The sequence below is a fragment of the Sphingomonas sp. GW821-FHT10F11 genome, from assembly GCF_058809095.1.
Window position 1 is genome coordinate 57,672 of record NZ_JBXASH010000003.1, and the last position, 114,432, is coordinate 172,103.

Annotated in this window: 99 protein-coding genes (2 of these 99 running past the window's edge); 44 read left to right on the forward strand and 55 right to left on the reverse strand. The window is 66.4% G+C overall.

Annotated features, from left to right (window positions below; all coding sequences use genetic code 11):
• The 4 genes from hutG to AC1RT8_RS10805 all read left to right on the forward strand — a co-directional run.
• Window positions 1–456: the 3' portion of an N-formylglutamate deformylase gene (gene hutG / locus AC1RT8_RS10790; protein WP_493075641.1), read on the forward strand. The gene continues 354 nt to the left of window position 1, outside the view; the window shows 456 of its 810 coding nt (coding positions 355–810); its start codon lies beyond the left edge, outside the window; it ends in the stop codon at window positions 454–456.
• Window positions 453–2,120 carry a urocanate hydratase gene (gene hutU, locus AC1RT8_RS10795; protein ID WP_493075642.1) on the forward strand — a complete coding sequence of 556 codons (1,668 nt, stop codon included), beginning with the start codon at window positions 453–455 and terminating at the stop codon, window positions 2,118–2,120. The genes hutG and hutU overlap by 4 nt, the downstream gene beginning before the upstream one ends.
• Window positions 2,121–2,134: 14 nt before the next feature.
• Entirely contained in the window at window positions 2,135–2,719 is a 585-nt protein-coding gene (locus AC1RT8_RS10800) for a HutD/Ves family protein (protein WP_493076124.1), read from the forward strand.
• Between the two features lie 63 nt (window positions 2,720–2,782).
• The gene (locus AC1RT8_RS10805) at window positions 2,783–3,466 is read left to right on the forward strand and encodes a Fe2+-dependent dioxygenase (RefSeq protein WP_493075643.1); all 684 of its coding nucleotides are present in this window, start codon (window positions 2,783–2,785) and stop codon (window positions 3,464–3,466) included.
• Window positions 3,467–3,494: 28 nt separating this feature from the next.
• Here AC1RT8_RS10805 and AC1RT8_RS10810 read toward each other — a convergent pair whose 3' ends face one another.
• Together AC1RT8_RS10810 and AC1RT8_RS10815 are read right to left on the reverse strand one after the other, a co-directional pair.
• On the reverse strand, window positions 3,495–4,265 hold the full coding sequence (locus AC1RT8_RS10810) for a FadR/GntR family transcriptional regulator (protein WP_493075644.1): 771 nt from the start codon (window positions 4,263–4,265) through the stop codon (window positions 3,495–3,497).
• Between the two features lie 28 nt (window positions 4,266–4,293).
• On the reverse strand, window positions 4,294–5,184 hold the full coding sequence (locus AC1RT8_RS10815) for a helix-turn-helix domain-containing protein (RefSeq protein ID WP_493075645.1): 891 nt from the start codon (window positions 5,182–5,184) through the stop codon (window positions 4,294–4,296).
• Between the two features lie 137 nt (window positions 5,185–5,321).
• Between AC1RT8_RS10815 and AC1RT8_RS10820 the strand changes: the two genes are divergently transcribed.
• Window positions 5,322–6,590, forward strand: a complete 1,269-nt coding sequence (locus tag AC1RT8_RS10820) for an alpha-hydroxy acid oxidase (RefSeq protein ID WP_493075646.1) — start codon at window positions 5,322–5,324, stop codon at window positions 6,588–6,590.
• 92 nt (window positions 6,591–6,682) lie between these two features.
• On the opposite strand, the gene AC1RT8_RS10825 is transcribed toward AC1RT8_RS10820, so the two are convergent.
• Both AC1RT8_RS10825 and AC1RT8_RS10830 read right to left on the reverse strand, forming a co-directional pair.
• On the reverse strand, window positions 6,683–8,989 hold the full coding sequence (locus tag AC1RT8_RS10825) for a TonB-dependent receptor (protein ID WP_493075647.1): 2,307 nt from the start codon (window positions 8,987–8,989) through the stop codon (window positions 6,683–6,685).
• 176 nt (window positions 8,990–9,165) lie between these two features.
• On the reverse strand, window positions 9,166–10,107 hold the full coding sequence (locus tag AC1RT8_RS10830) for an alpha/beta fold hydrolase (RefSeq protein ID WP_493075648.1): 942 nt from the start codon (window positions 10,105–10,107) through the stop codon (window positions 9,166–9,168).
• A 163-nt stretch (window positions 10,108–10,270) separates the two neighbouring features.
• Between AC1RT8_RS10830 and AC1RT8_RS10835 the strand changes: the two genes are divergently transcribed.
• Window positions 10,271–10,657: a RidA family protein gene (locus AC1RT8_RS10835; RefSeq protein ID WP_493075649.1), complete on the forward strand. Its 387-nt coding sequence runs from the start codon at window positions 10,271–10,273 to the stop codon at window positions 10,655–10,657.
• Between the two features lie 7 nt (window positions 10,658–10,664).
• Here AC1RT8_RS10835 and AC1RT8_RS10840 read toward each other — a convergent pair whose 3' ends face one another.
• The 4 genes from AC1RT8_RS10840 to AC1RT8_RS10855 form a co-directional block, all read right to left on the reverse strand.
• Window positions 10,665–11,552 carry an FAD:protein FMN transferase gene (locus tag AC1RT8_RS10840; RefSeq protein WP_493076125.1) on the reverse strand — a complete coding sequence of 296 codons (888 nt, stop codon included), beginning with the start codon at window positions 11,550–11,552 and terminating at the stop codon, window positions 10,665–10,667.
• Between the two features lie 101 nt (window positions 11,553–11,653).
• Window positions 11,654–12,466, reverse strand: coding sequence for a DUF4198 domain-containing protein (locus AC1RT8_RS10845; RefSeq protein WP_493075650.1), 813 nt, complete (start codon window positions 12,464–12,466; stop codon window positions 11,654–11,656).
• A 26-nt stretch (window positions 12,467–12,492) separates the two neighbouring features.
• Window positions 12,493–13,011 (reverse strand): DUF2271 domain-containing protein, encoded by a 519-nt coding sequence (locus AC1RT8_RS10850; RefSeq protein WP_493075651.1) that lies wholly within the window; start codon window positions 13,009–13,011, stop codon window positions 12,493–12,495.
• Between the two features lie 18 nt (window positions 13,012–13,029).
• Window positions 13,030–13,665, reverse strand: a complete 636-nt coding sequence (locus AC1RT8_RS10855) for a PepSY-associated TM helix domain-containing protein (protein WP_493075652.1) — start codon at window positions 13,663–13,665, stop codon at window positions 13,030–13,032.
• Window positions 13,666–13,886: 221 nt separating this feature from the next.
• Between AC1RT8_RS10855 and AC1RT8_RS10860 the strand changes: the two genes are divergently transcribed.
• Together AC1RT8_RS10860 and AC1RT8_RS10865 are read left to right on the forward strand one after the other, a co-directional pair.
• Window positions 13,887–15,185: an Hsp70 family protein gene (locus AC1RT8_RS10860; RefSeq protein WP_493075653.1), complete on the forward strand. Its 1,299-nt coding sequence runs from the start codon at window positions 13,887–13,889 to the stop codon at window positions 15,183–15,185.
• Window positions 15,186–15,270: 85 nt separating this feature from the next.
• Complete coding sequence (locus tag AC1RT8_RS10865) at window positions 15,271–15,843, forward strand: hypothetical protein (RefSeq protein ID WP_493075654.1); 573 nt, start codon at window positions 15,271–15,273, stop codon at window positions 15,841–15,843.
• An 8-nt stretch (window positions 15,844–15,851) separates the two neighbouring features.
• Here AC1RT8_RS10865 and AC1RT8_RS10870 read toward each other — a convergent pair whose 3' ends face one another.
• From AC1RT8_RS10870 to AC1RT8_RS10890, 5 genes are all read right to left on the reverse strand, one after another.
• On the reverse strand, window positions 15,852–17,171 hold the full coding sequence (locus AC1RT8_RS10870; RefSeq protein ID WP_493075655.1) for a CitMHS family transporter: 1,320 nt from the start codon (window positions 17,169–17,171) through the stop codon (window positions 15,852–15,854).
• A gap of 164 nt (window positions 17,172–17,335) precedes the next feature.
• The gene (locus AC1RT8_RS10875; protein ID WP_493075656.1) at window positions 17,336–18,436 is read right to left on the reverse strand and encodes a pyridoxal phosphate-dependent aminotransferase; all 1,101 of its coding nucleotides are present in this window, start codon (window positions 18,434–18,436) and stop codon (window positions 17,336–17,338) included.
• Between the two features lie 75 nt (window positions 18,437–18,511).
• Window positions 18,512–19,261, reverse strand: coding sequence for a helix-turn-helix transcriptional regulator (locus tag AC1RT8_RS10880; protein ID WP_493075657.1), 750 nt, complete (start codon window positions 19,259–19,261; stop codon window positions 18,512–18,514).
• Entirely contained in the window at window positions 19,261–20,943 is a 1,683-nt protein-coding gene (locus tag AC1RT8_RS10885; RefSeq protein WP_493075658.1) for a hypothetical protein, read from the reverse strand. The genes AC1RT8_RS10880 and AC1RT8_RS10885 overlap by 1 nt, the downstream gene beginning before the upstream one ends.
• 67 nt (window positions 20,944–21,010) lie before the next feature.
• A complete protein-coding gene (locus AC1RT8_RS10890) occupies window positions 21,011–21,979 on the reverse strand; it encodes a threonine/serine dehydratase (RefSeq protein ID WP_493075659.1) in 969 nt (322 codons plus the stop codon).
• A gap of 72 nt (window positions 21,980–22,051) precedes the next feature.
• Here AC1RT8_RS10890 and AC1RT8_RS10895 point away from each other — a divergent pair, with 72 nt between their 5' ends.
• From AC1RT8_RS10895 to AC1RT8_RS10905, 3 genes are all read left to right on the forward strand, one after another.
• Window positions 22,052–22,705 carry a helix-turn-helix transcriptional regulator gene (locus tag AC1RT8_RS10895; RefSeq protein ID WP_493075660.1) on the forward strand — a complete coding sequence of 218 codons (654 nt, stop codon included), beginning with the start codon at window positions 22,052–22,054 and terminating at the stop codon, window positions 22,703–22,705.
• Complete coding sequence (locus tag AC1RT8_RS10900) at window positions 22,702–23,607, forward strand: Rossmann-fold NAD(P)-binding domain-containing protein (protein ID WP_493075661.1); 906 nt, start codon at window positions 22,702–22,704, stop codon at window positions 23,605–23,607. Before AC1RT8_RS10895 ends, AC1RT8_RS10900 begins: the two co-directional genes overlap by 4 nt.
• 403 nt (window positions 23,608–24,010) lie before the next feature.
• Window positions 24,011–25,018 (forward strand): alpha/beta hydrolase family protein, encoded by a 1,008-nt coding sequence (locus tag AC1RT8_RS10905; protein ID WP_493075662.1) that lies wholly within the window; start codon window positions 24,011–24,013, stop codon window positions 25,016–25,018.
• An 8-nt stretch (window positions 25,019–25,026) separates the two neighbouring features.
• Here AC1RT8_RS10905 and acnA read toward each other — a convergent pair whose 3' ends face one another.
• From acnA to AC1RT8_RS10920, 3 genes are all read right to left on the reverse strand, one after another.
• Window positions 25,027–27,594 carry an aconitate hydratase AcnA gene (acnA, locus tag AC1RT8_RS10910; protein WP_493075663.1) on the reverse strand — a complete coding sequence of 856 codons (2,568 nt, stop codon included), beginning with the start codon at window positions 27,592–27,594 and terminating at the stop codon, window positions 25,027–25,029.
• A complete protein-coding gene (locus AC1RT8_RS10915) occupies window positions 27,591–28,904 on the reverse strand; it encodes an MFS transporter (protein ID WP_493075664.1) in 1,314 nt (437 codons plus the stop codon). Before AC1RT8_RS10915 ends, acnA begins: the two co-directional genes overlap by 4 nt.
• Before the next feature lie 240 nt (window positions 28,905–29,144).
• Entirely contained in the window at window positions 29,145–30,026 is an 882-nt protein-coding gene (locus tag AC1RT8_RS10920; RefSeq protein WP_493075665.1) for a GntR family transcriptional regulator, read from the reverse strand.
• A 104-nt stretch (window positions 30,027–30,130) separates the two neighbouring features.
• Between AC1RT8_RS10920 and AC1RT8_RS10925 the strand changes: the two genes are divergently transcribed.
• The 5 genes from AC1RT8_RS10925 to AC1RT8_RS10945 are packed head-to-tail and all read left to right on the forward strand — an operon-like array spanning window position 30,131 to window position 34,506.
• Window positions 30,131–31,363, forward strand: coding sequence for a lactonase family protein (locus tag AC1RT8_RS10925; protein ID WP_493075666.1), 1,233 nt, complete (start codon window positions 30,131–30,133; stop codon window positions 31,361–31,363).
• The gene (locus AC1RT8_RS10930) at window positions 31,363–32,415 is read left to right on the forward strand and encodes an isocitrate/isopropylmalate dehydrogenase family protein (protein WP_493075667.1); all 1,053 of its coding nucleotides are present in this window, start codon (window positions 31,363–31,365) and stop codon (window positions 32,413–32,415) included. Before AC1RT8_RS10925 ends, AC1RT8_RS10930 begins: the two co-directional genes overlap by 1 nt.
• Entirely contained in the window at window positions 32,412–33,794 is a 1,383-nt protein-coding gene (locus AC1RT8_RS10935) for an NAD-dependent succinate-semialdehyde dehydrogenase (protein ID WP_493075668.1), read from the forward strand. Before AC1RT8_RS10930 ends, AC1RT8_RS10935 begins: the two co-directional genes overlap by 4 nt.
• Window positions 33,791–34,192: a cupin domain-containing protein gene (locus tag AC1RT8_RS10940; RefSeq protein WP_493075669.1), complete on the forward strand. Its 402-nt coding sequence runs from the start codon at window positions 33,791–33,793 to the stop codon at window positions 34,190–34,192. Before AC1RT8_RS10935 ends, AC1RT8_RS10940 begins: the two co-directional genes overlap by 4 nt.
• On the forward strand, window positions 34,189–34,506 hold the full coding sequence (locus tag AC1RT8_RS10945; RefSeq protein WP_493075670.1) for a putative quinol monooxygenase: 318 nt from the start codon (window positions 34,189–34,191) through the stop codon (window positions 34,504–34,506). The genes AC1RT8_RS10940 and AC1RT8_RS10945 overlap by 4 nt, the downstream gene beginning before the upstream one ends.
• Here AC1RT8_RS10945 and AC1RT8_RS10950 read toward each other — a convergent pair.
• From AC1RT8_RS10950 to AC1RT8_RS10975, 6 genes are all read right to left on the reverse strand, one after another.
• Entirely contained in the window at window positions 34,481–35,626 is a 1,146-nt protein-coding gene (locus tag AC1RT8_RS10950) for a carbohydrate porin (RefSeq protein WP_493075671.1), read from the reverse strand. The two genes, AC1RT8_RS10945 and AC1RT8_RS10950, sit on opposite strands and share 26 nt — an antisense overlap.
• On the reverse strand, window positions 35,626–37,044 hold the full coding sequence (gene astD, locus AC1RT8_RS10955) for a succinylglutamate-semialdehyde dehydrogenase (RefSeq protein ID WP_493075672.1): 1,419 nt from the start codon (window positions 37,042–37,044) through the stop codon (window positions 35,626–35,628). Before astD ends, AC1RT8_RS10950 begins: the two co-directional genes overlap by 1 nt.
• A 1-nt stretch (window position 37,045) precedes the next feature.
• Window positions 37,046–38,236, reverse strand: coding sequence for an aspartate aminotransferase family protein (locus AC1RT8_RS10960; RefSeq protein ID WP_493075673.1), 1,191 nt, complete (start codon window positions 38,234–38,236; stop codon window positions 37,046–37,048).
• A 127-nt stretch (window positions 38,237–38,363) separates the two neighbouring features.
• A complete protein-coding gene (locus AC1RT8_RS10965) occupies window positions 38,364–39,254 on the reverse strand; it encodes an alpha/beta fold hydrolase (protein WP_493075674.1) in 891 nt (296 codons plus the stop codon).
• Window positions 39,251–40,267, reverse strand: a complete 1,017-nt coding sequence (locus AC1RT8_RS10970; RefSeq protein ID WP_493075675.1) for an alpha/beta hydrolase fold domain-containing protein — start codon at window positions 40,265–40,267, stop codon at window positions 39,251–39,253. Before AC1RT8_RS10970 ends, AC1RT8_RS10965 begins: the two co-directional genes overlap by 4 nt.
• 173 nt (window positions 40,268–40,440) lie before the next feature.
• On the reverse strand, window positions 40,441–42,792 hold the full coding sequence (locus tag AC1RT8_RS10975) for a TonB-dependent siderophore receptor (protein ID WP_493075676.1): 2,352 nt from the start codon (window positions 42,790–42,792) through the stop codon (window positions 40,441–40,443).
• Between the two features lie 120 nt (window positions 42,793–42,912).
• Between AC1RT8_RS10975 and gcvA (AC1RT8_RS10980) the strand changes: the two genes are divergently transcribed.
• Window positions 42,913–43,809, forward strand: coding sequence for a transcriptional regulator GcvA (gene gcvA, locus AC1RT8_RS10980; RefSeq protein ID WP_493075677.1), 897 nt, complete (start codon window positions 42,913–42,915; stop codon window positions 43,807–43,809).
• A 2-nt stretch (window positions 43,810–43,811) separates the two neighbouring features.
• Here the strand turns inward: gcvA (AC1RT8_RS10980) and AC1RT8_RS10985 are convergent, their stop codons facing one another.
• The 6 genes from AC1RT8_RS10985 to AC1RT8_RS11010 form a co-directional block, all read right to left on the reverse strand.
• Window positions 43,812–44,843, reverse strand: coding sequence for an arginine N-succinyltransferase (locus AC1RT8_RS10985; RefSeq protein ID WP_493075678.1), 1,032 nt, complete (start codon window positions 44,841–44,843; stop codon window positions 43,812–43,814).
• The gene (locus AC1RT8_RS10990) at window positions 44,843–45,973 is read right to left on the reverse strand and encodes a PepSY-associated TM helix domain-containing protein (protein ID WP_493075679.1); all 1,131 of its coding nucleotides are present in this window, start codon (window positions 45,971–45,973) and stop codon (window positions 44,843–44,845) included. The genes AC1RT8_RS10985 and AC1RT8_RS10990 overlap by 1 nt, the downstream gene beginning before the upstream one ends.
• On the reverse strand, window positions 45,970–47,403 hold the full coding sequence (locus AC1RT8_RS10995) for a M20/M25/M40 family metallo-hydrolase (RefSeq protein ID WP_493075680.1): 1,434 nt from the start codon (window positions 47,401–47,403) through the stop codon (window positions 45,970–45,972). The genes AC1RT8_RS10990 and AC1RT8_RS10995 overlap by 4 nt, the downstream gene beginning before the upstream one ends.
• Window positions 47,381–48,118, reverse strand: a complete 738-nt coding sequence (locus AC1RT8_RS11000) for a hypothetical protein (protein ID WP_493075681.1) — start codon at window positions 48,116–48,118, stop codon at window positions 47,381–47,383. The genes AC1RT8_RS10995 and AC1RT8_RS11000 overlap by 23 nt, the downstream gene beginning before the upstream one ends.
• A 196-nt stretch (window positions 48,119–48,314) precedes the next feature.
• On the reverse strand, window positions 48,315–49,721 hold the full coding sequence (locus AC1RT8_RS11005; protein WP_493075682.1) for a sensor histidine kinase: 1,407 nt from the start codon (window positions 49,719–49,721) through the stop codon (window positions 48,315–48,317).
• A gap of 4 nt (window positions 49,722–49,725) precedes the next feature.
• Window positions 49,726–50,394, reverse strand: a complete 669-nt coding sequence (locus tag AC1RT8_RS11010) for a response regulator transcription factor (protein ID WP_372856749.1) — start codon at window positions 50,392–50,394, stop codon at window positions 49,726–49,728.
• A 113-nt stretch (window positions 50,395–50,507) separates the two neighbouring features.
• Here AC1RT8_RS11010 and AC1RT8_RS11015 point away from each other — a divergent pair, with 113 nt between their 5' ends.
• Window positions 50,508–51,581 carry an ABC transporter substrate-binding protein gene (locus AC1RT8_RS11015; protein WP_493075683.1) on the forward strand — a complete coding sequence of 358 codons (1,074 nt, stop codon included), beginning with the start codon at window positions 50,508–50,510 and terminating at the stop codon, window positions 51,579–51,581.
• A 10-nt stretch (window positions 51,582–51,591) separates the two neighbouring features.
• Window positions 51,592–53,172, forward strand: a complete 1,581-nt coding sequence (locus AC1RT8_RS11020; protein ID WP_493075684.1) for a serine hydrolase domain-containing protein — start codon at window positions 51,592–51,594, stop codon at window positions 53,170–53,172.
• A 286-nt stretch (window positions 53,173–53,458) separates the two neighbouring features.
• On the opposite strand, the gene AC1RT8_RS11025 is transcribed toward AC1RT8_RS11020, so the two are convergent.
• A complete protein-coding gene (locus AC1RT8_RS11025) occupies window positions 53,459–54,226 on the reverse strand; it encodes a crotonase/enoyl-CoA hydratase family protein (protein ID WP_493075685.1) in 768 nt (255 codons plus the stop codon).
• Window positions 54,227–54,385: 159 nt separating this feature from the next.
• Here AC1RT8_RS11025 and AC1RT8_RS11030 point away from each other — a divergent pair, with 159 nt between their 5' ends.
• Both AC1RT8_RS11030 and AC1RT8_RS11035 read left to right on the forward strand, forming a co-directional pair.
• Window positions 54,386–55,669 carry a cytochrome P450 gene (locus AC1RT8_RS11030; RefSeq protein WP_493075686.1) on the forward strand — a complete coding sequence of 428 codons (1,284 nt, stop codon included), beginning with the start codon at window positions 54,386–54,388 and terminating at the stop codon, window positions 55,667–55,669.
• A 124-nt stretch (window positions 55,670–55,793) separates the two neighbouring features.
• Window positions 55,794–58,070, forward strand: a complete 2,277-nt coding sequence (locus AC1RT8_RS11035) for a TonB-dependent receptor (RefSeq protein WP_493075687.1) — start codon at window positions 55,794–55,796, stop codon at window positions 58,068–58,070.
• A gap of 237 nt (window positions 58,071–58,307) precedes the next feature.
• Here the strand turns inward: AC1RT8_RS11035 and AC1RT8_RS11040 are convergent, their stop codons facing one another.
• The 6 genes from AC1RT8_RS11040 to AC1RT8_RS11065 all read right to left on the reverse strand — a co-directional run bounded on the left by AC1RT8_RS11040 (window position 58,308) and on the right by AC1RT8_RS11065 (window position 65,518).
• The gene (locus tag AC1RT8_RS11040) at window positions 58,308–60,719 is read right to left on the reverse strand and encodes a TonB-dependent receptor (protein WP_493075688.1); all 2,412 of its coding nucleotides are present in this window, start codon (window positions 60,717–60,719) and stop codon (window positions 58,308–58,310) included.
• 181 nt (window positions 60,720–60,900) lie between these two features.
• Complete coding sequence (locus AC1RT8_RS11045; RefSeq protein ID WP_493075689.1) at window positions 60,901–61,653, reverse strand: SDR family NAD(P)-dependent oxidoreductase; 753 nt, start codon at window positions 61,651–61,653, stop codon at window positions 60,901–60,903.
• Window positions 61,650–62,825: an LLM class flavin-dependent oxidoreductase gene (locus tag AC1RT8_RS11050; protein ID WP_493075690.1), complete on the reverse strand. Its 1,176-nt coding sequence runs from the start codon at window positions 62,823–62,825 to the stop codon at window positions 61,650–61,652. The genes AC1RT8_RS11045 and AC1RT8_RS11050 overlap by 4 nt, the downstream gene beginning before the upstream one ends.
• 29 nt (window positions 62,826–62,854) lie before the next feature.
• Window positions 62,855–63,655, reverse strand: a complete 801-nt coding sequence (locus AC1RT8_RS11055; RefSeq protein WP_493075691.1) for an alpha/beta fold hydrolase — start codon at window positions 63,653–63,655, stop codon at window positions 62,855–62,857.
• 33 nt (window positions 63,656–63,688) lie between these two features.
• Complete coding sequence (gene ribB / locus AC1RT8_RS11060; protein WP_493075692.1) at window positions 63,689–64,378, reverse strand: 3,4-dihydroxy-2-butanone-4-phosphate synthase; 690 nt, start codon at window positions 64,376–64,378, stop codon at window positions 63,689–63,691.
• A gap of 237 nt (window positions 64,379–64,615) precedes the next feature.
• Window positions 64,616–65,518 (reverse strand): LysR family transcriptional regulator, encoded by a 903-nt coding sequence (locus AC1RT8_RS11065; RefSeq protein WP_493075693.1) that lies wholly within the window; start codon window positions 65,516–65,518, stop codon window positions 64,616–64,618.
• Between the two features lie 96 nt (window positions 65,519–65,614).
• Between AC1RT8_RS11065 and AC1RT8_RS11070 the strand changes: the two genes are divergently transcribed.
• The gene (locus AC1RT8_RS11070) at window positions 65,615–66,484 is read left to right on the forward strand and encodes an aldo/keto reductase family oxidoreductase (RefSeq protein WP_493075694.1); all 870 of its coding nucleotides are present in this window, start codon (window positions 65,615–65,617) and stop codon (window positions 66,482–66,484) included.
• Window positions 66,485–66,609: 125 nt separating this feature from the next.
• Here the strand turns inward: AC1RT8_RS11070 and AC1RT8_RS11075 are convergent, their stop codons facing one another.
• Window positions 66,610–68,721: a TonB-dependent receptor gene (locus AC1RT8_RS11075; RefSeq protein ID WP_493075695.1), complete on the reverse strand. Its 2,112-nt coding sequence runs from the start codon at window positions 68,719–68,721 to the stop codon at window positions 66,610–66,612.
• 755 nt (window positions 68,722–69,476) lie between these two features.
• Here AC1RT8_RS11075 and AC1RT8_RS11080 point away from each other — a divergent pair.
• The 7 genes from AC1RT8_RS11080 (at window position 69,477) to AC1RT8_RS11110 (ending at window position 79,422) form a co-directional block, all read left to right on the forward strand.
• On the forward strand, window positions 69,477–70,508 hold the full coding sequence (locus AC1RT8_RS11080) for an amidohydrolase family protein (RefSeq protein WP_493075696.1): 1,032 nt from the start codon (window positions 69,477–69,479) through the stop codon (window positions 70,506–70,508).
• Window positions 70,509–70,585: 77 nt separating this feature from the next.
• Window positions 70,586–71,503, forward strand: a complete 918-nt coding sequence (locus tag AC1RT8_RS11085; protein WP_493075697.1) for an MBL fold metallo-hydrolase — start codon at window positions 70,586–70,588, stop codon at window positions 71,501–71,503.
• Between the two features lie 222 nt (window positions 71,504–71,725).
• Complete coding sequence (locus tag AC1RT8_RS11090) at window positions 71,726–72,229, forward strand: RNA polymerase sigma factor (protein ID WP_493075698.1); 504 nt, start codon at window positions 71,726–71,728, stop codon at window positions 72,227–72,229.
• The gene (locus AC1RT8_RS11095) at window positions 72,226–73,254 is read left to right on the forward strand and encodes a FecR family protein (RefSeq protein WP_493075699.1); all 1,029 of its coding nucleotides are present in this window, start codon (window positions 72,226–72,228) and stop codon (window positions 73,252–73,254) included. Before AC1RT8_RS11090 ends, AC1RT8_RS11095 begins: the two co-directional genes overlap by 4 nt.
• Window positions 73,255–73,332: 78 nt before the next feature.
• Window positions 73,333–75,921: a TonB-dependent receptor domain-containing protein gene (locus tag AC1RT8_RS11100; protein WP_493075700.1), complete on the forward strand. Its 2,589-nt coding sequence runs from the start codon at window positions 73,333–73,335 to the stop codon at window positions 75,919–75,921.
• A 26-nt stretch (window positions 75,922–75,947) separates the two neighbouring features.
• Window positions 75,948–77,573, forward strand: a complete 1,626-nt coding sequence (locus AC1RT8_RS11105; protein ID WP_493075701.1) for a M20/M25/M40 family metallo-hydrolase — start codon at window positions 75,948–75,950, stop codon at window positions 77,571–77,573.
• A 97-nt stretch (window positions 77,574–77,670) separates the two neighbouring features.
• Window positions 77,671–79,422: a DUF885 domain-containing protein gene (locus tag AC1RT8_RS11110; protein WP_493075702.1), complete on the forward strand. Its 1,752-nt coding sequence runs from the start codon at window positions 77,671–77,673 to the stop codon at window positions 79,420–79,422.
• A gap of 53 nt (window positions 79,423–79,475) precedes the next feature.
• Here AC1RT8_RS11110 and AC1RT8_RS11115 read toward each other — a convergent pair whose 3' ends face one another.
• Window positions 79,476–80,243 (reverse strand): alpha/beta hydrolase, encoded by a 768-nt coding sequence (locus AC1RT8_RS11115; RefSeq protein ID WP_493075703.1) that lies wholly within the window; start codon window positions 80,241–80,243, stop codon window positions 79,476–79,478.
• Window positions 80,244–80,385: 142 nt separating this feature from the next.
• Here AC1RT8_RS11115 and AC1RT8_RS11120 point away from each other — a divergent pair, with 142 nt between their 5' ends.
• Window positions 80,386–80,835, forward strand: a complete 450-nt coding sequence (locus tag AC1RT8_RS11120; RefSeq protein ID WP_493075704.1) for a MarR family winged helix-turn-helix transcriptional regulator — start codon at window positions 80,386–80,388, stop codon at window positions 80,833–80,835.
• Window positions 80,836–80,838: 3 nt separating this feature from the next.
• Here AC1RT8_RS11120 and AC1RT8_RS11125 read toward each other — a convergent pair whose 3' ends face one another.
• Window positions 80,839–82,038 (reverse strand): LLM class flavin-dependent oxidoreductase, encoded by a 1,200-nt coding sequence (locus AC1RT8_RS11125; protein WP_493075705.1) that lies wholly within the window; start codon window positions 82,036–82,038, stop codon window positions 80,839–80,841.
• A 138-nt stretch (window positions 82,039–82,176) separates the two neighbouring features.
• A complete protein-coding gene (locus tag AC1RT8_RS11130) occupies window positions 82,177–83,448 on the reverse strand; it encodes a CoA transferase (RefSeq protein ID WP_493075706.1) in 1,272 nt (423 codons plus the stop codon).
• A gap of 77 nt (window positions 83,449–83,525) precedes the next feature.
• Here AC1RT8_RS11130 and AC1RT8_RS11135 point away from each other — a divergent pair, with 77 nt between their 5' ends.
• Window positions 83,526–84,467, forward strand: a complete 942-nt coding sequence (locus AC1RT8_RS11135) for an alpha/beta hydrolase (protein WP_493075707.1) — start codon at window positions 83,526–83,528, stop codon at window positions 84,465–84,467.
• Window positions 84,468–84,510: 43 nt separating this feature from the next.
• On the opposite strand, the gene AC1RT8_RS11140 is transcribed toward AC1RT8_RS11135, so the two are convergent.
• Window positions 84,511–85,089, reverse strand: coding sequence for a DUF4142 domain-containing protein (locus AC1RT8_RS11140; protein ID WP_493075708.1), 579 nt, complete (start codon window positions 85,087–85,089; stop codon window positions 84,511–84,513).
• A 181-nt stretch (window positions 85,090–85,270) separates the two neighbouring features.
• Here AC1RT8_RS11140 and AC1RT8_RS11145 point away from each other — a divergent pair, with 181 nt between their 5' ends.
• The gene (locus AC1RT8_RS11145; protein ID WP_493075709.1) at window positions 85,271–85,663 is read left to right on the forward strand and encodes a DUF3597 family protein; all 393 of its coding nucleotides are present in this window, start codon (window positions 85,271–85,273) and stop codon (window positions 85,661–85,663) included.
• Between the two features lie 34 nt (window positions 85,664–85,697).
• Here the strand turns inward: AC1RT8_RS11145 and AC1RT8_RS11150 are convergent, their stop codons facing one another.
• The 4 genes from AC1RT8_RS11150 to AC1RT8_RS11165 are packed head-to-tail and all read right to left on the reverse strand — an operon-like array spanning window position 85,698 to window position 91,044.
• A complete protein-coding gene (locus tag AC1RT8_RS11150) occupies window positions 85,698–86,588 on the reverse strand; it encodes a crotonase/enoyl-CoA hydratase family protein (RefSeq protein WP_493075710.1) in 891 nt (296 codons plus the stop codon).
• Complete coding sequence (locus AC1RT8_RS11155; protein ID WP_493075711.1) at window positions 86,566–88,731, reverse strand: acetate--CoA ligase family protein; 2,166 nt, start codon at window positions 88,729–88,731, stop codon at window positions 86,566–86,568. The genes AC1RT8_RS11150 and AC1RT8_RS11155 overlap by 23 nt, the downstream gene beginning before the upstream one ends.
• Window positions 88,731–89,969: an acyl-CoA dehydrogenase family protein gene (locus tag AC1RT8_RS11160; RefSeq protein WP_493075712.1), complete on the reverse strand. Its 1,239-nt coding sequence runs from the start codon at window positions 89,967–89,969 to the stop codon at window positions 88,731–88,733. Before AC1RT8_RS11160 ends, AC1RT8_RS11155 begins: the two co-directional genes overlap by 1 nt.
• Window positions 89,956–91,044: an acyl-CoA dehydrogenase family protein gene (locus tag AC1RT8_RS11165; protein ID WP_493075713.1), complete on the reverse strand. Its 1,089-nt coding sequence runs from the start codon at window positions 91,042–91,044 to the stop codon at window positions 89,956–89,958. The genes AC1RT8_RS11160 and AC1RT8_RS11165 overlap by 14 nt, the downstream gene beginning before the upstream one ends.
• A gap of 167 nt (window positions 91,045–91,211) precedes the next feature.
• On the opposite strand from AC1RT8_RS11165, the gene AC1RT8_RS11170 reads away from it, so the two are divergent.
• Window positions 91,212–92,639: an NAD-dependent succinate-semialdehyde dehydrogenase gene (locus AC1RT8_RS11170; protein ID WP_493075714.1), complete on the forward strand. Its 1,428-nt coding sequence runs from the start codon at window positions 91,212–91,214 to the stop codon at window positions 92,637–92,639.
• Between the two features lie 137 nt (window positions 92,640–92,776).
• On the opposite strand, the gene AC1RT8_RS11175 is transcribed toward AC1RT8_RS11170, so the two are convergent.
• The 4 genes from AC1RT8_RS11175 to AC1RT8_RS11190 are packed head-to-tail and all read right to left on the reverse strand — an operon-like array spanning window position 92,777 to window position 97,531.
• Window positions 92,777–93,535 carry an enoyl-CoA hydratase/isomerase family protein gene (locus AC1RT8_RS11175; protein ID WP_493075715.1) on the reverse strand — a complete coding sequence of 253 codons (759 nt, stop codon included), beginning with the start codon at window positions 93,533–93,535 and terminating at the stop codon, window positions 92,777–92,779.
• Entirely contained in the window at window positions 93,532–95,025 is a 1,494-nt protein-coding gene (locus AC1RT8_RS11180; protein ID WP_493075716.1) for a 3-hydroxyacyl-CoA dehydrogenase, read from the reverse strand. The genes AC1RT8_RS11175 and AC1RT8_RS11180 overlap by 4 nt, the downstream gene beginning before the upstream one ends.
• Before the next feature lie 2 nt (window positions 95,026–95,027).
• The gene (locus AC1RT8_RS11185; protein ID WP_493075717.1) at window positions 95,028–96,704 is read right to left on the reverse strand and encodes an acyl-CoA dehydrogenase family protein; all 1,677 of its coding nucleotides are present in this window, start codon (window positions 96,702–96,704) and stop codon (window positions 95,028–95,030) included.
• Window positions 96,704–97,531: an enoyl-CoA hydratase-related protein gene (locus AC1RT8_RS11190; RefSeq protein ID WP_493075718.1), complete on the reverse strand. Its 828-nt coding sequence runs from the start codon at window positions 97,529–97,531 to the stop codon at window positions 96,704–96,706. The genes AC1RT8_RS11185 and AC1RT8_RS11190 overlap by 1 nt, the downstream gene beginning before the upstream one ends.
• A gap of 234 nt (window positions 97,532–97,765) precedes the next feature.
• Between AC1RT8_RS11190 and AC1RT8_RS11195 the strand changes: the two genes are divergently transcribed.
• Window positions 97,766–98,821: an amidohydrolase family protein gene (locus tag AC1RT8_RS11195; protein ID WP_493075719.1), complete on the forward strand. Its 1,056-nt coding sequence runs from the start codon at window positions 97,766–97,768 to the stop codon at window positions 98,819–98,821.
• A gap of 58 nt (window positions 98,822–98,879) precedes the next feature.
• Window positions 98,880–100,376: an aldehyde dehydrogenase family protein gene (locus AC1RT8_RS11200; RefSeq protein WP_493075721.1), complete on the forward strand. Its 1,497-nt coding sequence runs from the start codon at window positions 98,880–98,882 to the stop codon at window positions 100,374–100,376.
• A gap of 128 nt (window positions 100,377–100,504) precedes the next feature.
• Here the strand turns inward: AC1RT8_RS11200 and AC1RT8_RS11205 are convergent, their stop codons facing one another.
• Window positions 100,505–101,338, reverse strand: a complete 834-nt coding sequence (locus tag AC1RT8_RS11205) for an HpcH/HpaI aldolase/citrate lyase family protein (RefSeq protein WP_493075722.1) — start codon at window positions 101,336–101,338, stop codon at window positions 100,505–100,507.
• A gap of 23 nt (window positions 101,339–101,361) precedes the next feature.
• Window positions 101,362–101,682, reverse strand: coding sequence for a 2Fe-2S iron-sulfur cluster-binding protein (locus tag AC1RT8_RS11210; protein WP_493075723.1), 321 nt, complete (start codon window positions 101,680–101,682; stop codon window positions 101,362–101,364).
• A 131-nt stretch (window positions 101,683–101,813) separates the two neighbouring features.
• Between AC1RT8_RS11210 and AC1RT8_RS11215 the strand changes: the two genes are divergently transcribed.
• Genes AC1RT8_RS11215 through AC1RT8_RS11225 form a run of 3 tightly spaced genes read left to right on the forward strand, consistent with a single transcriptional unit; the run spans window position 101,814 to window position 105,213 of the window.
• The gene (locus AC1RT8_RS11215) at window positions 101,814–102,641 is read left to right on the forward strand and encodes an HTD2 family dehydratase (RefSeq protein WP_493075724.1); all 828 of its coding nucleotides are present in this window, start codon (window positions 101,814–101,816) and stop codon (window positions 102,639–102,641) included.
• Window positions 102,638–103,858 (forward strand): acetyl-CoA C-acetyltransferase, encoded by a 1,221-nt coding sequence (locus tag AC1RT8_RS11220; protein WP_493075725.1) that lies wholly within the window; start codon window positions 102,638–102,640, stop codon window positions 103,856–103,858. The genes AC1RT8_RS11215 and AC1RT8_RS11220 overlap by 4 nt, the downstream gene beginning before the upstream one ends.
• Window positions 103,855–105,213, forward strand: a complete 1,359-nt coding sequence (locus AC1RT8_RS11225; protein WP_493075726.1) for an MFS transporter — start codon at window positions 103,855–103,857, stop codon at window positions 105,211–105,213. Before AC1RT8_RS11220 ends, AC1RT8_RS11225 begins: the two co-directional genes overlap by 4 nt.
• Here AC1RT8_RS11225 and gcvA (AC1RT8_RS11230) read toward each other — a convergent pair.
• Window positions 105,183–106,136, reverse strand: coding sequence for a transcriptional regulator GcvA (gene gcvA, locus AC1RT8_RS11230; RefSeq protein WP_493075727.1), 954 nt, complete (start codon window positions 106,134–106,136; stop codon window positions 105,183–105,185). The two genes, AC1RT8_RS11225 and gcvA (AC1RT8_RS11230), sit on opposite strands and share 31 nt — an antisense overlap.
• Before the next feature lie 148 nt (window positions 106,137–106,284).
• On the opposite strand from gcvA (AC1RT8_RS11230), the gene AC1RT8_RS11235 reads away from it, so the two are divergent.
• The 6 genes from AC1RT8_RS11235 (at window position 106,285) to AC1RT8_RS11260 (ending at window position 113,134) form a co-directional block, all read left to right on the forward strand.
• Window positions 106,285–107,040 (forward strand): SDR family NAD(P)-dependent oxidoreductase, encoded by a 756-nt coding sequence (locus AC1RT8_RS11235; protein WP_493075728.1) that lies wholly within the window; start codon window positions 106,285–106,287, stop codon window positions 107,038–107,040.
• 199 nt (window positions 107,041–107,239) lie between these two features.
• Entirely contained in the window at window positions 107,240–108,379 is a 1,140-nt protein-coding gene (locus AC1RT8_RS11240; RefSeq protein ID WP_493075729.1) for an ATP-grasp domain-containing protein, read from the forward strand.
• Entirely contained in the window at window positions 108,372–109,235 is an 864-nt protein-coding gene (locus AC1RT8_RS11245; protein WP_493075730.1) for a succinate--CoA ligase subunit alpha, read from the forward strand. The genes AC1RT8_RS11240 and AC1RT8_RS11245 overlap by 8 nt, the downstream gene beginning before the upstream one ends.
• Window positions 109,236–109,307: 72 nt before the next feature.
• A complete protein-coding gene (locus tag AC1RT8_RS11250) occupies window positions 109,308–109,853 on the forward strand; it encodes an RNA polymerase sigma factor (protein WP_493075731.1) in 546 nt (181 codons plus the stop codon).
• A 114-nt stretch (window positions 109,854–109,967) separates the two neighbouring features.
• The gene (locus tag AC1RT8_RS11255; RefSeq protein ID WP_493075732.1) at window positions 109,968–111,773 is read left to right on the forward strand and encodes a vWA domain-containing protein; all 1,806 of its coding nucleotides are present in this window, start codon (window positions 109,968–109,970) and stop codon (window positions 111,771–111,773) included.
• Window positions 111,774–111,943: 170 nt separating this feature from the next.
• Entirely contained in the window at window positions 111,944–113,134 is a 1,191-nt protein-coding gene (locus AC1RT8_RS11260) for a tetratricopeptide repeat protein (protein ID WP_493075733.1), read from the forward strand.
• A 42-nt stretch (window positions 113,135–113,176) separates the two neighbouring features.
• Here AC1RT8_RS11260 and AC1RT8_RS11265 read toward each other — a convergent pair whose 3' ends face one another.
• The 4 genes from AC1RT8_RS11265 to AC1RT8_RS11280 all read right to left on the reverse strand — a co-directional run.
• Window positions 113,177–113,428: a hypothetical protein gene (locus AC1RT8_RS11265; protein WP_493075734.1), complete on the reverse strand. Its 252-nt coding sequence runs from the start codon at window positions 113,426–113,428 to the stop codon at window positions 113,177–113,179.
• A gap of 20 nt (window positions 113,429–113,448) precedes the next feature.
• The gene (locus tag AC1RT8_RS11270) at window positions 113,449–113,718 is read right to left on the reverse strand and encodes a hypothetical protein (protein WP_493075735.1); all 270 of its coding nucleotides are present in this window, start codon (window positions 113,716–113,718) and stop codon (window positions 113,449–113,451) included.
• Between the two features lie 41 nt (window positions 113,719–113,759).
• Window positions 113,760–113,981, reverse strand: a complete 222-nt coding sequence (locus AC1RT8_RS11275) for a hypothetical protein (RefSeq protein WP_493075736.1) — start codon at window positions 113,979–113,981, stop codon at window positions 113,760–113,762.
• A gap of 177 nt (window positions 113,982–114,158) precedes the next feature.
• Window positions 114,159–114,432, reverse strand: partial view of a zinc-dependent alcohol dehydrogenase gene (locus AC1RT8_RS11280; protein WP_493075737.1) — the 3' end only. The gene runs 767 nt beyond the window's last position; only the last 274 of its 1,041 coding nucleotides appear in the window; its start codon lies beyond the right edge, outside the window; it ends in the stop codon at window positions 114,159–114,161.

A 114,432-nucleotide genomic window follows, 5' to 3' on the forward strand; every position in this document is an offset into this window, starting at 1 on the left:
TGGTTCGATCCCTATCACCAGGCGGTCGCGGCGGAACTCGACCGCCTGCGCGCCGCGCATCCGAAGGTCATACTCTACGACGCCCATTCGATCCGCAGCCATATTCCCCGGCTGTTCGACGGCGAGCTTCCCCAGTTCAACATCGGCACCTTCTCGGGTGCGAGCTGCGATCCGGCACTGGCCGAAGCAGTCGAGGCCGAATGCGCCGCGTCCGGCCTGAGCCACGTCCTCAACGGCCGCTTCAAGGGCGGCTGGACTACGCGCCATTATGGCCGCCCGTCGGACGGCATACACGCCATCCAGATGGAGCTGGCGATGCGCGGCTATATGGCCGAGCCCGAAACGCCGACTCCCGACACCTGGCCCACCGAACTCGATCCCGCCGCGCCCCTTCGCGCGCCGCTCACCCGCATCCTGAAGGCGTGCCTCGCCTTCGCCGAAAAGGACGCCGCATGACTCGCCTCGACAACAGCCGCATCATCCGCCCCGCCACCGGCACGACGCTCACCGCCAAGAGCTGGCTGACCGAAGCGCCGCTGCGCATGCTGATGAACAACCTCCATCCGGATGTCGCCGAGCGGCCCGAGGAGCTGGTCGTCTATGGCGGCATCGGCCGCGCCGCGCGCGACTGGGAAAGTTATGACCGCATCGTCGCGGCGCTGACCCGGCTCGAGGATGACGAGACCTTGCTGATCCAGTCGGGCAAGCCGGTCGGGGTGTTCCGCACGCACCGCGATGCGCCGCGTGTGCTGCTCGCCAATTCCAACCTCGTGCCGCACTGGGCGACCTGGGAGCATTTCAACGAGCTCGATCGCAGGGGCCTGGCGATGTACGGCCAGATGACCGCCGGCTCCTGGATTTATATCGGCACCCAGGGCATCGTTCAGGGCACCTACGAGACCTTCGTCGAAATGGGCCGCCAGCATTATGCCGGCGATCTCAAGGGCCGCTGGCTGCTGACTGCCGGGCTTGGCGGCATGGGCGGGGCGCAGCCGCTCGCCGCGGTGATGGCCGGCGCTTCCTGCCTCGCGATCGAATGCCAGCCGAGCCGGATCGAGATGCGGCTGCGCACCGGCTATCTCGATCGTTCGGCCGATACCATCGAAGAGGCGCTGGCGATTCTCGATCAGGCAAAGGCCGACGGCAAACCCGTCTCGGTCGGCCTGCTCGGCAATGCGGCCGAGATCCTGCCCGAGCTGTTCGCTCGCGGCGTGCGCCCCGATCTGCTGACCGACCAGACCTCGGCCCATGACCCGCTCAACGGCTATCTGCCCAAAGGCTGGTCGCTGGAGGATTGGACACAGGGCCGCGAGCGCGATCCGCAGGCCGTGATCGATGCGGCCAAGGCCTCGATGGCGGTGCATGTCCGGTCGATGCTCGATTTCCAGGCGGCCGGCGTGCCAACGGTCGATTACGGCAACAATATCCGCCAGGTCGCCAAGGACGAAGGCGTCGCGAACGCGTTCGATTTTCCCGGCTTCGTCCCCGCCTATATCCGCCCGCTCTTCTGTCGGGGCATCGGCCCGTTCCGCTGGGTCGCACTGTCGGGCGATCCCGAGGATATCTACAGGACCGACGCCAAGGTGAAGGAGCTGCTGCCCGACAACAGGGCGCTTCACACCTGGCTCGACATGGCGCGCGAGCGGATCAAGTTCCAGGGCCTGCCGGCGCGGATCTGCTGGGTGGGGCTCGGCGACCGCCACCGGCTCGGCATGGCGTTCAACGAGATGGTGGCGAGTGGCGAGCTCAAGGCGCCGATCGTCATCGGACGTGACCATCTCGATTCCGGCTCGGTCGCCAGCCCCAATCGCGAGACCGAAGCGATGCGCGACGGCTCGGATGCGGTGTCCGACTGGCCGCTGCTCAACGCGCTGCTCAACACTGCGTCGGGCGCGACCTGGGTGTCGCTGCACCATGGCGGCGGGGTCGGTATGGGCTATTCGCAGCATGCCGGCATGGTCATCGTCGCCGACGGCACCGAAGAGGCAGCGCGCAGGCTGGAGCGCGTGCTGTGGAACGATCCGGCGACCGGCGTGATGCGCCACGCCGATGCGGGCTACGACATCGCGGTCGACTGCGCGCGGGAGAAGGGCCTCGATCTGCCGGGAATCCTCGGCTGACCGGCCATCGGCTCCTGCGGGCGGCGGCGCGTCGCCAGATGCCGTGGCGCAATGGCGGCGGGGTGACGACGGAGGTCGCCACCTTCCCGCCGGACGCGAGCCTGGACGATTTCGTCTGGCGGGTGAGTATCGCCGAGGTGCGGGATGCCGGGCCTTTCTCCGACTTTCCCGGGATCGACCGGATATTGTCGGTGCTGGAGGGCGCGCTCTCGCTGGCGGTGGCGGGCATGCCGGAGCAGCGCCTCGACGCGGTGGCGACTCCCTTCGCCTTTCCCGCCGACGTGCCCGCCTGGGGGGCGCCGATCGACGGCGAGGTCCGGGATCTCAACGTGATGGCGCGCCGAGGCCATTGCACGGCGGCGGTCGAGCGGCTGTCGGCGGGGACGGCGCAGGTCCGTGGCGGCGAGGAGGCGTGGATGATGATCGTCGCCACCGGCGATGCGACGGTAAGGTGCGGTACCAGGACCGACGCGCTGGCCCGCTTCGACGCGATCCTGTTCGAACGTCCCGTCCCGGACGACATCGCGGTCAGCAGCAATGTACCGAGCTTCGTGATCCGGTTTCATGCGCGCATTGACATTGATAACCGTTCGCAATAGCCGAACTCTCAACCGAAGGGGTCCCAGCTTGCGCGTCGTCACATCCACCCGCCGGGACGCGCGATGCTGATCGCCATTCCCGATCTGCTGACGCCGGAGCAGCTTGCCGAGGTGCTGGCGATCATCGACGCGGCGGCATGGATCGACGGCAATGTCACCTCGGGCCACCAGTCGGCGCTCGCCAAGCGTAACGAACAGCTCCCCGAGGAGTCGGATGCGGCGCGCCGCGCCGGCGGCATGGTGCTCGATGCGCTGTCGGCCTCGCCCCTGTTCGTCGCGGCGGCGCTGCCGCTCAAGGTCTTCCCGCCCCTGTTCAACCGCTATGGCGAGGGGCAGGCATTCGACACCCATGTCGACAATGCGATCCGCATCCGGCGCGGCAGCGACTTCCGCATCCGCAGCGACTTGTCGGCGACGCTCTTCCTCGCCGATCCCGCCAGCTATGACGGCGGCGAGCTGGTGATCGAGGGGCAGTTCGGCGAACAGAAGGTCAAGCTGCCCGCCGGGCACATGGTGCTCTATCCCGCTTCGAGCCGGCATCATGTCACGCCGGTCACCCGCGGCGTGCGGGTCGCGTCCTTCTTCTGGATCCAGTCGATGGTCCGCGACGAGAGCGCCCGCAACATCCTGTTCGACCTGGATTCGGCGGTGCAGGCCGTCGCGGGCGACCGCGGGCAGGACGATACGGCGGTAGTGCAACTGACCGGCGTCTATCACAATCTGCTGCGCCGCTGGGCCGATGCCTAGGGCGGGATGCGGCATTGCGCCGCGGTCGTCAGAGCGACGTTACCGACGGTTGATACCGTGCCTGCAGCAGGTACCCGACGGCGCGGCTGAAATGGCGTTCCATGGCGCGCGCCGCGGCCTTGGGATCGCGCATGGCGATGGCCGTCGCGATGCCCGTGTGCATTTCGATGACCTCATCCCGTTCGGAATAGGTCTTTCGCGTGCTCCAGGCCGCCGGCACCGCGCTGGCGAGAAGCGGGGCGAACGACGCCAGGAGATGCTCGAACAGCATGTTGCGGCTCGCCACCGCGATCAGCTGGTGAAACTGGAGTTCGAGTTCCGTCATGCCCTCGGCATGATCCTCGCATTCCCCCATCCGTCGCGCGAGGTCGAGCAGCCTGGTCGCCTCGGCCTCGGTCCGAAACGTCGCCGCCAGCGTTGCCGCCTTGATCTCGATGCAGCTGCGCGCCTCCCAGATCTGCTCGACCGTGATCTGTCCGGTCTGTGTGGCATGGGCAAGCGACATGACGAACGGGAAGGCCGTGGCGGCCGCGACCCGCGGTTTGCGGCCATTGCCGATATCGACGATGCCCAGGACGGACAGGCCGCGCACGGCTTCGCGAATGACGGTCCGGCTCACCCCCATCTGGTCGGCGAGTTCCGCCTCGCCGGGGAGCCGATCGCCGACGACCAGGCCGCGTTCGCTGATGAACGCCGCGAGGCCGTGCATGGCGCGATGCACGAGACTTCCGGATTGCTCGCTCTCCGCCTCAGCTTGCGGAAGTATCGCACTCACAGAATTCATGCCGAAATCGCCCATTCCCGCTCTGATATGTGCCCCGAATAGCTCAGCAAGCGGGCGGTTGCGAGCCATCGCCATTTTCGAGCCGCCGCCATTGCCTGGGGGATACGCCATAATGTTTGGCAAAGGCGCGCGAGAAACTCGCATGGCTCAGATATCCCGCTGAATAGGCGATCTGCGAAATCGACATTGCTCCGGCGACAAGCTCGGTCGACGCCCAGTTCAGCCGCCGCTCCGCCAGCGCTTCGGCAATCGAACAGTCGAACAGCTCCCTGAAGCCCCGGGCGAGGTTGGTCCGGTTCAACCCGCACGCCTTCGCGATGGAGCCGAGAGTGAGCTTTTTCGAGAAATTGGTCGCGATCAAGCGGCGTGCCTCGATCAGGCGGCGCGTATCCTCGATCGACAGCGCATCGCTTCCGACGGGCACGAGATTTCCGGAGAATAGCTGATACATCGCGCTGCAGATCAGCTCGCGGCATTTCGCATTCTGGTAAAGCGCGCCCACCCGTCCCTTCATCGGGGAGCGCATCACGTCATGCGCAAGACGTGTGGTGTCGACATCGAGAAAATAGGATCCGCTTTCGGGCAGCAGTTCGTCGCCCGTCGAGAGACCGTCCCCGCATTCCTCTTCGAGCCAGAACCGCGACGCCGCGCACAATACGATCCCGCGGCTCATGAACTCGGCCGCTCTCTCGTTCGCCTCGATCGAGTCGGCGACAGCCAGGATCAGCTGGCTGGCTTGAGGCTGGCTCAGTATCGCCAGGATGATGATGTCGTCGTCCGCCTGGCCGAGGAGGCGATGGATCGTGGCCGCATCGCAGCGATGTGCGATCACGAGTTCCGGACAGAATGTGTCGAGCGCGCCGGCTGCCGCGTCGTCGCGTTCGAATAGCGGCGTCTTGCGGTCGATGGGCAGACATGCGGTCATCACGTTCATGGCAACTCCCCAACCGGCCGTGCAACTGGGGATCCCGCCAGTGGCTGCCCCGATTCCCAGGCTTCAGACTATCAAACCTATACCATAGGTGCAACATACCTCTAGTATATGTAAGCCTGTCAACGCCGCCCGTTTCTATGCGCGTCGTCATTGATTTTGTGCGTGGCCGCACATTCGCGGGCGTCCCCTTGACCCCCGGCGTCGGAAGGTCTTGGTCAATCGCCAAGACACAATGCAATTTTCCTGGAGCGGTAGCCTTGTCAGTTCAGTCCTGGCGAAATGTTGAGGATGCCCGCAGGATAGCGAAGCGCAGCATTCCCGGGCCAATCTTCGATTATATGGACGGCGGCGCTGATGACGAGATTGCCCGGGACCGGAATTGTTCGTCTTTTCGCAACTACGCCATTATCCCGCGGGCGCTGAACATATCGCAAGATGTTCAGCTTGCTACGCGCGTTCTTGGAACTACCCTGTCGCTTCCGCTCATCCTGAGTCCCACCGGCCTCACGCGCATGTTTCATGACGATGCCGAGCTGGCCGTGGCCAGGGCGGCCGCGAAGCGCGGCCTCGGATATTGCCTTTCGGCCATGGGCACGACCTCGATCGAGCAACTCGCCGAGGCGAGCGCGGGCCCGAAATTCTTCCAGATCTACATTTTCAAGGACCGGGGCCTGACGCGAGAGTTCGTCGAGCGGGCGCGCGAGAACCGCTATGACGCGCTTGTCCTCACCGTCGATACGCCGGTGGCGGGCAATCGCGAACGGGACAGGGCGAACGGCCTCAGTCTGCCGCCGCGCCTCGGCCTGAAAAGCCTGATGAGTTTTGCGGCCCACCCGCGCTGGGCACTCGGCGCGCTGAGCGGAAAGCGCTTCAACTTCGCCAATGTCGCGCACCGGGTCGACGGCCTGGCCAATGGCCCGGTTTCGCTCTTCCGCTATATCGAGGATCAGTTCGATCCCTTCATCGGCTGGCGCGACCTGGAGCAGCTGGCCGATCTCTGGGGCGGTCCGCTCGCGGTCAAGGGTGTCATGGCGCCGGACGACTCACGCCGCGCGATCGATCGCGGTGCCACCGCCATCATGCTTTCCAACCATGGGGGGCGCCAGCTCGGCGTGGCGCCGGCGCCGGTCGATCTCATCTCCAGGCATGCGGAAGCCGTTCAGGGCAAGGCGGAGATCATCTGTGATGGCGGCATCAGGCGCGGTTCCGACATCGTCACCGCACTCGCGCTCGGCGCGACGGCCTGCTCGATCGGCCGGCCCTATCTCTACGGCCTGGCGGCGGCCGGCGAAGCAGGGGTGGGGCGAGTCCTCGATATCTTTCGCGACGAGATGGAGCGGACGATGATGCTCGCCGGCGCCACGACCGCATCAATGCTCGATCGAAGCGCGATCATGACCGCATAGGTCGTCGGCGGTCAGTTTCGTTCCTCGAATCACGCGCACGAGAAAAAAGGGTGGCGAGCTGGAGGCTCGCCACCCTTTCGTTGCCGGACCTATCAGAAACTGGCGTTGAGGGTGGCGCCGAAGGTCCGCGGATTGCCGACGCGATTATAGACGAATCCGAAACCGCTGGTGACGTCGATCCGGTCGGTCGAGTAGAAGGTATCGGTGATGTTGCGCATCCACAGGTCGACGCCGAAGCGCTTGCTGCTGCTCTTCCAGCCCAGCCGCGCATTCGCGATGGCATAGGGCTTCTGGGTGGTGCTTGGCCGGTTCTGCAGGTCGAATTGCCGCTTGCCCGAATAATTGCCGTCGAGGTGGAGCGATACCTGGCCCCACGATCCCTCGATGACGTCCCAGTCGAATGCCGCGTTCGCCGAAAAACTGGGTGCGTTGACGATCGAATTGCCGCTCACGTCGTTGCCGCCCAGCGTTCCCTCCAGGATTTTCGTGTCGAGGAAGCCGGCTCCGCCGTTGATCCTCACGCCTTTGGCCGGCCTTGCCAGAATCTCGAACTCGACGCCGAAAATCCTCGATTTGGGAAGATTGACGAGTGGCTGCGCGCCGGTGACCGGATCGACGTCGATGAACTGCTGGTTCTGATAGTCGTAATAGAAAGCCGACGCGTTGAGCTGCAGGCGCCGGTCGAACAGCGCGGTTTTCGCACCGATCTCATAGGCAGTGACGATTTCGGACTTGGTGGTCGAGAGTTCCTCATCGGCGAAATAGGCCTGTCCGTTGAACGAGCCGCCCCGATAGCCGCGCGACACCACCATATAGAGCAGGGTGTCCGGGCTCGGCTTGAAGTCGAGGCCGATCTTGCCGGAGACGTTGCTGTTGGTGAAATGCCGGCCGGTGGTCGCGAACAGATCGGTGGCGCTGCCCGGAATGAGGTTCAGCACCAGCACCCCGTCAGTCCCATAGGCCTGGCTGTAGAAATTCGAGAGGCGCGCGGTATCGTGCGTGTAGCGAAGACCGCCGCGTAGCGTGACACTGTCGGACAGCTTGTAGCTCGCGTCGCCATAGACGGCGGCGCTGGTCTTCTTCTGGTCAAGCTTGTTGCGGACGTCGCAGCCGATCGGGAAGGCATCCAGACAGTCATTATGGTCGAGCGCGCCATCGAGATTGGCATCGATGTCCTGGAACAGCCTGATCGTCGAAATATTGAAAACCGTCTCGTCGAAATAATAGGCGCCGGCCAGGAACTGGAAGGGCGCATTTCCCTTGCTGGTGATGCGCAGGTCCTGCGTGAACTGGCTGGCCTTGTCGTAGAAGGTGTCCTCGAACACGCTCAGCGGCGAACCATCGGCGTCTTCGGCGTAGGAGAAGGTTCCGCGATCATAGGAGGTGATCGAGGTGAGCTCCAGCGTATCGCTCAACTGGTATTTGGCGGTGAGCGCGACGGCATAGGTCCGGTTCCTGTCGCGGCTCTCGAAATTGGCTTCGTTGCTGCGGCGGCTCATCCCGGGCTGCGGGAAATAGTCGGTCCGGGGGTTGAGCGCCGGGTCAATCGCATGGAAAAGGCCATACACCCCCGCACCAATGCCGGCGGGCCCGGGCTCCGCGTAAATGCCGGTGTGGATCGGGTCCTCGTAACTGGTGGATGCCCGAAGGATCGCCGAGAATGTGTCGTTGGGCTGGAAGAGCAGCGACCCGCGCACCGCCCAGTTCCTGGTCTGCTGCTGCTCGGGCTGGCCGGGCAGGAGGTTCTCGAACCAGCCGTCCGCCCTTGCGACGGTGAAGGCAATGCGGGCCGCAACCGTATCCGAAAGCGGCGCCTGGACCGCGCCCTGCGCCTCGAACCGATTATAATTGCCGGCGGTGAGGGTGAGATAGCCCTCCGTTTCGAACTTCGGCGCGCGCGTGATCAGGTTGACGGCGCCGCCGGTCGCGTTTTTCCCGTACAAGGTGCCCTGCGGACCGCGCAGGACTTCCGCCCGTTCGAGATCATAATAAGCGATGCCGAAAATGCCGACATTGCCCTTGTACACTTCGTCATAATAGACCGCGATCGGGGCGTTCTGGTTGAGGCTGTAATCGTTCATCGACACGCCGCGGATCGAGTAGATCGGCTGGCTGTTGCCGATCGCGCCATTCGTCTGCAAATTGGGAACGAGCCCGACCAGATCGCTTGCGGTCGTGATCCGGCTCCGGGCGATCTCCTCTCCACCCACGACCGAGATCGACGCCGGAACGTCGCTGAGGCGCTCGGTCCGCTTTTGGGCGGTGACGACGATGTCGCCGATGGCATCTGCGGCAGCCTCGGAAGGCGCGGCAACGGCCGAGGTTTGCGCATGAGCAGGCGTCGCGGTCAGCGCGATCAGCGACACGGATAATGCAAGAAAATGGCGATTATAATGCATGTCTTCCCCTTTTCCGAGTAGCTGTTTCCATCGGAATACAGCATCCTGTCTTGTGTCTTTAGACGAGATCTAAAAGGGATGCTTTGCGTCGTGTCACATATATTATGCAGATCGGCATTATAGAGTGAGTATGACTTATAGATCGCGCTCGGTATCGCGATCAATCTCGCCAGTCGTCAATCTCGGGCCTCAAGGAAGTCAAGGACCAGCGCGTTGAACTTGTCCGGGTTCTCGGCGAACATGAAATGACTTCCACCTTCGTCGGCCTGGAACATTTCCAGGCGTGATCCCGGAATTTGCGACGCCACCCATGGCATGCATGTCGCCGGGGCCAGGCTGGCATGAGCGCCTATCGCGAGCGTGGGGAGGCGAATCCGCGAAATCACGTCGCGCCAGTCCAGATTTGCGTGATTGCGCATCAGTTCAGCGGCGTGGCGATGGTCCATCCTGCGATTGCACGCCATCATCCATATCCGGATATCGTCCGGGCATTCCGGCGTGAGCATGCTGCCCATGAGGCCGTCCCTGACCGTGCCGTCCTCATCCTGCGCCAGGGAATTGCACAGCGCCATTGCGCCATCGGGGGTGAACAGCGCCCCGGCCGCCGCCCGGGTCTCTTCATCCCATTGCTCGTTGACCGTGAGGCAAGGCGGCTCGTCGACCAGGATCAGGCGGGAAAGCCGGTCGGGACCGAACAAGTCGAGATAGGCCCAGATCACCGAGCAGCCCATAGAATGACCGAGGATCGCCACGTCCGAAAGCTCAAGGCCGATCAGGAACTCACGCAAATCCGCGGCGAGTCTGTGGACTCGATAACCATGGTCCGGGCGATCGGATGCGCCGTGCCCGCGATGATCATAGGCGATGACGCGGCAGGTTGCGGACAGCGCGTCGACCTGACGGGAAAACTGCTCGGCCGTCTGGGACCACCCATGCACCAGCACCAGCGGGCGGCCTGCGCCCTGGTCGATATAATCGAGGCCGACATCGTCCGATGTCTCGAATCTCCCGCGTATCATTCGTGATCGACTCCTGTCGGTCGGCTGAGTGGAAGAGTGCAATCGACCTTCCGCATCGGCCCGGTGACAAAGCCTGCCCAGTGACAAGGTCTGGTGCAACATTCGTCCTGGCTGACGGACGATCTGCACAGCCTTATGGTTGGTATGCAAAGACGAGCGCCCCTTGGCTCGCTATATCGGCAATGGTGCCGTCACTCGCTCGCGTTCGCGGCCCGGGCGGCTTTCAGCAGGGCGGAGGCGAGGCAGGATGAATGGCGACAGAGTGGACGTCTTCCATGGCTGGGAGGCACTTCAGCGCAAGTTCGGCTACACTCAGGCCATTCGTGCGGGGAACACCGTCTATGTGTCGGGCACGGGGAGCCTCGACGAGGATTTTGGTCTCCTGCATCCCGGCGACCTCCCGGCGCAAATGCGGGTGATCTATGCCCGGATCGGCGAAGCACTCGCGCGGTTTTCGATCGGCCACAATCACATCGTCCGGGAAACCATGTACGTCACCGATCTCGACGCCCTCATGCCCGCGATGGACTATCGCAAGAGCATCTATGGGGATGGTCCTTTTCCGACCTCCACAACGGTGGAGGTATCGCGTCTTTTCGTCCCCGGCATGCTGATCGAGATCGAGACGACGGCCTATATTCCGGAATGATCGACCTCTAGCCGAGCATCTCGCCGAGCATGGGCGACAGGATCTCGCGGTATCCGAACCGGTCCCGCACGATCAGGCGCATGGCGAGGCCCTCGTTGACCGCAAGCGCCAGACCCTCGTCCGGTCCAAGCACCGTCAGCGCGGTCGCCCAGGCGTCGGCCAGCATGCAGCTTGGGTGAAGCACGGTGGCGGAGGCGACACCGTTCGCCACGGGGCGGCGGGTTCGTGGGTCGATGGTGTGGGCGTAACGCCGCCCGCCGGTTTCGAAGAAGCGCCGATAGTCGCCCGAGGTCGCGACGGCGAGATCGTGCAGCGCCACGCGCAAGGGCGCGATTCTCGCGCCGGGCGGTGCCTCGAGTTCTACCCACCAGGGGTCGCCGCCCGGCTTGACCCCGGACCCGATCAGCTCGCCGCCGATCTCGGCGAGGAAGTCGTTGACGCCAAGGCTACGCAATGCGCGCGCCACCGCGTCGACCCCGAATCCCTTGGCGATACCCGACAGGTCGATCTGCACATCGGCGGTGCGCCGTGCGTGCTTGTCGGATCGCTCCACCCTCTGCCAGCCGACAGGGGCGGCGGTAAGATCGGTTTCGGCCGGCAGCTCGCCCCGGCCCGAAGGCCCGAACCCCCAGAGGCCGACCAGCGCGCCGGCGGTAGGATCGAACGCCCCGCCGCTGGTGCGGGCGACTGCCAGCGCTGCGTCGAGCACCTGGGCAAGATCGGCCGGCAGCGCCTGCCACGCGCCGAGCGGCGCGCGATTGAACCGGGAGAGATCGGACTCGGCTTCCCAGTTGCTCATCTCGGCGATCACGCCGTCCAGCGCGCGCCTGATCGCCATGCGCACGTCAGCGGCCGGTCGGGCGGAGACGACCCGCGCCGACCAGCTCGTGCCCATCGTCTCGCCGCCGAACAGGTCGACGGCCGCCCCGGCGTCACGCCGCCGGAACGACTCCGCCGAGACGTGCAGCGGCACCGCGACTCGAGGCGCGCCCGCCATCAGGGCTGAAGGACTTCCAGCACGGTGGTGTAGCTCATCCGCTTCTCCGCGTTCGGGATGGCGGTGCTCGGCGCGGTGGTCGAGGCCGACATCCAGTACATGCCGGCGCCCGGCCATTTGACAGATACCTGGCCCTGGGCATCGGTCTTCAAGGTCATCTCGTTGACCGAGGTGCGATAGCGGCTGCCGCCCGGGATCACGGTGACTTCGATATTGGCGGCGGGTTTGCCGTCGGCGATCAGCTTGAAGGTCGCTGCCTCGCCGGCGACCAGATCGTTCGGGTGGGTGACCGGCACCAGCTCGAGGCCCTCGCCGGTCGGCTTGAACACCGTGTCGGTCGGCGCGCCCGAGGTCACGAACACCTCGTTGCGGTTGAGCGTCTCGCCCAGCTTCACGTCGGTGGCGCCGGCAGGGATCGCGGTGGCCAGCTTTTCGGCGGTCGTGCCGCGCGGCAGGCGCTGCTCGACGCCGTTGACCTTGAAGCTGCCCGTCACGCCGCCATTGCGGATGAAGAGCTTGTAGGTGCCCTTCTGGGTCATGTGCAGGTCGAAATTCGACCGGTACTGGCCGATGTTCATATGCTCGACCTTGCCCGGCGTGCCGTCGGGCTGGACGACCGCCGGCTCGGCGCGCAGCGGCTGATGATCGGGAAAGAACAGATCGTTCGACGCGGCGGCGTCGAAGGTGATCCAGTCGTCGTCGCCCGAGACGATGGTGGTCGAGGGCAGCATCCACAGGCGGTGCGCCTGGAGCGGGGCGGCGATGGCGGCGGTGCAGACCGCGGCGGCGAGCAGCTTGTGAAGGGTCTTCATGGGGCGGATCCTCTCGCGGAACGTGATCAGGGCTTGAACGTGACGGCCACCGTGCCGAGTTCGGTCTTGCCGGCGGCGCGGGCGGTCTGGCCGGGCTTGGCCGGCCAGGTGAAGGGCACGCGGAGCACTTCGCGGCCGCCGGTCTCGCGCGCCGCCTCGACCACCAGCGTATATTGGCCGGGCTTGAGCCCGAGCTTCGCGCTGCTGAAGCTCAGCGACTGGACGCCCGGCGCGCGGGTCGCGCCCGAGGTGCCGTCAGAGACGAACGCATTGGTCCGGCCCGAGGCGCGCCACCAGGACCGCACTTCGTTCAACCATTTGCGGCCTTCGTTCTTGGCCTTCTTCACGTCGTACCAGACCGACAGGGTCCTGGCCGGCGCGCCATTGCCCTCGACGAAGATCGCGACATAGGGCCGGTGATATTCGGCGACCGACAGGCGCGGCACGGTGACCGCGACGTCCATCGTCTGGGCGAGCGCTGGTGTGCCGGCGGCCAGGCCGGCAATGGGCAGGCCAGTAAGGATCAGGCGGTGGTCGAGCTGCATGGACAGGGCTCCCGTGGATCAGTGGATGAACAAGACGGCGAGGCCCGCCGGGATGGCGAGGCCGAGGGCGACGATGGGCCAGGTGGTCGGGCGTTTGGCGGAATGGAGCCAGAGCAGGAACAGCCCGGTCAGCGCAAAGACAAGGCAGGCAAGAGCGAAAACATCGATGAACCATTTCCACACGGCGCCCGAATTGCGGCCTTTGTGGAGATCGTTGAGATAGGAGATCCAGCCGCGGTCGGTGAACTCCGAGGTGACGGCGCCCGACGCGCGATCGATCGAAACCCAGCCGTCGCCGCCGGGGCGGGGCAAGGGCAGGTAGATTTCGTCGGCCGACCATTCGGCATCGCCGCGCGCGCTGGCGGGGAAGTTGGCCTCGACCCAGGTCGCGATGTCCGGCGGCAGCGGTTTCTTGCTGTCGGGCGCTTCGTCGGGCGCGACCCTCTTCAGCAGCGGTGGGGGAAGAGTCGCCGCTTTCGCCGTCACGATGGGCTTGGCCTCGATATCGGCGGCGTGATTCAAGGTGAAGCCGGTGACGGCGAACAGCACCAGACCGATCAGGCTCACTGCCGAGCTTATCCAGTGCCAGGTATGGAGCTGTTTCAGCCAGAAGGTCTTGCGCCGTGGCTTCTGCCGCGCGGCCTGGTTAGTCATCGCTGGCGGAAGGCCCCGGGTCGAATTGAGAATGATTCGCGATAACGCAAACGATTCGCAATTGCAACACGATCGGGGGTGATAAGCTTGTTCGGGACGCAGAAGTTATGGCTGTGGCCGGCTCAGTCTGACAAAGGCGGCTGGCCGGATAACAGGGCTTGCCCTGATGCGGCGTCAGGCGGCATAGGCGCCGGCCCTGTATACTGCGTCGGAGGCGGGCAATGGAAGATGTTGCCGCACGCACCGCGATCGGCCTGGATTTCGGCACCACCAATAGCGTGCTCGCCCGCACGGACGCTGACGGCGGCGCGACCCTGGTCGAGTTCGACGGGCCGGAGGAGCGCGGCGCGGTGTTCCGCTCGGCGCTCTGCTTCTGGCATGACGAGGACGTCCGGGGCGGGATGGCGGCCGAGGCCGGGCCCTGGGCGATCGCCGAATATCTCGATTATCCGCAGGACACGCGCTTCATCCAGTCGTTCAAGTCGGTCGCGGCCAGCCCGGTGTTCGAGCATGCCTCGGTGTTCGAGAAGCGTTACCGCTTCGAGGATCTCGGCCGGCTGTTCCTCGACAAGCTCTCCGCGCATGCCAGCGGCCTGAAGGCGCGGCCGCAGCGCGTCGTGGTTGGGCGTCCGGTCGAATATGCCGGCGCGCGGCCCGACGCGGCCCTGGCTCGCCAGCGTTACGACGCGATGTTCGCGGGCTTCGGTGCCGAGATCCATTATGTCTACGAGCCGCTCGGCGCCGCGTTCAGCTATGCGACCCGGCTCGAGGAGCCTGCCACCATCCTGGTTGCCGATTTCGGCGGCGGCACCAGCGATTTCTCGGTGGTGCGCGTTGGCGAACCTGGCGCTGCGAAACGCTGCCTGCCGCTCGGCCATGCCGGCATCGGCATTGCGGGCGACCGCTTTGATCAGCGCATCGTCGACCGGCTGGTGCTGCCGATGCTCGGCAAGGGCGGCAGCTATCGCTCGTTCGACAAGGTCCTCGATATCCCGGGCGGCTATTTCGCCGATTTCGCCGACTGGTCGCGGCTCGCGCTGATGCGCAATCGCCGCACGCTGGAAGAACTGCACCGGCTGCAGCGCTCGGCAATCGAGCCTGCCGCGATCGGGCGGATGATCGCGCTGATCGAGAACGAACTCGGTTTCCCGCTCTATGACGCGGTCGGCCGGCTGAAGCGGGCGCTTTCGGCCGGGGATCGGGCGCATTTCCATTTCTCGGGCGCCGGGCTCGAGATCGAGGCCGATGTCGCGCGGGCCGAGTTCGAGGCATGGATCGCCGACGATCTGCGCCGGATCGATGCGACCGTCGATCGCGCGCTGTCGGTCGCGGGCGTTGGGGCCGACGGGATCGACCGGGTGTTCCTGACCGGCGGCTCCTCTTTGATCCCCGCCGTTCGTGCGCTGTTCTCGCGCCGCTTCGGCGATGCGGCGATCAGTTCGGGCGGCGAACTCACCTCGATCGCGCACGGTCTCGCGCTGATCGGGCAGCAGGACGACATCGCCGCCTGGTCGGCCTGACATCGAACCGCAATCTTGCCGTCATCAAAGCTGCATCGATCACCGGTACGCTGCCCCACGTGATCGACTTTCGGGAGCGAACGGCATGATTCACCTCGGCGACATGGTGGCGGACCGGATCGACATGCTGGCGCGGTTCAGCGCCACCTTCGGCCGGGACGTCTGGGTCCATCGCACCAATGGCTGGACCCTGATCGGCCTGGACGCGGCGTCTTTCGGCAAGGAAGCCGATAACGGCCTGCAGACGGCGTGGCTGCGCCAGACCCTGGACGCGTGTGAGGGGCCGATCGGCCTGTTCCTGCACGAGCCCTGGTTCGGCGATTCGGCCGGTCGCGAGGTACCGCCGGCAATGCGGCACTATCTCGAGGCGCTGTTCGACGGGCACGACCTGTGCTTCGTCGTGAAGGGCTATACCCATCAAATCCAGGCGCATCCCGCCGATGAGATCGGTGCAGCTTGGGTGCCGTCGATCGGCTTCGTCGCGCCGGACGCTGCCGGGGGCGATACCCGGCTGGTCGGGCTCGCCCGGCTGACCCTGGATCGCGACGGACACCGGTTCGACTATGTCGAGGTGCCCGGCATGCCCCGCCTCGATCCGGCCGGGTACGTCACTGCCTTTGCCGGGGCGCCGGCCCAGCCGGAACTCGCCGCCGCCTGAGCGGGGCGTCAGCCCTTGTAGAGGGGGAAGACGCCGAGCAGCAGGCAGGTGACCATGAATACCGCGCAGGAACCGAGCGCCCAGCGGAAGGTGAAGCGCTGGTGGTCGCCCAGCTCGACCCCGGCCAGCCCGACCAGCAGATAGGTCGAGGCGACCAGCGGGCTGAGCAGGTGGATCTGCTGCCCGATCAGCGAGGCGCGGGCCAGCTCCATCGGCGTCAGGCCATATTGCACGCCGGTCTGGCCCAGCACCGGGAGCATGCCGAAGTAGAAGGCATCGTTGGAGATCAGCACGGTGAAGGGGATGCTGACCAGAGCGGTGATCGGCGCCATATACGGCCCGAGCGCGGGCGGGATGATGTTGATGACCGAGGCAGCCATCGCATCCACCATCTTCGTGCCCGACAGGATGCCGGTGAAAATGCCGGCGGCGAAGATCAGGCTGACCGTGCCCAGCGCATTCCCCGCATGGGCGGAGATGCGCGCCTTCTGCTCCTGCAGCCGCGGATAATTGACCATCGCGGCGATGGCGAAGGCGAGCATGAACAGCACGACCAGCGGCAGCGATCCGATCACCAGCAGCACCAGCAGCCCGGCGGTGAGCGCGAGGTTGAACCAGAACAGCTTCGGCCGGCGCATGCTGGTGTCGCCGCCGATCTCCTCGTCGATCACTTCCTGTGGCGTCGTCTGCTCATTGTCCTCCGTCAGCGCAAGGGCCGCGAGCCGGCGTCGTTCGCGCTTGCCGAAGATCCAGGCGACGAAGAAGGTCCAGACCGCGGTCGTCGCCATCGCCGGGATCAGCCCGACGAACAGATCGCGCGGATCGACGTGCAGCGCGGTCGCGGCGCGTACGGTCGGGCCGCCCCAAGGGGCGATGTTCATCACCGCGCTCGACATGATGAGCAGGCAGGTCATCATGCGCAGGTCCATCTTCATGTGCCGGTAGAGCGGCAGCAGCGCGGACACGGTGATCATATAGGTGGTGGTGCCGTCGCCATCGAGCGAGACGATCAGCGCGAGCGCGACGGTGCCGATCAGGATGCGCATCGGGTCGCCATGCACCAGCCGCACGATCAGCCGGATCAGCGGATCGAACAGGCCGGCATCGATCATCAGGCCGAAATAGAGGATCGCGAACAGCAGCATCACGCCGGTCGGCGCGAGTTCGATCACGCCCTTGACCATCATCGGGCCGAGGCCGTTGGTGAAGCCGGCACCGATCGCGAACAGGGTCGGAATCAGGATCAGCGCGACGAGCGCGGAGAGCCGCTTCGTCATGATCAGCGTCATGAACGTCGCGACCATGACGAAAGCCAGAATAGCCAGCATCTTTCCTGCCAGTCCCCCCTGCCGGCGAAGGGCACATTTCCCCCCGCTCGGTTCTTAGCAGTCTGATATGCAGGCCGCTGCTGTCATCGACCTGTCATGGGCGATAACGGGATCGGTCGCCAAATCCTATTCGCAAACAGCGCTTTGCGCGGGCGCCTGGCGACCTAACCACGTAGCGCCGCCGAGATCGCCTCGAGCCCGCCCTCCAGTTCCTCCGCAGTGGGCCAGCCATAGCCGAGGCGGAAATAGGTGTCGGGCAGCTCGAACCAGTGGCCCGGGCCGACATAGCAGCCATGCTCCTCGAGCAGGCGCTTGTAGAAGGCCTGGGTGCCGCCCGGCGGCTCGATGCGCATGCGGGGGAAGCAGACCACGCCACCCTTGGGCGCGACCCATTCGAGCAGGTCCTCGCCCGCCATCCACTCCGTGATCCTGGCGAGGCGGCGGCGCATTTCGGTGAGGACGGGCTGGAGGATCTCGTCGCGGCGCGACAGGATCTGCTCGCCGACCCATTCGTCGATCACGCTGCCGCAGATGCTGATCTGCTCCTTGGCGGCGAGGAAGCGTTCCTGCAGCGCCGGGTCCTTGCTGATGATCCAGCCGATACGGATGCCGGGCACGCCGTACGCCTTGGACAGGGAGGCGACGCTGATGACATGGTCGCCGAGCGACGCGGCCAGCGGGAGCGTGCCGTCGAGCGACAGGTCGCGATAGGTTTCGTCGACCAGCAGCACGCAGCCGCGGTCCCTCGCCAGATCGACCAGCGCGCGCAGCTCGGCCTCGGCGAGCATCGTACCGGTCGGGTTGTGCGGGGTGGTGATGCTGATGATCCGCGTCTGCGGCGTGACCGCGGCGGCAATGGCGGCGGGATCGACGCGGAAGCCGGACTCGAAATCCAGTTCGACATGGGTGACCTTGCAGCCGATCGCGCGGGGCGTCTCCAGGTTGGTCGCGTAATTGGGGCGGACCACGACGAGATGGTCGTCGGCGCCGAGCAGCGCGGTGGCGATGATGAACAACGCGCCGGCCGCGCCGACGGTGACGAGCACATCGTCCGCCTCGACCTCGCCGCTTGCCTCGGCGATCAGGCGCCGCAGTCCGGCGCCGCCGCGATGTTCGCCATAAAGCAGGGTGAGGTCGGGCACGGTCAGGCCGAGCCCGTGCACGGTGCGATCCGCGACCGAGCTTTCGGAGAGATTATAGCGGATGCGGCCATAGCCATATTCCTCGGGCGACTCGACCTCGATCGGCATCCGGACATAGCGCATGGGGTTCTCCTTTGAATCGATGTGCCGCCGAACCTGCACGCGGGAGGCGCCCGGCGCCATCCCCCGGAGGAGGGATCAGTGCAGGCTACGCCGGCCGGCGAACAGCTCGGCGAGGGAGCCGACGCCGAGCTTGCGGAAGATCGCCTTGCGGTGGTCCTTCACCGTGTGGCGGCTGATCCCGAGGCGCAGTGCGATGGCTTCGGACGAGCAGCCGAGGAGCAGCAGGTCAGCCACTTCGCGTTCGCGCGGGGAGAGCGCGGTGTGGCGGTGCGCCGGGGTGAGGCGGGCGTGGCAATCGAACGCGGCGGTGATCGGCGCTTCGAGCGCGCCGAGCAATCGCAGGGTGCGCGGCGAGACCGGGCGCACGGCGCGTTCGCGGTAGAAGCCGCATTCCACGATGCCGCCACAGGCGGGGAAATAGAGGCCGACCTCTTCGAGCCGCTCGGGCCAGCCGATCGTGCGGAAGCCGAGCTCCTCCTCCGGCGCCGGGACGAGATGCGCGGCACATGTCCCGACCAGCCGGTCGGACGGGATGCGATAGTCCCGCGCGCGAAGGGCGCCGCGCGCGGGATGGCCGGTCAGGATCGGATTGATGCGGTGGGTGATGCCGACATAATTCTCGATGCCCTGCCTCCCGCCGACCCGGTCGAAATTGTCGAACAGGGCGACCGGGGTTTCGGCGCGCCGGTGCAGGACCACCGCGGCGAGATCGAAGCCGATCAGTCCACCGACCAGGCCGGCAGCGACGCCTTCGAAACCGGGCTGTCCGATGGCGCCGATGACTCCCGCGATCGTCGATTCCCTGGTCGGCAGTGCGTGGGCCATCAGTCGTGCTTCTTTTCGCGGAGCGCCGTGATGCGGCGGGGATCCGACGACGGCTCCCAGACATCCGATGCCGTCGCGACCAACTCCTTGCGGGTCGTCCAGGGGCGTCCGCCCGGCACGGTCTTCTGGCCGAGCACCGCGGCGCGGGCATAGGCGACCATGCGTTCCTGCACGCGCTTCTTCTCGGAATCGGGCCAGGACTCATAGGGGTGGGGCCCGCGGACCACGACCAGCTCCTTGGGGCCGTTGACCCGGCTGTTCGAATCCATCGAGCCTTCGAGGCCGGCGGCATAATCCCACAGGCCGCGCGCCTGGAAGATGCTCGGCCATTTGTGGATGCCGGCGAGCACTGCCGAGCTGGGGAAGAACACGATGTTCTGCTGAAGCTCGGTGCCGACGGTGAACAGGCCGCGATCGTCGCCAAGGCCCCGCGAGTTATCCTCGTCGGTCATCTGGGCGGGGACATAGCCCATGCCGCTGGAGAATTCGGAAAAGAGGATCGCGCCCCGGATCGTCCGGTCGCCGACCGGCGGGCCGCAATCGAGATCGGCCAGGTCGTAGTGGCAGGTCCTGTCGAAGTTCATCGTCATTGCCCAGCCGCTGGCCATGGTGCCGCGCGAGCTGCCGAGGAACAGCACCGGCACGCCGGTGGCGGGCGCGGTGCCGCGGATCGAGGCGGCGGCGGCCTGGCCGCTGAGCGCTTGGCCCTTCGGCGTCAGCACACGCATGCCGTCGCCGGTACGCAGACTGGCGACGATCGCGAGCAGGTCGCGGCCCTGTTGCAAGGTGTTGGTGTCGGCAATGCCGGTCGAGAGGCCGACGCCGCGGCGGTCGAAGATCAGCACGTCGAAGCCGGCGCGGTGGAGGATGTCGGCGGTCTTGCGCCAGGTGCGCTGGCCTACCGAGCCCGAGGTCTTGTTGGGATACTCGTTGAGCTCGGTCTCGCCGTCCTTCTCGATATGGTAGAGCTTGTCGCGCGGATCGTCGATCGCCGCGACGCGCTGGCCGCCGCCGCCGCTCATGATGACGAGCGCGCGGGTCCTGCCCTTGCCATTGGCGATGCCGGCGCCGCGCAGATACCAGCCGCGCAGCTTGACGGGCGTGTCCTGCTTCAGATGCAAGCGCTCATAGGGATCGGCGGGCGCGGTGAACTCGACGGTCCAGCTGCTGGCATCCGCCTGGGCGAAGGATTCGTGATAGGGCGCGCGGGCGAAGAAGGCGGGGCGGCGGATTTCCTTCAGGTCGATGTCGTCGCCGGCGGGGGGCCTGCCCAGCAGGTAGAGCTTGCGCGGATCAGTGATGCGCGCCTCGCGGTTCGGCGGGTGGCGGGCATCGACCTGCTTCTGGACGCGTTTGGCGCATTTCGCCTCCGCCATGCAGTCCTTGTAGCGCTGGCGGAGCTTCTCGTCGGTGAACTCGTCGACATAGAAGTCGCCCTTGTAGTCGAGGGGCGGCTGGGCGGCGGCAGTGGTGAAGCCGACACAGGTATCGGGCCCGAGCGCGGTCGGCAGCTCATAGCCGGGAACCTGCAGGTCGCGGTCGAAGCCGACACGGGTGACGCAGTCCGGCGGCTCGATACGCGGCTTGGCGGGACCGACATCGGCGGGTGCCTGCGCTGAGGCGATGCCGGGGCTTGCCAGTAGCAGCATCGTTATACCTGCCTTCAGCAACTCGCTCTTCATGCCTGCTCCCCTTGTTGTTCGACTCGCGAGGCTATCGACCGATGCCGTCACCAAGCTGTCATGAACATCAGCCCTCCCACCCAAGCTCCATCGCGCCGATGAAGGTCTCGACCGAGACGTTGCGGCCGCAGAGCACGACCGCGACCTTCTTGCCGCGCCACTTCTCCGCGGTCTGGATCAGCCCGGCGACGGCGACGCCGGCCGAGCCCTCGATCATCCAGCGCTCCGCCTCGGCGATGCGGCGCATGCCGCGGGCGATCTCGACTTCGCTGACGGTCAGGGTCTCGTCGATCACCTGCCGGCAGATCGGGAAAGTGACCGAGCCCGGTTCGATCGCGCCGGTCGAGCCGTCGGACAACGTGTCGTATTCGGGCGTCTCGACGATATGGCCCGCCTCGAGCGAGTCGAGCATGCAGCGCGACGCTTGCGGCCAGACGCCGATGATCTTCGTGGTCGGGCTCAATCGCTTCATCGCGGTACCGACGCCGCTGATCAGCCCGCCGCCGCCGACGCAGATGAACACCGCATCGAGATCGGGCGCCTGGCCGAACAGCTCCACGCCGAGCGTGCCCTGGCCGGCGATCGTGTCGTAATCATTGTACGGCGCGACATAGGGCTTGCCCTGAAGATCGGACTGGCGCCGCGCCTCGAGTTCGGCATCGAGCGCGGGGCCGTCGCGCACGACCAGCGTGGCGCCGAGCGCCTCGATCGCGCGCATCTTGGCTGGCGGCGCCGAGCTGGGAAGGTACACGGTGACCGGAACCCCGGCGAGCTTGCCAGCCCGCGCCACGCCCTGGCCGTGATTGCCAGTCGACGCCGTGATCACCCCGCCGCGCGCTGCCTCGCCCAAGGTGCGGATCTTGTTGGCCGAGCCGCGCACCTTGAACGATCCGGTCGGCATCAGGTGATCGGTCTTGAGCATCACCTCGCAGCCCAGCGCCGCGGACAGCTTCGCGCTGAATTCAAGGGTCGACATGGGGACCTGTGGGCGGATGCCCTTGTCGGCTTCCATGATTCGCTCGAACAGCGTGGCCATCGGGTTCTCCTTGCGCGACACGGTGATTTGGATAATAAGTCCAATCTGGACTTGATAGTCAGGAACTGTTGAATGCGCAAGCTGGCGGAACAAGAGACGGCCGACCTGGTCGCGGCATCGCCGCTGCGGCCGCATTTCGCGGTCGCGCGGGGCATCGCCGCGCTGTTCACGCCTTTCGTCGAAGTGGCGGTGCACGATCTGGCGAGCGACAGCGTGGCCTGTGTCGCCAACCCGTTTTCGCCGCGGAAGGTCGGCGACCCGTCGGACCTGCGCGAGAGCCGGTTCGCGGACGATGTCGATGTGCTCGGGCCGTACGAGAAAGTGAATTATGACGGGCGGCTGATCAAATCGATCTCGATCGTGCTGCGCGACGACCATCTGACGCCGATCGGCCTGATGTGCATCAATGCCGATGTGACCGAGTTCGACGCGGTACGGCGCATGCTGCAGGGCTTTCTCGGCGCGGCCGAGTCGACCGACGCGACGATCGCCCTGTTCAAGGACGACTGGCACGAACGGATCAACCGCTTCATCGCCGCCTGGACCAAGGAGCAGGCGATCACGGTCGACCGGCTCGATCGCGCCGGGCGCCGCGCGCTGATCGAGGCGCTGTTCGTCAGCGGCGGGTTCGAGGGCAAGCGCGCGCCGGAATATGTTGCCGCGATCCTCGGGGTCAGCCGTGCGACCATGTACGGCGAACTCGCGCGGCTGAGGACCGGCGCATGAGGGTGGTCGATCTTCCCGAGATCCTCGCCGCGATCGACGAGGCCGAGATCATGGCCGCGATCGAAGTGGGGTTCCGCCAGTATAGCGCGGGCGAGGCGGAGGCCATGGCGGTCGGGCATCTGACGTTCGACGATCCGCCCGGCGATTGCCATGTGAAGGGGGCGCATCTGCACGGCGACGAGGTGTTCGTCGTCAAGCTGACGACCGGCTTCTACCGCAATCATATGATCGGCCTGCCGACGAGCAACGGGTTCAGCGCCGTGGCGAGCGCGCGAACCGGCGAGATCCTGGCGATCCTGCACGACCGCGGACAGTTGAGCGACCTGCGTACCGCGCTGGCGGGGGTGATCGCTGCCCGGCTGATCGCACGCACGGATACGCGCGTGCTCGGGGTGATCGGGTCGGGGACTCAGGCGCGGCTTCAGGCCGAACGGATCGCGACGGCGCTGGGGATCGGGACGATCCTGATCTGGGCGCGCGACCCGGCCAAGGCAGCGGCGATCGGCGAGGTCGTGCCGCTGGCCGAGCTGGTCGCGCGGGCCGATCTGATCGTGACCACCACGCCGTCGACAATGCCGTCGATCACTGCCGAGATGGTCCGGCCGGGCCTGCGCATCGTCGCGGTCGGCTGCGATACGCCGGGCAAGAGCGAGATCGCGCCCGAAGTGATGGCGCGGGCGCGGATCGTGGCGGATTCGCGGTCGCAATGCATCGACCATGGCGACACCGCCAATGCGATCGCGGCGGGGCTGATCGACGGGAGCGGGCTGATCGAGCTGGGCGAGTTGATCGCCGCGCCGATCGCCTTTGCCGAGGACGAGATCGTCGTCGCCGACCTGACCGGAGTCGCGGTGCAGGACGTACAAATCGCCAAGGCGGTTTGGGCGAAACTGGGGGGCTGAATCTCCAACAGTTTCGCTGTTTTGCGTCCCGAAAATTTTCTTCCGCTGTTATGTTGGAAATTCCACTCGGATTTCCGCAGCTGATTCAACATGTTGAAGCGTTTTTCCGCTGTTATCTGGAACAGCGGAAAAACAGCGGAAAAACAGCGGTAACAGCGGAAAGTTTTCCGCTGCAATGCTTCCGGAATCGGCAGAAACCGTCCAACATTTTTCGCTGACAATGGGAAAGAGCGCGCCGGCGCTTCGGGGAAGGTCGGCGCGGGAGAGCTGGCACAATACGCCCCCGGTTTGAATCGACCGCGGCGATCGTGACAGCCTGATGACAGGCGGCGGGCCATAGCCTGATGGTGCCCGCATCCAAGGCCCCGATACACGGCAGGCTGTCGACGGGCCTGGGGGACATATGGCCTGGCAGAAATTCGTTGCGGCGGCTCTTGGACTGACCCTGGCACTGGCACCTGCCTCAGCCCAGAAGGAAGGCAAGCTCGACGCCTCGGTCGACACCGAATCGAAGGATATCCAGACCCGGCTCGAAGCGCTGCAGCATGATCAATATGCGACGCAGCAGCTGCTTTATGCGGTGCTGTTCAACCAGACCTATGGCGACCAAGTGACGATGCGGCAGGTGCTGTATCCCAACCATGACGGCGACATCACCCCGGCCTATGTCTTTACCGCGCGCGGCCAGTCGGGCGGCGGGAAGAAGCCCGGGCTGGTCGTGGTCCATGGCGGCTATCACGGCAATCTCGACCCCAACATGTTCAGCCTGATCGTCGATGCGGTGGGCCGGGGCTATGTCGTGATCTTCCCCGAATATCGCGGCAGCCGCGGCTATGGGAAAGCGCAATATGACGCGATCGATTTCGGCGGGAAGGAAGTCGACGATGTCGCCGCGGCGGGCGAATATCTGCTCCACACGCATTCGGAGGTCGATCCGAAGCGGCTCGCCATCTATGGTCGCAGCAAGGGTGGGATGATCACCTTGCTCGCGATCCAGCGCTTCCCCAAACTGTTCGCGGCGGCGGTGGACAATGTCGGTCTGACCGACATGGTGGCCTATATGGCGTACAAGCCGGCCTTCCGCGGCGACGACCTGGCGAAGCAGCCGCGCTTCGGCGGCAAGACCCCGGCACAGGATCTCGCGCCCTATATGGACGTGTCGCCGCTCAACCATGTCGACCTGATCCAGACGCCATTGCTGATCCAGTCGACCAGCGGCGACCGCACCGCGCCCGTCGCGCTGCACGCCGGGCGGCTGATCGACGTGATGAAGGCGCGCGGCAAGGTCTTCGAATCGAAGATTTACGACATGGCGCCGGGCGGGCATCTGTTCGCCCAGGCGGATACCGATCAGGCGCGCGATGCGCAGGAAGCGGTGTTCACCTTCCTCGACAAATATGTCGGGCGATAGGAGAGAGTTCAGCCTTTCCCGCTCAGCCTTGTGACGATCTCCGGCAGCAGGCCGCCGCCGGCGAGCATGGCGACTTCGCTCATCGTCTCGATCGCGGCGCGGGCGGCGATCGGTTCGATCGTGCCGTCGGGGCGGTGCACCGAAACCGGGACGGGGCCGCGCGGCTGGAGGTCGGCCATATCCACGTCGATCGCGATCCGATCGCCCGGGCGCAAGGCGCGGAGCGCCAGCGCGGTTTCGCGGGGGACTTCGATGGGCAGGATGGCGAGGTTGATCAGGTTGCTGCGGTGGATGCGCTCGAAGCTCGAGGCGATCACCGCGCGGACGCCGAGCAGCCAGGCGCCCTTGGCTGCCCAGTCGCGCGACGAGCCCATGCCGTAGCGGTCGCCCGCGACGATCGCGAGCGGGGTGTCGCCATAAAGGCGCGCCGCTTGCCACAAGGGCAGGCGGGTGCCGCTCGGGGCGTGGATCGTCCAGCCGGCGGGCAGTTCCTCGCCGAGCAGGTTCCGTACCGCCGGGTTGGTGAACAGGCCGCGGACCATCACTTCCCAATTGCCGCGCCGCGAGGAGAAGACGTTGAGGTCGGCGGGATCGGCGCCGTGCTCGACCAGCCAGCGCGCGGCATCGCTGCCGCGCGGAATTGCGCCGGCGGGGGAGATATGGTCAGTGGTGATGTCGTCGCCGAGCACGAGCAGCGGATAAGCGAGCATGGCCTGCGGCACGCGCCGCGCGCCCACACTCGCGAAGGGCGGCGGGCGCAGATAGGTCGACGCCGGATCCCAGGCGAACAGCGGATCGGACGGCGCGTCGAGATCGCGCCAGGCCGGGCTTTCCTCCGCGATATCGAAGGCGCGCTGGACGTCGGCCGGATCTGCCGCGCGAGCCAATACCGCATCAATCTCGCCGCCGGTCGGCCAGAGATCGGCGAGATGGACCGGCGTGCCGTCGCTGCCCGTGCCGATGGGATCGCGCGCGATATCGCCGGTCGCGTCGCCGCGCAGTGCGAAGGCTACTGCCAAAGGCGGGGAGGCGAGGAAGCTCGCCTCGACCTGAGGATGGACCCGGCCGGGGAAGTTGCGGTTACCCGACAGGATCGCGACGGGCGAGAGGCCTCTGCCGATCGCCTCGGCCATCTCCGGCACCAAAGGCCCGGAATTGCCGATACAGGTGGTGCAGCCGATGCCGACGATGGAGAAGCCGAGCGCCTCCAGTGACTCGAGCAGCCCCGCGCGGCACAGCAGCGCGGCGGCGGACGGCGATCCCGGGGCGAGCGAGGTCTTGACCCAGGGCTTGGCCGACAGGCCGGCGCGGTGCGCCTTTTGCGCGAGCAGCCCGGCGGCGATCAGCAGGCGCGGATCGCTGGTGTTGGTGCAGCTGGTGATCGCGGCGATGGCGACCGCGCCGTGGGGAATGACCGGATCGGGCGCGCCGATCGAGGGCGGGACCTTGGCGGCGATGTCCTCCAGCGCGAGCAGGTCCTGCGGGCGCGACGGGCCGGCGACCGAGGGCCGGATCGCGTCCAGATCGATCTCGACGACCAGGTCGTAATCGGGCGTGGCGTGGGGATCGAACCACAGGCCCTGCGACCGGGCATAAAGGCGGACTCGCTCGGTCGCTTCGGGACTGCGGCCGGTGGCGACGAGATACTCGATGGTGCGGATGTCGATCGGGAAATAGCCGGTCGTCGCGCCATATTCGGGCGCCATGTTGGCGACCACGGCACGCTCGCCGGCGGAGAGCGTGCCGACGCCGGGGCCGAAGAATTCGACGAAGCGGCTGGCGAGATCGACCTGGCGGAGACGGTGCGTGACCGCGAGCGCGAGATCGGTCGCGAACACGCCTTCGCGCAAGGTGCCGGTCAGCCGCACCCCGACCACGCCGGGCACACGCAGCATCACCGGCGCGCCCAGCATCGCTGCCTCCGCCTCGAGCCCGCCGACACCCCAGGCAAGCACGCCGATGCCGTTGGCCATCGGGGTATGGCTGTCGGTGCCGATCAGCGTGTCGGGGATCAGCCAGCGCTCGCTGTCGCGCTGCTCGACCGACACGACCGTCGCCAGCCGTTCCAGATTGAGCGTGTGCATGATGCCGGTGCCGGGCGGGTGGACGGTCAGGTTCGTCATGGCCTGGCTCGCCCATTTCATCAGGCGGAAACGCTCGGCATTGCGGCCGGCCTCGCGCGCGAGGTTCAGGCGCATCGCATCGGGCGTGCCGAAATGGTCGACCGCGATCGAATGGTCGGTCGAGACGTCGACCCGGATCACCGGATCGAGCGCGCGCGGATCGCCGCCGGCCGCGGCGACGCCGTCGCGCGCGGCGGCGAGATCGACCAAAGCCGGCACGCAGGTGGTGTCGTGCATCATGATGCGCGAGGGGTAGAAGGGAATCTCCGCCTCGCTGCGGCCGTCGCGCAGCCACTGGGCGAGCGTCGCCATCGCGACCCGGTCGCCGGCGCTGCAGCGGAGCAGATTCTCGATCAGGATCCGGTGGACCCAGGGCAGGCGCGCCAGGGCAGGGCCGATCGCCGCGGGCAGGTCCAGGGTGCGGAGCGGCGACTCCGCGATATCGGTCGTCACGCTTCTTCGGTCCTTGCGTCGGAGCTCAGCCATGCGAGCCACACCATCATGAAAGCGACGAAGATCAGGCCGGCGAGGAAGATGAGGCCGGCAATGGCGCTGCCGGTCGCATCCTTGACCAGCCCGATCATGTACGGCCCGGCGAAACCGCCGAGATTGCCGACCGAGTTGATCGCGGCGATCGCGATGGCGGCGGTGTTGCGCGACAGGAACAGGCCGGGCAGTGCCCAGAAGGGCGCCTTGAATGCGTAGAGTCCGGTCAGCGCGACGCTGATCAGCGCGACGGCGACAAAGGTGTTCGCGGCGAGGCCGATCGCGCCGAGCGCGAGCGTTGCGGCGAGCAGGGGCAAGGCCGTGTGCAGATAGCGCTCGCCCTGTTTGTCCGAATGGCGCGACCAGACGACCATGCCGATGGTCGCGACGATATAGGGCAGGGTCGAGATCAGCCCGACCTCGAAGGTCGATGCTTCGGTCGACAGGCCCTTGACGATCTGGGGCAGCCAATAGCCGATACCGAGGCTGCCGCACTGATAGGCGAAATAGATGATTCCGAGGTACAGCACCTTGGGATGCGTGATCGCCGCCAAGGTGCCGAGCGTGCGGCGGTTGGCGGCGGGGGCGTGCTCGGTCGCCATCTCGCTCGCAAGCCAGGTCCGCTCGGGCTCGGACAGCCATGTTGCCTGGTCGGGACGGTCGGTCAGCAGCCAATAGGTCGCGATGCCGCCGAGCAGGGCGGGCACGCCCTCGATCAGCATCATCCAGCGCCACCCGCTGAGGCCGAAGCCGCTGACATTCTCCATGATCAGCGTGCTCATCGGCCCGCCCAGGATGTAGGAGACCGGGATCGCCGCGGTGAACAGCGCGATCACCGTCGCCTGCTCCTTGGTGCGGAACCATAGCGTCAGATAGAGGATGATGCCGGGGAAGAAGCCGGCCTCCGCCACGCCGAGCAGGAAGCGCAGGACATAGAGCTGCGCCGCGGTCTGCACGAACGCGGTGAGCATCGAGACGACGCCCCAGCTGAGCAGGATGCGCGCGATCCATTTGCGCGGACCGAACTTGAGCAGGGCGACGTTGCTCGGCACCTCGAACAGGAAATAGCCGATGAAGAAGATGCCGGCGGCGAAGCCGAAGGCCTGGCTGGACAGCGCCAGCTCGGCATTCATCTGGAGCGCGGCATAGCCGATGTTCGCGCGGTCGATATAGGAGATGATGTAGAGCGCGAAGCAGAAGGGGATGATGCGCCAGAACACCTTGCGCGGGACGGTGCGCTCCATCCTCTCGTGATCGCTTGCTGCGGCAGATTGCATCGGGCTCCCCTCGGCTTGTGGGGAGGTGGTACATTATGTGAATGCAAAGTGCAATTGTGCGCGAGGGTCATTGTGGCATCGCGTCCAACCCAACGCGCTTCCCCGGCGAAGGCCGGGGTCCAGTTGGGGGACGATTCTGGTGAGCGCTGCGTGTCGTTACATTGACCTTTCCAACTGGACCCCGGCCTTCGCCGGGGAAGGGCCGTTTGGGGTGACGGTAGTGGTGGGCCGGCCGCCCCTCTACTCCGTCAGCCGCTGGACCGCGCGTTCCTTTACCGTGAGGGCATGGCCGATATGCGCGCGGAGGAAGTCGGCGGCGAGCAGGATGTCGCCGCGTTCGAGCAGGTCGAGCAGTGCCAGATGCTCGCGGCATTGCTGGTCGAGCCGGCTGCGGTCCGCGGTGACGCGAAACTCGATCAGGCGGCGCAGGCGATTCACCCGGCGCAGCGAATCGAAGAAGAACGGGTTGCCCGACCAGCCGACGACGGTCTCGTGGAAGCCCGAATTGAGCTCGAACAGGCGCGCGCGGGACAGTTCCTCGATCGTGCCGTCGAGCAGGCCCTGTTGCTCCTGGCGCAGGCGGGCAAGCTCTTCGGGGACGACCGTATAGCCGGGCTGGAGCAGCGCCTGGCTCTCGATCATGCTGCGGAATCGATAGGCCTGCTCGTAGGATTCGGCGGTGTGCAAGGTGGTGCTGAATTGCCAGCCATGACCCGGGAGCCGCTCGACCCAGCCTTCCTCGGCGATCTGGCCGAGGGTTCGCTGCAGCCGGGCGCGGGTCACGCCGAAATGGCGCATCAGCTCATTCTCGCTGACCTTGTCGGCCAGGGTCTCGTCGAGCCGCTGGTCGACGATCGCATTGTACAGGCTGTCCTCGTCGCCCTCGGTTTCGGGCAAGGGCGCCTCGTCGACCGAGTCGCCGACGAAGAAGCCGCGGTTCGGGACCGATCGCACCGCGCCGGCCTGCTCCAGCGTGCGGAGCGCGGCGGTGACCGGCGCGCGCGAGACCTTGAGCAGATCGGCCAGCTCCTGTGCGACGAGATGCGTGCCCTCGGGCAACGCGCGCGCGCGGATGTGGTCGACGATCTGCCGCGCGACGCGGTCCGCAAGCCTTTCGCTCATTCAGCCCTCATGACGATTTCTCTATAGACTTTTGCATTTCCAAAATGCAAATGGCCGTCTCAGGGACGGCAAGTCTGACGGGAGCGGCTGTGACGAGCGACGGCATGGAACGGCCTATAGCATCGGCATCGCATGCTGCCACGCCGATCGCGCGCCGCACCCTGATCGGCGCCGCGATGCTGGGCGTGGCGGCGTTCGGCGGGAACCGCCTGTTGGCCGCGAAGGGGAGTGCCATGAACGATCCGGCGGAACATCTGGCCTATATCGGTTGCCGCACCACGCGGGAGCGCAATGCGCGCGGCAATGGTATCACCGTCGCGCGGATCGGCCATGACGGGAAGTGGCGCCAGGTCCAGGCGCTGGACGGGATCGCCAACCCGGCCTTTCTCGCTTTCGGTCATCACCGGCGGTTCCTGTTCACGGTGCATGGCGATGGCACCGAGGTCAGCTCCTTCGCGATCGATCCGGCGGATGGCACGCTGAGCTTCCTCGGCAGGCAATCGTGCCAGGGGCGCAACCCGGTGCATCTGGCGGTCGACCCGTCGAACCGGTTCCTGATCGTCGCCAATCACCTGACCGCCGGCGATTACGTGTCGAACGTCGCGGTGCTGCCGATCGGTGAGGATGGCCGGATCGGCGCGGTGAGCGATCTGGTGCCGTTGAAGGGCGCGGTCGGCCCGCACCGGGTGGAGCAGCCCTTCGCCAAGCCGCATCAGATCTGCTTCGATCCTGCGGGCGGGCTGATTGCGGTGCCGGACAAGGGACTCGACCGGGTGCACAGCTTCCGGCTCGATGCGTCGGGCAAGCTCCGCCAGGCAGCGCCGCCGCTCGTGGCGCGCGAAGGGGCGGGGCCGCGGCACCTGGTCTTCCATCCGCGCCTGCCCTTTGCCTATGTGATCGACGAGCTGGATTCGACGGTGATCGCGGCGCGGGTCGATGCGGCGGCGGGATCTCTGGTGCCGTTCCAGATTCTCTCGGCCTTGCCCGACACTTTCACCGGCAACAGCCGCGGGTCGGAGATCGCGATCTCGCCCGACGGCGCTTTTGTCTTCGCGTCCAATCGTGGCAGCGACTCGATCGTGTCCTTCGCGGTCGACGCGAAGAGCGGGCGGCTCGGCGGCGGCACATGGCAGGCCTGCGGCGGGAAGACGCCGCGCTTCTTTGCGGTCGCGCCTGATGGCCGCGCGCTGTTCGTCGCCAATGAGGAGAGCGACTCGATCGTGCGCCTCGCGTTCGACCGCGCGGGCAAGCTCGCCACGCCGGTGCCGGTCATGACCACGGGCAGCCCGACCTGCATGCTCTTTGCGCCCGCCCCATCCTCTTCCAGGAAAATATGATGCGTCTGCTCGTTCTGCCCGGCGACGGGATCGGCCCCGAAATCTCCGCGGCGACGCTTGCCGTGCTGCATGCCGCGGCGACGGCGACCGGGGTGAGCTTCGATATCAGCGAGATGGATATCGGGCTGAAGAGCCTGGCCGAGCAGGGCACGACCCTGCCCGATGCGGTGATGGCCGCGATTCCCGAGGCGGACGGGGTGATCCTCGGCCCGGTGTCGCATTATGATTATCCCAAGGGCATGCCCAATCCCTCGGCGGCGCTGCGTACCGGGTTCGCGCTTTACGCTAATATCCGGCCGTGCCGGTCGCGCGCGGGGCTCAGCATCCTGCGCAAGCCGATGGACCTGGTGATCGTGCGCGAGAATACCGAGGGTTTCTATGCCGATCGCAGCATGTTCATGGGGCCGGGCGAGTTCATGCCCGACGAGAACAGCGCCTTTTCGATCCGCAAGATCACGGCGCTGGCGTGCGCGCGGGTCGCGCGGTCGGCCTTCACCCTGGCGATGGGGCGGAGCCGGCGGGTGACGGCGGTGCACAAGGCCAATGTGCTGAAGCTGACTGACGGGCTGTTCCTGCGCGAAGTGCGCAAGGTCGCGGCCGACTTCCCCGAGGTGACGCTCGACGAAGTGATCGTCGATGCCGCCGCTGCGCTGCTGGTGCGCAGCCCGGAGCGGTTCGACGTGATCGTCACGACCAACATGTTCGGCGACATCTTGTCCGACGAAGCGTCCGAGCTGAGCGGCAGCCTGGGGCTGGGCGGGTCGATCAACCAGGGCGACGAGATCTGCGTGGCGCAGGCGCAGCATGGGTCGGCGCCCGATATTCAGGGGCAGGGCGTGGCCAATCCGACCTCGCTGATCCTGTCGGCGGCGATGCTGCTCGACTGGCAGGCGCGGCGGACCGGGGACCAGGCGCTGGCCGAATGCGGGCGGCGGATCGAGGCAGCGGTCGAGGCAGTGCTGGCCGATCCGGCGCGGCGGACGCGCGATGTCGGCGGGCCGCTCGGGACTCAGGCCTTCGCCGATGCGGTGATCGCGGAGCTGAGCGCATGATCGTCTCGATCAATCCGGCCACGGGCGCCGAGGTCGCGCGGTTCGAGGTGCAGAGTCCGGCCGAGGTCGATGCGATGCTGGAAGCGGCGGCACGGGCGCAGCGCGCCTGGCGGATCTCGCCGGTCGGCGAGCGGGTGGCGCTGCTGCGCTCGATCGCCGCGACGCTCCGCGCGCGCAAGCCGGCGCTTGCCGCGCTGATCACGCAGGAGATGGGCAAGCCGATCGGCGAGGCCGAGGGCGAAGTCGAGAAATGCGCGTCCAACTGCGATTTCTACGCTGAGGCCGGCCCGGCGATGATCGCCGATGTGCCGGTGCCTGGCGTCGCCAATACCGAGCTGATGTTCGATCCACTGGGTGTCGTGCTGGCGATCATGCCGTGGAATTATCCGTTGTGGCAGGTGTTCCGCTTCGTCGCACCCGCGCTGATGGCGGGGAACGGCGTGGTGCTCAAGCATGCCGCCAATGTCACCGGCTGCGCCGGGGCGATCGGAGACGTGCTTGCCGGGGCGGGGGCGCCGGCCGGGCTGTTCGGGCTGCTGGTGGTCGAGCCCGACAAGGTCGAAGCCGTGATCGCCGATCCGCGTATTGCGGGCGTGACGCTGACCGGATCGACTCAGGTCGGCATGATCGTGGCGGGGCAGGCGGGGCGGGCGCTCAAGCGCCAGGTGCTCGAGCTGGGCGGATCCGATCCGTTCATCGTGCTGGCCGATGCCGATCTCGACCATGCGGCACGCATGGCGGTCACCGCGCGCTTCACCAATGCCGGGCAGAGCTGCGTCAACGCCAAGCGCTTCATCGTCGAAGCAGTCGCGATGGACGGGTTCGTCGAGCGGTTCATCGATCATGCGACGCGGCTGAAGAGTGGCGATCCGACGGATCGGGCGACGACGCTCGGGCCGCTCGCGCGCGCCAATCTGCGCGCGGCGATCGACGATCAGGTGCAGCGAAGCGTCGCCGGTGGCGCGCGGCTGCTGACTGGTGGGGCGATGCCGAACGGACCGGGTTTCTTCTATCCGCCGACCTTGCTCGGCGAGGTGACGCCCGGGATGGCGGCGTTCGATGAGGAGACGTTCGGGCCGGCCGCCGCCATCGTCCGCGCGGCCAATGCCGACGAGGCAGTCGAGCTGGCCAATCGCACCGCCTTCGGGCTGGGCGCGTCGGTATGGACCGCCGATCTCGACCGGGCATGCGGGCTGGTGCGGCGGATCGATGCGGGGGCGGTTTTCGTCAACGCCGTCGTCGCGTCCGACCCGCGCGTGCCGTTCGGCGGGATCAAACAATCGGGCTATGGCCGCGAGCTCGGCGAGCATGGGTTGAGGGAGTTCACCAACATGAAGACCGTGCGTATCGACCCGGCACCCGCAAAGGCCGCGGCATGAAGGGCGTGATCCTGCACCCCGCCGACCTGCCGGTGAAGGACCGGGGTGGCGGCATCCGGACGATCCCTTTGGTCACTTACGGTGTCGGATCGCGGTCGATGCTCAACGGCATCACCACGCTCGATCCCGGTGCCGCGGTGCCGCTCCACACGCATAATTGCGAGGAGAGCGTGGTGGTGCTGTCGGGCCGCGCCCGCGCTCATATCGACGGGGTCGAGACCGATCTCGAACCGCGCGACACGACCTGGATTCCGGCGGAAGTGCCGCATTTCTTCCGCAACATCTCCGACAGCGAGCCGATGTCGATCCTGTGGACTTATGCCTCGATCGATGCGACGCGGACGATCGTCGCGACGGGCGTGACCACGCGGATCGACGAGGAGCATCCCGGCCGATGATTCAGGAAATCGCGCGTCTCGACGTGGCGTCGGGCGAGGAGGCAGCGTTCGAAGCCGGTGCGGCCGCCGCGGTGCCGTTGTTCCAGCGGGCGGCGGGGTGCCACGCGATGCGTTTGCAGCGCTCGCACGAGGTGGCGGGGCGTTACTGGCTGATCGTCGACTGGGAGGCAGTCGACGCGCATCTGGCATTTCGCGAGACCGAGGATTTCGCCGAATGGCGGCGGCTGGTCGGCGGATATTTCGCCGGACCGCCCCAGGTGGAGCATGGCATCCCGATCGGCGCGGGATTCAGTCTATCGACAAAGCGAAGCTGAAGCGCACGCCGGCAACGAGTGCATCGTCGCGCGACGGAACCCAGCCGGGGTTGATCACATATTGCAGGTCGGGCTGGACGGTGAGCCAGGCGGCCACCGGCCGGGCATAGGTAAGCTCGATCACCGTCTCGGCGCGGTCGGCGGCGCCTTCGGCCGCCAGGGTCGCGCGGCGGCCGGGTTCGCCGAGACGGGCGTGCGCCACCGCCAGGCCGATCTCGTGCTTGTCGGTGCGCCACGCAGCACCGCCGCCGAGATACAGGCCGATCGGGTTGGTCCGGTCGCTCGCCACGCCGATACGCGCCCAGCCGAGCAGGGCGTCCTTGCCGCGTCTGGCGAGGGTGCCTTCGACCAGCGCGTAGCCGCCCTGGCTCGTCGCCCTGCCGGTGGCGGCGGGGTCGATCGGGTCGAAGCGGGTGGTATAGTGCCACAGGCCGAGCTGGATCTCGCCCTCGCCGGGGAGCTGGCGCTCGACCTCGCCGACCAGCAGCGCGCCGCGTTCGCCGGGGATGCGGAACACGGTGCGGCGCGGGTTGGCGAGGCTGCCGGCGACCGCATCGAATATGCCGACACGCGCGACCCAGTCGTCATCCTCGTAACGGAGCAGCGCCGCGGTGGCCGGGGCGGGGAAGATCGAGGGGCCGTTGACGCCCGTCTGCGAGAAATCGGGGCCGATGCCGAAGGAGCTGTTGAGGAAATTGCGGCCGACATCCTGCACGTCGAATTCGGTGTTGAGGTCGATCAGGCCCGCCTTGACCGTGAACCTCTTGCCGAGCGGGACGGCGAGCCACGCCTCGTAGGGCCGGATCGCGCTGTTCGCCTGGACGTTGCTGACGGTCTGGGCGTCACCGACATAGCGGCCGGAAAAATCGGGCGGGTTGACCCCCATCACGTCGATAAACAGCTCGGCACCGTCGATGCCGAAGACCTTGCCGTCGATCGAAGCGGTCACATCGCCCCGGCCGAGCCAGACGGTGCCACGCCTGATGCCGCCGTCGACCGCCGACAATATGTCCGTCACATAGGTCGCGCCGAGTTCCACGGGCGCGCGCTCTTCCTCGGCACGGGCCGGGGATGCGAGGCAAAAGGCCGCCGCCACAAGAAGCGTGGCGGCAATCCTCATCAGGCGCGGATACCCCGCAGGTCGTGAACCTGGTCGGCGACCCGGTCGGCCTCGAAGCTGGCGACAGGATAGGCGCAATAATCCGCGGCATAATAAGCGCTGGGGCGGTGATTGCCCGAGGCGCCGAGGCCGCCGAACGGCATCGACCCGGCAGCGCCCGTGGTCGGGCGGTTGCGGTTGACCACGCCGGCGCGGATGCGGCGCTGGAACTGGCCCCACAGCGCGTCATCGTCGCTGATCAGCCCGGCCGACAGGCCGAAGCGCGTGTTGTTGGCGGCGGCGATCGCGGCGTCGAAATCGGCGACGCGAGTCACCTGGAGCACGGGCCCGAAAATCTCCTGGTCGGGCACGTCGAGGCCGGTCACGTCGAGGATGGTCGGGCCGACGAAGGCGGTCGAGGGGCCGGGGCGCCCCTCGAACGGGCGGATCGCCTGGGCGCCGAGCTTCATCAGCTCCTCGGCCTGGAGCGACACGCGTGCCGCGGCGGCGGGGGAGATCAGCGGGCCCATAAAGGGTTCCGGCGTGTCGTTCCACGCGCCGATGGTGATCCGATCGGACAGGGCGGCGACCGCGGCGACGATCGCTTCGCCCTTCGCGCCTTCGGGCACGATCAGGCGGCGCGCGCAGGAGCAGCGCTGGCCGGTGGTGATGAAGGCCGAGCCGACCACGATCGAGGCGATCGCGTGCGGATCGCCGTCCCAGGCGATCAACGGGTTGTTGCCGCCCAGTTCGAGCGCGAGGATCACCTTGGGGCGTTCGGCGAAGATGCGCGTGAAATGCGCGCCGGCGCCGGCCGAGCCTGTGAACAACAGGCCGTCGATATCCTCGGCGAGCAACGCCGCGCCGGTGTCGCGGCCGCCCTGGACGACGGTGAACACGCCTTCGGGCAGGCCTGCCTTGCGCATCGCGGCGCCGATCAACTCGCCGACCAGGGGCGTTTCCTCGGACGGCTTGAACAGGATCGTGTTGCCCGCGAGCAAAGCGGGGACGATGTGGCCGTTGGGCAGATGGCCCGGGAAATTATACGGGCCGAGCACGACCATCACGCCGTGCGGGCGATGGCGCAGCACGGCGCGGCCGAACGGCGCCTCCTGCTCGCGGCTGCCGGTGCGTTCGGCGTGCGCGGCGATCGACAGGTCCACCTTGCCGACCATCGAGGCGAGCTCGGTCTTCGTCTCCCAGAAGGGCTTGCCGGTCTCGCGCGAGATGGCCGTGGCGATGGCCTCGGCATCTTCCTTCAGCGCGTCGCGGTAGCGATGGACGAAGGCGATGCGTTCTTCCTCCGTGGTTGCCGACCAGGTGTCGAAGGCGCCGCGTGCCGTGGCGACCGCGGCGGCGCAATCTTCCGCCGTTGCTTCGGGTCCGGACCATACCACCTCGCCGGTGGCGGGATCGTGGGAGTGGAACAGGTTGCTCATGTCAGGCCGCCATTTCGCTCAGCATCGCGTTGCAGGTCTCGTCCATGCGCTCGAGCGCAATGTCCGCTTCCGCGTGCGACAGGTTGAGCGCCGGTAGTAGCCTGATGCAGTTTTCACCGCCACCGGCGACCAGCAGCAGCCGGTCGCGCGCAGCGGCCATGAAGGCGCGATTTTCGACCACCATCTTCACGCCGACGAGCAGGCCCTTGCCGCGGACCTCGGCGATCGTCTCGGGATAACGCGCGGTGAGGCGGGCGAGTCCGTCGCGCAGATGCACGCTGATCTCGCGGACATGGTCGAGCATGTCGGGCGTGGCGATCTCGTCGAAGGCAGCGATCGCCACCGCCATCGCCAGCGGGTTGCCGCCGAAGGTGGTGCCGTGCACGCCGGGGACCATGCCGCTCGCCGCTTCTCGGGTGGCGAGGCAGGCGCCGACTGGGAAGCCCCCGCCCAGCGCCTTGGCGATGGCCATGATGTCGGGCTCGACGCCCTTGAACCATTGATGCGCGAACAGCCGGCCGGTGCGGCCCATGCCGCTCTGCACCTCGTCATAGATGAGCAGCACGCCATTGGCGCTGCAGGCCTGGCGCAGGTTGCGCAGAAGTTCCTCGGGGATCGCGCGCGCGCCACCTTCGCCCTGGACCGGCTCGATGATCACCGCGGCCGTGGTCGGCGCGGCGATGGCGGCGGCGATCGCCTGCCAGTCGTCGAGACCGAGCTGGAGATAGCCGGGAAGGGCCGGGCCGAAGCCGTCGAGATAGCCGGCATTCCCCGATGCGTTGATCGCGGCATAGGTGCGGCCGTGGAACGAGCCCTTGAAGCCGATGACGACGTTGCGGTCGGCGTCGCCGCGCGCGCTGTGATAGCGGCGCGCCATCTTCAGTGACGCCTCGATCGCCTCGGTGCCCGAATTGGCGAAGAAGGCGAGATCGGCGAAGCTCGCCCTGGTCAGCCGCTCGGCCAGCGCCTCCTGGCCGGGGATTCTGAACATGTTCGAGATGTGCCAGAGCTTGCCGGCCTGCTCGGTCAGCGCGGCGACGAGTTTGGGGTGGCAATGGCCGAGCGCGTCGGTCGCGATACCGCCGACACAATCGAGATAGCGATCGCCATTCTCGGCGATCAGCCAGCTCCCCTCGCCATGCGTGAAGGTGACGGGCGCGCGGTTATAGACGTTGAGGAGTTGGCTGGTCATCATTCGCTCCAGATGCTGGGGATGCATCGATCCATAGCGAATATGGGTGCGCGAAACCTCAGCTTCCTGCGCTGAACCGGCGATAGTTCGTCAGCAATTGATGACGGTTTGGAATGAATTCGCGCCATCATGTGGCGAGCGCCTTGCGTAGCGCACGCCGGGTTGCCGCCGGGGCATCGGCCCAGGGGAAATGACCGGCGTGCGGGATCACCAGGGTTGTCGCCTTTGGCCAGGTCTCGCGCAGGCTGGCCTCATAGCCGCGGATCCAGTCCACCTCGCCGGCCAGGATGACGACCGGGAAGATGGCGTGGCCCGCCGGCCCGCGCACGTCATAATGGCGGGCATAATCGTCGGAGAGCGGCGCGACGTCCTGATGGATTGCGGAATCCGGTAGCGTCGCGAGGAAGGCGATGCCTTTGTCGCGGTGATAGAAGCTGCCGAGGAATTTGATTTTCATCGCGGCCAGACGATCGCCCCTGGAGCGCGCCGCGTCATAGCGCGCCAACTCCCCGGGGCTGAGACGGGTGCGCCAGCTATCCAGCGGCGTTGCCGGTGGTCGCATATCGGGGCCGATCGAAGTCATCAGGATCAGCCGGGCGACGTGATCGGGATAGGCGGCGGCATAGGCCTGGGCGATGCCGCCGCCGAAGGAATGGCCGATCAGGGTGACCCGTTCCGATCCGAGCGTGCGGCGGAGCGCCTCGACATCGGCGATGCTGCCGGCGACGGTGAGGCGGCCGCCATCGCCGCGCGCCGCGCGGGAGGCGCCGGTGCCGCGCTGTTCGAACAGGATCGCACGGCGGCCGGTTGCCGCCACGTCGTGCGCGACGTCGAGCATATACGCGGCATCCAGCCCGGGTCCGCCGGGAAGGATGACGGTGACCGGGCCCTTGCCGCAGCTTCGATAGGCCAGGTCGCCTTGCTCGGCGGCGAAGCGCTGCAGAGTGCAGGGCGCCGGCCGCGCCGCCGCCGGCAGCACGACCATCGCCGCAAGGATCAGGGCCAGCGCGCCTCTCACCGGGCCGCGGGTTTCGCGACCGGGAAATAGCGGTCGAGCCAGGCGGTGACCTTGTCGAGCGCCTGACGATTGACCGCATCATCGGGGCCGCCGCCTGGAACCTTGGCGAAGCCGTGCGAGACATTGGGATAGAGCACGAGTTCGCTCGGCACGCCGGCGGCGCGGAGCGCGTCATGGAGGCGCTGCGCCTGTTTCGGCGACACGGTGTCGTCGGCCAGGCCGTGCTGGATCAGGAAAGGCGGATCGCGCGGGTCGATATAGGCGAGCGGGCTGGCCGATCGGGCGAGACCGGCCGGGCAGCCATGCACCGGGCAGCCGAGATAGGCGTCGACCTGCCTGTTGACCCCGGACGCGTCGTCCTTGCCGAGATCGGCGGCGTGCGAATCCAGATCGATGATGCCGTACCAGTCGATCACGCCCTGCACGCAAGGCGAGGGCTGGGGTGCCTTGCCCGCCGGTGGCGCGATCCTGGGGTCGCTGCAGCCGGTGCCGATCAGCGTGGCGATCTGGCTGCCCGCCGAGGAACCCCAGGCGATGAAGCGGCTAGTGTCGATATCGTAGGTCGCGGCGCGGCTGCGGAGCCACTGGATCGCCATTTCGACATCCTGCACCGGGCCGGGGAAGCGCGCCTCGCCGCTGAAGCGGTAATTGACGCTGGCGACGACATAGCCGCGCGCCGCATAGGCGGCGAGGACGGCGGGGAAATCGCGGAAAGTGCCGCCGTCGCGCGCGGTGCGGTGAAGCCAGCCGCCGCCATGGACGAAGACGATCACGGGCTTCGGCGCGCCGCCTTCGGGTGGAAGGTAGAGGTCGAGCATCAGCGGGCGGAAGCCGGACAGCTCGGCAAAGGTGACGTCGCGCAGGCCGCGCACCCCGCCGGGATATTCGACCGCGGGGGTGGGCAGGTAACGCGACGGTGCGTCGTCCCGGTCCTGTGCGGCGGCAGGCACCGACAGGGCGACGGTCAGACAGGCGGCTAGCGGCTTGATGCGCAGGAAGGTCATCGCAAGCATTCCACCCCCTCGATTATGGGAATGCAGAAAGCACTGGCTTGCTGTCGTCTTGCTGTCATGCCGGTCGGTGGCGCCCAGGCCCGGTCGAGCGGCGGACAGGGGCGACCGAGGTCGATCGATGGGAAAAAGGGGCGGCGCATCCATCGATGCGCCGCCCCGAACCGGCGTGAGGTCTAGAACTTGACCTCGGCCGAGAGCTTGATGGTCCGTGGCGGCGCTTGGGCGATCACGTTGGAACCGGTCGAGATGAAGTACCATTTGTTGGTCAGGTTCTCCGCGTTGACGCGGAAGACGATCGGCCGCTCGGCGATCTCGACCCGGAGCGCGGCACCGAGATCGAAGGTGGTGACGGCCGGGATGAAGTTCTGGTTCTGGTTATTGATCGCCTGGTTGCCGGTGTAGAACACGCCGCCGTTCAGGCTGAAGCCCGGAATGAAGCGGTCGAAATCATAGCTGGTCGACGCGTTGAAGGTGTGACGGGCGGTGTTCTCGATCCGGTTCCCGTCGAGCGTTGGGGTAATGTAGTTGGAACCGTCCGGGGACACGATCGAGGATCGGATCGTAGGCGTGCCGCCATGCGCCTTCGCGTCTAGGAACAGCGCGCTCGAATAGAGCGACCATTCGGGCGTGATGTTGCCGTTCAGGCTGATCTCGACGCCCTGATAGCGCGAACGGCCCTGCAGGCCGTAATGGCTGGCGGCGTCGAGCGCATAGAGATCGCGTTCGATCCGGAACCATGCTGACTGGAACAACAGGCCCCGCTTGATCTCCCATTTGAAGCCGGCTTCGTACTGGGTCGACTTGCTCGGCGGAAACGCTTCGTCGGGGTTGGTCGCCAGCGTGCCACCGCTCGATGTCGCCTCAAGGCCTTCGAGATAGGTACCATAGAGGCTGATGCTTTGGATCGGCTTGAAGATGATGCCGCCTGACAGCGAGATCGGCTTGGCCTTGTAGAAGCCGGTCTTGGTCAGGACGTCGGTGTACTGGTGATAGTCTGTGTACCGAATGCCGGCGATCACGCTGAGCCAGTCGGTGAATTTGATCCGATCAAATGCGTAGAAACCCACGTCGTGAAATTGGGCTATCGCGGTGGTGGTCGGCGCGGGGTCACTCGCAGGCTTCGGGATGGCGTGCGGATTGAACGGGTTTTGCGTGCAAGGTGCCGACACGGTCCCGGTTGGCACCTGTGCTCCGGTTACCGCGAGGAAAGCGCCACGCGGTTCGCCGATGCTCCCGGCGACGGTGCTGTACAGGCAGGTGATCGCGACGTTCGGTGCGGCGAAGTTCTTGCGGTATAGCGCTGTCGCGCCAATGAGCAGTTCGTGGCGGATCGGGCCGGTGTCAAAAGTGCCGGCCAGCTCGGCGCGGTAGTTCTCGTTCGCGACCTTGGCGCCGATCTGGGCCTGTATTTGCGTCATTATATATTCGCCGACCGTGCCGCGCGCCGGGTTAGTGTTCTGCTGAGTCCAGTCGAGATTGTTGAAGTGACGGTCACGCTGAAGGTGGGAGAAACCGCCGCTGACATTGAGTTCCCATGCCGGTGCGAACTTCCAGATCACCTTCGCGAGGAAGTTGGTTTCCTCGGCGCGGTTCGAAGCCCAGTCCGGACCGAAATTGGTGCTTGGATCGAGCAGCGGCGGCAGGGGGATAGTCGGACGCGGATTCTTCTCGGTCGGAAGCAGCCCGGCCCGATTGCCGGGCGCGGCCTGGGTTGGCGGATTGAGGCGCCAGATGCCGGGCTCGTTGACTTTCTTGAACATGTGCTCGCCGTCGATCTGGATCGTCAGATTGCCGGTCGGCTTGATGTCGAAGGCGCCACCGAGCAGGGTGCGGCGGCCGGCGGTGTTGTCGATGCCGGAATTGGGCTCGTCATAGACCGCATTGATACGATAGCCGAAGATACCCTGGGTGCCGCCGAAATCGACATGCGCGCCGACACGGCCGAAGGTGTTGCCGAACACCTTCACCGCGAGCAACGGATCGGACGTCGCGCGCTTCATCACCATGTTGATGATGCCTGACGGTGGCGAGAAGCCGTAATAGATTGCCGAGGCGCCCTTCAGCGCTTCGATACGCTCCTTGTCCTCAAGGCCCATGTCGATGAGGTTGATGACCGGCAGAACGCCGTCGAGGCGGTAGTTGGTGCGGTTCTCGGTCAGGATGCCGCGGATCGCGACGTTGCTGTAAACCGTCGGCGAGGTCTGGGAGAGGGTGACACCCGGCGTGTTCTTCAGTACGTCAGCGGTCGTTGCCGCCTGCTGCGTGTCGAGCAACGCCCGCGGGATAACGCTGATCGCGAGCGGAGTATCGAGTTGCTTCGCCCCGCGGAAGCTGCCGACCTGCACCGACTCGGTACCGGTCTTGTCCGCGGTGACGACAATGTCCTCAAGCTGTGCCGCGTCGTCGGACTGTGCCGGCTGGCTGGCAGGTGCGGTCTGGGCTACTGCCACTCCGGGCAGAGCCGCCATGGCGCCGATCGCGGCCGCAGTGCCCAAAAGCATGTTTCTCAGTCTGATCGTCGACATTTTCTATCTCCCTTTATGCTTTGCGCGATTCCGAACCGTCTTGTTTTATGTGTTCGGAATCCTCATCGTTTATTGATGCCTGCCCCCCGCAGGCTGGGGTTCCCGTGATGCGAAAATGGTATGGATGAGCGGTCCCGCCGGTTGCTGCCGCCGATCGGTGCGCTGCAGAGTTTCCTGGCGGCGGCGCGTCATGAGAGCTTCTCCCGCGCGGCGGACGAGGTCGGGCTGACGCAGAGCGCGATCAGCCGGCAGATCGCCGTGCTGGAGGACTGGCTGCAGACCGAGTTGTTCGACCGGGTCGGGCGCAGCGTGACGCTCAATCCGGCCGGTCGCGCCTATGCCGAGCAGATCGCCCCGGCATTGGCGGCGATCCGTGTGGCGACGGCCCGCGTGATCGCGCGGCCCGACGAGAATGCGCTGAGCATCGCGACCTTGCCGAGCTTCGGCATGCGCTGGCTGGCGCCCCGCCTCGGCCGGCTGACGCGCGACATGCCCGAGCTGGTGATCAACGTCGCCGCCCGCGTGCACGAGTTCGATATCGATGCCGAGGACTTCGACGCCGCGATCCATTTCGGCGCGCCGACCTGGCACGGCGTGGCGCACGACCCGCTGTTCCGCGAGCAATCCGTGGTGGTGAGCGCGCCGGGCCTGCTCGCCGAGCGGCGCATCGAGACGCCGGCCGATCTGCTGCAGGTGCCGCTGCTCGCCCAGGCCGAGCGGCGCGGGGCGTGGCGCCAATGGTTCGCGGCCGTCGGCATCGACGAGGGCGCGAAGACCGAAGGCCCGGTGTTCGAGCATTTCCTGATGATGGCGCAGGCCGCGGCCGGTGGGGCAGGGGCGGCGCTGCTGCCCGAATTCATGATCGAGCCCGAACTGGAGAGCGGGGCGCTGGTCCGCCTGTTCGATCAGGCGCTGGAGGGCGAGGGCTCCTACTACCTCGTCTATCCGGCCGACCGCCTGGAGCGCCCGGCATTCGCGCGTTTCCGCGCCTGGATTCTGGCCGAGGCGGAGGCTTGACGTCATGCCGCCGGATCCAGCGAGCCAGGCGACCAGCGCAGCGTCGCGCCGGCTTCGGCCCCCACCGAGCGCGTTGCTTCGGCGGTCAGGGCGATCTCGTTGCCGGAGACCTGGGCCGAGGCCATGATCACGCGGAAATCGAGCAGATCCTCGTTGCAGACGAGGTGCGGCGTCGCGGCGGGCGCGGCGTTGGGCGAGAGCGCGGTGGGCAGCGCCTGGCGCGAGCGGGCGACGGTGGCGACCTGGTCGCGGTCGCAATGCATTTGCGGACCGGCATCGAACACGTCGACATAGCCTTCGTAGCGGAAGCCTTCGCTTTTCAGCAGGGCCATGGCCGGCATCGAATTGGGGTGGGGCTTGCCGATCACGGCGCGGGCCTCTTCCGGCAGTAGCTCGATATAGATCGGGTGCTTGGGCAGCAGCTCGGCGATGAAGTCGGCGCCGCGTGTCGCGCTCAGCCGGTCGGCGGTGGCGAAATCCATGCTGAAGAAGCGCGCGCCGACGGCGTTCCAGAAGGGGTTCTCGCCCTTCTCGTCCTGCCAGCCGCGCATCTCGCCCATCAGCAACGGCGCGAACAGATCGGGGCGGATCGCGACGAGCATGTAGCGGGCGCGGGCGAGCAACCGGCCGGCGCCGCTGCCCTTCAGCGACGGGTGGATGGCGAGCGTGCCGACTTCGGTGGTGCCGGTATAGTCGTTGGCGAGCGTCAGCATCTCGACATTGCAGCTGACATCGACGGCCTGGCTGCGCTGGACGAGGCGCAGGCGCTTGTAGGAGAAGAAGCCGTAAGGCAGGCCGACATGCGGATAGAGCGCCGAGGTGCCGAGCACCGTGCCGTCGCCGTCGTCGAGCACCAGCAGGTAATGCGCCTCGTTCCGGTCGATCTGGCCGCGGAAGCTGGCGACCGAGCGCTCGATCTTCTCGGCCAGCACAATGCGGTCGGCGGGCAGGGTGGTCATGCCTGAGCCAAGGCTTTCCGCCAGCGCGACGACCCCGTCCAGGTCGCGCATCTCGGCAGGGCGGACGGCGCGCATCAATGGGTCTCCGCGACCGGCACGGCGGCGGTGCGGGCCGCGCGGTTGCGGCTCTTCTGCCGGCGGCGCGAATACCAGAGCCATAGGCCGGTGGCGGACAGGCCGGTCAGGGACGCGCCCGAAAGCAGGAACAGCAGCTGGGTGAGCGTCCCGCCGAACATGCCGGTATGGACGGTGTAGAGCCAGTCGATGAACTCGCTGCCGGCCGGTAGGGCGCCTGCGACATAGTGACCGAGATCGGCGCCGGTATAGGCGTTGTAGTAGATCTGCTTGGAGCCGTCGGCGCGGATGGTGAGGTCGCTATCGAGGAAGACCGCGATGACTCGGCCGCCGCTGGAGAAGCGCACCTGGCGGAGTGGCGTCTCGCCATATTCGGCCCTGGCGCGGGCGACGAGCTTGTCGATCGGCACCATGGCCTGGCCGGGAATCTTCGCGACCTTGGGTGTCGGTTTGTCGGTGACCGGGCCGAGGCTGCGCAGCGCGACCCGGGCTTCTTCCTTCCACACCATCAGCACGCCGGTCGTAGCCGAGACGAGCAGCAGCAGGGCGGCCGCCGCACCCCAGGCGCGGTGGATCGTGCGCCAGCGCCGGTCGACATTGCCGCGCCACATCACGCGGAAACCGTTGCCGATCCGCTTGAGGCCGGGCCACCAGATAATCGGTCCGGTGATGGCCATGAACAGCAGCGCCAGCCCTTCGATGCCGACGATCGTCTCGCCGGTATCGCCGGCGAGCAGGGTGTAGTGGATCTGGAAGATCAGCTCCATCGGCCAGGTCAGCAGGCCGCCGTCGCGCAGGATGACCCCGCGGAACGGATCGACCGACATCAGGCGCAGGGCCTTGGTGTCGGGATCGGTCAGCTTGACCAGCGCCGCGCCGTCGGCCCAGCGCGACAGCTCGATGCGTGTGATCGTCTCATCCGGATGCGCGGCGCGGGCGGTGTCGACAATCCGTTGCACCGGGATACGCGTCGACGCGATGGGTACGACGATCGCTGGATGGATGACGCGGTCGATATTGTCGCGGAACACGATGATCGTGCCGGTCAGCCCCTGGATCAGCAGGAGTATGCCGACGCTGAGGCCGACCCAGCGATGCAGCTTGAGAAGAAGGGGACGCAGCGTCTTCACCGCGCGGCCCCGTAATTCCTGATCAGGCGGTAGAGGAATTCACGCGCGCTATAGAGCGAGGTGACCCGCACGCGCTCGTCAAGGCCGTGCACGCCATTGCCATCGGGGTCGACGAACACGGCGGAGACGCCATAGGTCGGGATGCCGGCGGCCATCAGGAAGCGGCCGTCGGTCGCGCCGGTGCTGAGAATCGGCACGACGGGCACGCCGGGCCAGATCTCGGCGGCGATCTTCTCGATCGGCTTCATGATCGCCGGCGTGAGCGGTGGGGGTGGGCTTTGCGGGCCGGGCTCCTCGGCCAGCTTCAGTTCGACCTTGGGGTCGGCGACCTGCTCGATGAGCTGGCGCTGGATGTCGGGGATCTTCTCGCCCGGCATGATGCGGCAATTGACGTTGGCCTTGGCGCTTTGCGGCTGGGCGTTGGGGGCGTGGCCGCCCTCGATCAGGGTCGCGATGCAGGTCGTGCGGAGGAAGGCGTTCCAGTAAGGCGACTGGGCCGCGATGCGCGCATAGGCGGCGGCATCGGCGGTGCCGGCGGCGACGGCGACCATGTCCGTGCTGGTCTGGCCGGTGAAGGACGATGCCGAGTTGCGGAAGAAGCTCTTGCTGCCTTCGGTCACGTCGACCGGGAATTTGTACTTGCCGATCCGCGACAGGGCGTCGCCGAGGCGGACAATGGCATTGTCGTCGGTCGGGCGGGCGCTATGGCCGCCCGGTGCCGATGTGGTCAGGGTGAAGTCCTGGTAGATTTTCTCGCCGGTCTGGACGCCGAACGAGATCGGCTTGCCGGCGTCGTCGAGCGTGCCCTTGCCGCCTTCGTTGATCGCGAAGCCGGCCCTGAGCGTCTCCGGCGCGGTCTTCAGCAGGTACGAGACGCCGTTGAAATGGGAATCGGTCTCCTCGCCGCAGGTCAGCGCGAGCTTGATCGCGCGGCGCGGCCTGAAGCCTTCTTCCCTGTAGCGGATCAGCGCATCGACATAGGAGGCGGCCATCGCCTTGTCGTCGATCGCGCCGCGCGCGTAGAAATAGCCATTCTCCTCGACGAGCTTGAACGGATCGCGCTTCCAGTCGGAGCGCTTCGCTTCGACCACGTCGATATGCGCGAGCAGCAGCACGGCGGGCAGCTTAGCGTCGCTGCCGGTCACGTCGCCGACGAGGCTGCCCTGCTTCGGGAATTCGGGCGGCACCACGACGCGAAACTGGTTCGCGCCGTACCCCGCCGCGACGAGCCGTGCGTTCATCCGCTCGGCGGCGAGGGTGCAGCTGCCGTTCGAGAGCGACGTGTCGGTCTCGATCAGCTCCTGATAGAGCGCGCGGAAACGCGCCTGATGGGTGTCGGCCTCAGCCGCATGCGCGGGGATCGCCGCGACGAGGCCGACAAGCGCAAGGGCCGCGGGAAGTCGGCGATCAATGCGCGATAAGTTCAGCAATGCTGTTCTCCGTTTCAGTGCGGATGCCGCCCTTGCGCTTGTGCCAGTCCTGCCATTCGGCATTGTCGCGAAGCGTCACGCGGACCTTGTCGAGCACTTGCTGGCGCTTTCCGAAGGCAGCGAAATCGCGGTAGCGCTGGATGAACAGCGAATCCCAGGGCGCCCCTACGGAATAGCGGTTCATGTAGAGCTGATAGCCGGAAAGCGCGCCTTCGCGCATCCAGCCATCGAACTGCGGCAGGACATAGGCCTTCACATAATCGCGATACTCGCCGGCATCGCGATATTCATAGGGAATGACATAGAAGACCTCGCCATTGTTGAGCGGCGCGGCGCTCTTCGTCCAGCTCAGGTCGACCGAAGACGTCATCACCGGCTCGGCGAGCGCGAGGCCGGCGGCGTCGAGGCCGCCGGGCGCGGTCTTCTCCAGCGTGTTCCAGCCGGTGACCGAGGCATAGGTCGGGAAATGGAGGACGACCATCGCATCCCACACGGCGGGCTGGCGGTACCAGCTGTAATAGATTTCGAAGCCTTCGATCCTGCCCTGCGCTTTCATCGCGCGGAGCCTGGTCGCCATGGCGCCGGTCAGGTAATTGCGGAAGGCGGGACGCTTCGCGGCGGTGGTGCGGTAGGTGATGACGAGGCCCTTGGGCCCATCCTGCAGCTCGGCTTGCGCCTGTGCCGGTGAAGCGATGGCGATCGGAACGATCGACACCAGAGCGCCAAGCATTGCCTGTTTCAGAAATCGTTCGAGTCGCGACGGCATGTCCGAACTTGTCCCCTTAAGCGCCGTCTACCGGACGGCAGGCGCGCCCGTGGTTCGGGCGTCGTTAGGGAAAGCCTATGCCGTGATCCTGTCACGTTGCTGTCACGCTTCTGTCAGGCGGGAAGGGGCGGATTTCCGCGGGGAATCAGCTTCTGGCTGGATCGAAGGGCAGGCGAATCTCGACCCTGAGACCGGTGCCCGACGCGGCGTCGGCGAGGGCCACGGACGCGCCGATCGCCTCGGCCAGCGCCTGCACGATCGCGAGGCCGAGGCCGCTGCCGGGATGACTCTGGTCCCGGTCGAGCCGGCGGAATCGGGTGAAGACCAGCGGCCGGTCCTCGACCGGGATGCCGGGGCCATTATCCTCGACCACGACCAGCGCGCCGTCGGCTTCGGCCTGGACCGACACGGCCACCACGCCGCCGGCGGGGGTGTAGTGGATCGCATTGTCGACCAGGTTGCCGATCAGCTCGCCGGCGAGATCGCCGATGGTCAGGACCTTGAGCGCGGGGACGGCGGGGTCGAATTGCAGGTCGACCGAGGATTTGAGCGCGCGGGGTGCGTGCTCCTCGGCGACGGTGCGGGCGATGGCGACGATGTCGGTCGGCCGCGCCCGCGCCATCGCCGCTTCGCGCGAGCCTTCGGCGCGGGCCAGGGCGAGGAGCTGGGTGAGCAGGCGCTGCAGGCGGGTGGTGGCCGCGTCGATATCGGCGGCCGACTGGCGGGCAGGGCCGTCGGGCAGCACCACCGATGCCTTGAGCAGGTCGATATGGGTGCGCAGGATGGTCAGCGGCGTGCGCATCTGGTGCGAGGCGTCGGCGGTGAAGCGGCGGATGCCCTGCACGGCATTGTCGAGCCGGGCGAGCAGGCTATTGACCGCGGCGATCAGGCTGCGCAGCTCGTTCGGGACGTGATCGAGCGGCAGCGGATCGAAATCGGCCTTGCGCCGGCCCTCCATGTGGCGGCGGATCGCCTCGAGCGGGCGCAGGCCCCAATGCACCGCGATCGGCAGCAGCATCAGCAGTAGCGTGAGCAGCAACAATTCGAGGATCGCCAGCGCGCCGAGCATGCGATCGCGCAGCGCGCGGCGTGCGTCGAGCGTCTCCGCCACCTCGACGATCACCAGCGACTGCACGCGCGGCACCTGGCGCGCCATTGCCGCGATGCGGATCGGGAATTCGCGGAACCGGGCATATTCATAGACGATCTGGCCATCGTCCGCCGGCGGCTGGCGGACGCGGGGCAGATCGGGATAGCCGGTGATCAGATCGTTGCCGGCACGGACACTGTAGTAGACGTTATCGCGCGCGTCGTTCTCCAGCATGCCGAGGGCGGAGGGCGGGATGTCGAGCGTGACCTGGTCGTCCTCCAGCGCCAGCGTCTCTGCGATGGCGCGGGCGGAGGCACCGAGGATGCGGTCGTTCACGCCCTCGACGATGTTGTTGATGGTCAGCGCGCCGCCAAGGCCGAGCAGCAGCGCGAGCGCGGCCATCGGCAGGCCGAGGCCGAGCAGCATGCGGCGCGTGAGCGAGGTCGACCGGACGAAAACCATCCGGTCAGTCTTCCTCCATCAGATAGCCGAGACCGCGGAGCGTACGGATCGACGGGCCGTCCGGCTCGAGCTTCTTGCGCAGGCGGGCGATATAGACTTCGATCGCGTTGGGGGCGACTGCCTCGTCGTAACCGAACACTTCGGACGCCAGCCGGTCCTTGGACACGACCTGGCCGACGCGCGAGATCAGCCGTTCGAGCAGCACCCATTCGCGCCGGCGAAGTTCAAGATCGCGGCCGTCGATCGAGGCGGTGTGGTGCGACCGGTCGAAGGCCAGCCGCCCGACATGGATCACCGGCGAGGGATCGACCTTGGGCCGCCGCAGCAGCGCGCGCAGGCGGGCGGCGAGTTCCTTGGGCTCGAAGGGCTTCAGCAGGTAATCGTCGGCACCGAGATCGAGTCCGCGCACCCGGTCCTCCACCGCATCCCGCGCGGTGAGCATCAGGACCGGCGCGCGGCACTGGCGGGCGCGCAAGGTCTTGAGCACGTCGAAGCCCGACATGTCGGGCAGACCGACGTCGAGCGTGATGACGGCATAGGGTTCGTCGGCCGCCATCATCAGGCCCGAGGCGCCGTCATAGGCGGGATCGACCGAATAGCCTTCGGCGATCAACGTCGCGGTCAGACCACGCGACAGGGCCGCGTCGTCCTCAATGAGCAATATGCGGGCCAAGGGCGAATTCCGTGTGACAGCCGGGTGAAAGGTTGGCCGTGTTCCTGTAACAAACAAACAGAAAAGAGAGGGAACACGCAAGGGTGTTAAATTCGGGATGGCAGCGGCGATTCATGGCGAAGGCGGGGCTTGCCCTGCTTGGCTGGACGCTGTTGTCGGCAGCCGCGCCGTTGCCGCGCGGCTATCCCCGGTCCTATCGCGAGATCGCCGCCAATGCCGCATCCGAGCGGGCGCTGCTGGTCTATTCGACGATCAACGGCGGCGACGTCGCCGACCTGCTCAAGGAATTCCGCGCCGCCTATCCGGCGGTCCGGCTGCAATATCGCGAGCTCTCGTCCACCGCGGTCTATTCCACCTTCGTCAGCGAGACGCGTGCCGGCAAGCCGAGCGCCGACCTGTTGTGGAGCGCGGCGATGGACCTCCAGACCAAGCTGGTCAACGACGGCTATGCCCAGGCCTATGCCTCGCCCGAAAAGCCCTATCTCCCGCCCTGGGCAGTATGGAAGAACCAGGCGTACGGCGTGACGGCCGAGCCGATCGTGATGGTCTATAACCGCAAGCTGGTGCCGGCGGCCGACGTGCCGCGCACCCATGCCGATCTGATCCGCCTGCTCAGGGCCAAGCGCGCTTTCTATCGCGGGCGGGTCGCGACCTATGATCCGGTCCGGTCGAGCGTCGGCTATCTCTATATGAGCCAGGACCTGCAGCTCAATCGCGATACCAGCACGCTGATGAAGACCTTCGGCGCGACCGGAGTGACGCTGTTCGATTCCTCCTCGTCGATGCTCGACGCATTGTCGTCGGGCAAGGCGCTGCTCGGCTATAATGTGATCGGCTCCTACGCGCTCGAACGCCAGGCGCACGACGCGTCGATCGGCGTGGTGATGCCGACCGATTACACGCTGGTGACGTCGCGTGTCGCGCTGATCGCACGCGAGGCGCGGCACCCCAATGCCGCCAAGCTGTTCCTCGATTTCCTGCTGTCGCGGCGCGGGCAGTTCCTGCTGTCGCGCCGCTACATCACGCCCGCGCGGGCCGATGTGCCGTCGCACGCTGGCGCCCGCGCGCCCGCGCCGATCGCCCGGGCGATCCGCGTCGGCCCCGCGCTCATCGCCAATCTCGACCAGATCAAGCGCCGCCATTTCGCCGCCGAATGGGCGGCCGCGCTCGCACCTCCTGCTCCATAAGGATTTCCGCATGACCTTCACGGACCCGCTTTCCCGCCGCCGTTTTGGCGTCCTCGCGATGGGCGGCGTCGCCGCGCCGCTGGTGCCGGGCGTGCTGAGCGGTTGCGCCAATGCAGCGCAGGCCGGCCCGGCGGTCGGCCCGGTCGCGCCGCCTCTCTCCGCGCATGACGGCCTGCCGCGCGCGCTGCCGGAAGCGAAGGGCGTGTCGTCGGAGCGGATCCTCGCTTTCCTCGACGATGTCGCGGCAGCGGGCCTCGAACTGCACAGCTTCATGGTCGCGCGCCACGGGTCAGTCGTGGCGGAGGGCTGGTGGTGGCCCTATCAGCCGCAGCGCATCCACATGACTCATTCGCTGACCAAGAGCGTGATGGTGTGCGGCGTCGCGCTGGCGCTCGACGAGAAGCGCTTCGGACTTGACGACAAGGTCGTCTCCTTCTTCCCCGAGCATGTGCCCGCCGACGCCAGCGACAATTTGAAGGCGATGACGGTGCGCAACCTGCTGACCATGCAATGCGGCCATGAGAAAGAGACGTCGGGATCGGTGTGGCGCCCGATCAAGACGAGCTGGGTCGCCGAGTTCATGAAGATCCCGGTGCCGATCACGCCCGGCACCAAGATGGTCTATACCAGCGCCGCGAGCTATATGCTGTCGGCGATCGTCACCAGGACGACGGGCATGAAGCTGGCCGACTATATCAAGCCGCGCCTGCTCGATCCGATGGGCATCAAGGATTTCCATTGGGACGTCAGCCCCGAAGGCGTGACCCCGGGCGGCAACGGCCTGAGCTGGACGACCGCGGATTCGATGAAGCTCGGCCTGCTCCATGCGCAAAAGGGCCAGTGGAAGGGGAAGCAGCTTCTCTCGGCCGAGTGGGTGGCGGACGCGACGCGTTTCCAGACCCCGGACGACGATGGCGGCGGCGGGTACGGCTATCAATGGTGGATGGGGCCGAACAAAGCCTATTTCGGGCTCGGCCTGTTCACCCAGATGGCGATTGTCTTCCCCGACCAGGGGGCTGTGCTCTCGCTGTTCTCGGCGATCGACGGCAGCAAGAAATTGAAGCCGCTCATCTGGAAGCATTTCCCGGCGGCATTCGTGGATGCGACGCCTGCCACGCCTGCGACAGCGGCATTGCGCAGGCGCACCGAGTCGCTGCGGCTGTTGCCGACGCTCTCCAAAACCCGTTCGCCTGTTGCTGCGCGGATCGCGGGCAAGACCTTCACGCTCGCGGCGAACGACCAGGCGGCGAAATCGGTCACGTTCGATATCGCCGGCGACCGGCTGCGCTACACGCTGGTCGACGATCGCGGCACGCACAGCATCACGGCGGGGCTTGGCGAGTGGCTCGAGCAGGACACGACGATGACGGGCGCGCGGCTGCATCATGAATATGAGCCGGACAGGATGCGCGTCGTCGCGGGCGCGCGCTGGATCGACGACACGACGCTCGAGATGACCTGGCAATATGTCGAGGCGGCGTTCCGCGACACCGTCCGGTGCAGGTTCGACGGCGACAAGGTGTCGATCGATCGCAGCGTGAACCTGAACTCGGGCGAGCGGAAGCTGCCGACGCTGAACGGGTCGATCTGACGGAGTCATCGGCGTCGCGGTATCCGTTGCGGGCGGTGGGTTGAATCGAGGTTGGGGAGATATGGGACACCGGTGTGTCCTATATCTTTTTTGCGGGATTTGATATTAAACTTTGTATTTCAATGCATTGCATGGAATGCGCTGGGCAGTCACCCTGTCGTCACCCCGGACTTGTTCCGGGGTCCATGGTTCCGCGCACGCACTGGTTGCGGCGCTTGCGGGACGATGGATGCCGGAACAAGTCCGGCATGACGGGGGTGGGCGTGGTGGGTTACACGGCCGTCGCTTATCTTCCGGTCCAGCGGGGCAAGCGTTTCTCGACGAACGCGCGGACGCCTTCCTTCCGATCTTCGGACTCGAGTGCAGGCGCTGCAAAGGCGCGTTGCGCTTCCCAGCCTTCCTCGTCCCAGGCGGGTGCGCGGCGCAGGATGTTGACGGTTGCAGCGAGTGCGGTCGGTCCATTGGCCAGCAGCTCGGCGGCGAACGCCAGCGCTTCGTCCAGCGCCCGGCCGGGCGGGACCAGCCGGTTGACCAGTCCGTGCCGGTGGAAGAAGTCGGCCGGATAGGGCTTGCCGGTCAGGGCGACCTCGGTCGCGAGGTTGGGCGGGATGCGGCGGGGCAGGCGGAGCAGACCGCCGCCGGTCGCGATCAGGTTGAAGCGCACTTCGGGCAGGCCCATCCTGGCATCCTCCGCCGCGACCACCAGGTCGCAGGCAAGTACCATCTCGAATCCGCCGCCGAACGCGCCGCCTTCCACCGCGGCGATGATCGGCTTGGCGGGGGGATGCCGGCACATGCCCATCGCGCCGCGCGCGGTGCTGGCGCCGCTGCGCCCTTCCGAAGCGGCGACCTTCAGGTCGGCCCCGGCACTGAAGAAACCGCCGGCCCCGGTCAGCACGCCGAGGAAGATCGACGGGTCGGCCTCCATCGCGTCGAGCGCGTCGCTGAGCTGGCGCGCGGCGGCGGCGTTCATGGCGTTGCGTACCTCGGGGCGATCGATCGTGACGATCAGGATGGCGCCGCGCCGCTCGGTGCGGACTAGCTGTTCCCTCAACGGTCCGGCTCCTCTCTCGGGCATTCAGCGCGCAAAAGGCCCTAGCTACAAATGACGTTTGATGGGCGCGAAATGAGAAAATCTCGGCTGGTTGGCCGAAGGTCACGCGCTTAGCCTCCCCGCCAAGCAGGCTCGGTCGGAGAGGATCGGAAGGCGCGCATGTCGGACGAGGATATCAGGCTCACCAACCCGACCTTCTTTGCGGAGGGCGATCCGCACGCGATCTGGCGGCGGTGGCGGAGCGAGGACCCGGTGCACTGGACCGAGGGCAGGCTGCGCAAGAAATTCTGGTCGATCACCCGGCATGCGGACGTGAAGTTCGTGCTGATGAACGACCACCGCATTTTCAGCGTGCAGCGCGCTGGCGCCAATTTACCTGCTGGGCCTGAGTTCGAGAATCCCGAGGATTCGCTGTTCACCGAGCTGACCCATAGCGGGCAGCAGTTGGCGACGATGGACGGCCAGCCGCACAGCGTGTTGCGGCGCTATTTCTCGACCAAATTCACCTCGTCGAGCATCAACAGTCTGGAAAACCTGGTGCGGTCGATCACCGACGGCGTGCTGGCCGATATCCTCGTGCGCGGCGAATGCGATTTCACCACCGAATTCGCCGGACGTATCCCGACCGCGGTCATCGCCGCGATCCTGGGCGTGCCGCGCGACCTGTGGGACGATCTCTATCGCTGGAACAACATGCTTGCCGCGCCCGAGGATCCGGAATTCTCGATCGGCACCCCGGTCGAGACCAGTACGGCGGGCGTGACCGAGATCATGCGCACCTGCATCGAGCTGGCCGAACAGAAGCGCGGCAAGGGCGGGGACGATCTGCTCACTGCGCTGACCGAGGCGGAGGTCAACGGCGTGCCCCTCACCCCGACCGAGATCGGTTTCAACGGGCTGATGTTCTTCGCCGCGGGACACGAGACGACCCGCGCGTCGATGAGCATCGGGCTCGCCGAATTGTTGCGCGATCCGGCGCAGCTCGCCTGGCTGTGCGCCAACCGGCACGACCCCCAGGTCCTGCGCACGGCGGCGGAGGAGTTCGTGCGCTACAGCGCGCCGCTGACTCATACCTTGCGCACCGTGACCGAGGACGTCGTGGTCGGTGGGCAGGAGATCAAGGCGGGCGACTGGGTGGTGTTGTGGTTCCACGCTGCCAATCGCGATCCGGCGGTGTTCGCCGATCCAGAGAAGTTCGACGTGACGCGGTCGCCCAACGACCATCTCGGGTTCGCGGTGGGCAAGCATTTCTGTCTGGGGGCGCATCTCGCGCGGCTCGATATGGCGGTGATGCTCGGCGCGGTGCTCGATCATATGGACGATATCGAGCTGGCGGGGGAAGTCGAATGGGCGAGCTCGAACCTGTTCTGGGGAATCAAGCATATGCCGATCCGCTTCAAGGCGCGGGCTGCTTCGGAGCCGGCGGGCGCTCTGTCTGCCTGATCGCCTTTCCCTTCCCGAAACACTCATGAGGGAAGGGCATGGAGACTCAAGCTTTACTGGTTTGTGAGCCGCCGGGCGCCCCGATAGCTCTCCAATATAAACGATAAGATATGGGGAGAGCGTGATGGGCAGTCCGACCAAGCGGCGCGTTGCGGGGCGCGCCTTTCTGTTCCTGATGGCGACGGCGTCGCCGCTTGCCACGGCTTATGCGCAGGATGCGCCGGCGCCGCAGGCGGCGGCAGCGGAGGAGGAACGCGGCGTTCCCGATATCGTCGTGACCGCGCAGCGCCGGGCCGAGAATCTGCAGGACGTGCCGATCTCGGTCGCGACGGTTTCGCCGGCCGAGCTGCAGACCTCCGGGGTGATCAGCAGCCTCGATCTGCCGCGCATCGCGCCGGGTGTGACGACCTCGCCGACCGCGGCCAATTCCTTCTTCATCCCCTATATCCGGGGTGTCGGCTCCAACTCGCCGGCGACGGGCAACGACAGCTCGATCGCCGTCTATATCGACGGCGTCTATCAGTCGGACAAGGCGGCGAACGTCCTTGAATTCAACAGTATCGACCGGATCGAAGTGCTGAAAGGGCCACAGGGCACCTTGTTCGGGCGCAACGCGACGGGCGGCGCGATCAACATCGTCACGCGCCAGCCCGAATTCACCTTCCACGGATCGGGCGAGATTTCCTATGGCCGCTTCGACCAGATCGTCGGCAGGGCCTATCTGACCGGCCCGATCAGCGACACGCTCGCCTTCAATGTCAGCTATCAGCACAGCGACGGCGGCGATTTCGCGACCAATACCGGCACGCGTTATCCCGGCAAGTTCGGCGGGGCGACGAGCAATGCGGTCGATGCCAAGCTGTTGTGGCGGCCCTCCGATGCATTCGAGATGACGCTCGGGGCGATGTACACCAAGCGGGATTCGACCAACCTCAATTCGAACCTCAATCCGATTCCGGGGACGACGCCGGTCGGGTCCTTCTTCGGCGGGACCTATGACCCCGACACCTATCAATATCAGGGCAGCCCCAATCTGTTCAGCGTCGAGGCGTTCCGTGCGACGGGCAAGATGCGCTACTCGTTGCCGGGCGTCGATATCGTCTCGATCACCGGTTATGTGCACACCCGCGACATCTCGAAGCTGGACTATGACGGCACATCGGCCGACTTCTTCTTCTTCGACGAAGTGCAGGGCGTGAAGGATTTCTCGCAGGAATTGCAGCTCCTCTCGACCGGCAAGGGGCCGCTGCAATGGGTGGTCGGCGGTTATTTCTTCGATGGTCGGGCGCGGATCTATCCGCTGAACATCGTGCAGAACGTGCCCTACGATTCGACGCTCGCCCAGGCAGCGGCGATCCCGGGTGGGTTCATCACCAGCGTTCAGGCCAACGGCCCGACCCGCGCTTATGCGGCCTATGGCCAGGCGACCTATTCGGTGACCGACAGCACGCGAGTCACGGCTGGCCTGCGCTATACCAGCGAGCGGCGCGGTTATGATTTCAGCGTATCGGGGATCGGGCAGATCGCGGCGGGTTTCTATTCGCCGACGCTCATTACGCTGGTGTCCGACAGCGGCCTGCACAAGACCTTCGACAAGCTGACCTGGCGGCTGTCGGTCGACCAGGATCTGGCGCCCGACGTGATGGGCTATGCGAGCTGGAATCGCGGCTTCAAGAGCGGCACGTTCAACATGAACGACTTCACGCCGGGTCAGAAGCCGGTCAATCCGGAGAAGCTCGACGCGTTCGAGATCGGCGTGAAGAGCCGGCTGTTCGACCGGGTGCTGCAGCTCAACGCCTCGGCCTTCTATTATGATTACACCAACATCCAGCTCGACATCATCGTGGCGAGCGGGGGCGGCGGATCCTCGACCACGTCGCTGCAGAATGCGGCGAGCGAGCATATCTACGGGATCGATCTCGACGCGATCCTGCAACCCATGCCGAACCTGCAGCTTCGGGCGAGCACGACACTGCTGCACGCGCGCTACAAGTCCTTCCCCAACGCGGTCGCTTTCGTGCCCAATGCCTTCGGCAATGGCGACCAGGTGGTGGTCGATGCGAGCGGCGATCGCGGGCTGTTCTCGCCCGATTGGTCCTTCACCCTGGGGGCGGACTATACCGCCGAGCTGGGCGGCGGGACCAAGCTGATCTTCAACACCAGCTATTACCGGACCGCGTCGTTCAAGGTGGGGATCGGGCCGGCCGACCGGGTCAATGAATATGACTCGCTGGGCGCCTCAGTGACGTTGAAACCGGCGGGGCTTCCGGTCGATGTGCGGGTGTTCGGGGCCAACCTGACCAACCGGAAGATCATCGGGACCAGCCTGTCGGCGCTCAAGGGATCGCGGCAGGAGATCGTGCCGCTGACCTATGGGGTCGCGGTGGGTTTCCACTTCTAGACGGGACAAGAGCGGGAAGAGGGGCGGTGCCGCGGGGCGCCGCCCCTTTTTGTGCTCGCCGTTCCCCTCCGTCATGCCGGATTTGTTCCGGCATCCATGTTTCCGCGTGCGCCGCAGCCGTTGGGTTTGTGGAGCGATGGACCCTGGAACAAGTCCGGGGTGACGGTGTGGGTGGGGCGTCTACAAGACACAAAAAAGGGGCGTGCCGCGGCACGCCCCTGGCCTTGAGGAAGGGTGTTATTTCCCGCGGAATTTGACCCCGAGGGTCACACCATAGGTGATCGGCCGGGCATCGACCTGCTGAAAGGCGAGTGCCTGGGGCGAGATGTAGATGGCGTGCTTGTTGTTGGTGACATTGTCTGCCCAGAGGCGGACCGAATAACGGTCATCGGCGGCGTAGTAGGTCGCCGCGAGGCTGGCCGATTCATAGCTGCCGATGTGGGCGAAATAGCCGCCCGGCGTGACGTCGTAGCCGTCATTATAATAAAGCGACCCGGTCAGCACGACGCGGGCCTCGCCCACCGGGATGGTATAGTCGGCGGCGATGTTCGCGGTGAGCTTGGGCGAGAAGATCAGGTCGAGCCCATTGGCATTGAGCGAATAGGAGCAGCTTCCCGCGAACTTCGGCAAAGCAGCCAGCGCCTCGGCCTGGGCCTGGGTGATCGATGGCGGCGGCGCGGTGCAGGCGGCCGCTGACGTCTTGGGCAGGAAGATCTGCGCGTTGGTGTAGTTCTTGTACTGGCTATCGAGCAGGTTGAGCGCCGCGCGGATGGTGAGATTGTCGGTCGGCGCCGCGGTGACGTCGAGGTCGAGGCCGTAAACCCGCGCCGCGGCGGCATTCTGCACCGCCGTCACGCCGGCCGAGGTGATCAGGCCGACCTGGATATTGGTATAGTCGTAATAAAAGGCCGACGCGTTCACGCGCAGGCGGCGGTCGAGGAATTCCGACTTGAAGCCGATCTCATAGGCGTCGAGTATTTCGGGATCGACCGGCACCGCCGTGGTCGAGAGCGAGGTCGGGTTGTAGGTGCCGCTCTTGAAGCCGCGATTATAGCTCGCATAGAGCATGACATCGTCGCTGACCTTATAGTCGAGCGCGGCGCGCCAGGTCAGCTTCGAGAAAGTCTTGTCGCGCTTGGTGATCGAGCTGGCGGCGATGGTCTGGCCGAACACAAGCGGCTCGGGGCCGAGTACGGTGTTGAACAGGTCGACATTGGTGTTCCCGGCCGCCGGCAGCGCGCTGTAGGAATAGCGGAAGCCGTTAATCGCGTGGTTTTCCGTGTTGTAGCGCAGGCCGCCGGTGAAGCGCAGGCCGTCGGTCAGCTCGATATCGCCCTGCGCGAACGCGGCATAGGCGTTGGTGCGCATGTCGACATGGAAGCCGGTGGCGCTGGCGCCCGGCAGCGACAGGTCGATCGGCCGGATCGGCGACGGCAGGTTGGAGGCTGAGAGGAGGTCGGCGAACCCTTCGCGGATCCAGCCATAATAGCCGCCGACGATCCAGTTGACCGCGCCGCCGCTATCGGACTGGATCTGCAGCTCCTGGGTGAACTGTTCGCCCGGCTGGTCGCGCGAGCCCGAATAGCCGAGGCTCAGCTCCGACGCCGGCGAGTTGGAGAGGGTGCCCGCCTTGGCCTTGATATAGCCGCTGAGCGAGACGAGCCGCACCGGCCCGAGATCGTAATTCAGCTCGAGCGAACCGCGATAGCCCGAGGTCGTGACATAGGTCTTATGGTTCGAGCGCATCTGGAAGATGCGGTACTCCGGCACCGGCAGACCGCCCGCGCCGGTCGGCGACGTCCCGGCCGGGATGGTGCCGGGCACGACGCGCGGCGCGAGGAAGGTCGGGTCGTTATGCTCGTAATAGGAACCTGAGAGGCGCGCGGTGAAGGCGTCGTTTGGCTTCCACACGATCTTGCCCATCGCGATCAGGTTCTCGGACGGGTTCGCGTCCTTCTTCAGGAAATTATTGTAGATATAGCCGTCGCTCCAGCGGCCAGCGAAGCTGATGCTGGCGGCGAGCGTGTCGGTGACGGGCGCCTGGGCATAGAGCTTGGCGCGGCGCTCGTCGTACCGGCCATAGCCGATCTCGGCGGCGATCTCGGGCGTCTGGTCGGGGTCGCGGGTGACGATGCTGATCGCGCCGCCCGTCGCGTTGCGGCCGAAGAGCGTGCCCTGCGGGCCCTTCAGCACTTCGATCCGCTCGATGTTCGGCAGGTCGAAGGTGTTGGCGCTCTTGGTCGCCTGATAGATGCCGTCGAGATAGATCGCGACCGGGCTTTCGAAGCCGGGACTCGACTGGTTCGAACCGATGCCGCGGAGGAAGGGCAGGACCGAGGCACCGGTCTGATAGACCTGAAGGCCGGGCGAGACGCGTTCGAGATCGAGGACGTTATAGGTGCCGGCCGTGGCCAGCGCGTCGGCGGTGACCGCGGTGATGGCGATCGGCACGTCCTGCAGGTTCTGCGCGCGCTTCTGGGCCGTGACGACGATATCCTCGAGGCCGCCCTGGTCCTGCGGCTCTTCGGCGGCGGGGGCCGGCGCTGTCTGGGCAAAAGCGGGCGTCGCCTGCAGCAGGGCGATGGCGGCGACACTGGCCGCGGTCAGCGCGGTGCGCCTGAACAATAAGAAGCTCGTGCCGTGGTTCATGCTAACCCTCCCCAGGATCATGGTGTTCCGGCGCCGGTCGATCCCCCAAGGCATCGCCGTATCTTTTCCGGATCTATTGTGGCCCGAGGATAGTGGGTGAGGGCGGATAGCGCCTCAAACGAGTTTAATCTGGTCGATCATGAGTTGGCTTCATGATGGGACGATCTTGTGTCGGGGAGCATCAGCGCCCGACCTCCTGCCCGCCATCGACGGTGAGCGTCTGGCCGATCATCCAGCGCGATAGCGGCGAGGCCAGGAAGAGGACGACATTGGCGACCTCCTCCGGCGTGCCGAGGCGGCCGAAGGGTATCTGGGTGACGATGCGGCGATAATCCTCGGTGTCGTCGCGCCTGCGCTGCTCCCAGAAATGGCCGGGGAAAGTGATCGCGCCGGGCGCGACGGCGTTGACGCGGATATTCTGTCCGGCGAGCGCAAGCGCCTGGCTGGCGGTGTAATGCACGATCGCTGCCTTGATCGCCCCATAGGGCGCCGCGCGGGGTGTCGGATGGAAGGCGGAGATCGAGGCGATGTTGACGATCGCGCCGCCGCCGCCCGCCGCCATGACCGGCACGGCCGCGGCATTGGTGCGGACCACGCCCATCATATCGACCGAGAAGGCGGTGTTCCAGCCGGCCTCGTCGTCGGTCCGGGCGAAGGCCGAGCCATTGTTGACCACCACGTCGATCCCGCCGAGCAAATTGGCGGCTTCCGCGACCGAACGGACGACCGCTTCGGGATCGGCGAGGTCGCACAGTCCGACATGCGCCGACGGGCCGCAGGCGGCGCGGGTCTCTTCCAGTGCCGCCGCGTCACGGCCTGAGACGAAGACAACTGCCCCGGCATGCGCAAAGGTGACCGCGATGCCCCGCCCGATCCCGCGGCTGCCGCCGCCGATCAGGACGCGCTTGCCGGCAAAGTCGAACGGCGCGGTCACGCCGCCGCCGTCAGCTCCCGGTTGCGCTCGGCCTCATGCTCGCGGAGGCGCGGCATCACCTGCTCGGCGAACAGGGTCATGCTGTCGACCGTTTCCTCATGGCTGAGATAACCGGCCTGGGCGAGCATCAGCAGATGGCCGAAGCCGCCGGTGCGGTCGTTGAACGAGCTGATCTGCTCGTAAAGCTGCTCGGGCGTGCCGGCGAACATGATGCCGCCATCCGCCATGTCCTTGAGCGTCGGGTTCTGCGGCAGGCCGAAATTGATTCGGCCGGTGATGCCTTTCTTCAGCGCCATCGCGTTCAGTTCGGCGGTCTCATAGCCCGGCGGGTTCGACCAGGCTTTCGGCGTGCGCGGCTGGACATCGAGATAGGGTTTCACCTTGGCGACGCGGTCGGCGACCTCCTTCTCGTTGCGGCCGCACACGACGATGGCGAGATAGGCGAAGCGGTCCGGCCCTGCCTCATGGCCATGGGTCTTGAGATATTCCTCCTTGTACGCCTCGAACAAGGGCCGGGTGCCCGCGCCGTTGAAGAAGGTCGCGCAGACATAGCCAAGCTGGGCGATGCGCCGACCGGTGCTCGCGCCCGAGGCGGTGATCCACATCGGCGGCATGGGCTGCTGATAGGGGCGCGGCCAGACATTGACGTTGCGATAATTATAGAACTCGCCTTCCCAGCTGAATGGGCCGCCCTGATGAGTCAGCGCCTTGACGATGAAGTCATGCGCTTCCCAGTACCGGTCCATGATCCGCGCCGGGCTCTGGTTCGACATGGCGAGCTCGAAGGGCGAGGCCTTGACCAGGCCGATCTCGAGCCGGCCGCCGGAGATGACGTCGATCATCGCCAGCTCCTCCGCCACGCGATAAGGATCGGTGCGGTTGGTGACGGGCACACCGAGGCAGAGTAGCCGCGCCTTCTTCGTCTGGCGCGCGAGGATCGAGAGCGTCAGCAGGCAGGAAGCCGACATGCAGTTGGCCGAGGCGTGATGCTCGTTGACGAAGATATTGTAGCCGAGCTGGTCGGCGACGATCCATTCGTCGAGATAGCGGTTGTACAGTTCGTGCGCGACGACCGGATCGCAATGCCTGTTGTCGACCGTCACCTTGGTCGGCCCGTCGATCTCGTTCCAGGCCGGATGCATCGACTGTTCGCTGAAGTGCCAGAATTCCATGTGTCTCTCCTGCTGGCAGGCCGGGGCGCTCAGGCGCCGAGAAAGGCCGTGATCTTGTCGGCAAAGGCCTGGGGCCGTTCGAGGTAGCCGTAATGGCCGGCGTCCTGGACGATCTCGAGCCGCGCATCGGGGATCGCGGCGGCATAGTTGCGGCCATAATCGACCGGGACGATCCGGTCCTCGGCGCCCCACAGAACCAGGGTCGGCACCTTGATGCGGTGGAGGCGGCCCCTGAGCTTGGGGTTGTAGAGCGTCGGTGCCCAGCCGAAGAGAGTCAGCGCCTCGCGGTTGCGGGCGAAACGTAGCGCGATCTCCTCGGGCAGGTCCTTGAAATCGAGATTGGCGAGCGCGGCGAGGCCCTTTGCCTCGTCGGCGAAGAAGAGTTCGGGGATCTGCTGTGCGGTGGTCGCATAGATATCGGTGATGTCACGCGTCTCGCGGTCGCCGAACTTCACCCCGACCGGGTCGATCAGCACCAGCTTCGCGATCCGGCCCGAGCCCTTGGTGGCCAGCTCGGCCGCGATCCAGCCGCCAAAGGAAACGCCGACCAGGATGATGTCGGTGAGACCCAGATCCTCGATCAGGTCGAGATAGCGATAGGCGATGTCGTCGACCGTATCGACGCCGTCGGGGCGGGGCGAGGCGCCGAAGCCGGGGTGCGAGGGCGCGATCACCTTGTAGCTGGCGGCGAGGCGCTCGATCAACGGGTCCTCCGCGTCGAAGCCATGGCCGGCATGGAGGAAGAGCAGGGGCTGGCCCTCGCCCCTGATCAGGATCTCGGTTTCCGTCCCTGCGAAGGTGCGGCGGTCGGGTAGGGGCGACATGAACATGGGCGGTTCCCCGGCTTTTCTATCGGTGGAGGATCATCGCAGCGCCGCGGCGTCGGCCTGGGCATGCGGGAGAAGGTGGACGCTCGGGCGGCGATCGCGGCCTTCGCGGCGGTAACAGATCAGGTCGGCGATGGTGACGATGCAGAGCCCGTGCGTACGGGCGAAGCGCAGCAGTTCGGGCGTGCGCGCCATCGACCCGTCATCGCTGACGATCTCGCACAGCACGCCCGCGGGCACGCAGCCGGCGAGCCGGGCAAGGTCGACCGCCGCCTCGGTATGCCCGGGCCGCTCGAGCACGCCGCCGGCGCGGGCGCGCAGCGGGAACATGTGGCCTGGGCGCATCAGGTCGCGCGGCGCGGTCGCGGGATCGATCAGCGCGGCCACGGTGCGCGACCGGTCGGCGGCGGATACGCCGGTGGTCGTGCCGATGCGGGCATCGATGGTGACGGTGAAGGCGGTACCGTGGCGATCGTCGTTGCTGGGGACCATCGGATCGAGGCCCAATTGGTCGGCGCGGTCGCCCTCGATCGCGACGCAGACGATGCCGGTGGTGTAGCGGACGATGAAGGCGAGCGCGGCGGGCGTGGCGTGCTCGGCGGCGACGATCAGATCGCCCTCATTCTCGCGGCCCTTGTCGTCGAGGACCACCACCATCTGCCCGCAAGCGAGCGCGGAAAGCGCATCCTCGATACTGTCCATGGCCATTTCGACGACGTTGTCCATTGCCTCTACCTCTCGTCGAATCAAATCGCATAATGGGATGTATCCCGCAATATAAAACACGAAATGGCTTTGGGGTTCCTCCACGAGTTTTTCTCAGGGGCGGATTTTGGAGGTGGAATGCGCGCTATTCCCCTTGTGGGAGGGAATGTCGGGTCATGCTCCCGGCATGACCAGAACAGCGGGGGGGGGCCGAATACTCGCGCGTGCCCCCTTACCCCCAGAAGGGAAGAGGAAGTTTCAGCCCGGCCGGCTCTTTATGAAGTCGACGAACGCACGGAGCGGGGCGGGCAGGTGGCGCCGGCCGGCATAATAGAGGAACGGCCCGGAGAAGCTCTGCCACCAGGGTTCGAGCACCGGCTCCAGCGCGCCACTGTCGAAATGCGGCTGCAGCCAATCCTCGAACAGGGATACGACGCCAAGACCCTCGATCGCCGCGCCGACCATGAGATCGGCGGCGGCGCCCGGCTGGATGATCAGGGTAGTGGGAGGATCGATCCGCACGATCTCGTCGTCACGCTCGAACTCCCATATCGGAATCCTGCCGCCGGCGAAACGGCCGCGCAAACAGGCATGGGCGAGCAGATCGCTGGGATGCCCGGGCCGCCCATGCGTGTCGAGATAGGCGGGAGATGCGCCGGTCGCGAACCGCTGGAAACGCGGGCCGATCGGCACCGCGATCATGTCCTGCTCGAGCCGCTCGTCATAGCGGATGCCGGCATCGAACCCTGCCGCGAGCACATCGACGAACCCGTCCTCGACTGTCACCTCGAGCCTTATGTCGGGATAGGCCTGGAGGAACGGGGCCACGATCGACGGCAGCACGGTGCGCGAGATATTGGCGGGCACGTTGAGGCGCAGCGTGCCGGCGGGCCGGTCGCGAAAGGCGTTGACCACGTCGAGTGCCGCCTCGACCTCGCCCAACGCTGGCCCGAGCCGTTCGAACAGGCGGGCACCTGCTTCGGTCGGTGTGACGCTGCGGGTGGTGCGGTTGAGCAGGCGTACGCCGAGGCGCGCCTCCAGCCGGCGGATGGCTTCGCTCAGGCCCGAGGCGGAGGCGTTGCCGGCGCGGGCGGCATCGCGGAAACCGCCCGCGCGGACCACGGCGGCAAAGGTCGCCAGATCGTCGAGCTCGGTCGCCATTGTACGGATTATCGCACGACTTGTGCAGATTGTCGCATCTTATCGTTCGGTCTGATGGGGCGCATATCCTGCGCGGTAAAACCCTGGAGATCCGACATGACCGACACCAGCAAATTCCGCCTCGGCGACCGTAGCGTGAAGCGCATGGGCTATGGCGCGATGCAACTCGCCGGCCCCGGCGTGTTCGGTCCGCCGAAAGACCGCGACGCAGCGATCGCCGTGCTGCGCGAGGCCGTGGCGCGCGGGGTCGATCATATCGACACCAGCGATTTCTACGGCCCGCACGTCACCAACCAGATCATCCGCGAGGCGCTCCACCCCTATCCCGAAGGGCTGACGATCGTGACCAAGGTCGGCGCGGTGCGCGGTGCGGATGCTTCCTGGCTCCCCGCGATGAAGCCCGCCGAGCTGATCCAGGGCGTGCACGACAATCTGCGCAACCTCGGTGTCGATGCGCTCGACGTGGTCAATTTGCGCGTCCTCGGCGAGGTCCATGGGCCGAGCGAGGGTTCAATCGCCGAGCAGTATAGGACGCTCGCCGACCTGCAGCGCCAGGGGCTGATCCGGCATCTCGGCCTGAGCAACGTAACCTCGGCCCAGGTGGCCGAGGCGCAGGGCATCACCCCTGTGGTGTGCGTGCAGAACCAGTATAATCTGGTCCACCGCGAGGACGACGCGCTGGTCGACGAACTGGCGGCCAAGGGAATCGCCTATGTGCCCTTCTTCCCGCTCGGCGGCTTCTCGCCGCTGCAATCCTCGTCGCTGTCGGACGTCGCGGCGCGGCTGGGCGTGACGCCGATGCAGGTGGCTTTGGCCTGGCTGTTGCACCGTTCGCCCAACGTCCTGCTGATCCCGGGCACCTCCTCGACCGGGCATCTGCGGGAGAATCTCGCGGCGGCCGACCTTGTTCTGTCGGATGAGGTGATCGGCGAGCTGGATCGGATCGGCGCAGCGCAGGACGGCTGAACAAGACTCAGCTGGTCGGGAACTCTCTCCGTTCGGCCCGAACGGGAATAGGGGCCCAAAGCAAAGGGCGCCTCGATGAGGCGCCCTTTCTTCCGGAAGAGCAGGGCGGCATCCCGTCCTTCTTCCTAATAGGTGAACGTCGCGCCGATGGTCCACAGCCGCGGGGCCGCGATCTGGTTGGCGCTGGTGCCACGGGCGCCGCCGATTTCCGGACCCGACGCCACCGAGGAATAATAGCGGCGATCGAACAGGTTGGAGACATTGGCATATAGCCGGATATTGTCCTTGGTCAGGCTGACTCCGGCATTGACCAGCTTGTAGGGGCGCCCCTGATAGACATCGGCGGGATAATAGAACTGCTCGCCCTGAAGCGAGATATCGGTCCGGGCGCCGAGCCTGAAGCCGCCCCCCAAATCATGGTTCCAGTCCAGACCCGCACGCCCCTGATACCGCGGCGCGAACGGCACATCCAGGCCACCGATATCGATGGTCTGCAGGGCTTGGGTCTGAAGCGCGGTGGAACCCGCCGGGACGGCGATATTGGCGTTCTGCCACGTCACGCCGCGAACCCATTGGGCTCGCATCAGGCCAAGGCTGCTGCTGAACACCAATTCGCGGGTCAGCGGCGCCGTCAATTCCAGCTCGACACCATAGTTGGTGGAATCACCGACATTATATACGGCCCGGACCGGCTGATTGGCATTGATCTGGGTAGTGCGGAACAGGCGCGCATCATATTTGACATAATAGGCCGAGGCGTTGAAGCGGATGCCGCCCGGGAAGGTCGTCTTCAAGCCCAGTTCATAGTTCCAGCTCCATTCGGGCTGGAAGGCGACAAGCCGGGGCCCGGAGGTGGCGAACACGCCGCCGGGCGTCGAACCACGCGAGATCGTCCCGAACACCATGACATCATCGGTGATGTCATGAGAGATCGAGGCCTTGGGCAGGAATGCCCAATAATCCTGGGTCATCCGCAGGTTCGGAACGGCGTTGACTTCCCGCATGACCGTTTTGGTGTAGCCGTAGCGGCCGCCCAGCTCGAAGCTCCAGCTGCCTGTGTCATAGATGCCGTTCACGAAGCCGGCATAGTCCGTGGTGCGCTGCTGCGTGCTGAGGATCGCCGTCGTCGTGGTCGCATTATAGGTGCGCTGGTTCACGCTCGGGTTATTGGCCTGGTAATAAAGGCCGAGGGTCCAATGGAACGGATCGCTGCCTGTGCTGCCCAAGCGCAATTCCTGCGTATAGACGGTGCGGCCGCCATGGGTTTCCGTATTCGACGTGTTCGCCGGGGTTTTATCCACGTCAGTGAACGTGGTGTATTTCGACCGGAAAGCGGAGGAAATGGACGTCAGCGTGATATCGCCGAAGCGATGTTCGATATTGAGCGAGCCTGAATAGATGCGGCGGTTGAAATGATTCGGCTGACCGTGCTGGATGACGTTGGTATAGTCGAAGATGCTGGAGGGAGCCACGGTGGATGGCGTCGCGAACAGGTTGGAATTGCCCGTATCCAGCCAATTGCCCAGCCCATAGAGCGTGACGGTCGTATCCGCGCCGTCATATTCCAGCACGCCGCGGACACCATCTTCATGGCCCTTGGCGGCGTCTTCCTGGCGGGCGCTATTATAGATGTAGCCGTCGGTATCGGTGTGGAAATAGCTGACCCGGCCCTTGAGATTGCCGATCAGTGGCCCGGATACCGCCGCCGCCAGATATTTGCTGTCATAATTGCCATATTCGCCGGTCAGCGACGCCTCCAGGTGATCGGACGGCCGTTTCGTGACATATTTGATCGCGCCGCCGATGCTGCTGCCGCCGTACAGCGTGCCCTGAGGGCCCTTCAGCACTTCGACACGCTCCAGGTCGGAAAAACGGGCCGTCTGGCCTTCGAACACCTGCACGTCGTTCACATAGAAGCCGACGCCAGGCACCAGGCCGAAAGAGCCCACGCCGCGGATCGACACGTCCGGCGTATTGTCCGCCCGCGTGCGAATATTGAGATTGGGTGAGAAACGGGCGAGATCGTCGATGCGGGTAATATTGGCTTTTACGAGTTCGGCCGCGCCGATCGCCTGAATGGTTGCGGGCACATCCTGGATGCTCTCTTCCCGCTTGCGGGCGGTGACGATGATGTCCTGGACCAGGCTCGTATCGGCGTCGTCCGCCGCTGCGCGTTCCGTCTGCGCATAAGACGGTTGAGCAGAGCAGGCGAAAATCGCCAGCGCGGTGCCAGACATGGCGACTTTTTTTAGCTTTGACGCTCCCATAGTAACCCCCTCCATGAAATGTTTTGTTTTAAATAGAACTCGCGCCTCACAATGCTTTTGTGAAGATAACTTCACGGTGTAAAACCATTGCAGACAAGTTAAATATCAACATATCTCCGTTCGTTAGACGCGATTCTGCAAAGGCAAAGTCGCCTCGGGATTTTTCCAGAAGTTTAAAGGCCCAGTCGACGCTCAATCAGCTCGGATAAACGCGCCACGTCAGGCGAATAAGCCGATCACTGTCCTGAGTAACGGCCACCGGATCGTTCGGATGTGCCGGCTGTACACGGAATAATCGCAACGGCGCTTGCCGGACTCGAGCCCTGACATAGGCTGATCTCCTCCCCTTTTCATCTCGGGCACGCACTCCATTGTGGAGTTTTCGTGATGTCCCGAGAGGTCCTCGAATCGACATAGCCCCCTACGCCGAGTCCGATATTGATGACATAAAAACACAGTGTTTTATGTCAAGGCTTAAATTGATGCAGCCGCCAGCATGAGCAGAACCGCCGGCGATAGCGGCATTCCGGCATCTCTTGCTCGATTCAGGCCTTTGGAACTGATCGACACGCCTTGCGCGCGCACCCTAGATCGTTGTTGTCGCACCATTGTCGGACAACCCCAAGGCATCGGGTCAATTCGATTTGAAAACTCATTTCCCTATGTTATGAGGCCTTTTGAGGGATGCCGATGACAAAAGAACAGATGGCAGGGAGCCGCTGCCGATGATCAGTCGAAGGACTTTCGTCGCGGGCGCCGCGGCCCTGGCCGGTGCGCAGCTTGCCGCGGGCCCCGGTGAGGCGCTTGCGGCCAAGCATTTGGGCCGCATCAATTCTCCCTTTCCATTCAAACTGTTCGACGCGCACCTCCATTTCTACACCGACGACATGGAGCATTTTCCGCTCACGAAGGATCTCAATCCGAATCTGGGTGGAACCGCCAATCTGGCGGAGCGGGTGAAGAGCGATCCCAACCGGATCGACCGCGTCCTGCAATGGTGGAACGAAGCCGGCATCGAAGGCGGCGCCGGCGTTCAGTATCGTACGGCCTACGGGCTCGACAACAGCTATCTCCTCGCCGCCGCGGCGCGATCGGGCGGTCGCGTCGCGCCGATCATGACGATGGACGGCGCCGATCCGGCGGTGCCCGGCATGCTCTGCGCGCTTGCCCGCGATCATGGCCTCGCCGGCATCCGGATGAGCGGCCGGCAGATCGATGGCGGTTTCCCCTGGCTGGATTCGCCCGAGGTGCTGCGGACCTGGGATGCCGTCAATGCTCGCGGGCTGCTGATGGTGCTGATGGTCCAGCCGCCCCACATCGCGCCGGCCGCTGCGGCCGCCGCGTTCGAGAGGATCGGGGCGATGGCGGCGCGCTATCCGAACGTCCCCGTCATCCTCGATCATCTGGGCTGGCCGCCCGCTGCCGGCGCGCCGAGTCACGGGCTCACCCCGGAGAGGGTCGCGCTACGCAAACAGCCGAACATCTATTTCAAGTTCACGAGCGCAGGGTTGGAAGTGCTGGCCGACGCAAGATTGCCGACCGCGGATTTCCTGCGGCACGCCGTCGACACCTTCGGGGCGGAGCGGATGTTGTGGGGATCGGATCTCGGCAACACGCCGGGCGGTTATCAGCATCTGCTCGACTGGATGCACGAGGCGACGGCGAAGCTGTCGCCCGCCGAGCAGCGCCAGTTCATGCGCGAAACCGGGAAGCGCCTTCACGTCCGGGGCGGCCGGGCCAATTCCAGATGCGCATGAGGCGCACTGTGCGGAGAGATGCAATGCAGGCCGAATACAAAAAGGGAATTTTCAGACACGCCCGCAATGCTGCGGGAATGGCGGCGCTCGCGGCGTTTTCGCTCCCGGGGGCCGCCAGCGCCGCCGAGCTGGTACAGGTGAGCCCCAGCGTCTGGTGGAGCAAGGGTTCGGAGCCCGGCCGGGTGGTGAACGGCGTGATCGTCACCCGCGATGGCCTGATCGTCGTCGACGGAAGCTGCGAAGGCGACGCGACATCGGTGTGGCTCAAGGCCGAGCTCAAGAAAAGGTTCAACCTGCCGGTCAAATATACGGTGATGAGCCACAATCACGGCGACCATAGCTGCGGCCTCGAGGTGTTTGCGGATACGGCGCTGACGATCTCCCAGACCAATGCGCGCGCGCATGTCATCCGCGAGAAGCGGCAGACCGCCGTCCCCCAGATCACCTTCGACAAGGAACTGGTGCTTTGGCTCGGCGGCAAGGAGGTGCGGCTGCTTCATTATGCGCCCACCCACAGCGACGATCTCGTCCAGATCTATGTTCCGGACGAGAAGATCCTGATCGCACCCGATTTCATGCAGCGCGGCAAGGGCATCCCCTCCAACTATCGCGACGTGGATGTCGATAAGCTGCTGGAGATGTGGAACTATTATTACCGCATGTACGACATCGACTGGATCGTGAACGGCCACAGCGCCCCGTCACCGAAGGAGGATATCCTCAACAACATCCAGTTCACAGCGGCGCTGCGCGCCCGCGTTCTCGACGAGATGATGAAGGGCACGCCGCTCGACCAGATGGTCAAGACACTCAGGATGCCCGAATTCTCGACCTGGCGGAATTACGACACATGGCTCGAGGGCGCGACCGTTTCGATGTGGGATTATCTCTACCGCAAGCGTGAGCCCAATGCCGGCCCCGCGCATGATGCGTGGGACGATGTCGTCGGCAAGGTGTTGAACGGCGCCCATGTCGCGACGGACGTGAAGAAATAGCGCCTGGCGACAGCCACGCCTTGGCGGAGATCGCGTCGAGCGCCGCCACATCCGTGCGAACAGCGGTGAATGTGCCTCCGGTCGCGATCATATCCTTTCGACCTAGCTTCCTCGGCGAAGAGTTCCGGGCGGATCGTCCGGGGGCGGCCTGCGATCCCCGGATTTCGTATCCGGCGGTCCAGTGCGTTCTAGGATGGAGGGATAAGGGGATATGATGCCGTCGTGCCCGATGCCGTGCGCCACGATCTGGGAGAGATCGACCGACGCCTGCGCCGGGCGCTGACGGCGTTCTTCGTCCGTCGCACCGCCAATCGCGCCGAGGCGGAGGACCTGACCCAGGAAGTGTTCGTCCGTATCGCGCGCAGCCCGGAGGCGCCGATTGCCGACGCCTATATTTTCCGGATCGCGGCGAACCTGCTGCGCGACAAGGCGCGGCGCGACAAGGTGCGGGCGAGCTATCGCGAAGCGCGCGGCGTGGAGGAATATCTCGGCATCGACCCGATCGACCCGCACCGAATCGCGGCGGGGCGCGAGGATTTGAATCTGGTCGCCCGCGCGATTGCCGCGCTGCCCGAGAAAACGCGAAGGATCTTCACGCTGTACCGCATCGAGAACATCGAGAAGCGCGCGATCGCGGAAAGCTTCGGCCTGTCGGTGCGCATGGTCGAGATCCATGTCCAGCGCGCCCTGACCGCGCTGGCCGAGAGCATGGAGGGGGACGCATGACACCCGATCCCCGAACGGTGCGCGAGGAAGCGGCGGCATGGCTGACGCGGCTCAATGACGGGGCGATCGGCCTTGAGGAGGAACTCGAGTTCGAACTGTGGCTCGACGCCGATCCCGCCAATCGCGGGACCTTGATGCAGATGGCGGCGGTCTGGCGGGCGGCGGGCGAGGCCGCCGATAGCCCCGAGTTGATCGCGGTCCGTGCCGACGCGCTCGGTGCGATGCGCACCGCCAGTCGCCATCGCTGGGGCGACCGTTTCCCCGCGCGCTGGCGGCCCCTTGCCGCGCTCGCGGCCTGCCTCGCGCTGCTGATCCTCGCGACGCTCACGCTGCTGCCCGGGGGCCAGACCTATCGCACGGGGATCGGTGAACGGCGCGTGATCGCGCTCGCCGACGGATCGCGGGTCTCGCTCGATGCGGCGACGACGGTCGAGGTCGCGTATGAGCGCGATCATCGTGCGCTGCGCCTGCTCGCCGGCCGCGCCCGGTTCGATGTCGCCAAGGATCCGCGGCGCCCCTTCACCGTCGCCGCCGGTGGCCGGCTGGTGGTGGCCACCGGCACCGAGTTCAGCGTCGAGCTGGTCAATGCCGAGATGCGCGTCCTACTCTACGAAGGATCGGTCGCGGTGCTGGAGGACGGCCCGGCCGACCAGGCGCCGAAGCATGTGCCGCTCGCGGTCCGCCGACAGGCGCCCGCTGACGGCGTGCTGAAACCGGGCACGATGCTCGTCGCCGCGCAGGGCCAACCCTTTGCGCGGGTCGAGGCGGCCGATCCCGAACGGTCGCGGTCCTGGGAACAGGGGCAGCTGATCTTTTCGGACGAGCCGCTCGGCGCCGCGGTGGAACGGGTCAATCGCTACGCCGAAACGAGGCTTGTGATCGACGATCCGGCCACTGCTGCCCTGCCGGTGAGCGGCGCGTTCAACGCGGGCGATACCGAAGGGTTCGTCGATGGGGTCGCGGCGCTGTACGGGCTGCGTAAATCGCGTCGCGGCGACCAGATCATACTCGGTCCCAGACCCTAAGCATTTCGCATTATGGGCCTTTGCGCGTCTTTCCTGCGAGGCCTCCCGAACGATCGGGAGTGGAAGAGGGGGAAAGCGATGATGGGCGGGATCACGATCTTTCGGACTGGAACCGTCCTGACGGCGGCCATGGCGGTGGTGGCCCCGGCGGTGGCGCAGGCCCAGGCCCGCTACCAGCTCCACATCCCCGCGCAGGACATGGAGGGTGCGCTCAAGGCGCTGGCCAATGCCACCCGCCAGCAAGTGGTGTTCCGCAGCGACACCGTGCGCGGCAAGCACAGCAATGCGCTCAAGGGCTCCTATACCGCCGAGGCCGCGGTCCTCGCACTGGTCCGCGGATCGGGGCTGAACGTGTCGCGCAGCGCGCGGGGCGTCTTCGTCGTGACCGCAGCGTCCGTGGCGTCGCAGGCCGCTCAATCCGACGAGGAGCAGCAGGGGCCGTCTGCGGCCGCTCCTGAGGATATCGTCGTCACCGGCACGCATATTCGCGGCGCGCCGGTCGCCTCTCCGGTGGTCCAGATCAGGCAGCAACAGATGCGCGAGGAGGGCCAGCGCGATCTCGGCGAGGTGATCCGCAATATCCCGAGCAACTATAATGGCGGGCAGAATCCGGGCGCCCGCTATCAGACGGGGAGCTTTTCCAACACCAATGTCTCCGGCTCCTCGGCGCTCAACCTGCGCGGGCTTGGGCCCGATGCCACGCTGACCCTGCTCAACGGGCGCCGCCTGGCCTATGACGGCACCGCCCAGGCGGTGGACATCTCGGCCATCCCGCTCGACGCCGTGTCGGAAATCCAGGTCGTGCCCGACGGCGCCTCGGCGCTGTACGGGTCGGACGCGGTGGCGGGCGTCGCCAATGTCATCCTCAAACGGGATTATGACGGGCTCGCCACCTCGGCCCGGCTCGGCGTCGCGACCGATGGCGGGGCATTCCAGCACGCCTATGAAATGGTCGCGGGGCGCCGCTGGAGTTCGGGTGGGGTGCTCGTCGCGCTGCAATATGATCGCCAGAACGAGTTGCGATCGGATCAGCGCGACTATACGCGCTATGTCGTCGGGCCCAACACGCTGCTCGATGCCGTGCGGCATTATGGCGGGCTGGTCACGGCGCACCAGAAGCTGACCGACGGACTGACCCTGAGCGTCGATGCGCTCTACAGCAACCGCTACAGCAACGGCGCCGAATATTCGACGCTCGACTATGCGGCGACCACCCGTTTCGGCAACGAGAATTACGCGATCTCGCCGGTCCTGACGCTTGGCCTGCCGGGGAACTGGACGGCGTCGGCGAGTGGTTTTGTCGGCGGCAACGATACCCACCGGTTCGACGATTATTTCGACAAGGTGACCGGCGAGAATCTGGGCGGCGAGGCTTATTTCCGGAATTTCGCCTATGGAGGCGAGGTCGATGCGGAAGGCCGGCTGCTGTCCTTGCCCGGCGGCGATGTGCGCGTCGCGATGGGCGCGGGTTATCGCTTCAATCGCCTGCGCGTGATCTCGGTCGGGTTGCCGACCGTCCTGGGCGGCGGGCGCAGCAATTATTACGGTTTCGGCGAGTTATCGGTACCGCTGGTGTCGGAAGCGAACGCGATCCCGCTGGTGCGGAAGCTCATCTTGTCGGGGGCGTTCCGCCACGAGGAATATGACCGGTTCGGCGGGGTGACGACACCCAAATTCGGCCTGGTCTATGCACCGTCGGAGGATATCGACTTCAAGCTGTCCTGGGGGCGATCGTTCAAGGCGCCGACACTCCGCAACGAGTTCCAGACCTTCAGCGTCTCGCTGCAGCGCGCCAGCTCCGCGGGCGGCACGGGCTATCCGGCCGATGCGATGATCTTGCTCACCTCGGGCGGCAATCAGGACTTGGGGCCGGAGCGGGCGCGGACCGTTTCCGCGACGGCCGAGTTTCATCCGCGCGCCCTGCCGGGCCTGCGACTCGCGGCGACCTGGTTCGATGTCGACTATACCGACCGGGTCGTCCAGCCGCTGCTGCTCGCCTCGCGGACTATCCTGAACAATCCGGTGCTCGCCGAATTCATCGACTATACGCCTACCCCGGCCGAGCAGGCCGCCGTGATCGCGCGCGACTACAACGGCCTCGGCAATTTCACCGGCGTTCCTTATGATCCGGCCAAGGTTGTCGCGATCGCCAACGGCACGCTGATCAACGCCACCAGCCAGCATATCCGCGGCGTCGACCTGGTCGGCAGCTACCTCTTCCCGCTGGCGGGGGGAACGGTGACGGTGTCGGGACAAGGGTCCTGGCTGACCAGCGACCAGCGCAACACCTCGGCCGCACCGGTGGCGAAGCTGGCGGGGCTCACCTTCAACCCGCCGCGATTTCGCGCGCGGGGCGGCCTGACCGGGCGCTATGGCGGTCTGACCGCGACGAGCTTCGTCAACTATGCCGGGCATCTGCTCGACCGCGCGACCACCCCCGCCATGCGCGGCGACGACATGACGACCATCGACCTGTCACTGTTGTGGAAACTGCCTGAACGACAGGGACTGTTGAACGGCATCGAGCTTTCGCTGTCGGTCCAGAACCTGGGCGACGCGCACCCGCCCTATCTCCGGCCGCTCGACGAGACCGCGATCAACTACGATTCCACCAACTATTCGCCGCTTGGCCGCTTCATCAGCTTTTCGATCCGCAAATCCTGGTAGCTGCGCCGCGGCAAAGGAGCAGAGACATGCCCGCCATATTGATCGCCCGCCCGTTACGCGCCGCGTTACTTGCCGCGACGATGCTTGCTTTACCATCGGCGGCACCGTCCCAGTCGGTCGACCTCGATGTGATCGCCCATATCGTCGACGAAGGCACGAGGCACAGCGAGGCGATGCCTACCGTACGCTATCTCGCCGACGTCATCGGTCCCCGGCTGACCAACTCGCCCGGCGCGCGCAAGGCGGAGGCCTGGACCCAGGAGCGGTTCCGCGCCTGGGGGCTGAGCAATGTGCGCAAGGAGGGATTCGATTTCGGCCGCGGCTGGTGGATGGAACGGTCGAGCGTGCGCATGCTCACGCCGCGCCCGATCCAGCTGACCGCGATCCCGATCAGCTGGACGCCCGCGACCGATGGGTCCGTTACCGCGCCGATCATCGTCGCGCCGATGGAGAAGGAAGCGGATTTCGCGCGGTGGCGCGGCAAGCTGGCGGGGCGGATCGTACTGATCTCGCCCGACAATGCGCGGACGCCGGTGGCCGCCAGCCGGCAATCGGCCGAGGACCTCGCCAAGTTCGATGAGTATAAGGAGCCAAGCTATGACCCCGGGGCCTCGGCGGCCTGGGTGGCGAAATATGTCAGCTTCCCGCGCGCGCTCGACCGCTTCCTCAAGGACGAGGGCGCGATCGCCTATGCGAAGATGACCCGCCTCGACGGCAAGCTGGTGATGGGCGACGGCAATCGCTACGCGGTCGGCGACACGCCCCTGTTGCCCGGCGTGGAGATCGCGGTGGAGGATTATCGCCGCCTCGTCCGGCTGGCCGAGATCGGCCCGCCGCCCACGCTCGAGATCGACAGCCGGGTGCATTATGACGACAGCGACATCCAGGCGTACAATATCTTCGCCGACATCCCCGGCAGCGACGGCAAGGCGGGCTATGTCATGGCCGGCGCGCATCTCGATAGCGCCGCCCCCGCCGATGGCGCCTCCGATGACGGCGCGGGCGTCGCGATGGTGATGGAGGCGGCGCGCATCCTGGCGAAGATGCCGCGGCCCAGGCGCAGCATCCGCTTTGTGCTATGGGGTGCGGAGGAGCAGGGGCTGCTTGGCAGCATCGCCTATGTCGACAAATATCTCGGGTCGCGCGGCAGCGTGGATCCGCAGGTGACAGGCCTCGCCCGTCTGCTCACCTGGAGCGATCGCTGGCCAGTCACCAAGCGGCCCGGCTGGGGCGATCTCTCGGCCTATTTCAATCTGGACAATGGATCGGGCAAGATCCGCGGCCTCTATGCCGAAAGCAATCTTGCGGCGGTGCCGGTGTTCCAGGCCTGGCTGGCACCGTTCGCGTCGATGGGGGCGTCGACCGTGGCGATCCAGGGCAGCGGCGGCTCGGACCAGGATTTCATGCAGATGGTCGGCGTGCCCGGCTTCCAGTTCATCCAGGACTGGAACGATTATGGCCGGCTGCACCACACCTCGATGGACACCTATGACCATCTCGATCCGGCGGACATCCGCCAGGCATCGGTCGTCCTTGCCGGCGTGCTGTGGAGCGCGGCCAATGCCGACAAGCCGGTGCCCCGCCGCCCGATGCCGACCAGACCGACGGTGGCCGATCCGGTGCCGTGGCTGAAGACCGACGCCAGCCCCTGACGGCGATTCTTGCCGTTGGCGCGGCGCTGGGCCAAGAAAGGCGGGAGGGCCGACGGGGGATTTCTTGCGGCCGCGATATTTTTCCGGAAAGACCCGCATGCGCCGCTTCGCCATCCCGATCCTGCTGCTCTTCGCCGCCGTGCCGTTGTCGGCTGCCGCGCCCGACAAGGGCTGGGTCACGATCAGCGACCGCAATGCACTGATCGTCGCCGAGGCGCAGGCCAAGTTCGATCCTGAATCGGCATCGCAGAACGGCATGACCGCCTATGACGGGCTGGCGACCGATCTCGGGCCCAAGCTGGACGAACGCACTGCCGAGGCGATGGGCAAGGTCCTCGCGAACCTCCGACAAAAACTGGCGAGCGAAAAGGATGCCAATGTCCGGCAGGATCTGGAGATCATGATCCGGTCGATCGAATCCGATCTTGAGGGCACGCGCCTGCGGCGCAAATATTTCCTGTCCTGGATCGACGCGCCCAGAGCGATGTTCGGCGGGATCAAGGGGCTGCTCGACGACCAGGTGGTGCCCGAGCGGCGGCAAAAGGCGGTGGAACTGCTGCGTCGCTATGTCGGGGACTATCCCGGCACGACGCCGCTGACCGATCTGGCCAGAGCGCGCTTCGCCGAGACGCGCAAGGCCGGGCTGCTCGGGCCCGACAAGGTCGCGCTGGACAATGCGCTGACCAATGCCGGGACCTATGCGCAGGGCATCCGCAAGTTGTTCGCGAAGTACAAGATCGCCGGCGCCGAGGCGGCGCTGGCCAAGCTCGACAAGCAGATCGCCGATTATACGGCGTGGGAGCGCGCCGAGGTGCTGCCGTTGGCGCGCACCGATTTCCGCCTTCCGCCCGAGGTCTATGCCTATAGGCTGAAGCAGTTCGGCATCGATATCGACCCGCGCCTGCTGATCCAGCAGGCGCAGATCGAGTTCGCCGAGACGCGCGCGGCGATGACCGCGCTGGCGCCCTTGGTCGCGAAGGAAAAGGGGTTGAAGGGCGGCAGCTATGCCGACGTCATCCGCCAGTTGAAGCAGGCAACCATCCCCAACGACAAGCTCGAGGCGAGCTATGCCGAGGTGATCCGTGCCAACGAAGCCGCGATCAAGCGCGAGCGCATCGTCGATCTGCCCGACCGGCCGATGCAGATGCGGCTCGCCAGCGAAGCTGAGTCGGCGGCGTCGCCAGCGCCGCACATGGAGCCGCCGCCGCTGATCGGCAACAAGGGCGAGCGCGGCACCTTTGTGCTGCCGCTGAGTGTGGCGGCGTCAGGCCCGGACGCGACCTATGACGATTTCAACTTCCCTTCGGCGCAGTGGACCGTCGCCGCGCATGAGGGGCGTCCGGGGCATGAGCTGCAGTTCACCGCCCTGGTCGAACGCGGCGTGTCGCAAGCGCGGATCTATTTCGCGTTCACCAGCGTCAATGTCGAAGGCTGGGCGCTGTACGCCGAGGCCGAGGCGCTGCCCTATCATCCCCTGGATGGGCAGTTGATGGCGCTGCAGGCGCGACTGCTGCGCGCAGGCCGGGCGATGCTCGATCCGATGCTCAATCTCGGACTGATCTCGAAGGAGGACGCGCGGCGCATCCTGCTCGAACAGATCGTCGCTTCGCCGGCGATGGCGAAGCAGGAGATCGAACGCTACACGTCGCGCGCGCCGGGCCAGGCGGGCAGCTATTTCTACGGCTATACCCGTATCCTGCGCATCCGCATGGATACCGAGCTGGCGCTGGGCGCCAAGTTCGACCGGCTGGCGTTCAACAATTTCCTGCTCGACCAGGGGCTGTTGCCGCCGGACCTGCTGGCCAAGGCAGTGGCGGAGCAATTCGTGCCGGCGCAGAAGGCAAAATAACGAAGGCGCCGGACCTCTGGCTAGGTCCGGCGCCACCGTTTCGATCGATCGGCTTATTTGGCCGAACCGCGGGCCGCTTCCTCGATGATCGAGGCGACGACGGCCGGCTTCGAGACATAGATGGCGTGGCTGCCGGCCGCTTCCTGGACCTTGGCCCCCGCACGCGCTGCCATCTGCCGCTGAGCTGCCGGCGGGATCATCTTGTCCTCGCTGGCGACCAGGTACCAGCTCGGCTTCACGCGCCAGGCCGGGTTGGTGACTGCGCCCGCCAGCGCCTCGACGCCCCAGGGCACCTGCGAGTCAGCCATGAACTGCGCGACATCGGGGCGGACGTCGGCGGCGAAGGAGGCAGCGAACTTGCCGCTGTCGAGGAACAGATAGCCATCCTTGGGCGGCAGGATCGGCGGCACCGGGGCGCCCGGTACGGGGTTGGCGATCAGCGAGCCGACCGACTCGCCCTTGTCCGGCGCGAAGGCGGCGATGTAGACGACGCCGGCGACCTTGGGATCGGTACCGGCTTCGGACACCACCACGCCGCCATAGCTGTGGCCGACCAGGATGACCTTGCCGTCGGCCGCGGCGATCGCGCGCTTCGTGACGGCGACGTCGTCGGCCAGCGAATTGGTCGGGTTCTGGACGATCGTCACCTTGTAGCCGTCCTTCTTCAGGATCTGATACACGTCCTGCCAGCCGGAGCCGTCGACGAAGCCGCCATGCACGAGCAGGACCGACTTGATGGGATTGCCGGCCCCCTGGGCCATGGCGGGAGCCGTGCCGAGAGCGAGCGTGGCAGCGGCGGCGAGCATCTTGAACTTGGTCATCTTCAGTCTCCTTCCATTTTGTTACTGCGATATTTCTTATCGCGATAATCATTAAATAGGAGCAGTTTTTGCCCTTGTCAAAGGCAAATTTATCGCGATATGCATTTTTGTGATAATGGACTGATTTGGAAGCGAGAATTTGATGACCGACCCAGGCAAGGAGCCGCTGCCGCTCGACGCGCAGCTCTGTTTTTCGCTCTATTCGACCACGATCGCGATCAACCGGCTCTACAAGCCGATGCTCGATTCGCTGGGCGTGACCTATCCGCAATATCTCGTGCTCAGCACCTTGTGGGAGGAAGATGGCCAGACGATCTCGGCGATCGCCGACCGGCTCGCACTCGAGCCGAGTACGATCACGCCGCTGATGAAGCGGCTTGAAGCGGCCGGCTTCGTCGATCGCCGGCGCAACCCGCAGGACGAACGCCAGGTGCAGGTGTTCCTGACCGAGAAGGGACGCGGGCTGCGCGCCCGGACCTCGTGCCTGACCGATACGCTGCTGGAGAATTCCCGGCTGACGGTGTCGGACATGATCGCCCTGAACGAGGCAGTGCAGCGATTGCGCGACGCGCTGACGGGCAAGGATGCGTAAAGGCTATCCCTTCACCCCGATCATCCCGGTCTGCTTGCCCGCCGCCTCGGCCTGGTCGGCCTTGCCGAATTTGGCGAAGGTCGCCTGGGCGGCGGCATGGCTTGCCTCGCTGAACTCGGCCGAGCGCGCCTTCCATTCATCATAGGATTCGTCGCGGCGTGCGTTGGCGCCCGAGAAATGGGGCACGACGAAGCGCATATAGAGTTCGTAGGATTTCCTGGTCTGCTCCCAGTCCGCCCAGTCATGCGCCTGGTGGAGGAAGCCGCCGAAATGGCCCTGCTTCTCGCGCAGCTGTTCGAGCACCTTGATCGCGTCGTCCGGCGTGCCGATCACGATATGGCCGGAATCGAGCATCACATCGACCGGATCGCGCGTGCCGAATTCGCCGTAGCGGCCTGGCGTCAGCGTGCGGGCATATTCGATATATTTCTCAAGCCCGAAACGGACATTCTCGCGCGCCTTTTCGCGGGTTTCGGCGATGTGCATCGGGCCCATCAGGCGCAACTTGTTGCGGTTCATGATGTTGCCGTGCTCGGCCGCCGAATCCATCGCGACCTTCCAGTTGACGTCCAGCACGTTGAACCCGCCGCGCGGATCGGTCGCGGCGACGCAGAGCATCATGAGATTGTGCTTGCCGGCGAGCTTGCCGCCCGATGGCGTGGCGGCACTGGCCACCGCGATTTCGGGGCGCGGCTGGGTATAGGGCATCAGGTGCACGCGCGCGTTGACCAGATCATACCATTCGGTCTTCTCGGTCACCGTCTCGCCGGCGAGCAGGCGCAGGATGACGTCGAGCGATTCAGCCATGCGATCGCGCTGTTTCTTGGGATCGATGCCGAGCATCGCCGCGTCGGACACGAGCAGCCCGGGGCCAAAGCCGAACATCACCCGGCCACGCGTCTGGTGATCGAGCTGGATGATGCGGTTCGCGACCATCAGCGGCTGGTGATAGGGGAGCGAGATGACGCCGGTGCCGAAGCGCAGCGTCTTCGTCCGCTCCGCCGCGGCGGCGATGAACAGTTCGGGGCTGGCGATCGTCTCGAACCCGCCCGAATGATGCTCGCCGATCCACGCCTCGTCGAAGCCGAGCCTGTCCAGCCATTCCATCAATTCGAGATCGCGGTGGATCAGGCTGTTGGGGTTCTCGTCGACGGCGTGGAGCGGCGCGAGGAAGATGCCGTGGCGCATATTGGGGTTCGACATGGGTACCGACCGCTCCTGTTCACCGAGTCGCCGCGCGTGCCTTTTGAGGCGATTGTCGCGCCGTTTCCGCCGGATGACTATCAGGCTTTGATGTGCTGTAAAATGGAATATATCTCATAATACAAACTGCGTGGCGCATCAGAGGTCGTCTGGGCCGGCGATGATCGAGCGGTCGTGCAGGGCGCCGATCGCGCCCGAGGAGAGGCCGAGCAGGTCGGCCAGAACGGCATCGGTATCCTGGCCGAGTACCGGGCCGGCGAGCGGCGGGATCGCCGCGACGGCGGAGAAATCGATCGGCGTGCGGGCGGTCAGGGTGCGGCCGAGGGCGCGGTGCTCGACATCGGCGAACATCGGATTGGCGGGCGAGACACGCGGGTCCTCGGCGAGCATCTGCCCGACATCCTGATACGGGCCCCAGCAGGCGCGGGCGGCGTCGAGATCGGTGCTGGCCTGATCCAGCGTGCGCGCGTCGAACCAGGGGCGGAGCCAGGAGACGATCGCCTCGCGCGCCTCGAAACGATCGGCCTCCAGCGTCAGGTCGACGCCGTTCGCTTGCTGGTACGCGGAGACGGCATCGTCGATGCCGGTCGCCCGAACCAGTGTCTGCCATTGGCCGGCGCTGACCGCGGCGACCATCAGGCGGCGGCCGTCCGATGTCTCGAAGTCATGGCCGAAGGCGCCGTAGATATGGTTGCCGTGGCGTGCGCGCGCGGAATCGTTGATCTGATGTTCGGCGAGATAGCCGAGATCGCTGACCACCGCGAAGGCGACATCGGAGAGTGCGATGCGGATGCGCTGGCCCTCGCCGGTCAGGCGGCGATGGCGCTCGGCGGCGAGGATCGCCGTCGCCATGCTCATACCGGCGAGCAGGTCCCACGCAGGCAGGACATGGTTGACCGGCGCGTCCGATCCTTGCGGGCCGGTGAGGCCGGGAAAGCCCGCCGCGCAGTTCACGGTATAGTCGAGCGCAGAGGAGCCGTCGTGATTGCCGACGATCGTCGCCATGATCAGGTCGGGACGGAGCGCACGAAGCGCCGCGTCGGCGAGCCAGCCGGTCGCGGGCAGGTTGGTCGCGAAGATGCCGCCATTCTCGCCCGGCGCGGCGATGATTGCCCGGGCGAGTTCGCGGCCTTCCTCGCTGCGAATGTCGATGCGGACAGATTTCTTGCCCTTGTTGAGCCCCGCCCAATAGAGGCTGCGGCCCTTGGCCGTGACCGGCCAGCGGCGGTAATCCAGCCCGCCGCCGATCGCGTCGATGCGGATCACCTCGGCGCCCAGTTCGGCCAGCGTCATCGTCGCATAGGGGCAGGCGATGAACGCGGCGCATTCGGCGATGCGCAGGCCGTGCAGGATGCCGGGCATGATCCCTCCGTCGAAGTCGAGTTCCGCATAACAGGCGTCGGCGCGCATGCGGCAGAAACTTTGTAATGTCCCGGAAGACAATTCGTCATTGTTGCGATCGGCGCGACGCGTGATAGTCGCCCGCCATGGCGGTTCCCATCGATCCCGAAATCCTCGCAGCACGGGCGGCCCAGACGACGCGCTTCCCCGTGTTCGAGCTGACGGCCGTGCCACCGGCCGAGGCGCGGGCGCGGATGAACGCGGCGTCCGCCTGGTTCAACGATGGCCTGCCCGAGATGGGCGGCGTGGAGGAGCATCGTATCCGGGGCGCGGGCGGATTGATCCGCCTGCGCATCTACACGCCCTTCGCGGCAACGACACGCGGCGGCATTTTCTATCTTCATGGCGGCGGCTGGTTCGCTGGCGATGTCGACACGCATGACCGCATGCTGCGCATGCTCGCGCAGCAAAGCGGGGCGGTGCTGTTCAGCGTCGACTATCGCTTGTCGCCCGAGCATCCGCATCCAGCGGCGCTGAACGATTGCCTGGCGGCATGGGATTGGATCGAGAAGCGTGCCAAGCGCTACGCGCTCGATCCGGCGCGCTTCGCCTTTGCCGGGGACAGCGCGGGGGCGAATCTGGCGCTCTCGCTGGCGATCCGGCTGCGTGATGCAGGGCGGGTGACGCCGGTCGGATGCGCGTTGCTCTATGGCTGTTTTGCGCCGGGGCTGGACACCGGGAGCGCGCGGACCTTCGGAGCCGGGGGCTATGGCCTGACGGCTGAACGGATGGAATGGTATTGGGGGCAGTATCTCGGCACTGCGAAGGATAAGCCGCCGGTCGAAGCAACGCCTTTAAATGCCGATCTCGCAGGACTGCCGCCGATCTTCCTGGGGGTTGCAGAGGCGGATACGGTAGCGGACGACAGCCGTTTATTGCTGGAGCGGCTGGCGGCGGCAGGGGTGCCGGCGGAGATGGCAGTGTGGGCAGGCGCGGTCCACGGCTTCCTGCAGATGACGCGCGACGTGGCGCTGGCGCGAGATGCGGTCGACGAGGTGGCGCACGCTATCCGGGAATGGATCGTCTAGTCTTGGCGGAAAGGCGGGGCGGCGGTGCCGCCCCGCCGTCCGGTCAGGGCTTCAGGCCCTTTGCCATGTTGAGATGGGCCGTCACGGTCGGGACCAGCCCGGTCGCGAAGGTCTTCAATGCGGGGACGTCGCCGGTCGCCGAATAGCTTTTCACCGCGTCGAGCGTCGCCTGGTGCGCGGCGACCTGGTCGGCTGCGTAGCCCGCATCGAAATCGGCGCCGGTCTTGGCCTTGAGCGCGTCGAGCTTTTGCTGCTGCTCGGCCGTCAGGGTCGGGTCGGGCGTGATCGCCGGCGTGGCGCCGGCCGCGGCTGCCGTCAGCTTGGCGGTCGAGCCGGTATGGGCGTCGATCATCTTCTGCGCGAAGGACTTGATCGCGGCGGACTTCGACACGGTCTGGGCGAGCTGCGATTCAGCGATCTCGAACGCGTCGCTGGAGGCGGCGGCGTTGGCGAAGGCCTGACCCGGGCTGAGGACCGGCGTCGTCACATTGGTATCGACCGTCAGCGAGTCGGCCTGGGTGGTGACGCTGTTCGTCGTGGTGCTCGTCTCGGTCTTCGACCCGCCGCACCCGGCGAGCGCGAGTGCGCTTCCCGCCAGCAACGCAATAATTGTGTAGCGCATCATCCTTACTCCTGCTGATCGCGCGCTGAGGCGCCCCGCGCACAAACTTCCGGCGACGGACGATCGTTCCGCGCCATGATGTTTATCGGGGTGATGGCAGCCGGGGACCTTTTTGCGTCGGCCCCCGTTCTAACGGGCACGCGGCCCGGCCGGTCGAAGGACGTCAACAAGGAGATGAGCAATGGGCATTTTCGGCAGCATCATGGACAAGATATTTCATCACAAGGCCGCTGCCCCGCAGGCCGCGCCCGCCGCTCCCGCTGCGGCGCCGGCCGCTCCTGCCCCGGTGGCGCCGGCGGCACCTGCCCCCGCCCCCCAGAATGTCGATGTCGGCGCGGTGCTCGGCGAGATGGCGTCGCTGAAGGGCGGCGGCGGCAACTACCAGACGTCGATCGTCGACCTGCTGAAACTGCTCGATCTCGATTCCAGCCTTTCCGCGAGAAAGGAACTGGCGGAAGAGCTTGGCGTGAGCGGTGAGGACGGCAGCGCCGAGAAGAATATCGCGCTCCACAAGGCGGTGATGGCCAAGCTTGCGGAGAATGGCGGCGTGGTGCCGGACAGCCTGCGCAACTGAACCGTTGGGAGGCCGGCGGCGCTGGCTGCCGGCCTTAATCCTCGAGGTACCGGATCCGCACTGGATCCGACCCATATTGCGCGTCGCGGATGCGGATCGCCTGGCGCACGCCATGCTCCTTCACGTCCGCGCGCCATTTCTGGCGGCCGGGGCCTTGCGACAGGTGCGCGCGGGCATCGGCTTCAAGCGCGAAACCCTGCGCCATCTTTGCGCCTGACAGGTCCATCGCAACGTTGACAATGCGTTTCTGCGCGGCGCTGATCTCCGGGTCGAGGATCGCGATGCGCTTCGCCAGTGCTTCGACCTCGGCATCGAGTTCTGCCGCCGGGACGGCATCGAGCACCATGCCGATGCGCGCGGCGTCCTTGCCGGTCACGCTGTCGCCGGTGAGCAGCAGGCGCTTCGCCCATTGCGGACCGACATGGTAGAACCAGTAATTGACCGGCGGCGAGCCGATGCCGCGCGCGCCGGGATGGCCGATCAGCGCGTCGTCCGCGGCGATGACGATGTCGCAGCACAGCGCCAGCTCCGCACCACCCGCCAGCGTGCGGCCCTGGATCTTGGCGATCACCGGTTTGTGGATCTCGGGGATGATCAGCATCTTCCCCATCTTGCGCTGCATCGTCCATATATCGTCGTCGAAGGTGCCGATGCGGGTGCGGTACTTGCCCTCGGTATCGGCCTGGTTGGCCGGGTTGGAGCCGAAGCCGAGATCGTACCCCGCGCAGAAATCCTGCCCGGCGCCCTGTAATATGATGACATGCACGCTGGTGAGGTCATCCGCCTCGAGCATCGCGTCATGGACTTCCTGGATCAGCTCGGGGGAGAGCGCGTTGCGCTTCTCCGGCCGGTTCATCGTGATGGTCGCGATCCGATCCTTCACCTCGAAGGTGATGAAGTCCTCAGACTTCAGCCATTTCGCCATGAGCGCTCTCCATTGGAACTGAGGTGTCGGACCGGACGATCAGCGCGTCCACCGCGATCGCGCCGTCGGGACGGCAGATCACCGGATTGACGTCGACCTCCGCAATGCGATCGGCCTGGTCGAAGGCGAGTTCGGAAACCGCGACGATGATGCGTTCGATCGCCGCGATGTCCACCGGTGGCGAACCGCGGAAGCCGGTGAGGAGCCTGTAGCCCTTGAGGCGGCGCAGCATTGCGGCCGCCTGGTCGCGGTTCACCGGGGCAAGCTCGGCCGCTGAATCCTTGATCAGCTCGACCATGATACCGCCCAGGCCGACCACGATCATCGGGCCGAAGGTCGGATCGTTCTGCGCGCCGACGACTAGTTCGAGGCCCTTGGCGATCATCGGCTGGACGAGCGCGCCGGCGATATAGGGCGCTGGCTCGACGCGCGCGGCGGCGGCCATGATCTCGGCATAGGCGGTGCGCACGGCGTACTCGTCGGTGAGCCCGAGGCGGACGACGCCGGCCTCGGTCTTGTGCGCGATGTCGGGGGATTCGACCTTGAGCACGACCGGGAAGCCGAGCGCGGTCGCCGCGTCCACCGCCGCGTCCGCGCTGTGGACGATCAGATCCTTCGCGACGGGCACGCCGTAGCTGGCGAGCACGGCCTTGGCCTCGCGCTCGGTCAACCGGTCGCCGGCGACGCGGAGCAGAGCGCCGGCATCGGGATTGCCGCCGGCGATGCGGGCACGGGGCGGTGGTGCTGAAAGAGCGGCAGCCCATTCATGCCAGGCAGCGAGCGTGCGGAAACATTGGCCGGTCGAGCGGAACAGCGCCACATGCGGATCGGCCTCGCATTGCTCGGCGCCGGGGCCGCTGGTCCATTCGGACATCCAGGACAGGCAGACCGGCTTGCCCGCCGCCCCGGCCAGGTCGGAGAACATCGTCACGTTGCGCGGGGTCATCGCCTCGCTGATGCTCGGCGCCATCACCACCAGCGCGCTGTAGGACGGATCGGCGAGCAATGCCCCGGCGCAAGCGGCATAGGAGGCGGGGATGGTCGCGACCTGGGCGGTGATGTCGCACGGGTTGGTCGGCGATCCGAAATCGGGGACGTTCGCTTCCAGCACCGCACGGGTTTCGGGCGCCGGGAGGGGCATGGGCATGCCAGCCGCCTCGGCCTTGTCGAGCGTGATGACGCAGGCGCCACCCGAGGCCGCGACCGCCGCGACACCCCCGGCCTTGGGCAGCCCGGCCTTCGCGAAGAAGGCAGCCATCGGGTAAAGGTCCTCGATATTGTCGGCCTTGATGATGCCGACGCGGCGATAGGCGGCGTCATAGGCCGCGTTCGATCCGGCAAGCGTGCCGGTGTGCGACATCGCCGCCTGGGCCGATGCCGCGCCGGTCGCGATCTTGTACATGACGATCGGCTTGCCCGCGCCGCGCGCCGCCTCGCCGGCCTGGAGCAGGCGCTCGCCATGCTTCAGCCCTTCGGCGATGCAGGTGATGACCCGGCAATCGGGATCGCCGGCGAGAAAGCTCAGATAGTCGCACACATCGACGTCGCAGCTGTTGCCCGCGGCGAGGAAATGACTGAACGCGCCGCCGCGCTCGGTCACCTGGGCAAGCGCCTGACCGAGCCCGCCGGATTGCGAGACGAGACCGATCGGCCCCTGCCGCCCCGGCGATGCGCCGTACCGGCCGGAGAAGCTGAGCCCGGCCCGCGAGATGTTGTTGATCAGGCCGAAGCAATTGGGCCCGACGATGCGCATGTCGGCCGCGCGGCCGATATCGGCGACGCGCTGCTGGAGGGCGATACGGTCGGGAAGCGCGGTTTCGGCGAAACCCGAGGCATAGATGATGCACCCGCCGACACCGGCCACGGCGCATTGCGTCACCACGGCCTCGACCGCCTCCATCGGCACGGCGAGGACGGCGCAATCCACCGGCTCAGGGATATCGGCGAGGGTCGCGAAACATTGCACGCCGTGGATCACGCCGCCATTCGGGTTCACGCCGTAGATGCGACCGCTGAAATGCGCGAGGTTGGCGGCGGTCCGGGCGCCGAACGAGGTCTCGGTGCGCGAGAGGCCGATGATCGCGACCGTCTCCGGCGCGATCAGGCGCTTCATCTCGACATGGGTATAGACCGCGCGGCGCATCAGCGCAGACCCGTCGGAATCTGGTTGAACGGCAGGCCTTTGTCGGCGCGGACATCGCCGGGCAGCCCGAGCACGCGCTCGGCGATGATGTTGCGCAATATCTCGTCTGTGCCGCCGGCGATTCGCTTGCTCGGGGCATAGAGCAGCGCCTGCTGGAACCAGCCATTCATCGCCGCAACGTCCGGGTCCGATATCGCGCCGGCCATGCCGATCAGGTCGATGCCGAAGGTCGCGATCTCCTGCAGCTTGGGCGCACTGACCAGCTTGCCGATCGAATTCTCCGGCCCCGGCGCCTTGCCGCGCGACAGCGCCGTCTGCGCGCGGAGGCGGGTGTATTTCAGGCCGGCGCTCTGGACATACCAGCGGGCGAGGCGTTCGCGCACCGCGCTGTCGTCGACCGCGCGCTTGCCGTCGAGATCCACGTTGCGGGCAAGTGCGAAGATATCCTCGAAGTCCGGCCCCTCGGCCCGGCCGACGGTGAAGCGCTCATTGGCGAGCATGGTCAGCGCGACCTTCCACCCCTCGCCGACCTTGCCGAGCCGCTGGCTGTCGGGGATGCGGACGTCGGTGAAGAACACCTCGCTGAAATTCGACGTGCCGGAGATTTGCCGGATCGGCCGGATCTCGATGCCCGGTATGCGCATGTCGACAATGAAGAAGGTCAGCCCCTGATGCTTGGGCAGGTCCGGGGCTGTCCGCGCGACCATCATGCCGAAATCGGCGAAATGCGCGTAGGAGGTCCAGATCTTCTGGCCGTTGATCACCCAGTCGCCGCCGTCCGCAACGGCGCGGGTGCGCAGCCCGGCGAGATCGGAACCGGCGGCGGGTTCGGAGAAGAGCTGGCACCACACTTCGTCGCCCATCAGCGCGGGGCGGGGATAGCGTGCGAGCTGTTCGGGCGTGCCGAAGCTCATCACGGTGGGCATCGCCATGCCGACGCCCTGGTTGAACACCGTGGTCGGCACGGCGTAGCGCTCTTCCTCCTGGCCAAAGATGATCTGCTGCATCGGCGTGCCCTCACGGCCGCCATATTCCTTCGGCCAGAGGATGCCGGCGAAACCTTTCTCCGCCTTGATGCGCTGCCAGGCCCTGGAGGCGGCGACATCCTCCGGCGTCATTGCCCGGCTGGTGACGCGGCCCTGCTTGAGCGGCATGTGCGCGTCGAGGAACGCGCGGGCCTGGGCGCGGAAGGCGGCTTCTTCGGGGGTGTCGCTGAAGTCCATCTCAGGCGGCCTCATCCAGCCGGTCGATCAGGCGGTCGCGCCAGTAGTGCGCGCTGCCCATGACCAGCGCCAGTTCTCGGGCGCGGCGGTAATAGAGGTGACAGTCGGACTCCCAGGTGAAGCCCATGCCGCCATGGGTCTGGATATTCTCCTTGGCGGCGAGGCTGAACGCGTCGATCGCGGCGAGCCGCGCGGCGGCGGCGGCGACGGGGAGTTCGGGCGCGTCATTCTCCAGCGCCCAGGCGCCGTACCAGGCATTGGATCGCGCCAGTTCGAGCGCGACATAGATGTCCGCAAGCTTGTGCTTGATCGCCTGGAAGGACGCGATCGAGCGGCCAAAGGCATAACGCTCCTTGGCGAACTCGACCGCCATGTCGAGCGCCGCCTGCGCCCCGCCGACCTGTTCGAAGGCGGTGAGGATCGCGGTACGCTCGAGCAGACGCTGGACGTCGTCCCAGCCCTGCGCGCCGTCGAGCCGCTCGGCTTCGGCATTGTCGAGGGTCAGGCGGATGCTGTGGCGGATCAGGTCGAGCGCCTCCAGCGGTTCACGGGTGACACCGGGTTGGTCGAGCTTGACGACCCACAGGCCATCCCTGGCGACGACGACGCAGAGATCGGCGATGTCGCCATCGATCACCGGAAGCTTGGTCCCAGTAAGGCCGCTCGCAAAGCTGGTCGTAAGAGCAGCTTCGCGCGGGTCGCCCGGGCCCTCCGCCAGCGCGACGCAGCCGATCGTCGCGCCGCTCGCGAGACCGGGCAGCCAGCGCTCGCACTGCGCATCGCTGCCGAACAGCAGGATCGCCTCGGCCGCCTGCTGGATCGAGGAGGCGAAGGGTATGGGCACCAGCGCACTGCCCATCTCCTCGGCGATCATGCACAGGGCCTCATAGCCGAGACCCGACCCGCCGAAACGTTCCGGGATGGCCACGCCGAGCCAGCCCATCTCCCCGATCGACCGCCAAAAGGTCCGGTCGAACGGCGCGCCGGCATCGACCGCCCGGCGAACGCTGCCGTGCGGGAAAGTGTCGCGCAATATCCTGCGGACCTCTTCGCGCATCAGCGTCACATCTTCGGAAAAGTCGAAATTCATCGCCTGTCTGGCACCCGTTCCATCGTGTTTCGGGCATCCGGCAAAGGCCGATGCGCATCAACCCGATATAATCTGATAGAGGCGTGATAATCTGTCATTTGGCAAGTCTTCCGAATAAACAATAAGCCGCTGACGATGAGAAACGACCCGAAGAGCAGGAGAGAGTGATGGGATATCCCGAGCTGAAATTCCTGATCGGTGGGGCATGGCGCACCGCCGCGGCCGGGGAAGAAGTGATCAATCCCTCGGACGGATCGGTGTTGGCATCGCTGCCGCATGCCGGCCGGACCGAGCTGGACGATGCCATCGCGGCGGCGGAAAAGGGCCTGAAGGCATGGCGCGAGGTGTCGCCGGCCGATCGCGAGAAAATCCTGCTGCGCGCCGCCGACCTGCTCGGCGAACGGCGTGAGCGCATTGCCCGTGCCATCGCGCTCGACCAGGGCAAGACGCTCGAGGAAGCACGCAGCGAGGTCGATATCGCCCGCGCGCGGATCGTGTGGGACGCGAGCGAAGGACGGCGGCTCTACGGCCGGATCATCCCGGCCCAGCCGGGGTTCCGCAAGATGGCATTGCGCTATCCGATCGGGATCGTCGCCGCGTTCACGCCGTGGAATTATCCGCTGGCCTCACCGACGCGGAAAGTAGCGGGGGCGCTGGCGGCGGGGTGTTCCATCATTCTGAAGGGCGCCGAGGAGACGCCATCCGGGCCGATGGCGCTGGTCGAGGCGTTCCATGATGCCGGCGTGCCGGAGGGCGTGGTCAATCTCGTGTTCGGCAAACCCGCGGAGATTTCCGACTATCTCATCGCGCATCCCGCGATCCGGCTGGTGACCTTCACCGGATCGGTGCCGGTGGGCAAGCATCTAGCCGAATTGTGCGGGCGGCACATGAAGCCGGCGATCATGGAGTTGGGCGGGAATTCGCCGGTGATCGTGTGGAAGGATGCCGATGTCGATACGCTGGGGACGCTGGCGGCCAGGGGCAAGTCGCGCAATGCCGGGCAGGTCTGCGTCTCGCCAACGCGATTCTTCGTGCATGATGCGGTGTATGAGCGGTTCGTCGAAAGCTTCGGCGCCGCCGCGTCCGCGCTACGCGCGGGCCCTGCGCTGGATGAGGAAGCCGAGATGGGGCCGCTGATCAACCAGCGCCGCATGACCGCGATCGAAGGATATGTGCATGATGCGCTGGAGCGCGGCGCCCGGCTGGCGAGCGGTGGGGTGCGCCAGGGGAATGAAGGGTTCGTCTATCCGCTGACGGTGATCGCCGATGTACCGGCTGACGCGCGCGCCATGGTGGAGGAGCCATTCGGGCCTTTGGCCTTGGTGAGTCGGGTGTCGGAGGTGGAGGAGGCGATCGCGCGGGCCAATGCGGTGGCGTTCGGCCTGGCCGCCTATGCCTTCACCGACTCGGCGAACGTGACGGCGAAGCTGATCGACGGGGTCGAGTGCGGGAGCCTGTCGATCAACCACTTCACCTCATCCTTCCCCGAGGTGCCGTTCGGGGGGATCAAGGATTCGGGATATGGCCGCGAGGGTGGATCCGAGGGGCTCGATGGCTACACATATGTGAAGGGCGTGACTCAACTGACAGTCTAATCCCTCTCCCAGCGGGAGAGGGAGGGGCCCATTGCGAAGCAATGGGAGGGTGAGGGCGACGGGCTGGCCCTGCCCTCAACCGCACCCCGCGCTGCTGCGCAGCTTGCCCCTCTCCTGAAAGGAGAGGGGAGGTAGTGTTAAAATCTCGGCTCGCGCTTTTCGCGGAACGCCGCATAACCCTCGGCGAATTCCGACGACACGAGGCACGCCGCCTGGTCGCGCGCTTCGCGGTCGAGTTGCAACACCTGCTCCGCATCGCCGCGCAGGCGCCGTTTCAGCCGGGCGAAGGCCCCCGGGGCAAGGCGGGCGAGCGCCTCCGCACGGGCGACCGCCTCTTCCATCACGCGAGCATCCTCGACGACCTGATCGGCAAGCCCGAGCGCCAGCGCCCGATCGGCCGCAACATTGCCACCCGCCGCGAACAGTTTCGTCGCCGCTTCCGCCCCGGCGCGGCGCGGGACCGTACCGGATAGACCCCAGTCCGGCACCAGCCCGAGCCGGATGAAGGGAAAACCGAACAGCGCCTTCTCCCCGATGATGATCTCGTCGCTGAGCAGGGCCAGGCCGGCCCCCGCGCCGATCGCGAAGCGCTCGACCGCGGCGACGACCGGCTTGGGATAGCTCCAGAGCAGCGACACCAGCCGGTGCCCCTCGCGCAGGCGCGCCAGCGCGGCGTCCTCGCCGATACCGACCAGGCTGGGCAGGTCGCCGCCCGCGCCGAACATGCCGCCGGTGCCGCCGATCACCAGCGCGCGGACTGCCGGATCGCTTTGGGCTGACGTCGCCGCCTCGATCAGGCCGGCGCGGACATCGGCGTCGATCGCGTTGCGCGCGTCGGGCCGGTCGATCAGGACGCGCAGGACGCCGGGCGTTGGCGTGTCGGTGCGGACGCTCATGCCGCCTGCTGGCCAAGCGGCAGGCCGAGCATGGCGCGGCGGCGCAGCCACAGGCTTGGGCGGTAGCGCGGATCGCCCGTCACCTTCTGCAGCGACTCCAGGATCGCCAGCACCCGCGCCGCGCCGATCCGGTCGCCAAGCGCCAGCGGCCCCATCGGATAGCCCAGCCCGATCCGCACCGCCGCGTCCACATCGTCGGGCGAGCCGATGCCGCGCTGGACGATCTCGCAGCCGGTGTTGACGATCATCGCCAGCACGCGCTGCGCGACGAAACCGGGGCTGTCGCCGATCACGCTGACCTTCGTGCCATCGCTGGCGAGCAGCGCGTGCGCGGCATCGACAATGGCCTGGCGCGTGATCGGCGACCCCATCAGGGTCCGGCGGCGGGCGAAATCGGTGATCGGGTCCATCGCGACCATACGTGTGGGATCGAGCCCGAGCCGGATCGCGGCCGAGGTCGTGTCCTCGCCCCAAAGCCCGAGCAGCAGGATCGGGCCGGACGGATCGTCGGGCCGGTCCGCCAGTGTGAAGCCGGCGTTGGTGGCAAGAGCGGTCAGTGCTTCCACGTCCACGCCTTCCCCGAGCCAGACCGGATGCCTGGCCTCAGGCACACCAGCTTCGGGTGGCTCCTCTCTCCGCCCATCCGCATAGGCGTAGAAACCGCGCCCGGTCTTGCGCCCGTACAGCCCGGCCGCGATTCGGGGCGGGATCAGTGCCGAGGGGCGATAGCGCGGGTCCTGCAGGAACTGGTCGTAGATCGATTGCATGACATGCCCGGAGACATCGAGCCCGGTCAGGTCGAGTAGTTCGAACGGGCCCATGCGGAATCCCATTCCCTCGCGCACGATACGGTCGACGCCGATATGGTCGGTCACGCCTTCCTCGACCACGCGCAGGCCCTCGGTATAGAGCGCGCGGCCGGCATGATTGACCAGGAAGCCGGGCTGGTCGGCGGCGGTGACGGCGCGGTGGCCGGCGCCTTCCACCAGTGCCTTCAGGCGATCGGTCATGATGGGCGTGGTCATCACGCCGGGGATGATTTCGGCGAGCTTCATCAGCGGCACGGGGTTGAAGAAGTGCAGTCCGGCGACTCGTTCGGGATGCGCGCATTTGGAAGCGATGGCGCTGATCAGCAGCGAGGAGGTGTTGCTGGCGAGAATGCACTCCGCGCCGACCAGCGTCTCCAGTTCGTCGAACAATTGCTGCTTTACGTCGAGCCGCTCGACAATCGCCTCGACCACCACCTCGCAGCCGGCGAGATCGGCAAGCGCGCTGCACGGGACGATCCGGTCCTTGATCGCCTCGCCGGCCATGGCGTCGATCGTGCCCTTGGTCACCTGTCGGTCGATCATGCCTGCGACGAAGCGGGCGGCCTCGGCCACCGCCTCCGGGCTGGCGTCGTAGAGTCGCAAATCGTGGCCTGCCTGGGCGAAGAGTTGGACGATGCCGCGCCCCATCACGCCGGTGCCGATGACGCCGATCACCGCCATGGTCAGTTCCCCCGCGCGAGCAGGCCGCGCGCGATCACCTGCGCCTGGATCTCGGCTGCTCCTTCGAAGATGTTGAGGATACGCGCGTCGCACAGCACCCGGCTGATCGGATATTCGAGCGCAAAGCCGTTGCCGCCATGGATCTGCAGCGCATTGTCGGCATTGCTCCACGCGACCCGGGCGGCAAGCAGCTTGGCCATGCCGGCATCGATATCGCAGCGCTTGCCTTCGTCCTTCTCGCGCGCGGCGACATAGGAGAGCTGGCGCGCGATCATCGTCTCCGCCGCCATCCAGCCGAGCTTGCCGGCGATGCGCGGGAAGGTGGCGATGGGCTCGCCGAACTGTATCCGGTCGGCGGCATAGGACAGGCCGAGTTCGAGCGCGTTCTGCGCCACGCCTACCGCGCGCGCCGCGGTCTGGATGCGCGCGCTCTCGAAGGTCTCCATCAGCTGCTTGAAGCCCTGGCCTTCGACCCCGCCGAGCAGCGCGCTCTCCGGCACCTCGAAATCCTCGAAGGCGATTTCATATTCCTTCATGCCGCGATAGCCGAGCACCTCGATCTCGCCGCCGCTCATCCCGGGCGCGGGGAAGGGGCTCGTATCGTCGCCGCGCGGCTTTTCCGCGAGTAGCATGGAAAGACCGCGATAGCCGGTCTGGGTGGGGTCGGTGCGGACCAGCAGGGTCATCAGGTCGCTGCGCGCACCATGGGTGATCCAGGTCTTGTTGCCGGTCACGCGCCACACCGGTTTGCCGGCGGCATTGGTCGCGCGGACGGCGCGGGTGCGCAACGAGGCGAGGTCGGATCCGACATTGGGCTCGGTGAACACCGCTGTCGGCAATATCTCGCCTGAGGCAAGGCGCGGCAGATAATGATCCTTCTGCGCTTCGGTACCGCCGAGCCGGATCAGCTCCGCCGCGATCTCGGACCGGGTGCCGAGCGAGCCGACGCCGATATAACCGCGCGAGAGTTCTTCGGAGACGAGGCACATGGCGAGCTTGCCCAGGCCCGAGCCGCCATAGCTTTCCGGCACGGTCAGGCCGAAAACGCCCATGCCCGCCATCGCGATGACCACATCCAGCGGGATATAGACATTGTCGAGATGCCATTGGTGCGCGTGCGGCGCGACCTTGTCCTCGACGAAACGCGAGAACTGGTCGGCCATCATGTCGAGCACCTCGTCGCCCAGCGCCCGGTCCGGCCCTGCGCCGATGCCAAGCAACGCCGCGATGCGGGTGCGGGCGTCGCTGCCACCGGCTGCGATCAGGGTGCGGCAGGCCGGGTCGGCGAGACAGGCGGCTGCTTCCTCTTCGAGTCCGAAATCGCCCGGTCGGACCATTTCGACCTGGCTCATCGGAATGCCGCCCCCGATCTGCGCGAGATATTCGGCGAAGCCGCAGACCAGGATCAGCCGCTCGACCTCGCGGAGCGGCCGTTCCGCCGTCAGCCGCTCGGCCCAACCAAGCAGGGCGCGCAGTGCCGCCTCATAGGTGGCGACCCAGGCCAGGCCATGCGCCGCATGCTGATGGCGGTTGAGCAGGGCGGCATCGATCTTGCCGTCCGCCGACACGCGTTCTTCCACTGCGATACGCACCGATGCGAGATAGCGACCGACCGCGCGCAACGCGGCGACGCAATCGGCGAGCACAAGGCCGTCCCGATCCCGAACCTCGGCCTCCATCAGGAGCCGCGGGCTTCCCGCCTCCGGCGCTGGCGTTCGCGCCATGCGGTCATCAGGCGCTTGGGTTCGTCGGTGGTGTGGGCGCGGCCGACCGCGCGGACCCCCGCCTGCACCGCGTCGCTGATCGACATCTGTTCCCAGTCACGACACAATTCCTTCTGGATGCGGATCGCGCGCGGCCCCGCCTCGCAGATCGCCCGTACCCAGGTCTCAGTCTGCCGGTCGAGGTCTTCGGGGGCAACCAGCTTCTCGACATAGCCGAAATGATAGGCCTCCTCGGCGGAGATCATCTCGCCGGTGAAGACCAGCTCCATCGCCTTGCCCCAGCCGACCAGCCGCGGAATCAGGCACGCCTCCATGCCCGAGGGCACACCGTACTTCACCTCGGGCATGCCGAAGCGCGCCCGGGTGGTGGCGACGCGCATGTCGCAGGAGGTGGCGATCTCCATGCCGGCGCCTAGGCAATAGCCGTCGATCCGGGCGATCACCGGCACCGGCATGCGGCGCATGCTGTCGCAGGCGTGGTGCGTGGTCTTGCTGCCCGTTTCGGCCACGACGTGATCGGGGAATTCGGACATCTGGCCGATATTGGCGCCCCCGATGAAATCCTCGCCCGCGCCGGTCAGCACGGCACAGCGCAGCTCCGGCTCGGTCGCGAGTTCGGTCATGATCTTCGCCAGAAGCGCGCGGCCTTCGACGGGAAGGGCGTTCTTCTTGGCGACATTGTTGACGGTGACATAAGCGACCCAGCCGCCCTCGGCACGATCTTCGCGGCGGACGAGGATCAGGTCTTCCCGCTCGAATTCGTGGGTTGCCACCGATGCCATGCTCACTCCCCCGGACATTCGCGCAAGTCGGGAACCGCTGGTCGATGCCGTGCGATGCCGCGCTGTTCGTCGCTCCAATCCGCCGGTTTCGGGACGATCAACAAGCCAATTTTCCTGCCCGTTTGATGAGGCCAACTCATGCCGGAGCCGGCGGCATCGCCGGCGAAGGCAGTTGCATGCAAGGGATGCGGGATGCATTCTGTCATGCAGCACATTTCGTGACGGGAGAAGCGCTTGGGATCGATCCCGCACAGGACGATGGCGGAACAGAACCGCTGGCTGGCGGGCGCTGTCGAGGCGGTGATCGATCCTGCGCGGCGGATCGTCGATGCGCATCATCATCTCTGGTGGCGCCCGCCCGAGGCGTATCAATTGCCTGAGCTGATGGCCGATCTGGATTCGGGCCATGACGTGTGTGCATCCGTCTTCGTTCAATGCAACGCGATGTACCGTGCAGACGGCCCCGAGGAGATGCGACCGGTCGGCGAGACCGACTATGTGAACGACATGGCGGCGACCGGCGCGAGCGGCCAGTACGGCGATCGGCGGCCCTGCGCCGGGATCGTGGGCTATGCCGATCTGCGGCTGGGCGATGCGGTGGCCCCGGTGCTCGAGGCGCATGTCGCGGCCGGGGACGGGCGCTTCAGGGGCATCCGCCAGCAGGCGCAATGGGACGCGAAGGTCGGCGCGCTCGCGAAGATCACGCCCCCCCGCTATTTGCTCGCCGACAGCGCGTTTCGGCGCGGCTTTGCCCGGCTCGCACCGCTCGGGCTCAGCTTCGATGCCTGGGTCTATTTCACCCAGCTCGATGAGGTGGCGGCGCTGGCCGCCGCCTTTCCGGACACGCCGATCATCCTCGACCATATCGGCGCGCCGCTTGGCGTCGGCCCCTATGCGAAACAGCGCAAGGCAGTGTTCGAGACGTGGCGGGAGGGGATCAACCTGCTGGCACGGCACGCCGGGGTGACGGTCAAGCTCGGCGGGCTCGGCATGGCAGCCTATGGTTTCAGCTTCGAGGCCCGCGAGCACCCGCCTTCGTCCGAGGAACTGGCCCAGGCCTGGGGGCCATACATCATCCATTGCATCGAGGCGTTCGGCCCCGATCGTTGCATGTTCGAAAGCAATTTCCCGGTCGACCGGCAGAGCTGCAGCTACCGGACCCTGTGGAACGCGTTCAAGCGCATCGCGGCCGACTGTTCGGAAACCGAGAAGGATGCGCTGTTCCGCGGCACGGCAACGCGGGTCTACCGGCTCGAGTATGATCTCGGGTCGGAGGGCGGCGACAAATAATCGTGCGGAGCGGCGAGGTGGCCCCGCCTAGATTGCGGGGCACATGGGAGAGGGACACATGGCCTCCATACTCGAAGCCCCGACGGCGCCGGCCGATGCCGCCGCAACCGCTTTCTTTGGCTCAGGCGCGACAAAGCTGCTGATCGGCGGCGAATGGGTCGCTGCGCGATCCGGCGAGACCTTTTCGGCAGTCGATCCAGCCACCGGCAAGATGCTCGGCGAGTCGGCGGCGGGCGACAAGACGGATGTCGATGCGGCGGTCGTTGCGGCGCGGGCGGCGTTCGACCAACCGAGCTGGGCCGGCATGTCGCCGCACGAGCGATCCCGCCTGTTGCTGCGCATCGCCGACAGGATCGAGGCGCATCAGGAGGAGCTGGCGCAGATCGAATCGCGCAACAACGGCGCGCCGCTCACCATCGCCCGCGCGCTGGTCGCGGGGGTGGTCGAGACCTTCGTCTATTATGCCGGCTGGCCGACCAAGATCTATGGCGAGACCAACCCGTCCGCTGGCGGTATGCTCAACTATACCTTGCGCGAACCGGTGGGCGTGTGCGGCCATATCGTGCCGTGGAACGGGCCGCTCGGCAGCGCCGCGTGGAAGATCGCGCCCGCCCTGGCATGCGGCAACACCGTGATCCTCAAGCCCGCGGAACAGACCCCGCTCAGCTCGATCCGGCTTGGCGAGTTGCTGCTCGAGGCGGATGTGCCGCCGGGCGTCGTCAACATCGTCACTGGCCTCGGCCATACCGCGGGCGCCGCGATCGCCGAACATCCGGGCGTGGACAAGGTCGGCTTCACCGGGTCGACCGAAGTGGGCAAGAAGATCCTCATTGCCTCGGCCGGGAACCTCAAGCGGGTGACGCTGGAACTGGGCGGCAAATCGCCCAACATCGTCTTTCCCGATGCCGATCTCGATGCCGCCGCGGCAACGACCGCGCAGGGTTTCTGCTTCCTCTCGGGCCAGATCTGCGTCGCCGCCTCGCGTATCCTGGTCCATCGCAGCGTGCATGACGATTTCGCCCGGAAGCTCGCGGCACAGGTGCGGGCGTTCAGCGTCGGCGATCCGTTCGATCCAGCGACGATGATGGGGCCGGTCGTATCGCGTGAGCAGTTCGATCGGGTAACCTCCTATTTCGATATCGGCCGCGCCGACGGGGCCCAACTGCTGACCGGCGGTATAGCGCTCGACCGTCCGGGATTCTTCGTCGAGCCGACCATCTTCGCCAATGCCGACAACCGCATGCGCATCGCCCGCGAAGAGGTGTTCGGTCCGGTCACCGTGCTGATCCCGTTCGACGACGAGGCGGAGGCGATCCGCATCGCCAACGATACGGAGTTCGGGCTGGCTGCGGCGGTCTGGACTCGCGATCTCGGCCGCGGCCACCGGGTGGCGAAGGCGCTCCGGGCCGGCACGGTGTGGATCAACACCTATCTCCATGTCGATCTGATCTCGCCCTTTGGCGGCTATCGCCAATCGGGCATCGGACGCGAACTGGGGCGGCAATCGATCGATGCCTATACCGAGGTGAAGTCGGTCTATGCGCGGATCGACTGAACGCCGCAGAAAGCCATCTGGCGCCACGAATTTTCGTTAAGTATTTGATTGTTAATCACAATATACGGTCTGAAAATGTCAGCTAACTGCATGACATTTTCAACAGTCGTCGGTCGTCCCGGTTCGATTCAACCCGCCGCTTGCGCCAGAACCTTGCGCGCCTGATTGAGATGCGGCTGGTCGATCATCTTGCCGTCGAGCTTCAAGGCTCCCGCGCCGGGATTGGCGGCGAAGGCCTCCACCACTGCCCGGGCATGCGCGATCTCGGCCTCGTTCGGGCTGAAGCCGGCGTTGATCGTCTCGACCTGCGCCGGGTGGATCGCCATCATGCCGGTAAAGCCGTCGCGCCGGCCACGCGCGACATAGGCGGCGAGGCCATCGGTGTCGGCGATGTTGGGATAGACCGTCTCGATCGCCGCCACCGCTGCGGCATGCGCCCCGAACAGGGTCAGCGCGCGGACCATCTCATAGGGCGCGGTATAACTCCCGTCCGGGTTGCGCGAGCTGGTCGCGCCGATCGCGGCGGGCAGGTCCTCGGCGCCCCAGGTCAGGCCGGCGAGATGAGCCGCGACCTCGCCATAGGTGGAGAGCTGGAACACGGCGGCGGCGGTCTCGCTGGCGATCGGCAGGATCGGCGGGGTCGAGCCACCGGCAAGGTCGATCAGCGCGCGGACCGACGGGGCACCCTCCGCCTTCGGCAGCACGATCCCGTCGGGCCCGGCGGGCAGGATCGCGGCCAGATCGGCAGGGGTCTCGTCGCCAAGCGGATTGATGCGGACGAAGCAGGGCAGGGTGCGTCCGTCCTTCAGCCACGCAGCGATAGCCACGCGCGCCTCGGGCTTCTTTTCGACCGACACCGAATCCTCGAGATCGAGGATCAGCGCGTCGGCGCCGCTCGCCGCCGCCTTGGCGAAGCGATCGGGGCGATCCCCGGGGACGAACAGCAGCGACCGGAGCTTCATTGTCTCACCTTCATCGACACATCTCATTGCCGCTCTGGCACATGCACGACGATTCCGTCCATGGCAGCGGTCAGCGTGATCTGACAGCTTAGCCGGCTGGTGGCGCGGCGTTCGGCCTCGGCCGCGTCGAGCATCTCGTCCTCGTACGGCGACATGGGTGGCAGGGCGCTCACCCATTCCGCCGCGACATAGACATGGCAGGTCGCGCAGCGGCACGATCCACCGCACCGCGCGAGGATGCCCGGCACACGCCCCTCGGTCGCGGCGATCATGACGCTGTCACCGACATCGCCCGCGATCCTCCTGCGCGTGCCGTCGATCGCAACGAACTCGATTTCCGGCATGCCGCCTCCGCTTCTGACTCGCGATTGATGGACGCGGGCACAGGCCGTCGCACGATGAAAAATTGGCAAAGCCGCGGGAAATTTTCTCCGCAGCCGCGACAGGCGCGATCCGACCTCGCATAAGGACCCACGTGGATATCGAGCATCTCAAGTCATGGATCGGTCGTGAGGAGCGGGCCGTCGACCAGGCCTCGCCGGCACCGCTGGCCGGCCTTGCCGCGCTGCTCGACCATGAGGCGCAGCCCCCCGGAGAGGTGCCGCCGCTCGGTCACTGGCTCTATTTCCTGCCGCACGCGCGCCAGTCCGCCATCGACGTCGATGGGCATCCAAAGCGCGGCGACTTCCTTCCGCCGGTGCCGCTCCCCCGGCGGATGTGGGCCGCAGGCGAGATAGTCTTCCACGCGCCAATCCGCATCGGAGCGTCGATCGAACGCGTATCGACCGTCGCCGACGTGACGGCGAAGACCGGATCGAGCGGCGAGATGGTCTTCGTCACGGTACGCCATGCGATACGCTGCGACGGCGTGCTGGTCATCGAGGAGCGGCAGGACCTGGTCTATCGCGGGGACGGTAGTGCCGCCGCGTCGCCGCCGGTGGAAGCGCGCGACGCAGAGGCCACTCGCATCGTCACGCCCGATCCCGTCGCGCTGTTCCGCTATTCGGCGCTGACCTTCAACGGGCACCGCATCCATTATGACCGCGGTTATGCGCGGGACGTGGAGGGCTATCCGGGGTTGGTCGTTCACGGCCCCTATGCCGCGACCCTGCTGATGGATCACTTCCTGTGCGAGACACCCGGCGCCCGGGTGAAACGCTTCGCTTTCCGTGCGCGCCGGCCGCTGTTCGATACCGCGCCCTTCTCATTGAACCTCAAGCGGACGGAGCGCGGCGCCGAGGTCTGGACCGCTGACGCGGCCGGTCAGCCGGCGATGACCGGGATCATCGAAACGGGAGAATGACTGTGCGCGACGTGGTGATTTGCGAGCCGTTGAGGACGCCGGTCGGCCGCTTTGGCGGCGTGTTCAAGACGCTCAGTGCACACGAGCTTGGCGCGATCGTCGTGCGTGGGCTGCTCGACCGGACCGGCCTGCCGGCCGGAGAGGTCGAGGATGTCCTGTTCGCGCAGTGCTATCCCACAATGGACGCGCCGGCGCTCGGCCGGGTGGTCGCGCTGAACGCCGGGCTGCCGATCGAGGTCGGCGGGCTGCAGATCGACCGGCGTTGCGGATCGGGGCTTCAGGCAGTGATCTATGCCGCGATGCAGGTCGCGACTGGCGGGTCGGACCTGGTGCTCGCGGGCGGCGCTGAATCGATGAGCAACGCGCCCTTCTATTCCACCGCGCTTCGCTGGGGCGCGACCGGCGACGGGATGAAGTTCGACGATGCCCTGGCGCGAGGCCGGATCACCGCAGGCGGCGCCCATTATCCGGTGCCCGGCGGCATGCTGGAAACCGCCGAGAATCTCCGCCGTGACTATGCGGTGCCGCGCGTGGAGCAGGATGCTTTCGCCGCGGAATCGCATCGCCGCGCGGTGGCGGCGCAGGATAGCGGCGTGTTTGCCGAGGAGATCGTGCCGGTCGCCGTGAAGACTCGCAAGGAAGAGATGCTGGTCGAGTTGGATGAGCATCCGCGCCGCGGCGTGACCGCGGAATCGCTCGCGTCGTTGAAACCGATCCTCGGCGCGAAGGATGCCGAGGCGACGGTGACCGCAGGCAATGCCAGCGGGCAGAATGACGGCGCCTCGGTGGCGATCGTGACCACGGTGGAGAAGGCGGCGGCGCTTGGCCTCAGGCCGTTCGCGCGGCTCGTCTCATGGGCCGTCGCAGGCGTACCGCCAAAGACCATGGGCATCGGGCCGGTGCCCTCGGTCGCCAAGGCGCTCGATCGCGCCGGCCTGACCCTCGCTGACATCGACCTGATCGAACTCAACGAGGCATTCGCCGCGCAGGTGCTCGCCTGCACCCGTGAATGGAAGTTCGGCGCTAGCGATTTCGAGCGGATGAACGTCCATGGCTCGGGCATCTCGCTCGGCCATCCGGTCGGCGCGACCGGCGGGCGGATCATGGCGACCCTGTTACGCGAGATGGACCGGCGCGGTGCGCGCTACGGCGTGGAGACGATGTGCATCGGCGGCGGGCAGGGGCTGGCGGCGGTGTTCGAGCGCCGCTCCGGGTGACCGTGCACGGCCGCGGCAGGCTGGCGGCGTTCACCGTCGGGCTTGCCGTGACCATGTCGGTGCTCGACGGCGTGATGCTCAACATCGCGCTGCCGTCGATCGCCGGGCAGCTCGGGGTCGGGCCGGCTGAGGCGATCTGGGTGGTCAATGCCTATCAGCTCGCCGTCGCGCTGGTGCTGCTGCCGATCGGCAAGGCAGCCGACATTTATGGCCATGCGCGGCTTTATCTCGGCTGCATCGCGCTGTTCGGGGTGGCATCGCTCGGCTGCGCGATGGCGGACGATCTCTGGTCGCTCGCGGCGTGGCGCTTCGTCCAGGGCTGCGGCGGGGCGGGCATCATGGGCGTGACCAATGCGATGCTGCGCTTCGTCTATCCGCCGCAGAAATTGTCGCGCGGCATCAGCGTCAACAGCCTGCTCGTCGCCCTCGCCCTGGCCGGCGGGCCGAGCTTCGCCTCGCTCGTCGTGTCGCTGGCGAACTGGCGCTGGCTGTTCATCGTCAACCTGCCGGTGACCTTGCTGTTGCTTGCGATCGGCATCGCCTCACTGCCCAAGGCGGCCGAGCGCAATGGCGAGCGGCTCGACGCGGTGAGCGTGGCGCTGAGCATGGCGACCTTCGGGCTTGTTCTGCTCGCGCTCGATGCCGTTGCGCATCGCGACGGGGCGGGGGTGCCGCTCGCGCTTGGGACAAGCGGCCTCGTCGCCGGCACTCTGCTGCTCTGGCGCCAGACGGGCATGGCGATGCCGCTGCTGCCGGTCGACTTGTTGCGCACCCGGCGCTTCGGCCTGTCGGTCGGCACGGTGTTCGCGGCCTCGGCGGCGCAGCTGCTCGCTTATGTCGTGCTGCCCTTCCACTTCCGGCAGGATCTGGGGCGGACCCAGATCGAGACCGGCCTGCTGTTCCTGCCCTGGCCGTTGATGCTCGCGGCGGTGGCGCCCTTTGGGGGATGGCTCGGGAACCGGATCGAGACCGGGCCCCTTTGTGCGATCGGGCTGGCGATCTTCGGCGGCGGGCTATTGTCGCTCGCCTTGATTCAACCGGGCGCCGGCGTGTGGGATATCGCGTGGCGGATGGGGTTGTGCGGGTTCGGCTACGGAATCTTTCAGCCGCCGAGCAGCAAGGCGGTGATCCTGGCGAGCCCGATCGAACGGAGCGGCAGCGCAAGCGTGATGGGGGCGACGGCACGGGTGCTGGGGCAGGCGAGCGGCGCCGCGGTGGCGGCGCTGATGTTTCGCCTGCTGCCGGCGGAGGGGCGAGTCGTCGCGCTGCTCGTGGCGGCGCTGTTCGCCGTGGCCGGGATCGTCACCAGCCTGTCGCGCGGCCCTCAGCCATTGGCGGCGCGCAGCACCGGATAGGCTTCCTCGCCATGATCGAGCTCATTCAACTGGTCGAGCAGCCAGTCCCGGAAGATCGCGACATGATCGGCATTGCGCCGCTCGCGCGAGACCGTGAGGTAATAGCCCCGGTCGCGCTTCAGCACCGTCTCGAACGGCGCGATCAGCTGGCCATTGGCGATCTCGTTCTGAAAATAGGCCCGCTGCGCCATCGCGATGCCGACGCCGGAGATCGCCGCCTGGTTGGCGACGCTGAGTTCGTCGAACACCAGATTGTCGTGCGGCACCAGTTCAGGATGGCCCGCCGCGGCGAGCCAGTCGGCCCAGTCGTGGCGCCGCCCGTCATGATGCAGCAGCACCTGCTTCTCGAGGTCGGCGAAGCTCATCGTCGTGGCGCCGGGTTCGAGCAGCTTCGGGCTGCACACCGGGCGAAGCTCCTCACGGAACAGCAAAGTGCTGTCGAAACCCTGCCAATGGCCATGCCCATAGCGCAGCCGCACATCGACCTGCTCGCGGTTGAAATCGGTGCTGTCGGTGGCCGAGATCAGGCGGACCTTGATGTTGGGATGCTTGACCTGGAAATCCGGGAGCTTCGGGATCAGGAAGCCGATCATGAAGCTGGTATAGGTCCACACCGTCAGCACATGCGATGTCTTGGAGCCGACAAACTCGTCGGTCGCATCGGCGAGCTGGACGAAGATGTCGGTCAGCTTGTGCGCAAGGACGCGGCTCTTCGGCGTCAGTTCGAGCCCGTTGCCGAGCCGCTTGAACAGCGGCACGCCGTAGTAATCCTCGAGCGTCTTCACCGCGCGGCTGATCGCGCCCTGAGTCACGCAGAGCTCGTCGGCGGCGATGGTGAAGCTCATATGGCGCGCGGCCACTTCGAAGGCGCGCAACGGGTTGAGCGGGCCGGTACGGCGGACTGCGCGTCGAACGACGGACATTCTCTCATCCTCTCATGGCTATATTTTATTTGAATGGGGTTCTAACAGCATTCTATACGAATATCCAGCATGCAACCCGACATTCAGCACAGAATGACCGGGAGGACACACTGCCCATGACGGTAAGTCATGGCACGAGGAGAGCCGGATGGAGCGCTTGAGCGGGCGAGTGGCGATGGTGACGGGCGGTGCCAACGGCATCGGCCGGGGCTGCGCCTTGCGGCTTTCGTCGGAAGGTGCGGCGCTCGCGGTGATCGATCGCGAGGAAGATACGCTCGCCGCGCTCAAGGCCGAGGTCGAGGCGGCGGGCGGCACGATCCTGGTGCGCGCGGCCGACTGCACCGATCCGCAGGCGGCGTGGGATTTCGTCGCCGAGGCGGAAGCGCGGTTCGGCAGGATCGACGTACTGATCAACAATGTCGGCCAGGGCGCCCGCGAGCGGAAATCGCGCTTCCTGGTTTCCGATGAAGAGGTGTGGCGCTTCGTGATCGAGCTCAACCTGTTCACGACAATGCGTTTCTCCCGCGCGGTCGCGCCTGGCATGGTCGCGCGAAAATATGGGCGGATCATCAACATGGCGTCGGAGGCGGCGCTGACCGGCCCGATCGGCAGCCATGATTACAGCGCGGCCAAGGCCGGGATCATCGGCTTCACCCGGGCGGTAGCGCGGGAACTGGCGCCCGACGGGGTGACGGTCAATGCGCTCTGCCCAGGGCCGATCCTGACGCGGGCGCTGACCACCAGCACCGACCCGGTCGTGGCGGAGAGCATGGCGCAGATCCCGGTCGGTTTCGTCGGCGAGCCTGAGGATGTCGCGGCGATGGCGGCGCTGCTGGCGAGCGACGAGGGCCGGTTCATCACCGGCCAGTCGATCGTGGTGAATGGCGGGCGCTGGTGGGTTTGATGCGCTTCCCCACATCGTCATGCCGGACTTGTTCCGGCATCCATGGTTCCGCGAGAGCTGCAGGATCTGAGGTCACGAGGCAGTACGCCCGTCCCCGTTCGTTTCGAGCGAAGTCGAGAAACAGCCCGAAGCGCGAGGTCTCGGCTTCTCGACTTCGCTCGAAGCGAACGGCGTGGGTTTTGTTCGTGGGACACAGCACATGATGTTGCTCGAACATGACGCGAAGACCTTGCTCGCCGAACTCGGCCTGCCGGTCCCGTATGGGCAACTGGTCCGCGTCGGCGAAGCCGTCGACGCGACCTCCGGCGCGGTGAAGGCCCAGGTTCCGGTCGGCGGCCGCGGCAAGGTGGGCGGCATCAAGGTGTCGCGCGACGCGGCGGCGGTGCGTGCCGGGCTCGCCGCGATCCTCGGCATGACCATTCGCGGCCACAGGGTTGCGGCCTGCCGGGTCGAGGAACTCGTCGACTACCAGGCCGAGGCCTATCTCAGTTTCACCCTCGACGCCGGGCCGGCGATGGTCCGCGTGATGATGTCGCCGCAGGGCGGCGTCGATATCGAGGAGGCGCACGACGACCTGATCGGCGAGAGCGTCACGCTCGACCCGGCGGCAATGCGCGATGCGGTGGAGCGACTGTCGGCAGCGCTGCCTGATGCGGTGCGAGGTCCGATGCGCGAGGCGGCCGAGGCGCTGATCCCCGCCTTCTTCGAATACGAAGCGTTACTGCTCGAGATCAACCCGCTCTTCATCCGTGCCGATGGCAGCTGGATCATCGGCGACACCAAATTGGCGATCGACGAGAACGCACTGGAACGCCGGCCACGGCTGGTACGCGTGATCGAGGAAAACGCCGATCTCTACCCAGAAGCCGCACTGAAGCTGGCGCAGGGTTTCGATTTCGTCCGGCTCGACCCGCGAGGCGATATCGGGCTGATCACCACCGGTGCGGGGCTCAGCATGCAGTTGATCGATGAGCTGGTCGCGCGTGGGCGCAGCCCGTTCAACTTCTGCGACATTCGCACCGGCCAATTCAAAGGCGACCCTGCCCGGCTGATCCAGGTGATGGAGTGGATCGCGGAGGGCCCCAACATCAAGTCGGTGCTCATCAACTTCTTCGCCGGCCACACCCATCTTGGCGACATAGCCCGGCTGCTGATCCAGGCGATCGCAGCGGTGCCGCAGCTGAAGGCGCCGATTACCGCGCGCTTCATCGGCAATGGGCTCGAGGAAGCGCGGGCGATCATCGCCGAGGCGGGCAACCCGATCACGATCGAAACCGACCTGGAGCGCGCGATCGATCTCGCCATCGAACGTGCGGCTGCGGAGACGGCCGATGCATGAGCCCTTCCTCAGGCCCGACGCGCCCGTCATCGTCCAGGGTATGACCGGCCGGGCAGGGCGCACGCACACTTTGTCGATGCGCGCCTACGGCACCAACATCGTCGGCGGGGTCAGCCCGCGCGACGAGGATGTCGGCGGTATCCCCGTCTTCCGCACTTGCGCCGAGGCGGTCGCCGCGACAGGCGCGGTGGCGAGCGTCGCCATCGTCCCGCCGCTTGCCGTGCTGCCTGCGATCCTCGACGCGATCGCCGCCGGCATCCGAACGGTGGTGACGATTACCGAGGGCATGCCGATCCACGATGCCGTGAAGGCGAAGCACGCGGTCGCGGCGGCCGGCGCGCGCTGGATCGGCGCCTCGACCCCGGGCATCGCGATTCCCGGCACGATGAAGCTGGGCTTCCTCCCCGACGTCTCGCTCGCGCCCGGCCGGCTCGGCGTGATGGCGAAGAGCGGCACGCTTTCCTATGAGGTCTGCCACCGTCTCGTCGCGCGCGGGCTTGGCCAGAGCCTGTGGGTCGGGGTCGGCGGCGATCCGGTCAAGGGCACGCGCTTCGCCGACATGCTGCCGCACTTCGCGCAGGATGAAGGCACTGACGCGCTGGTCATTATCGGCGAGATCGGCGGCAATGAGGAAGAGGAACTGGCGGCGGCGATCCGCGATCAGGGCTTCGCGAAACCCGTCTATGCGCTGGTCGCCGGCCAGGCGGCGCGCGAAGGCGTAACGATGGGCCATGCCGGCGCGCTGATCCACGGCGATGTCGGCACGGTGGAAAGCAAGAGCGCCGCGTTGCGCGGCGCGGGCGCGCTGGTGTTCACGCGGATCCAGGATCTGGTGGAGGCGGTGACCGCAGGCTGAGCCCGTTCGAATGTCTCCTCCAACCTGCTCCGCCCATGGCATCCGCACCATGAATGATGCACACAGCGGCCTGTGGGAGATATCGGAGACGATCCGGACAATGACCTGGTCGCCGCCGCCAGTGGCGGCGATCGCGACGCGTTCGGCGCGCTGCTCCAGCGCCACTATAACCGCATCCACGGCCTCGCCTGGCAGTTGACCGGATCGCGCGCCGACGCTGACGATATCGCGCAGGACGTCTGCTGTACCCTGGTCGAGAAGATCGGCGGCTTTCGCGGCGAAGCGAAGTTCACCACCTGGCTGTGCGGCATCGTGGTCAATGCCTGTCGCGACCAGAAGCGCCGGCGTCGATCCTTTCTCGGCTTCACCGAACGGCTCGGCGTCCTGACCGGGCTCACGCGCGGACCGGACGGGCGCGATCTTCACGATGCGATGTGGGTGAAGAGCGCCGTCGCGCGACTGAAGCCGGCCTATCGCGATGCCGTGGTGCTCGTCGCCGGCCAGCAACTCAGCCATGCCGAGGCGGCCGAGATATTGGGCGTAGCGGAATCGACCATCTCCTGGCGGATGCACGAGGTGCGGCGGTTGCTCGCGACCGAGGTACCCGAGGGCGGCTGACCGGCGCGGCGGCTTTCCAAAAAATAATTTCAGGGGCTCCCAAGGATATCCCGGCGAGCGGCGTCGAAGGGACATGCGGACGATCGTGCGCCGCTGTCACCAGGGAGAGTCTTCATGCCCCGCCTACACCCGGCCGCCGTTAGCGGCCTGACCGCCATGCTCCTCGCCTCCTGCGCCGGATCGAGCGTCGAGACGGCTGGCCCGCCCGCGACTCCGCCTGCCCCCGAGGGAAACGATATCGTCGTCACCGGAACGCGCGTTGACTCATCCGCCTTCGCCCAGGGGCAGAGCAGCCCCGTTGCCGTGACCGACAGGTCGGCGATGATCGCGCCACCCCCGCCGCCTCCACCCCCACCGCCCCCCTCTCCGCAGCCGGTACCGGTGGCGCCCCCCATGGCGGGCAAGATGATGGCCTCGCGCGCTTACGTCCCGATGGCGGAGGAGCGTTTCCGCATGCCGTCGCCCGTTTATCAGGATGTCGGACGCGACAAGTTTACCGCCACGACGGAGAATCCCTTCAAGGTCGTGCGCGAGGAGCCGGTCTCGACCTTCTCGATCGATGTCGACACCGCGTCCTATTCCTTCGTCCGTGCCTCGCTCAACCGCAACGTCCTGCCCCAGCCGGCGGCGGTGCGGACCGAGGAGATGGTCAATTATTTCCCCTATAGCTATGCGAGCGCGCGCTCCGCGGATCAGCCGTTCAGCACCAATGTGGCCGTCTTCCCCAGCCCCTGGACGGAGGGACGCAAGCTCGTCCGCATCGGCATCCGCGGTTATGAGATTCAGCGCGAGACGCGACCGCGCGCCAATCTCGTCTTCCTGATCGACACCTCGGGGTCGATGAACGCCCCCAACAAATTGCCCCTGGTAAAGCAGTCGCTGGCCATGCTGCTCGATCAGCTCGACGCCAATGATCGGGTCTCGATCGTCACCTATGCCGGCTCGGCGGGTACCGCGCTGGAGCCGACCCGCGCAAGCGAGAAGGGCAGCATCCTCGCGGTGATCGACCGGCTCGGCGCGGGCGGCAGCACTGCGGGCGCCGAGGGCATCCGCCAGGCCTATGCGCTGGCGGAGGCCAATCTCGATCCCAGGGGCGTCAACCGGGTGATCCTGGCGACCGACGGCGATTTCAATGTCGGCATCACCAACCAGGACGAGCTGAAGGGCTATGTCGAGCGCGAGCGCGGCAAGGGCATTTTCCTGTCCGTGCTCGGCTTCGGCATGGGCAATTACAACGACGCGCTGATGCAGGCGCTGGCGCAGAACGGCAATGGCGCCGCCGCCTATATCGACACGGTCAGCGAGGCGCGGAAGACCCTGGTCGACGAGGCGACCTCGACCCTGTTCCCGATCGCCAAGGACGTGAAGATCCAGGTCGAGTTCAACCCCGCCACCGTCGCCGAATATCGCCTGATCGGCTACGAGACGCGCATGCTCAATCGCGAGGATTTCGAGAATGACAAGGTCGATGCGGGTGACGTAGGGTCGGGCCAGACGGTGACCGCGATCTATGAGGTGGTGCCGGTCGGCGGCCCGCGCAGCATCGGTGACCTGCGCTATTCCCAGCCTGCACCGGTCGCCGCGCGGGTGGCGCCGCGGGGCAGCGAATATGGCTTCGTCAAGATCCGCTACAAGCTGCCTAAATCGGATACGAGCCGGCTGATCTCGACGCCGATCGACCGCGCGTCCGAGGTGTTGCGATTCGAGGATGCGCCGCGCGATGCGCGCTTCGCGACCGGGGTCGCCGCCTTTGCCGAGCTGCTGCGCGGCGGCAAGAATAACGGATCGATGACGTATGACGATGTGCTGCGGATCGTCACCGCGACGCGCGGCGAGGATGATTTCGGCTATCGTACCGAGTTCGTCCAGCTCGTCCGCGCGGCAAAGTCGGCCGGGGCGCTCGCCCGGCTGGAGCGCTAGGGTCGGGGGCGGGTGCGGCGGACACCGTCGCATCCGCCTGGTCGCCGCCGATCACGCATTCGACCAGCCCGTAATTGAGGCTATAAGGCCGGCAGATGTCCCTTTCGTCCCCTCGCTTCAGGCTCCTGCCGGATTGTCGCGTGATCCGCTCCGCCGACGGGGCGTCGTGAATGGCCACCGATAGCGACCTTTCGGCATCTCTGCCCGAACCGCCGCCGCCCCGGCCCGACCGGCGCGATGCGGCGATCGAGGCGGCGATGCGGCGCTTCGACGGGGTTGCCGACGCGCCACCCGCCGCCGACCGGCCGCGTGCGGCGAGGCCCGCGCCGTGGCGGATCGGCCGCCCGCAGATGGGCGCGCTGGTCACCGCCGCGCTGGTCGCGGTGGTCGGCCTGCCGGTCTGGGTGGCGACCAGCGACCGTTTCGCCACGAGCGACCGGGAGATCCCGAACCCGCCGGCGCCCGGCCCGGTGGTTGGTCAGCCGACCCCGCCGCAGCCGGTGGCGATGCCTGGTGCGGGCGCGCCGATCGTTCAACCGTCCGGGAGCAAGCCGACCGCTTCAGCGCCTGCGGTATCCGCGCCCGCCGGAAATGGCGTCGACAAGGCCGAAGGCCGGGTGGAAGGCCCTGGGCCTGCTCCCGCCCCGGAACCGGCGCCGTACGCCGTGTTGCCGCCGGAGGGCGTGCAGATGAAGCAGGTTGAGACTGTGGCTGACCGGGTCGCAACGCTTCGGCGCGCCGATGCGCCCCCGCCGCCTCCACCGCCGCCCCCACCAACGCCGCCGCCGGAACCAGCGCCGGTAGCCGCGCCGCCCATGGTAAATTCTGTGACCGGGGCGAGGGCGGAGGAGCGCGCCTCCGCCAGAGACGACATCGTCGTGACCGGTACGGCGATGCGTTCCCCCGCCGCCCAGCGGCGCGCGCGCAAGGCGAACGAACGGGGCGATTGGAACGCCTGTACGGTGAACGATCCCGCCGCCAGCCTGGCTGGCTGCAAGAGGCTGATCGATCCCGCCGAGTCGGGAGGGGCTGGGCGGGCCGCGGCCCATGTCACTGACGGCCTCTCTTTGGCCTGGCGGGGCGACACGAATGGCGCGATCGCGGCGTTCGACCAGGCCATCGGGATCGCGCCGAAGCTCGCCATCGCCTGGCTCAACCGCGGGTTGGCCTATGAGCGCAAGGGTGACCTGGATCATGCCATCGCCGATCTCGACAAGGCGGTGCGCTATGCGCCGGGCACGGCGCGGGTCTATTATCATCGCAGCCTGTTGTTTCGGCAGCGGGGCGATGTCCGCCGCGCCGATGCTGATGCGGAACGAGCGCTGGATCTCGATGCGCGCTACGAGGCGGTGATCGAATAGCGATCGGGCAGGCGCGGGTGGCGGATGTCGATCGCGCGGGCGCTACATTGCAACCGTGCGATCGCGGAGGTTGATGTTTTCGTACAGGGCGAGAAGACGGTCGGTTTCCGCGATGACTTCCTTCTGTTCGGCCAGCCAGCGCTGGGTGGCGTTGGTCATGGGCTCGCCTTCGCGCCCGTCATGCAGCGTGGCGCCGTGTTCGATCAGCCAGACCACGTCGCGCGCGCGGGTGCGTTGAAGGCGCAAATGAGTCATCCATTGTTCGACGGTGTCTGAAGGTATGGCCCGGTCCATGGCGCTCTCCGTCTGGCCGATCAGGCTGCAAGTGTCCGCGATGATGGGTTGCCCGGGCCGGCGAAGCTGCGATCGGGATTTTCGCTGAAGGTCCGGTCCCAGGACGAGGGCTCCGCCGTCACGAGCGACCGCGCCTGCCGCGATTCACGCCGCTCGGCCAGGACGGCTTCCTTGCCCCACGCGTTCGCCGCGTTGGTGGCGACGCTCCGGACATTGTCGAGATGGGCCTCGGCCGCGCGCGATCGCTGCTGGGCTTCCTGCGTTCGGCAGAACAGGGCGGTGGGTTGCATAATGTCGTCCTTTCAAAGGGAGCGGTCGCGTAAACCGGGGCTCAGCGAAACGAGGAGCTACCCCAGGGCGTGCGGATCACCGGGCCCTTCAGGACCCGCGATCCAAACGCCTTGGCGACGATGGCACTACCGTCCGCATTCATGAAAACGACGCGGGTGCCGCTTGGTTGCAACGCCTCGATCGCGCTGATGACGGCGCCGTGCTTGGCCGCCATGGCGACGACTTCATCGTGCGTCGCATCGACATTGACTGCGCGAGACATGGGATGCTCTCCAATATACGGGCCGCGCCAAAGGCACGGTGTCCCCGCCAGAGCGGGAGCATGAAGCATCTCTCAGTCGCGTCCGTGCTCGTGATGAAGCGGGGCGATATCCTCGATATGGGGCCGCAGCCATCGATTTACCAGTTGCGGTAACGGAATGATCCGCCGCACGTCACCTCAATCGCCCGGAATCAGCAGCACTTTCGACGTCTCGCCCGCACGGCACAGGGCGAACGCCTCGATTGCCAGCGACAGCGGCAGGCGGTGGGTGATGAGCGGTGCGAACGCTTCGGGCCGTTTGGCCATCAGCGCGATCACGCCGGGCCAGATGCGCGGGGGAATGCGCGAGACGCCGCGGATCTGCAGGCGCTTGCGCACCAGCAGGCCGAGATCGAGCGGCCCGGTCGCCTCGCCCATGCCGGCCATGGCGAGCACGCCCAGCGGACGGAGC

Coding starts and splice junctions, on each gene's coding strand:
- hutU (WP_493075642.1), top strand. CDS start 453: ATGACTCGCCTCGACAACAGCCGCATCATCCGCCCCGCCACCGGCACG.
- AC1RT8_RS10805 (WP_493075643.1), top strand. CDS start 2,783: ATGCTGATCGCCATTCCCGATCTGCTGACGCCGGAGCAGCTTGCCGAG.
- AC1RT8_RS10810 (WP_493075644.1), bottom strand. CDS start 4,265: ATGGGCGATTTCGGCATGAATTCTGTGAGTGCGATACTTCCGCAAGCT.
- AC1RT8_RS10815 (WP_493075645.1), bottom strand. CDS start 5,184: ATGAACGTGATGACCGCATGTCTGCCCATCGACCGCAAGACGCCGCTA.
- AC1RT8_RS10820 (WP_493075646.1), top strand. CDS start 5,322: ATGCGCGTCGTCATTGATTTTGTGCGTGGCCGCACATTCGCGGGCGTC.
- AC1RT8_RS10825 (WP_493075647.1), bottom strand. CDS start 8,989: ATGCATTATAATCGCCATTTTCTTGCATTATCCGTGTCGCTGATCGCG.
- AC1RT8_RS10840 (WP_493076125.1), bottom strand. CDS start 11,552: ATGGGCACGAGCTGGTCGGCGCGGGTCGTCTCCGCCCGACCGGCCGCT.
- AC1RT8_RS10845 (WP_493075650.1), bottom strand. CDS start 12,466: ATGAAGACCCTTCACAAGCTGCTCGCCGCCGCGGTCTGCACCGCCGCC.
- AC1RT8_RS10850 (WP_493075651.1), bottom strand. CDS start 13,011: ATGCAGCTCGACCACCGCCTGATCCTTACTGGCCTGCCCATTGCCGGC.
- AC1RT8_RS10855 (WP_493075652.1), bottom strand. CDS start 13,665: ATGACTAACCAGGCCGCGCGGCAGAAGCCACGGCGCAAGACCTTCTGG.
- AC1RT8_RS10860 (WP_493075653.1), top strand. CDS start 13,887: ATGGAAGATGTTGCCGCACGCACCGCGATCGGCCTGGATTTCGGCACC.
- AC1RT8_RS10865 (WP_493075654.1), top strand. CDS start 15,271: ATGATTCACCTCGGCGACATGGTGGCGGACCGGATCGACATGCTGGCG.
- AC1RT8_RS10870 (WP_493075655.1), bottom strand. CDS start 17,171: ATGCTGGCTATTCTGGCTTTCGTCATGGTCGCGACGTTCATGACGCTG.
- AC1RT8_RS10875 (WP_493075656.1), bottom strand. CDS start 18,436: ATGCGCTATGTCCGGATGCCGATCGAGGTCGAGTCGCCCGAGGAATAT.
- AC1RT8_RS10880 (WP_493075657.1), bottom strand. CDS start 19,261: ATGGCCCACGCACTGCCGACCAGGGAATCGACGATCGCGGGAGTCATC.
- AC1RT8_RS10885 (WP_493075658.1), bottom strand. CDS start 20,943: ATGAAGAGCGAGTTGCTGAAGGCAGGTATAACGATGCTGCTACTGGCA.
- AC1RT8_RS10890 (WP_493075659.1), bottom strand. CDS start 21,979: ATGGCCACGCTGTTCGAGCGAATCATGGAAGCCGACAAGGGCATCCGC.
- AC1RT8_RS10895 (WP_493075660.1), top strand. CDS start 22,052: ATGCGCAAGCTGGCGGAACAAGAGACGGCCGACCTGGTCGCGGCATCG.
- AC1RT8_RS10900 (WP_493075661.1), top strand. CDS start 22,702: ATGAGGGTGGTCGATCTTCCCGAGATCCTCGCCGCGATCGACGAGGCC.
- AC1RT8_RS10905 (WP_493075662.1), top strand. CDS start 24,011: ATGGCCTGGCAGAAATTCGTTGCGGCGGCTCTTGGACTGACCCTGGCA.
- AC1RT8_RS10915 (WP_493075664.1), bottom strand. CDS start 28,904: ATGCAATCTGCCGCAGCAAGCGATCACGAGAGGATGGAGCGCACCGTC.
- AC1RT8_RS10920 (WP_493075665.1), bottom strand. CDS start 30,026: ATGAGCGAAAGGCTTGCGGACCGCGTCGCGCGGCAGATCGTCGACCAC.
- AC1RT8_RS10925 (WP_493075666.1), top strand. CDS start 30,131: ATGGAACGGCCTATAGCATCGGCATCGCATGCTGCCACGCCGATCGCG.
- AC1RT8_RS10930 (WP_493075667.1), top strand. CDS start 31,363: ATGCGTCTGCTCGTTCTGCCCGGCGACGGGATCGGCCCCGAAATCTCC.
- AC1RT8_RS10935 (WP_493075668.1), top strand. CDS start 32,412: ATGATCGTCTCGATCAATCCGGCCACGGGCGCCGAGGTCGCGCGGTTC.
- AC1RT8_RS10940 (WP_493075669.1), top strand. CDS start 33,791: ATGAAGGGCGTGATCCTGCACCCCGCCGACCTGCCGGTGAAGGACCGG.
- AC1RT8_RS10945 (WP_493075670.1), top strand. CDS start 34,189: ATGATTCAGGAAATCGCGCGTCTCGACGTGGCGTCGGGCGAGGAGGCA.
- AC1RT8_RS10950 (WP_493075671.1), bottom strand. CDS start 35,626: ATGAGGATTGCCGCCACGCTTCTTGTGGCGGCGGCCTTTTGCCTCGCA.
- astD (WP_493075672.1), bottom strand. CDS start 37,044: ATGAGCAACCTGTTCCACTCCCACGATCCCGCCACCGGCGAGGTGGTA.
- AC1RT8_RS10960 (WP_493075673.1), bottom strand. CDS start 38,236: ATGACCAGCCAACTCCTCAACGTCTATAACCGCGCGCCCGTCACCTTC.
- AC1RT8_RS10970 (WP_493075675.1), bottom strand. CDS start 40,267: ATGCTTGCGATGACCTTCCTGCGCATCAAGCCGCTAGCCGCCTGTCTG.
- AC1RT8_RS10975 (WP_493075676.1), bottom strand. CDS start 42,792: ATGTCGACGATCAGACTGAGAAACATGCTTTTGGGCACTGCGGCCGCG.
- gcvA (WP_493075677.1), top strand. CDS start 42,913: ATGGATGAGCGGTCCCGCCGGTTGCTGCCGCCGATCGGTGCGCTGCAG.
- AC1RT8_RS10985 (WP_493075678.1), bottom strand. CDS start 44,843: ATGCGCGCCGTCCGCCCTGCCGAGATGCGCGACCTGGACGGGGTCGTC.
- AC1RT8_RS11005 (WP_493075682.1), bottom strand. CDS start 49,721: ATGGTTTTCGTCCGGTCGACCTCGCTCACGCGCCGCATGCTGCTCGGC.
- AC1RT8_RS11015 (WP_493075683.1), top strand. CDS start 50,508: ATGGCGAAGGCGGGGCTTGCCCTGCTTGGCTGGACGCTGTTGTCGGCA.
- AC1RT8_RS11020 (WP_493075684.1), top strand. CDS start 51,592: ATGACCTTCACGGACCCGCTTTCCCGCCGCCGTTTTGGCGTCCTCGCG.
- AC1RT8_RS11030 (WP_493075686.1), top strand. CDS start 54,386: ATGTCGGACGAGGATATCAGGCTCACCAACCCGACCTTCTTTGCGGAG.
- AC1RT8_RS11035 (WP_493075687.1), top strand. CDS start 55,794: ATGGGCAGTCCGACCAAGCGGCGCGTTGCGGGGCGCGCCTTTCTGTTC.
- AC1RT8_RS11040 (WP_493075688.1), bottom strand. CDS start 60,719: ATGAACCACGGCACGAGCTTCTTATTGTTCAGGCGCACCGCGCTGACC.
- AC1RT8_RS11050 (WP_493075690.1), bottom strand. CDS start 62,825: ATGGAATTCTGGCACTTCAGCGAACAGTCGATGCATCCGGCCTGGAAC.
- AC1RT8_RS11055 (WP_493075691.1), bottom strand. CDS start 63,655: ATGTTCATGTCGCCCCTACCCGACCGCCGCACCTTCGCAGGGACGGAA.
- ribB (WP_493075692.1), bottom strand. CDS start 64,378: ATGGACAACGTCGTCGAAATGGCCATGGACAGTATCGAGGATGCGCTT.
- AC1RT8_RS11065 (WP_493075693.1), bottom strand. CDS start 65,518: ATGGCGACCGAGCTCGACGATCTGGCGACCTTTGCCGCCGTGGTCCGC.
- AC1RT8_RS11070 (WP_493075694.1), top strand. CDS start 65,615: ATGACCGACACCAGCAAATTCCGCCTCGGCGACCGTAGCGTGAAGCGC.
- AC1RT8_RS11075 (WP_493075695.1), bottom strand. CDS start 68,721: ATGTCTGGCACCGCGCTGGCGATTTTCGCCTGCTCTGCTCAACCGTCT.
- AC1RT8_RS11080 (WP_493075696.1), top strand. CDS start 69,477: ATGATCAGTCGAAGGACTTTCGTCGCGGGCGCCGCGGCCCTGGCCGGT.
- AC1RT8_RS11085 (WP_493075697.1), top strand. CDS start 70,586: ATGGCGGCGCTCGCGGCGTTTTCGCTCCCGGGGGCCGCCAGCGCCGCC.
- AC1RT8_RS11095 (WP_493075699.1), top strand. CDS start 72,226: ATGACACCCGATCCCCGAACGGTGCGCGAGGAAGCGGCGGCATGGCTG.
- AC1RT8_RS11100 (WP_493075700.1), top strand. CDS start 73,333: ATGATGGGCGGGATCACGATCTTTCGGACTGGAACCGTCCTGACGGCG.
- AC1RT8_RS11105 (WP_493075701.1), top strand. CDS start 75,948: ATGCCCGCCATATTGATCGCCCGCCCGTTACGCGCCGCGTTACTTGCC.
- AC1RT8_RS11110 (WP_493075702.1), top strand. CDS start 77,671: ATGCGCCGCTTCGCCATCCCGATCCTGCTGCTCTTCGCCGCCGTGCCG.
- AC1RT8_RS11115 (WP_493075703.1), bottom strand. CDS start 80,243: ATGACCAAGTTCAAGATGCTCGCCGCCGCTGCCACGCTCGCTCTCGGC.
- AC1RT8_RS11120 (WP_493075704.1), top strand. CDS start 80,386: ATGACCGACCCAGGCAAGGAGCCGCTGCCGCTCGACGCGCAGCTCTGT.
- AC1RT8_RS11125 (WP_493075705.1), bottom strand. CDS start 82,038: ATGTCGAACCCCAATATGCGCCACGGCATCTTCCTCGCGCCGCTCCAC.
- AC1RT8_RS11130 (WP_493075706.1), bottom strand. CDS start 83,448: ATGCGCGCCGACGCCTGTTATGCGGAACTCGACTTCGACGGAGGGATC.
- AC1RT8_RS11135 (WP_493075707.1), top strand. CDS start 83,526: ATGGCGGTTCCCATCGATCCCGAAATCCTCGCAGCACGGGCGGCCCAG.
- AC1RT8_RS11140 (WP_493075708.1), bottom strand. CDS start 85,089: ATGCGCTACACAATTATTGCGTTGCTGGCGGGAAGCGCACTCGCGCTC.
- AC1RT8_RS11145 (WP_493075709.1), top strand. CDS start 85,271: ATGGGCATTTTCGGCAGCATCATGGACAAGATATTTCATCACAAGGCC.
- AC1RT8_RS11150 (WP_493075710.1), bottom strand. CDS start 86,588: ATGGCGAAATGGCTGAAGTCTGAGGACTTCATCACCTTCGAGGTGAAG.
- AC1RT8_RS11155 (WP_493075711.1), bottom strand. CDS start 88,731: ATGCGCCGCGCGGTCTATACCCATGTCGAGATGAAGCGCCTGATCGCG.
- AC1RT8_RS11160 (WP_493075712.1), bottom strand. CDS start 89,969: ATGAGGCCGCCTGAGATGGACTTCAGCGACACCCCCGAAGAAGCCGCC.
- AC1RT8_RS11165 (WP_493075713.1), bottom strand. CDS start 91,044: ATGAATTTCGACTTTTCCGAAGATGTGACGCTGATGCGCGAAGAGGTC.
- AC1RT8_RS11170 (WP_493075714.1), top strand. CDS start 91,212: ATGGGATATCCCGAGCTGAAATTCCTGATCGGTGGGGCATGGCGCACC.
- AC1RT8_RS11175 (WP_493075715.1), bottom strand. CDS start 93,535: ATGAGCGTCCGCACCGACACGCCAACGCCCGGCGTCCTGCGCGTCCTG.
- AC1RT8_RS11180 (WP_493075716.1), bottom strand. CDS start 95,025: ATGGCGGTGATCGGCGTCATCGGCACCGGCGTGATGGGGCGCGGCATC.
- AC1RT8_RS11185 (WP_493075717.1), bottom strand. CDS start 96,704: ATGGAGGCCGAGGTTCGGGATCGGGACGGCCTTGTGCTCGCCGATTGC.
- AC1RT8_RS11190 (WP_493075718.1), bottom strand. CDS start 97,531: ATGGCATCGGTGGCAACCCACGAATTCGAGCGGGAAGACCTGATCCTC.
- AC1RT8_RS11200 (WP_493075721.1), top strand. CDS start 98,880: ATGGCCTCCATACTCGAAGCCCCGACGGCGCCGGCCGATGCCGCCGCA.
- AC1RT8_RS11205 (WP_493075722.1), bottom strand. CDS start 101,338: ATGAAGCTCCGGTCGCTGCTGTTCGTCCCCGGGGATCGCCCCGATCGC.
- AC1RT8_RS11210 (WP_493075723.1), bottom strand. CDS start 101,682: ATGCCGGAAATCGAGTTCGTTGCGATCGACGGCACGCGCAGGAGGATC.
- AC1RT8_RS11220 (WP_493075725.1), top strand. CDS start 102,638: ATGACTGTGCGCGACGTGGTGATTTGCGAGCCGTTGAGGACGCCGGTC.
- gcvA (WP_493075727.1), bottom strand. CDS start 106,136: ATGTCCGTCGTTCGACGCGCAGTCCGCCGTACCGGCCCGCTCAACCCG.
- AC1RT8_RS11235 (WP_493075728.1), top strand. CDS start 106,285: ATGGAGCGCTTGAGCGGGCGAGTGGCGATGGTGACGGGCGGTGCCAAC.
- AC1RT8_RS11240 (WP_493075729.1), top strand. CDS start 107,240: ATGATGTTGCTCGAACATGACGCGAAGACCTTGCTCGCCGAACTCGGC.
- AC1RT8_RS11245 (WP_493075730.1), top strand. CDS start 108,372: ATGCATGAGCCCTTCCTCAGGCCCGACGCGCCCGTCATCGTCCAGGGT.
- AC1RT8_RS11255 (WP_493075732.1), top strand. CDS start 109,968: ATGCCCCGCCTACACCCGGCCGCCGTTAGCGGCCTGACCGCCATGCTC.
- AC1RT8_RS11260 (WP_493075733.1), top strand. CDS start 111,944: ATGGCCACCGATAGCGACCTTTCGGCATCTCTGCCCGAACCGCCGCCG.
- AC1RT8_RS11265 (WP_493075734.1), bottom strand. CDS start 113,428: ATGGACCGGGCCATACCTTCAGACACCGTCGAACAATGGATGACTCAT.
- AC1RT8_RS11270 (WP_493075735.1), bottom strand. CDS start 113,718: ATGCAACCCACCGCCCTGTTCTGCCGAACGCAGGAAGCCCAGCAGCGA.
- AC1RT8_RS11275 (WP_493075736.1), bottom strand. CDS start 113,981: ATGTCTCGCGCAGTCAATGTCGATGCGACGCACGATGAAGTCGTCGCC.